The 85,109-nt window shown below is 58.1% G+C and carries 86 protein-coding genes and 1 pseudogene (1 of these 87 cut by a window edge); 47 read left to right on the forward strand and 40 right to left on the reverse strand.

Going from position 1 to position 85,109, the window contains the following annotated elements:
- Together AC5FXY_RS03415 and AC5FXY_RS03420 are read right to left on the reverse strand one after the other, a co-directional pair.
- Positions 1-727, reverse strand: partial view of a carboxypeptidase-like regulatory domain-containing protein gene (locus tag AC5FXY_RS03415; protein WP_493555225.1) — the 5' portion only. Its footprint begins 26 nt before the window's first position; the window shows 727 of its 753 coding nt (coding positions 1-727); its start codon is at positions 725-727; its stop codon lies beyond the left edge, outside the window.
- 164 nt (positions 728-891) lie between these two features.
- Entirely contained in the window at positions 892-2,862 is a 1,971-nt protein-coding gene (locus tag AC5FXY_RS03420; RefSeq protein WP_493555226.1) for a vWA domain-containing protein, read from the reverse strand.
- Positions 2,863-3,088: 226 nt separating this feature from the next.
- Here AC5FXY_RS03420 and AC5FXY_RS03425 point away from each other — a divergent pair, with 226 nt between their 5' ends.
- Both AC5FXY_RS03425 and AC5FXY_RS03430 read left to right on the forward strand, forming a co-directional pair.
- Positions 3,089-3,685, forward strand: coding sequence for an RNA polymerase sigma factor (locus AC5FXY_RS03425; RefSeq protein WP_493555227.1), 597 nt, complete (start codon positions 3,089-3,091; stop codon positions 3,683-3,685).
- Positions 3,672-4,814: an energy transducer TonB gene (locus AC5FXY_RS03430; protein ID WP_493555228.1), complete on the forward strand. Its 1,143-nt coding sequence runs from the start codon at positions 3,672-3,674 to the stop codon at positions 4,812-4,814. The genes AC5FXY_RS03425 and AC5FXY_RS03430 overlap by 14 nt, the downstream gene beginning before the upstream one ends.
- Positions 4,815-4,907: 93 nt before the next feature.
- On the opposite strand, the gene AC5FXY_RS03435 is transcribed toward AC5FXY_RS03430, so the two are convergent.
- The gene (locus AC5FXY_RS03435; protein WP_493555229.1) at positions 4,908-5,276 is read right to left on the reverse strand and encodes a dodecin family protein; all 369 of its coding nucleotides are present in this window, start codon (positions 5,274-5,276) and stop codon (positions 4,908-4,910) included.
- Between the two features lie 349 nt (positions 5,277-5,625).
- Here AC5FXY_RS03435 and fumC point away from each other — a divergent pair, with 349 nt between their 5' ends.
- The 5 genes from fumC (at position 5,626) to AC5FXY_RS03460 (ending at position 10,471) form a co-directional block, all read left to right on the forward strand.
- Positions 5,626-7,029, forward strand: a complete 1,404-nt coding sequence (gene fumC, locus AC5FXY_RS03440; RefSeq protein ID WP_493555230.1) for a class II fumarate hydratase — start codon at positions 5,626-5,628, stop codon at positions 7,027-7,029.
- Between the two features lie 136 nt (positions 7,030-7,165).
- Positions 7,166-7,606: a hypothetical protein gene (locus tag AC5FXY_RS03445; protein ID WP_493555231.1), complete on the forward strand. Its 441-nt coding sequence runs from the start codon at positions 7,166-7,168 to the stop codon at positions 7,604-7,606.
- Positions 7,607-7,774: 168 nt separating this feature from the next.
- Positions 7,775-9,295, forward strand: a complete 1,521-nt coding sequence (locus AC5FXY_RS03450; RefSeq protein WP_493555232.1) for a hypothetical protein — start codon at positions 7,775-7,777, stop codon at positions 9,293-9,295.
- Between the two features lie 134 nt (positions 9,296-9,429).
- Positions 9,430-9,861: a secondary thiamine-phosphate synthase enzyme YjbQ gene (locus tag AC5FXY_RS03455; protein WP_493555233.1), complete on the forward strand. Its 432-nt coding sequence runs from the start codon at positions 9,430-9,432 to the stop codon at positions 9,859-9,861.
- 49 nt (positions 9,862-9,910) lie between these two features.
- Positions 9,911-10,471 carry a hypothetical protein gene (locus AC5FXY_RS03460; protein WP_493555234.1) on the forward strand — a complete coding sequence of 187 codons (561 nt, stop codon included), beginning with the start codon at positions 9,911-9,913 and terminating at the stop codon, positions 10,469-10,471.
- Positions 10,472-11,037: 566 nt separating this feature from the next.
- Here AC5FXY_RS03460 and AC5FXY_RS03465 read toward each other — a convergent pair.
- On the reverse strand, positions 11,038-11,628 hold the full coding sequence (locus AC5FXY_RS03465) for a hypothetical protein (RefSeq protein ID WP_493555235.1): 591 nt from the start codon (positions 11,626-11,628) through the stop codon (positions 11,038-11,040).
- Entirely contained in the window at positions 11,621-13,162 is a 1,542-nt protein-coding gene (gpmI, locus tag AC5FXY_RS03470) for a 2,3-bisphosphoglycerate-independent phosphoglycerate mutase (RefSeq protein WP_493555236.1), read from the reverse strand. Before gpmI ends, AC5FXY_RS03465 begins: the two co-directional genes overlap by 8 nt.
- 143 nt (positions 13,163-13,305) lie before the next feature.
- On the opposite strand from gpmI, the gene AC5FXY_RS03475 reads away from it, so the two are divergent.
- The 6 genes from AC5FXY_RS03475 to AC5FXY_RS03500 all read left to right on the forward strand — a co-directional run bounded on the left by AC5FXY_RS03475 (position 13,306) and on the right by AC5FXY_RS03500 (position 17,525).
- The gene (locus AC5FXY_RS03475; RefSeq protein WP_493555237.1) at positions 13,306-13,704 is read left to right on the forward strand and encodes a DUF4783 domain-containing protein; all 399 of its coding nucleotides are present in this window, start codon (positions 13,306-13,308) and stop codon (positions 13,702-13,704) included.
- A gap of 93 nt (positions 13,705-13,797) precedes the next feature.
- The gene (gene nadC, locus AC5FXY_RS03480; protein WP_493555238.1) at positions 13,798-14,658 is read left to right on the forward strand and encodes a carboxylating nicotinate-nucleotide diphosphorylase; all 861 of its coding nucleotides are present in this window, start codon (positions 13,798-13,800) and stop codon (positions 14,656-14,658) included.
- Between the two features lie 115 nt (positions 14,659-14,773).
- Positions 14,774-15,418, forward strand: coding sequence for a hypothetical protein (locus AC5FXY_RS03485; RefSeq protein ID WP_493555239.1), 645 nt, complete (start codon positions 14,774-14,776; stop codon positions 15,416-15,418).
- Positions 15,419-15,468: 50 nt separating this feature from the next.
- Positions 15,469-15,864, forward strand: coding sequence for a hypothetical protein (locus tag AC5FXY_RS03490; protein ID WP_493555240.1), 396 nt, complete (start codon positions 15,469-15,471; stop codon positions 15,862-15,864).
- A gap of 142 nt (positions 15,865-16,006) precedes the next feature.
- Positions 16,007-16,756 (forward strand): SAM-dependent methyltransferase, encoded by a 750-nt coding sequence (locus tag AC5FXY_RS03495; protein WP_493555241.1) that lies wholly within the window; start codon positions 16,007-16,009, stop codon positions 16,754-16,756.
- A gap of 34 nt (positions 16,757-16,790) precedes the next feature.
- Complete coding sequence (locus tag AC5FXY_RS03500) at positions 16,791-17,525, forward strand: ZIP family metal transporter (RefSeq protein ID WP_493555242.1); 735 nt, start codon at positions 16,791-16,793, stop codon at positions 17,523-17,525.
- Positions 17,526-17,623: 98 nt separating this feature from the next.
- On the opposite strand, the gene AC5FXY_RS03505 is transcribed toward AC5FXY_RS03500, so the two are convergent.
- From AC5FXY_RS03505 to AC5FXY_RS03520, 4 genes and pseudogenes are all read right to left on the reverse strand, one after another.
- Positions 17,624-18,007, reverse strand: a complete 384-nt coding sequence (locus tag AC5FXY_RS03505) for a hypothetical protein (RefSeq protein ID WP_493555243.1) — start codon at positions 18,005-18,007, stop codon at positions 17,624-17,626.
- 78 nt (positions 18,008-18,085) lie between these two features.
- Positions 18,086-18,412 carry a chaperone modulator CbpM gene (locus tag AC5FXY_RS03510; protein ID WP_493555244.1) on the reverse strand — a complete coding sequence of 109 codons (327 nt, stop codon included), beginning with the start codon at positions 18,410-18,412 and terminating at the stop codon, positions 18,086-18,088.
- A 16-nt stretch (positions 18,413-18,428) separates the two neighbouring features.
- Positions 18,429-19,376, reverse strand: coding sequence for a DnaJ C-terminal domain-containing protein (locus AC5FXY_RS03515; protein WP_493555245.1), 948 nt, complete (start codon positions 19,374-19,376; stop codon positions 18,429-18,431).
- A gap of 208 nt (positions 19,377-19,584) precedes the next feature.
- Positions 19,585-19,743, reverse strand: a pseudogene (locus AC5FXY_RS03520) (DUF3140 domain-containing protein); the annotation flags it as partial.
- A 205-nt stretch (positions 19,744-19,948) separates the two neighbouring features.
- Between AC5FXY_RS03520 and AC5FXY_RS03525 the strand changes: the two are divergent.
- Complete coding sequence (locus tag AC5FXY_RS03525; protein ID WP_493555246.1) at positions 19,949-20,356, forward strand: DUF6799 domain-containing protein; 408 nt, start codon at positions 19,949-19,951, stop codon at positions 20,354-20,356.
- Positions 20,357-20,426: 70 nt separating this feature from the next.
- Here AC5FXY_RS03525 and AC5FXY_RS03530 read toward each other — a convergent pair whose 3' ends face one another.
- From AC5FXY_RS03530 to AC5FXY_RS03540, 3 genes are all read right to left on the reverse strand, one after another.
- Positions 20,427-20,624, reverse strand: a complete 198-nt coding sequence (locus AC5FXY_RS03530; protein ID WP_493555247.1) for a hypothetical protein — start codon at positions 20,622-20,624, stop codon at positions 20,427-20,429.
- An 18-nt stretch (positions 20,625-20,642) separates the two neighbouring features.
- Positions 20,643-21,053, reverse strand: coding sequence for a septal ring lytic transglycosylase RlpA family protein (locus tag AC5FXY_RS03535; protein ID WP_493555248.1), 411 nt, complete (start codon positions 21,051-21,053; stop codon positions 20,643-20,645).
- A 94-nt stretch (positions 21,054-21,147) separates the two neighbouring features.
- Positions 21,148-21,996 carry a glycoside hydrolase family 25 protein gene (locus AC5FXY_RS03540; RefSeq protein ID WP_493555249.1) on the reverse strand — a complete coding sequence of 283 codons (849 nt, stop codon included), beginning with the start codon at positions 21,994-21,996 and terminating at the stop codon, positions 21,148-21,150.
- A gap of 53 nt (positions 21,997-22,049) precedes the next feature.
- Between AC5FXY_RS03540 and AC5FXY_RS03545 the strand changes: the two genes are divergently transcribed.
- Positions 22,050-22,439 carry a hypothetical protein gene (locus AC5FXY_RS03545; RefSeq protein WP_493555250.1) on the forward strand — a complete coding sequence of 130 codons (390 nt, stop codon included), beginning with the start codon at positions 22,050-22,052 and terminating at the stop codon, positions 22,437-22,439.
- A 259-nt stretch (positions 22,440-22,698) separates the two neighbouring features.
- On the opposite strand, the gene AC5FXY_RS03550 is transcribed toward AC5FXY_RS03545, so the two are convergent.
- Positions 22,699-23,082, reverse strand: a complete 384-nt coding sequence (locus AC5FXY_RS03550; protein ID WP_493555251.1) for an Hsp20/alpha crystallin family protein — start codon at positions 23,080-23,082, stop codon at positions 22,699-22,701.
- 193 nt (positions 23,083-23,275) lie between these two features.
- On the opposite strand from AC5FXY_RS03550, the gene AC5FXY_RS03555 reads away from it, so the two are divergent.
- On the forward strand, positions 23,276-23,956 hold the full coding sequence (locus tag AC5FXY_RS03555; RefSeq protein WP_493555252.1) for an alpha/beta hydrolase: 681 nt from the start codon (positions 23,276-23,278) through the stop codon (positions 23,954-23,956).
- Between the two features lie 168 nt (positions 23,957-24,124).
- On the opposite strand, the gene AC5FXY_RS03560 is transcribed toward AC5FXY_RS03555, so the two are convergent.
- Positions 24,125-24,871, reverse strand: coding sequence for an Hsp20/alpha crystallin family protein (locus AC5FXY_RS03560; RefSeq protein ID WP_493555253.1), 747 nt, complete (start codon positions 24,869-24,871; stop codon positions 24,125-24,127).
- A 166-nt stretch (positions 24,872-25,037) separates the two neighbouring features.
- The gene (locus tag AC5FXY_RS03565; protein ID WP_493555254.1) at positions 25,038-25,400 is read right to left on the reverse strand and encodes a VOC family protein; all 363 of its coding nucleotides are present in this window, start codon (positions 25,398-25,400) and stop codon (positions 25,038-25,040) included.
- Between the two features lie 154 nt (positions 25,401-25,554).
- Between AC5FXY_RS03565 and AC5FXY_RS03570 the strand changes: the two genes are divergently transcribed.
- From AC5FXY_RS03570 to AC5FXY_RS03580, 3 genes are read left to right on the forward strand one after another with little or no spacing between them, the layout of a single operon-like run.
- Positions 25,555-25,989 (forward strand): hypothetical protein, encoded by a 435-nt coding sequence (locus AC5FXY_RS03570; protein ID WP_493555255.1) that lies wholly within the window; start codon positions 25,555-25,557, stop codon positions 25,987-25,989.
- Between the two features lie 49 nt (positions 25,990-26,038).
- Entirely contained in the window at positions 26,039-27,292 is a 1,254-nt protein-coding gene (locus AC5FXY_RS03575; RefSeq protein ID WP_493555256.1) for a TCR/Tet family MFS transporter, read from the forward strand.
- A gap of 23 nt (positions 27,293-27,315) precedes the next feature.
- Positions 27,316-27,840 (forward strand): GNAT family N-acetyltransferase, encoded by a 525-nt coding sequence (locus tag AC5FXY_RS03580; RefSeq protein ID WP_493555257.1) that lies wholly within the window; start codon positions 27,316-27,318, stop codon positions 27,838-27,840.
- On the opposite strand, the gene AC5FXY_RS03585 is transcribed toward AC5FXY_RS03580, so the two are convergent.
- Positions 27,837-28,286: an SUKH-3 domain-containing protein gene (locus tag AC5FXY_RS03585; RefSeq protein ID WP_493555258.1), complete on the reverse strand. Its 450-nt coding sequence runs from the start codon at positions 28,284-28,286 to the stop codon at positions 27,837-27,839. The two genes, AC5FXY_RS03580 and AC5FXY_RS03585, sit on opposite strands and share 4 nt — an antisense overlap.
- 110 nt (positions 28,287-28,396) lie before the next feature.
- Positions 28,397-30,235, reverse strand: a complete 1,839-nt coding sequence (locus AC5FXY_RS03590) for a serine hydrolase domain-containing protein (protein WP_493555259.1) — start codon at positions 30,233-30,235, stop codon at positions 28,397-28,399.
- Between the two features lie 323 nt (positions 30,236-30,558).
- On the opposite strand from AC5FXY_RS03590, the gene AC5FXY_RS03595 reads away from it, so the two are divergent.
- Positions 30,559-30,972, forward strand: coding sequence for an STAS/SEC14 domain-containing protein (locus tag AC5FXY_RS03595; protein WP_493555260.1), 414 nt, complete (start codon positions 30,559-30,561; stop codon positions 30,970-30,972).
- A gap of 69 nt (positions 30,973-31,041) precedes the next feature.
- Here AC5FXY_RS03595 and AC5FXY_RS03600 read toward each other — a convergent pair whose 3' ends face one another.
- On the reverse strand, positions 31,042-31,896 hold the full coding sequence (locus tag AC5FXY_RS03600) for a pirin family protein (RefSeq protein WP_493555261.1): 855 nt from the start codon (positions 31,894-31,896) through the stop codon (positions 31,042-31,044).
- 228 nt (positions 31,897-32,124) lie between these two features.
- Between AC5FXY_RS03600 and AC5FXY_RS03605 the strand changes: the two genes are divergently transcribed.
- Both AC5FXY_RS03605 and AC5FXY_RS03610 read left to right on the forward strand, forming a co-directional pair.
- A complete protein-coding gene (locus tag AC5FXY_RS03605; RefSeq protein ID WP_493555262.1) occupies positions 32,125-32,565 on the forward strand; it encodes a hypothetical protein in 441 nt (146 codons plus the stop codon).
- Between the two features lie 394 nt (positions 32,566-32,959).
- The gene (locus tag AC5FXY_RS03610; RefSeq protein ID WP_493555263.1) at positions 32,960-34,036 is read left to right on the forward strand and encodes an NADH:flavin oxidoreductase/NADH oxidase; all 1,077 of its coding nucleotides are present in this window, start codon (positions 32,960-32,962) and stop codon (positions 34,034-34,036) included.
- A gap of 261 nt (positions 34,037-34,297) precedes the next feature.
- Here the strand turns inward: AC5FXY_RS03610 and AC5FXY_RS03615 are convergent, their stop codons facing one another.
- A complete protein-coding gene (locus AC5FXY_RS03615) occupies positions 34,298-34,747 on the reverse strand; it encodes a hypothetical protein (RefSeq protein WP_493555264.1) in 450 nt (149 codons plus the stop codon).
- 220 nt (positions 34,748-34,967) lie between these two features.
- Here AC5FXY_RS03615 and AC5FXY_RS03620 point away from each other — a divergent pair, with 220 nt between their 5' ends.
- From AC5FXY_RS03620 to AC5FXY_RS03640, 5 genes are all read left to right on the forward strand, one after another.
- On the forward strand, positions 34,968-37,106 hold the full coding sequence (locus AC5FXY_RS03620) for a M13 family metallopeptidase (RefSeq protein ID WP_493555265.1): 2,139 nt from the start codon (positions 34,968-34,970) through the stop codon (positions 37,104-37,106).
- A 361-nt stretch (positions 37,107-37,467) separates the two neighbouring features.
- Positions 37,468-37,836, forward strand: coding sequence for a BlaI/MecI/CopY family transcriptional regulator (locus AC5FXY_RS03625; RefSeq protein WP_493555266.1), 369 nt, complete (start codon positions 37,468-37,470; stop codon positions 37,834-37,836).
- Positions 37,837-37,844: 8 nt separating this feature from the next.
- Entirely contained in the window at positions 37,845-39,011 is a 1,167-nt protein-coding gene (locus AC5FXY_RS03630) for a M56 family metallopeptidase (protein ID WP_493555267.1), read from the forward strand.
- Between the two features lie 299 nt (positions 39,012-39,310).
- Entirely contained in the window at positions 39,311-41,425 is a 2,115-nt protein-coding gene (locus tag AC5FXY_RS03635) for a M13 family metallopeptidase (RefSeq protein WP_493555268.1), read from the forward strand.
- Between the two features lie 157 nt (positions 41,426-41,582).
- Positions 41,583-42,353: a PPK2 family polyphosphate kinase gene (locus AC5FXY_RS03640; protein ID WP_493555269.1), complete on the forward strand. Its 771-nt coding sequence runs from the start codon at positions 41,583-41,585 to the stop codon at positions 42,351-42,353.
- An 11-nt stretch (positions 42,354-42,364) separates the two neighbouring features.
- Here AC5FXY_RS03640 and AC5FXY_RS03645 read toward each other — a convergent pair whose 3' ends face one another.
- Together AC5FXY_RS03645 and AC5FXY_RS03650 are read right to left on the reverse strand one after the other, a co-directional pair.
- Entirely contained in the window at positions 42,365-42,937 is a 573-nt protein-coding gene (locus AC5FXY_RS03645; RefSeq protein ID WP_493555270.1) for a hypothetical protein, read from the reverse strand.
- Positions 42,938-42,998: 61 nt separating this feature from the next.
- Positions 42,999-43,589, reverse strand: coding sequence for a hypothetical protein (locus tag AC5FXY_RS03650; RefSeq protein ID WP_493555271.1), 591 nt, complete (start codon positions 43,587-43,589; stop codon positions 42,999-43,001).
- A 177-nt stretch (positions 43,590-43,766) separates the two neighbouring features.
- Here AC5FXY_RS03650 and AC5FXY_RS03655 point away from each other — a divergent pair, with 177 nt between their 5' ends.
- Positions 43,767-44,027, forward strand: coding sequence for a hypothetical protein (locus AC5FXY_RS03655; RefSeq protein WP_493555272.1), 261 nt, complete (start codon positions 43,767-43,769; stop codon positions 44,025-44,027).
- A 7-nt stretch (positions 44,028-44,034) separates the two neighbouring features.
- Here AC5FXY_RS03655 and AC5FXY_RS03660 read toward each other — a convergent pair whose 3' ends face one another.
- Positions 44,035-44,439, reverse strand: coding sequence for an NUDIX hydrolase (locus tag AC5FXY_RS03660; RefSeq protein WP_493555273.1), 405 nt, complete (start codon positions 44,437-44,439; stop codon positions 44,035-44,037).
- Between the two features lie 214 nt (positions 44,440-44,653).
- Here AC5FXY_RS03660 and AC5FXY_RS03665 point away from each other — a divergent pair, with 214 nt between their 5' ends.
- Complete coding sequence (locus AC5FXY_RS03665) at positions 44,654-45,118, forward strand: hypothetical protein (RefSeq protein ID WP_493555274.1); 465 nt, start codon at positions 44,654-44,656, stop codon at positions 45,116-45,118.
- On the opposite strand, the gene AC5FXY_RS03670 is transcribed toward AC5FXY_RS03665, so the two are convergent.
- The gene (locus tag AC5FXY_RS03670; protein WP_493555275.1) at positions 45,093-45,686 is read right to left on the reverse strand and encodes a DUF4269 domain-containing protein; all 594 of its coding nucleotides are present in this window, start codon (positions 45,684-45,686) and stop codon (positions 45,093-45,095) included. The genes AC5FXY_RS03665 and AC5FXY_RS03670 overlap by 26 nt on opposite strands.
- A 277-nt stretch (positions 45,687-45,963) precedes the next feature.
- On the opposite strand from AC5FXY_RS03670, the gene AC5FXY_RS03675 reads away from it, so the two are divergent.
- The 3 genes from AC5FXY_RS03675 to aspA all read left to right on the forward strand — a co-directional run bounded on the left by AC5FXY_RS03675 (position 45,964) and on the right by aspA (position 48,444).
- Entirely contained in the window at positions 45,964-46,239 is a 276-nt protein-coding gene (locus tag AC5FXY_RS03675; RefSeq protein ID WP_493555276.1) for a hypothetical protein, read from the forward strand.
- A 338-nt stretch (positions 46,240-46,577) separates the two neighbouring features.
- Positions 46,578-46,877 (forward strand): hypothetical protein, encoded by a 300-nt coding sequence (locus tag AC5FXY_RS03680; protein WP_493555277.1) that lies wholly within the window; start codon positions 46,578-46,580, stop codon positions 46,875-46,877.
- 160 nt (positions 46,878-47,037) lie between these two features.
- Positions 47,038-48,444: an aspartate ammonia-lyase gene (aspA, locus tag AC5FXY_RS03685; RefSeq protein WP_493555278.1), complete on the forward strand. Its 1,407-nt coding sequence runs from the start codon at positions 47,038-47,040 to the stop codon at positions 48,442-48,444.
- A gap of 154 nt (positions 48,445-48,598) precedes the next feature.
- Here aspA and AC5FXY_RS03690 read toward each other — a convergent pair whose 3' ends face one another.
- The gene (locus tag AC5FXY_RS03690) at positions 48,599-48,781 is read right to left on the reverse strand and encodes a hypothetical protein (protein ID WP_493555279.1); all 183 of its coding nucleotides are present in this window, start codon (positions 48,779-48,781) and stop codon (positions 48,599-48,601) included.
- A gap of 295 nt (positions 48,782-49,076) precedes the next feature.
- Between AC5FXY_RS03690 and AC5FXY_RS03695 the strand changes: the two genes are divergently transcribed.
- On the forward strand, positions 49,077-49,535 hold the full coding sequence (locus AC5FXY_RS03695; RefSeq protein WP_493555280.1) for a hypothetical protein: 459 nt from the start codon (positions 49,077-49,079) through the stop codon (positions 49,533-49,535).
- 215 nt (positions 49,536-49,750) lie between these two features.
- Here the strand turns inward: AC5FXY_RS03695 and AC5FXY_RS03700 are convergent, their stop codons facing one another.
- The 3 genes from AC5FXY_RS03700 to AC5FXY_RS03710 all read right to left on the reverse strand — a co-directional run bounded on the left by AC5FXY_RS03700 (position 49,751) and on the right by AC5FXY_RS03710 (position 52,073).
- Positions 49,751-50,137, reverse strand: coding sequence for a hypothetical protein (locus tag AC5FXY_RS03700; protein ID WP_493555281.1), 387 nt, complete (start codon positions 50,135-50,137; stop codon positions 49,751-49,753).
- Positions 50,138-50,564: 427 nt separating this feature from the next.
- Positions 50,565-51,554 carry a lanthionine synthetase LanC family protein gene (locus AC5FXY_RS03705; RefSeq protein WP_493555282.1) on the reverse strand — a complete coding sequence of 330 codons (990 nt, stop codon included), beginning with the start codon at positions 51,552-51,554 and terminating at the stop codon, positions 50,565-50,567.
- Positions 51,555-51,920: 366 nt separating this feature from the next.
- Positions 51,921-52,073 (reverse strand): hypothetical protein, encoded by a 153-nt coding sequence (locus AC5FXY_RS03710; protein ID WP_493555283.1) that lies wholly within the window; start codon positions 52,071-52,073, stop codon positions 51,921-51,923.
- A gap of 198 nt (positions 52,074-52,271) precedes the next feature.
- Here AC5FXY_RS03710 and AC5FXY_RS03715 point away from each other — a divergent pair, with 198 nt between their 5' ends.
- A complete protein-coding gene (locus AC5FXY_RS03715) occupies positions 52,272-53,324 on the forward strand; it encodes a sensor histidine kinase (protein ID WP_493555284.1) in 1,053 nt (350 codons plus the stop codon).
- Between the two features lie 3 nt (positions 53,325-53,327).
- On the forward strand, positions 53,328-54,059 hold the full coding sequence (locus tag AC5FXY_RS03720) for a LytR/AlgR family response regulator transcription factor (RefSeq protein ID WP_493555285.1): 732 nt from the start codon (positions 53,328-53,330) through the stop codon (positions 54,057-54,059).
- Here AC5FXY_RS03720 and AC5FXY_RS03725 read toward each other — a convergent pair.
- On the reverse strand, positions 54,040-57,153 hold the full coding sequence (locus tag AC5FXY_RS03725; protein ID WP_493555286.1) for a lantibiotic dehydratase: 3,114 nt from the start codon (positions 57,151-57,153) through the stop codon (positions 54,040-54,042). The two genes, AC5FXY_RS03720 and AC5FXY_RS03725, sit on opposite strands and share 20 nt — an antisense overlap.
- 466 nt (positions 57,154-57,619) lie before the next feature.
- Here AC5FXY_RS03725 and AC5FXY_RS03730 point away from each other — a divergent pair, with 466 nt between their 5' ends.
- The 9 genes from AC5FXY_RS03730 (at position 57,620) to AC5FXY_RS03770 (ending at position 68,658) form a co-directional block, all read left to right on the forward strand.
- Positions 57,620-60,049 carry a TonB-dependent receptor gene (locus AC5FXY_RS03730; RefSeq protein WP_493555287.1) on the forward strand — a complete coding sequence of 810 codons (2,430 nt, stop codon included), beginning with the start codon at positions 57,620-57,622 and terminating at the stop codon, positions 60,047-60,049.
- A 24-nt stretch (positions 60,050-60,073) separates the two neighbouring features.
- Positions 60,074-60,268: a hypothetical protein gene (locus AC5FXY_RS03735; RefSeq protein WP_493555288.1), complete on the forward strand. Its 195-nt coding sequence runs from the start codon at positions 60,074-60,076 to the stop codon at positions 60,266-60,268.
- An 86-nt stretch (positions 60,269-60,354) separates the two neighbouring features.
- Positions 60,355-60,552 carry a class I lanthipeptide gene (locus AC5FXY_RS03740; RefSeq protein WP_493555289.1) on the forward strand — a complete coding sequence of 66 codons (198 nt, stop codon included), beginning with the start codon at positions 60,355-60,357 and terminating at the stop codon, positions 60,550-60,552.
- A 72-nt stretch (positions 60,553-60,624) separates the two neighbouring features.
- Complete coding sequence (locus tag AC5FXY_RS03745; protein WP_493555290.1) at positions 60,625-60,822, forward strand: class I lanthipeptide; 198 nt, start codon at positions 60,625-60,627, stop codon at positions 60,820-60,822.
- 58 nt (positions 60,823-60,880) lie between these two features.
- Positions 60,881-61,075, forward strand: coding sequence for a class I lanthipeptide (locus AC5FXY_RS03750; protein WP_493555291.1), 195 nt, complete (start codon positions 60,881-60,883; stop codon positions 61,073-61,075).
- Between the two features lie 270 nt (positions 61,076-61,345).
- Positions 61,346-62,464 (forward strand): lanthionine synthetase C family protein, encoded by a 1,119-nt coding sequence (locus tag AC5FXY_RS03755; RefSeq protein WP_493555292.1) that lies wholly within the window; start codon positions 61,346-61,348, stop codon positions 62,462-62,464.
- A gap of 45 nt (positions 62,465-62,509) precedes the next feature.
- Positions 62,510-65,671 (forward strand): lantibiotic dehydratase, encoded by a 3,162-nt coding sequence (locus tag AC5FXY_RS03760; protein WP_493555293.1) that lies wholly within the window; start codon positions 62,510-62,512, stop codon positions 65,669-65,671.
- Between the two features lie 81 nt (positions 65,672-65,752).
- The gene (locus AC5FXY_RS03765; RefSeq protein WP_493555294.1) at positions 65,753-67,927 is read left to right on the forward strand and encodes a peptidase domain-containing ABC transporter; all 2,175 of its coding nucleotides are present in this window, start codon (positions 65,753-65,755) and stop codon (positions 67,925-67,927) included.
- Between the two features lie 35 nt (positions 67,928-67,962).
- Positions 67,963-68,658, forward strand: coding sequence for a hypothetical protein (locus AC5FXY_RS03770; RefSeq protein ID WP_493555295.1), 696 nt, complete (start codon positions 67,963-67,965; stop codon positions 68,656-68,658).
- A 280-nt stretch (positions 68,659-68,938) separates the two neighbouring features.
- Here the strand turns inward: AC5FXY_RS03770 and AC5FXY_RS03775 are convergent, their stop codons facing one another.
- From AC5FXY_RS03775 to AC5FXY_RS03790, 4 genes are all read right to left on the reverse strand, one after another.
- Positions 68,939-69,346, reverse strand: a complete 408-nt coding sequence (locus AC5FXY_RS03775) for a hypothetical protein (protein ID WP_493555296.1) — start codon at positions 69,344-69,346, stop codon at positions 68,939-68,941.
- A 39-nt stretch (positions 69,347-69,385) separates the two neighbouring features.
- A complete protein-coding gene (locus AC5FXY_RS03780) occupies positions 69,386-69,562 on the reverse strand; it encodes a hypothetical protein (RefSeq protein WP_493555297.1) in 177 nt (58 codons plus the stop codon).
- Between the two features lie 116 nt (positions 69,563-69,678).
- A complete protein-coding gene (locus AC5FXY_RS03785) occupies positions 69,679-70,065 on the reverse strand; it encodes a hypothetical protein (protein WP_493555298.1) in 387 nt (128 codons plus the stop codon).
- Between the two features lie 1,061 nt (positions 70,066-71,126).
- Positions 71,127-71,717 carry a hypothetical protein gene (locus AC5FXY_RS03790; protein ID WP_493555299.1) on the reverse strand — a complete coding sequence of 197 codons (591 nt, stop codon included), beginning with the start codon at positions 71,715-71,717 and terminating at the stop codon, positions 71,127-71,129.
- 181 nt (positions 71,718-71,898) lie between these two features.
- On the opposite strand from AC5FXY_RS03790, the gene AC5FXY_RS03795 reads away from it, so the two are divergent.
- Complete coding sequence (locus AC5FXY_RS03795) at positions 71,899-72,354, forward strand: hypothetical protein (protein ID WP_493555300.1); 456 nt, start codon at positions 71,899-71,901, stop codon at positions 72,352-72,354.
- Positions 72,355-72,605: 251 nt separating this feature from the next.
- On the opposite strand, the gene AC5FXY_RS03800 is transcribed toward AC5FXY_RS03795, so the two are convergent.
- The 3 genes from AC5FXY_RS03800 to AC5FXY_RS03810 form a co-directional block, all read right to left on the reverse strand.
- On the reverse strand, positions 72,606-73,049 hold the full coding sequence (locus tag AC5FXY_RS03800) for a hypothetical protein (RefSeq protein WP_493555301.1): 444 nt from the start codon (positions 73,047-73,049) through the stop codon (positions 72,606-72,608).
- A 382-nt stretch (positions 73,050-73,431) separates the two neighbouring features.
- A complete protein-coding gene (locus tag AC5FXY_RS03805; protein WP_493555302.1) occupies positions 73,432-73,716 on the reverse strand; it encodes a hypothetical protein in 285 nt (94 codons plus the stop codon).
- Between the two features lie 153 nt (positions 73,717-73,869).
- Positions 73,870-74,211 carry a hypothetical protein gene (locus AC5FXY_RS03810; protein ID WP_493555303.1) on the reverse strand — a complete coding sequence of 114 codons (342 nt, stop codon included), beginning with the start codon at positions 74,209-74,211 and terminating at the stop codon, positions 73,870-73,872.
- 221 nt (positions 74,212-74,432) lie between these two features.
- On the opposite strand from AC5FXY_RS03810, the gene AC5FXY_RS03815 reads away from it, so the two are divergent.
- Positions 74,433-75,536 (forward strand): S41 family peptidase, encoded by a 1,104-nt coding sequence (locus AC5FXY_RS03815; protein ID WP_493555304.1) that lies wholly within the window; start codon positions 74,433-74,435, stop codon positions 75,534-75,536.
- 59 nt (positions 75,537-75,595) lie between these two features.
- Here the strand turns inward: AC5FXY_RS03815 and AC5FXY_RS03820 are convergent, their stop codons facing one another.
- The 5 genes from AC5FXY_RS03820 to AC5FXY_RS03840 form a co-directional block, all read right to left on the reverse strand.
- A complete protein-coding gene (locus AC5FXY_RS03820) occupies positions 75,596-76,216 on the reverse strand; it encodes a hypothetical protein (protein WP_493555305.1) in 621 nt (206 codons plus the stop codon).
- 64 nt (positions 76,217-76,280) lie between these two features.
- Positions 76,281-78,164, reverse strand: coding sequence for an RNA-directed DNA polymerase (locus tag AC5FXY_RS03825; protein WP_493555306.1), 1,884 nt, complete (start codon positions 78,162-78,164; stop codon positions 76,281-76,283).
- Between the two features lie 74 nt (positions 78,165-78,238).
- Complete coding sequence (locus AC5FXY_RS03830) at positions 78,239-80,617, reverse strand: ribonucleoside-diphosphate reductase subunit alpha (RefSeq protein WP_493555307.1); 2,379 nt, start codon at positions 80,615-80,617, stop codon at positions 78,239-78,241.
- A 396-nt stretch (positions 80,618-81,013) separates the two neighbouring features.
- A complete protein-coding gene (locus AC5FXY_RS03835; RefSeq protein ID WP_493555308.1) occupies positions 81,014-81,310 on the reverse strand; it encodes a GIY-YIG nuclease family protein in 297 nt (98 codons plus the stop codon).
- A 183-nt stretch (positions 81,311-81,493) separates the two neighbouring features.
- Positions 81,494-83,209 carry a CotH family protein gene (locus tag AC5FXY_RS03840; RefSeq protein ID WP_493555309.1) on the reverse strand — a complete coding sequence of 572 codons (1,716 nt, stop codon included), beginning with the start codon at positions 83,207-83,209 and terminating at the stop codon, positions 81,494-81,496.
- A 486-nt stretch (positions 83,210-83,695) separates the two neighbouring features.
- On the opposite strand from AC5FXY_RS03840, the gene AC5FXY_RS03845 reads away from it, so the two are divergent.
- A complete protein-coding gene (locus AC5FXY_RS03845; RefSeq protein ID WP_493555310.1) occupies positions 83,696-84,820 on the forward strand; it encodes a metallophosphoesterase in 1,125 nt (374 codons plus the stop codon).
- The last annotated feature ends 289 nt before the right edge of the window (positions 84,821-85,109 follow it).

Consider the following 85,109-nt stretch of genomic DNA (forward strand, 5'->3'; position numbering starts at 1 on the left):
GACTGCGCACGCGCCACCACAGGCCACGCGGCGAGTACCACGGCATACTCACTTCAAATCCGCCTAAAACGTAACCTTTCAACTCCACGCGCAAGGGCTGTCCGCTTTGCGGCAATGACACCTCACGACCTTCGTACCCCACTGTCGTTATCCATAGAAGGCAACTGTCATCTGGTACTTCTAGTTCAAAAGCACCATTGATGCCGGTGGCAACGCCCTTCTGCGTTCCATGAATTAAGACAGTTACACCCGGTAGCGGCTCTTGCGTAAGTGCATCCACTACCAAGCCCCGAAGCTTGCGGGGCTGTGTTGCGGTAGCTTTTTCGGGTACCGAAACCGGTGCTACCGAGAGACTATTGGGTGGCGCCGGCACCGGTGGGCCCGGGTGTTGCACCTGATATGCTTGCGCCTGCGCCGCTGTGGGCAAGGCGTTGCGTAAGCCCCACACGGCCGCCGCAGCCAGCAGCCAAGCCTGCCAGCGCGGAGCCGCCGGTACGGGTGCATGCACCAACGCCCGGGCCAGCTGCTCCGCCCGGAACCGACCGCACATCCGCCCGCCGGCAGCTTGGCGAAGCATAGCTAGCACCTCGGCATTAGAAAGGTGATGAAAGTCGGTTACGGTATGCTGGCAAGCCGCGCAATAGCGCCCCTGTGCCGAAGGCGTCATGGCCTCCCACGCCTCTGCGCAGGGACTGGGTATACTCACTTGAATAGGAGCACGAAACATAGGTTAGTTCAGGAATTTGAGGAGGTGATGGTGCAGGAGTGAGGTAAGGCCACTAAGCTTTTCCCGTCAGGCGAGCAGGAAGTGCTGCGCCGCAGGCGGGCGGGGGTAATTGAAAGGTGTCCGTGCCGGTAGAGTAGGCGCAGAGCTATGCTGTCGGCATCGACCTAGCGGCGGCCGTAGGCTTCGGCGCCGGGCGTGAGGCCGGCGGCGGCTTCCATCATCCGGATGCACTCGGCGCGGTAGCCATCGTCGTCGCGGCCGCGGGCGGCGCGGGCCAGCTGCAGGGTGTTGTTCCAGGTGGCGGCGCCCCGGCGCTCCGACTGACGGAGCAGCAGGCTCATCTGGACCACGGCAGCGGCCCAGCGCAGGTTGTCGGAGGCATCGGCCACTGACTTCACCGCTGCCGGAGCCGCGGGCAAGGCCTGACTGACGAGGCGGCTCTGCTGGCCTTGGGGCTCCTTATAGCGCATCTTCACCGTCAGCAACTCAGAGGCCGTGGCCGTGGTGGGTGCCTGCGCCACGGGTTGATATTTCAGGCCGTCGACCACGGGCGGAGCACCCACGGGCACCACTTCGTACAGAGCCGTCACCTGCTGACCGGCACCCAGCTCGCCGGCGTCTTTGCGGTCGTTGTTGAAGTCCTCATCGGCCAGCAGGCGGTTCTCGTAGCCGATGAGGCGGTAAGCCTGCACCTTGGCGGGGTTGAACTCCACCTGCAGCTTCACGTCTTTGGCCAGCGTAAACAAAGTGCCGCCAAACTGCTGCACCAGCACGCGCCGGCCTTCGGCCAGGTTGTCGATGTAGGCGTAGTTGCCGTTGCCTTTATCGGCGAGGCGCTCCATCTTGCTGTCCTGCAGGTTGCCCGTTCCGAAGCCCAATACCGAGAGAAATACGCCCGATTCGCGCTCCTGCGTGATGAGGTGCTCCATGGCATCGTCGGACGACTCGCCCACATTGAAGTCGCCGTCGGTGGCCAGAATCACGCGGTTGTTGCCCTCCTTCAGGAAGTGCTGCCGGGCCGTGGCATAAGCCAGCCGCAGGCCCGCGCCGCCCGCCGTGGAGCCGCCCGCCTCCAGCCGATCCAGCGCCGCCAGGATATCGGCCTGCTGTGTGCCCGGCGTGGGCGGCAGCACCAGCCCGGCCGCTCCGGCATACACCACTATCGAGACTTTATCCTGCGGCCGCAACTCGCGTACCAGCTGCTTCAGCGAAGCCTTTACCAGCGGCAGCCGTTCGGGCGAGTTCATCGAACCCGACACGTCGATTAGAAAGACCAGGTTGGCGGGCGGCAGCTTTTCGGTGGGCACGGTACGCGCCTGCATCCCAATGAGTACCAGTTGGTGCTCGGGCGCCCAGGGGCAACGGGCCTGCTCTAGGCTCAGAGCGCAGGGGGCGCTGGCGTCGGTAGGCTGCGGGTAGTTGTATTTGAAGTAATTAATTAGCTCCTCAGTGCGCACTGCATCTACTGGCGGCAGTTGGCCTTGTTGCAGCAGAAAGCGGCGTACGTTGCTGTAAGAAGCAGCGTCCACATCGATGCTAAAGGTGCTCAGCGGCGCTTTCTGCACCAGCTGAAAGCCGTTTTCAGCGACGTGAGCGTAGGATTCACGGTTTTCCTGGGGGCGTGGCGTCGGGTAATAAGGGTTGGTGCCCCAGTTGTCAGCATGGTGGGTGAGGCTCGGGGCGCCGCGCAGCTTGACTTTGGCCGCTCCGTCGCGCTGCACCGCCACCCCATTGATTTGTCCATGCAGAGCCGGCGCATCGTTCACCACCACTTCATTCAGCTGATGAACTTCGGAGCCCAGACCCACATTCAGTGTTTGGCCGGGCTTTACCGTCAGCTCTTGCCGCATGTAGCCTACGGCGCTGATGACTAGCACGTGTTTAGTGCGGCGTGGCGGCAGCGGGAGCCGAAACGAGCCGTCTTTACTGGTGCTTACCCCGATGGTAGTACCCTTCAGCACCACCATGGCGCCGGGCAGGGGCTGGCCATCGGCGCGGTCTGTCACGCGGCCGTGTACCACAAGTGAGTCGGCTGCGGCCTGGGGGCGAGTGGATTTGGCTTGTGCGGCAGTGGGGCAGGGCAGGGCCGACAGGGCCGCGGCGCCGAGCAGGCAGGTCAGTAAAACGGTGCGCATAAGAATAAGCCGTTTGCGGTGGTTGTGCTTATTCGATGAAGGCGCCGTTTGAATTCCACACGCGGCCCCGAAATATTTTTTCGGCGCGGCCCTGTACCTTTAAGAGGCTGCTTATAAGTGGACGAGAACCGAGGCTTGAGTAGGATAGCTTGCTATCAGCTACTGGTCTTACCTTTCAGGTCTCCGCATTCACCTCTGACTACTTAGCCGATACCTCCCGCCGCACATGTTCTCGTTGTTCCGCCGCAATAAGCCCGCCGCTGCGCCGCCCACCGAGGCGGAGTTGCTGGCGCGTTACCGGCAGCACGGCGATGTACAAGACCTCGGCCAGCTCTACGAGCCGTACTTCCACCTTGTGTATGGCGTGTGCCTGCGCTACTTGCGCGCCGAAGATGATGCCAAGGACGCCGTCATGCAGATCTTCGAGAAGCTGGTGGTGGACCTTCGCCGCCACGAGGTCCAGAACCTGAGCAGCTGGCTGCACACTACAGCCCGCAACCACTGCCTGATGGAGTTGCGCCGCCGTAAGGCCACGCCCGAGGCCGTAGAAATCACGCTGCCCGGTGTGGAATCCGACGGTGCCGCGCATCTGCTTGATGCCGATGATGATTTTCCCACCGAAGAGCACCTGCAGCAGCTCGAAGCTGCCTTGGCCCGGCTCCCGCCGGAGCAGCAGCGTTGCCTCGATTTGTTTTACCGCCAACAGCAGTCTTACCAGGAAATAACGGCCCTCACCGGCTACGACCTCAAGCAGGTGAAAAGCTACCTGCAGAACGGCAAACGCAACCTCAAACTCTACCTCGCCCATCATGTCGCCCGCTAACCGGCACTCATCGGCCCACTCCCCCGCCGCCGCGCACCTGCCCGCGGCGGTGCTGCGGCAGTACGCGGCGGGCACCCTCACGGCCACCGAGCGACGTCGCGTAGAGCGGCATACCCTGGACTGTGCCCTGTGCGCCGATGCCGTAGAGGGCTACCAATTGGCCGAGCCCGCCGCCGTGGCGCCGGCTACCCTGGCTGAGCTCCGGCAGCGCCTGCACGCCCGCGTGGCTAGTGAGCCGGCCCAGCCGCGCGCGGCTGGCTGGTGGATGGGCGTGGCGGCTGCCGTAGTATTGCTGCTGGCGGCGCTGGGCGTGTGGTGGCGCTCCACCGATAGCGCTACTGCTACCCGGCCTTTGGCTACGGCACCGGCGGCCAGCGCTCCTGCCGCGTCGGCTGAGGCCACCGGGGCAACTGCGTCGGAACCCACGGCGCCCGCACCGGTCGCGGCTGATTTGGCAGGTACTTCCTCAGAACCCAACACGGCCAATGCAGTTCGCCAAACGGCGGCCAACAAGCATCGGATTGCCTATAATGCCGCTCCCAGGCGCGCCCGGCGCGCAAAGCCTCAAGTCGCCGCTATTGCCGAAACACCCAGTGCTGACCTGGTTGCTGCCGCGCCGGCCAGCGCCAATGCGGATGCCCAGAGCGTCGCTAAAGCACACACCGACACTGCCCGGACGGCCTTCACCATAGCTACCACCGCTCCCTCACCGGCCGCGGCAGAGGACATAGCCGCCGGCCATGAGCTGGCAGAGTCGCTGCGTGTGGCCTCGGCGCCGCCAGTGGCCGCCCTACGCGAAACTGCTGCCAAGCGCAAGGCCGCGTTGCCGCCGCCTCCTGCCCTGGAGCCCATGCCGGTAGGTGGGCACGAAGCCTTTCAGCGGTACCTGCGGCAGGAGCGGGCGCTGCCCGGCGCGGTCAACGTTCCGTCGGTAACAGGCGTTGTCAAGCTGAAATTTACGGTGGAGGCCGATGGCTCCCTTCATAATATTCAAGTGGTGAAAGGCCTGCACCCCGACTACGACGAGGAAGCCATCCGCCTGATTTGCGAGGGGCCCACGTGGCGCCCTGGCATTGTAAAAGGGCGCCGGGCTAGCATGCCGGTACGGGTGGACGTGCCGTTTCGGTAAAAGAGTATCGGCAAAAAGCCCACAAACCCGCTTGCCCCGGCTGAAAGCGCTTCTGGCCGAGACAAACGGGTTTGTGGGCTTTATCGTCAGTAGTTAGTTGCTGTAGCCGCCGCCGCTTTCGGGAGCCGTGGCGCTGCCACCCGGGCCACTTGCCGGCGGTAGTTGTGGCTCGGTATTGATGGTGATGCCTGAGTAATCGGGCACGCCGCCGCCGTCTACTTCTTCAGTGGCCGCCTGGCCCAAGTTGGGCTGGTTGCGGTGCATCACTTCAAAAGTGATTTTAGCCGTGATGCGGTACTCCACAATCTTGTTGTCCTGCACCTTGCAGCTTTGATCCTTGATGTAGATGGACTTGATGCCTTTCACGGTGGTGCTAGCTTCCGTGAGGGCACTCTGCAGGGCGTCTTCAAAGCTTTTGTCTGACGAGGCCAGTACTTCAATAACTTTCTTGATGGTGCTCATAGCTGAGAAATGGAGTGTGGCAGTGCATTCAGAACAACGCCCTGGGAGAGGGCGGAGCTTGGATGTACGAAGCACATCGGAAAAGGCTGCTGAGTAAGCTGCCGCCTATGAAAGAAGAACCCATAAAGTTTGCTTGGTAAACATGTTTACAAGCAGGTGCTTTGGGTGATGGTTTGCGTTATGTAAACTTGTTTACTACTGAGTTGATAAAATAAAAATATCCCCAGAAGTGCCATTGCCGGCTTCTAAATGAGTTTCAAAGCTCCCGCTCCAACCTAGGCACCTTCCGCGGCCCGTGCTACCTTTGCCCGAGCCTAATTCCCATCGTTTCACCGAGTCTGTTCGCCTGATGCAATTCCGCACCGAAAAAGACACCATGGGCACCGTACAGGTCCCCGTCGACGCCTACTGGGGCGCCCAAACCCAACGTTCCATCGAGAACTTCCAGATAGCGCAGGACATCAACCGGATGCCCAAGGAAATCATCCGCGCTTTTGCTTACCTGAAGAAGGCCGCCGCCCTCACCAACCGCGACGCAGGCATTATGCCCGCCGAGAAAGCCGAGCTCATCGGCCGCGTGTGCGACGAAATCCTCAGCGGCCAGCTCGACGACCAGTTCCCGCTGGTGGTGTGGCAAACCGGTTCGGGCACGCAGTCGAACATGAACGTGAACGAGGTCATTGCTTATCGCGGACACGTGCTGCAGGGCGGCCAGCTCACCGACGAGAAGAAAGCCCTGGCCCCTAACGACGACGTGAATAAGTCGCAATCGTCGAACGACACCTTCCCGACGGCCATGCACATCGCGGCCTACAAGATTCTGGTGGAGGTGACCATTCCCGGCATCGAGAAGCTGCGTGACACGCTGGCGGCCAAGTCTAAGGAGTACATGCACATCGTCAAGATCGGCCGCACGCACCTCATGGATGCCACGCCGCTGACGGTAGGGCAGGAGTTCAGCGGTTACGCCTCGCAGCTCGACCACGGCCTGCGCGCTATCCGCAACACCTTGGCGCACCTCTCGGAGCTGGCTCTGGGTGGCACAGCCGTAGGCACGGGTATCAACACGCCCCCCGGCTACGCTGAAAATGTGGCCAAGCACATTGCCGACCTCACCGGCCTGCCCTTCATCACGGCCGAAAACAAGTTTGAGGCCCTGGCCGCCCACGACGCCATCGTGGAAGCCCACGGCGCCCTTAAGACGGTGGCGGCTTCGCTGATGAAGATTGCCAACGACATTCGCCTGCTCTCCTCGGGCCCGCGCGCCGGCATCGGCGAGCTGTTTATCCCCGACAACGAGCCCGGCTCCAGCATCATGCCCGGCAAGGTGAACCCCACGCAGTCGGAAGCCATGACCATGGTAGCGGCGCAGGTGATGGGCAACGACGTGGCCATCAACATCGGCGGCATGAACGGCCACTTCGAGCTGAACGTGTTCAAGCCAGTGATGATCTACAACTTCCTGCACTCGGCCCGCCTCATCGGCGACGTGTGCGTGTCGTTCAACGACAAGTGCGCCGTGGGCATCAAGCCCATCGAGGAAAACATCAAGAAGCACGTCGACTCGTCCTTGATGCTGGTAACGGCCCTGAACCCGCACATCGGCTACTACAAAGCCGCCGAAATTGCGCAGACCGCCCACCGCGAAGGCAGCACGCTGAAGGAAACCGCCCTGAAGCTGGGCTACCTCACCGAGGAGCAGTACAACGAGTGGCTCCGGCCCGAAGACATGGTGGGCGAACTGCCCCGCTAAATAATTTTCGCCTTTGTGCGTTAGAACGCCGCAGCCTTTACTGGTTGCGGCGTTTCTTTTAGTCGGTAGGCTAAGCCGTTGCTTTTCAGTACGGTTTGTGCGGCTGTTTACCGAGTGTGTTTACGAACTAACGTGTATGATCAAACTTTACGAGAAACCTTACCTGCGCATTCTGTACCACCCGCCGTTGCGGCTGCTGGAGGTTGTCTGGGAAAACCACAGCGCAGAAGCCCATGAAATACGGGACGGCTTTCAACAGGCGTTGCGACTGGCTGAACAATACCAGGTGCGGGCTTGGTTGGGCGATTTGAGGGGCCTGCCACCCGTGCCCGATTCGGAGCAGCGGTGGCTGCAGCAGCACTGGTTTCCGCGCTACCTGCAATTACCTCTTTATAAGGTGGCCGTCGTCAACGCCAGTAATCAGGAAAGCCGCAGCATAGTCACCAAAGTGTTAAAGCAAGCCCGGCTGAGCGAAGACAGCCGGCGGCCCGAAACGGCTTATTTTGACGACATCAACGCGGCCCGCAACTGGGTTAGTCTGCCTTTGGTGACGCCGCAGATGCCACGGCTCGGTTGAGACAGGCCGTGAGCGGGCACTTCCGGCAGTATATTCGTCGTTAAGCGGCTGACTCGTAGGTTTGTCTTTTAAAATTGTTGAATGGCGGAGTGGCTAAGCAGCCATTCGCGCGGGCAATGCGTGGGCCAGCAGTCATTTAACAATTGAACCATTCAGCCATTTTAGCCTGTGCGCTACTTTTTTCCCGTACTGCTCCTGCTCTGCCTGCTGGTCACCACGCTGTTGCCCGGCTGTGAACCCAAGGAGGAGTTGATTACCACCGACAGCAGCGCCCGGCTGGAATTCTCGGCCGATACGGTGAAGTTCGACACAGTATTCGTGCAGACGCGCACCGTCACCAAACGCCTGTGGGTGTACAACCGCAACCGGCGGGCCGTGCGGGTAGATGAAATCCGCCTAGCCGGGCCGTACGGGCAGCCTTACAAGCTCATCATCAGCGGCGACTCGGGCGCGGCCCGTCAGAACGTGACCATTCGCGGCCGCGACAGCCTGCTCATCTTGGTGCGGGCCACGCTGGGCGCCAACAACCAGCCCGAGAACCGGCCTTTCTTAGTAGAGGATCAGGTGCAGTTCAGCACCAACGGCAACGAGCAGGCCGTGCGCCTGATTTCCTACGGCCAGAATGCTTACTTCCACACCAACGAAATCCTGCCCTGTAACACGGTGTGGCGCGGCGACAAGCCGCACGTCATCTTCGGCGGCGTAGAGGTGCGGCCGGGTTGCACCCTAACCATGGAGGAGGGCACGCGCGTGTATTGCCACGCCGGCGCGGGTATTATCGTCAAAGGCCGCTTGCTGATCAACCCCACTTTGCAGCCCACCGGCGAGGTAATGCCCAACGACCGGCGCATTGTGCGCTTCCAGGGTACCCGGCTGGAGACGTTCTATAACGACGTGCCCGGCCAGTGGGCGGGTATTCAGTTTGATGCCGGCAGCAGCCGCGGCAACGTAATACGCTTCTGCGAAATCAAAAACGCCTCCTTCGGCCTGCTGGTGTACAATCCCGATGCCCAGCAGCCTTTCCCGAAAGTCACCGTCGAAAACAGCGTCATCCGCAACATCTCGGGGGCGGGCCTCACCTTCGCCAGCGGCGGTCAAAGCTTCGATGGTGGCGGCATTCTGAGCTTTTCCGGCGACTGGGACGTGCGTAATTCCTTGTTTACCAACTGCGGTGAGTACGCCGTAGCTGGCTTCCAGGGCGGCGCATTCAACTTGCAGTACTGCACCGTGGCCAACTACACGCCGCAGTTCCGCCGCGAAACCTCTTCCTTGACGTTTTCCGACGGCTTGCCCGTGCGCACGCCGCCGCGCCGCGTAGCGCCCAGCATCAGCATCGAAAACAGCATTGTGTGGGGAAGCACCAAGGACGAGCTGTTCTTCGACAACAGCGCCAACTACCTGGGCCAGATTACGGTGCGCAACAGCGTGCTGCGCACCGAAGAATACCAAGGCGCCGCCGATACCAACGGCAAGCCTGGCTTGGCCCGCAACGGCAACCTACTGAACACCAACCCCAAATTCCGGCGCAGCCCCGAAAACTTCGCCGACCGCTTCGATTACCGCCTCGATACCCTTTCGCCGGCCAGCAACCGCGCCGTACCGCTGCCGCTGCTCCCCCGCGACCTGCGCAGCATCAGCCGCAGCGCCTCCACGCCGGACCCCGGCGCCTACGAGCGGATAAACCCTTGATATAGCCCAACGTAGTGCGGACTCTGCCAGCCCGCGTCCCTGGCTAGTAATCTTCAGTCGTTGTTCACCGATTGACATTTCTATCCTGAGACGCGGGCTGGTAGAGTCCGCGCTACGGTTAATAATCTTCACCCATGATCTGCATCCAGAAACGACTGCGCCTGCCGGCCGTGCGACGCGGCTTCCACCTGATTACTGACCTCGTGACGGCGGAACTACCTGAATTGGAGCAGGTGCGGGTCGGTACGCTCCACGTGTTTATTCAGCATACTTCGGCCAGCCTCTCAATCAATGAAAATGCCGACCCTACGGTGCGGCACGATTTCGAACAGTTCTTCAACCGCGCCGTACCCGAAAACGCCCCTTATTTCCGCCACACGCTGGAAGGCCCCGACGACATGCCGGCCCACCTGAAAGCCGCCATGTTGGGTAGCAGCGTCACCATCCCCGTTACCAATGGCGAGCTGGCCCTGGGCACTTGGCAGGGCATCTACCTCGGCGAGCATCGCAACGACGGTGGCCGCCGCTGGATCATGCTGACCTTGCTGGGCGCACCGCTTACCTGACGGCGAAGGCTGGCATTTCCGTATACGATGCAAATCAGCCTTTGCCTGCATGAAAGTCCTTTCCCTACGTGTTCTGCCGTTTCTGCTGCTGCCGTTAGCCGCCTGCCGCGACCAACCCGGCCGCCTCGCCGTGGAGCGGCCCCGGCAAACCGATACCGTGGAAGCGCCTCCCGCAGCTATGGCCGCTGAGCCTGCCGCGCCCAAGCGCGTCTGCTTCGTCACCGACGACGAAGCCGCTAACGACCCTTTCGGCGCCGAACTCACCGTGGCTGATATAGTGCAGAGCGGCGGCCGCATCACGGCCCGCAAAGCCATCCGGAACGCCCACGTTCCGAAGCAAACCGACACCCTCATTACGGTGCAGCAGGCCGGCAACGAGTTTGTGTTCTACTGCACCCCCGACAAAGACCTGCTCAGCAGCGCCACTCTTGTGTCCTTCAACACGCCTCACTGCCAGACGCTGCGCAACCGCGTCAGCGCCGCTCACCGCCGGCAGGGCGCCAGCTGTGATAGTCTGCTAATCGCCGATGAAATGCAAATGAACCGCGTGCTGGCCTCCATCAGGGGCGGGCAGGTGCGGCAGGTGCGCGTGGAGCCGTATCTGGACTGAAGCTCAGCCCTAGTAAGGTTCGGGCTGACCTCCGCCTTTGGTTCTTCTGTTCAGCCAAACCAAGCACCCAACAGCCGCCACGCAAAGTGGTACGCGCACCAAGTCCCTTGGTGCAAACATGGCCCAGCTAGACGGTAGATAGTCGCGGTGCGAGCCAAGCACCAAAACCGCTGCGCGCACGAAAGCCGGCAGGAATAGCGGAACTGTAGCAAGCAGCAGGGAAAACGCCACGCTGCGGCGGGCGCGCGTCCACCACAAGGCTTGCGTCAACAACAAGGGCAGGAGGGAGGTCCAATAATCCCAGGCGTACGGCCCGAAAGCTCTATTGAATAGGGCGTATTTCTCCGCTTCCCAATCGGCTGATGCTTGAGGCACTGATAGGGCTTGATACCACACTTGCACCCAACTAAATAAAACCAGCATGCTGGCTGCTAGGAAAATACTGTTCAGCAGTGGCAATGCTTGACTCAGCCACCGACCATTCGCTAAGAGTACAGCCGCCAGGAGCAGCAGTGGGTACCACGCGAGTACTTCGGTTGCCAGAAAGCCTACCCAGCCCATCAGTATTACTGCAGCACCCGCGCACTGGCCCGGTAGCGCGTCGTATCAAACGCCACTAGCTTCTGCTGCCCCAGTACCTCGTAGTTGCTGAGCAGCCCATCGGCGCCGAAGCGCAGGCGGAACGTCTTACCCGAGAAGAACAATGGATTGTCTTGTTGCAGCGTGGCGCGCAGCTCCTGCACCACCGACCCAGCTTGCAGTACCGATAACTCTATTACCGGATGCTCCACCTCGGGGCCGCGGCGAAAGGTGCGGCGCGTGAAACCCGCCGAATCGGTGGTTTGCACCTGATAAGCGCCGCGCAGGGCCGGCTTGTTGATGTCGGCCTGATAAAACACTTGCAACTCGGTAGCCCAGTTAGGCTGCGCTAGGCGCTTGGTCTCTGGGGCATCGGAGCGAAGGGCCACGCGCTTTTCCAGCGCCGGCCGCTGCTGCTGCAGCTGCTTTACCTGCGCATCCATCAGCCCGACGACGTCAAAGTAGCCCGCCGGGCGCCGCGCCGGCCGCTCCGCCGGGTCGGACGAGCAGGCGGCGCCGAGCCCGCTGAGTAGCAAGACCAGCGTCGCCCGTGCGGCTAAAGAAGTAGAACTACGCATTGGCAGGGCGCAGCAGCGATTCGCCGGTCATCTCGGCGGGCTGCGGCAAACCCAGGATGCTCAGCACGGTGGGCGCAATGTCGCCCAACTTGCCATCGGCCAGAATGCCGTGGTAGTCCGGATCGGCCAAGATACAAGGCACCAGATTGGTGGTATGAGCCGTGTTGGGCGAGCCGTCCTCGTTGATCATCATGTCGGCGTTGCCGTGGTCGGCAATGATGATAGTGGAGTAGCCGCCTTGCATAGCGGCCGTAACCACATCGCGGGTGCACTCGTCCACGGTTTCGCAGGCCTTCACCGCGGCCTCAAACACGCCGGTGTGGCCCACCATGTCGGGGTTGGCAAAGTTCAGCACCACAAAATCGGCGGTGCGGTTTTGCAGCTCGGGCACCAGCGCGTCGCGCAGGTCGTAGGCGCTCATCTCGGGCTGTAGGTCGTAGGTGGCTACCTTGGGCGAGGCGCGCATCAGGCGTTTTTCTCCCTCGAACTCCACCTCGCGGCCGCCGGAGAAAAAGAACGTAACGTGTGGGTACTTCTCGGTTTCGGCAATGCGAATCTGGGTGCGGCCGTGGGCGGCCAGCACTTCCCCGAGGGTATTGTTGAGGTTGTCCTTCTCGAAAATTGGCTGCACACCTACAAACGTAGCGTCGTAGTTCGTCATCGTGAGGTAGTGCAGGTTCAGCCGGTGCATGTTGAAGGCGTGGAAATCCTGCTGCGTCAGCGCCTGCGTGATTTCCCGGCCGCGGTCGGTACGGAAGTTAAAGCAGATGACCACGTCGCCGTCCTTGATGGAAGCCAGCGGCTGATCGTCACTGCCAATTTTCACCAGCGGCTTCAGGAACTCATCGGTCACGCCGCTCTTATACGAGTCAAGCATGGCCCCGATGAGGTTGGTGCAGCGCTGACCTTTGCCGTTCACCAGCAGGTCGTAAGCCACCTGCACCCGTTCCCAGCGGTTGTCGCGGTCCATGGCGTAGTAACGGCCCACGATAGAAGCAATCTTGCCGCTGGCGCCGTGTTGGAGGTGCTCCTCCAGGTCATTAACGTAGCGCACACCGCTTTTGGGGTCCGTATCACGGCCGTCGGTGAAGGCGTGGATGAACACACGGTGCACGTCTTCGTCGTGAGCGAGGGTGCAAAGGGCTTTCAGGTGCTCGATGTGGGAGTGTACACCGCCATCCGACAAAAGCCCTATCAGGTGCAGGTTCTTGTCGGGGTGCGTGCGCAGGTACTCAAACGCCTGCTGCAGGGCTGGAATAGACCCTAGTTTCCGCTCCCGGATGGCCTTGTTGATGCGCACCAAATCCTGGTACACTACACGGCCTGCACCCAGGTTCATATGGCCGACTTCAGAATTACCCATCTGGCCCTCTGGTAAGCCCACGGCCTCGCCGGACGCTTGCAGACGGCTATGCGGAAAACGCTCAAACAGCGAATCCACGAAGGGGGTATTGGCAGCGGCAATAGCCGACACGGCCGGATTGGTGCCCAGACCCCACCCATCGAGGATTACCAACAGTACCGGTTTGTTCATGCGGGCAAAGATAACGGGTCCGAGGGTGGCAAGCGGCACCTATTCACTATTTTGGGCCAGCAGCAGCTCAACCGCAACCCCGGCTACCGCGTACCCGGTTGGCATAGTTTTGGTACATCCGCCGCTGCAACTCAGTTTACCTCATGAAACGATTGTTTTTCCGAGTACTGACCGTGCTGTGCCTGGCCCTGGCCACACCAGCGGTCCACGCCCAAACGGAGACGTTCGGGGCGGTGCGCTCGGCCATTCGCAACGGCTCGTCCCGCGCTGTATCCCAATACTTTGGGGGTACCGTGGAGCTAAGCTTTGATGGCGAAAAGAAAAGTTACAGCGCTACGCAAGCCGAGTTTGTGTTGAAGGATTTCTTTGCCAAAAACTCGCCGGCGACGTTTGAGCTGGTGCACCAAGGTTCCTCAAACGAGGGCATTCAGTATGCCATCGGCAAGTACGCGGGCAAAAGTGGCAGCTACCGCGTCTTCATAAAAATGAAGCCCGCCCAGGGCAACATGCAGATCGATACCATGGATTTCACTCACGAATAAATGGCTTAGACCGCTACTTTTTCCTTCCGATGCGGTCCTGCTTCCTGAGCAGGCCCCGACCTTAAGTCGGGGCCTTTTGCTATTTTTGTGTCTGTGCAGAACCCGCCCTACCTTACCCCCGAAGCGTTACGCTCGTTTATCCAAGCTGCCCTGACCGAAGACGTCGGCGACGGCGACCATTCTTCCCTGGCCGGTGTGCCCGAAGGGGCGCGCAAACAGGCCCGGCTGCTGGTGAAAGACGAAGGCGTACTGGCGGGCGTGGAGCTGGCCCAGATCATCTTCCAGCAGGTAGATCCGGCCCTCACCATGCAGGTGCAACTGCCCGACGGCAGCCGAGTGAAGCACGGCGACGTCGCCTTCACGGTGGAAGGACCGGCGCGCAGCATTCTCACGGCCGAGCGCCTTGTACTGAACTGCATGCAGCGCATGAGCGGCATTGCCACCCATACGGACCACATGACCAGCCTGCTGGCCGGCACCAAGACCCGCCTGCTCGACACGCGTAAAACCACGCCCAATTTTCGTATCTGCGAAAAATGGGCAGTGCTCATCGGTGGCGGTGTGAACCACCGCTACGGCCTCTTCGACATGATTATCCTCAAGGACAATCACGTGGACTACGCGGGCGGTATCCGGCAGGCCATTGAGGCCACTCATGCCTACTTAGAGAAGCTGGGTCGCAAGCTGCCTATCGTGGTAGAGACCCGCTCCTTGCAGGAAGTGCAGCAAGTATTGGGAGTAGGAGGCATCGACCGCATCATGCTCGACAACATGAAACCCGATACCCTGCGCGAAGCCGTGGCGCTTATCGGCGAACGTTTCCCCACCGAGGCCTCGGGCGGCATCACTAAGCACACCATCCGGGCTGTGGCCGAAACTGGAGTTGATTTTATTTCAGTCGGAGCCCTGACGCATTCCGTAAAAAGCCTGGATCTGAGCCTGAAAGCATTTTAACTGAATGTGCGAATGCGTTGGAATTTGCTGATGTGCTAACAGGAGGTTTCTCCAGTGGCTTCCAGTACGTTCACCAGCACCAAAGCACATTTCCACATTAGCACATTACCCCAACATGCAACCTCCCATGCCCCGTGGCGGTGGCCGGCAATTTGTTCAGCAACAGCAGCAATCGTCGCCGCTGGCCGTCCGCACCAAAAAGTACCAGCTTGACAAAGAAACTTACACCCGCATGGCCCTCACGCAGGTGTGGAAGCGCGACTGGTGGCAAGCCGTAATTCCGCTGGTGGTACTGATGCTGCCAGCCCTGATTAGCTTTTCGTGGTGGTGGGTAGCAGCGGCCGTGCTCGTAACGGTGCTCTACGTACTGCTGCGCTCAGCCCAGGTAACGGGCGTGACCCAGCTGGAACAAAGTAAATTTCTGTTTGAGCGGTTGAGCTACGAGTTTGAGCCGCGCTACATTGCCTTGCGCGCTAACGATAAAGACCAGCCACGCGGCATGAACTGGGATATGATCGAGCGTGTGGCCCGCCACAAGGAGGCTTACGTATTGTACCTGAAGCAGCCCGACGTGACGGATCAGGTAGCCGGCTGGCGTGCCTGGTTGGCCAAGCTGATGTGGGTGCCCGTATTTCTGTACGTACCGCAGCGCATTTTCAACTCGGGCAAGGATTTGCAGCTGTTTGAAAACCTGCTGCGCCGTAAAGGGCTTTCCGCTACTGAGCCCGCGACCAGCACCGACGCGCCCAAAGCTGCCTAACTTCGCGTTTTGTGCGTACTTCGTATTTGATTTCCTTCCGCATCAACTCTATGACCTCCAACAAACTCGTTTTGGGCCTGGCCGCCGTAGCTCTGCTGGGCCTGGCTTCGTGCAGCAGCGAACCGTCGGACTGGCGTGCTGATAAAAAAGTATCGGTAGACATGGTGCCTCCCGGCGCCCGCGAGTCGTACGACTTCGACATTGCCACCGATGCTCCCAGCCAACACAAAGGCGGCGCTATTGAGTCGCCCGTCAGCTCTCAGATGGAAGTGGAGCAGACGCTGGACCCTGCCAAAGGCATGCCCGACAAGCCTTCGGCTGATCAGGCCATGACGCCCGAAGCCACCAAGGTAGAAGGCAGCAAGTCGCTGAAAGACGCGAAGAAGATTCAGGCCCAGCCCCAGCAGCAGGTAGACAACAAAGAGGGCGTGCAAAAGAAGAACTAAGGTTCTGGCTCACCCTCAGTGTATTGATTGCTAGTGCGCCCCGGTGCGGCTTCAGGAATATTCAGCCTGTAGCAGCGCCGGGGCGTCCGCATCCGGGCTGGTCAACACCGATAGCCCAGCGTTCCGTCCCTATTGCCCGCCCATGCCGTACTCCTATGCCGAATCCGCGGAGTGGTTTAGTACCTGGTTTGATTCGCCGTACTACCATTTGCTTTACAGCCACCGCGACCAAGACGAGGCCCAACATTTTCTTGACAACCTGCTGCGGCACCTGCACCCCAAGCCCAAGGAACGGCTGCTGGACCTGGCTTGCGGCAAAGGCCGGCATGCCATTTATCTGAATCAGCAGGGCTACGACGTAACGGGCATCGACCTATCGGCGGAAAGCATCGATCATGCCCGGCAGTTCGAAAACGAGCAGCTACACTTCTTCGTGCACGATATGCGGGCGCCGCTGCCCAAGGGGCCGTTCGATTTCATCTTCAATCTGTTTACCAGCTTTGGCTACTTTGAGGAAGAGGCCGAAAACGTGGTAGCCCTGCGCAACGCCACCGATGTGCTGCAGGTGGGTGGCAAGCTCGTCATCGACTTTATGAACACCGAGCGCACCGTGCGCGAATTGGTGACGCATGAGGAAAAGGAAGTAGGCGGAATTAAATTTGATATTACCCGTCACCTCGACCGCGACTTCATTGTAAAGGAGATTCGCTTTAAAGATGCTGAGGGCCGCGACCAGCACTTTCAGGAGCGGGTACGGGCCCTGAGTTTGGAGCGCTTTCGCGAGTATTTCTACTTGGCGGGGCTGCGCCTAGGCGAAGTCTTAGGCGACTACGACCTGAGCCCGTACGTGGAGCAAACTAGTCCACGAATGATTTTCATTCTTAAAAAATAGCCGCGTACCTGCGCGGCGCTACAGCCTTTCCGCCATGCTTGTAGCCCTTCTGCTACTGTTTGGGTCGGTGCTTGGCGCCGGCTGGCTTACTCGCTTTGTGCCCACTGCCCACACCAAGTGGCTGCGGCCGCTGCTGGCGTTTTGCGGCGCTTACCTGGTCACGCTCACGCTCACGCACCTGTTGCCCGAGGCTATTGCTCTAGATGGCTCGGCGCACCGGGTGGGCTATTTCATCATGGCCGGCTTTTTTGGGCAGCTGGTGCTGGAGCTGTTCTCGGAAGGCGTGGAGCACGGGCACCAACACGTGCACGCCGAACACTCGCACGCGGGCGTGCCATGGCTGCTGCTGGGCTCCCTCACGGTGCACGCTTTTCTGGAAGGCAGTATCTTGGTGCAAAACCCAGCCGGCGAGGTGCCGGGCGGTTTTTATGCCGTGCTGGCCGGGGTTGCCCTACACCACATCCCGGCCGCCTTTGCCCTGATGGCCGTGCTTGTGACGCGGGTAGGCAGCTTCACGAAGGCGCTGCCGTGGCTGGTGCTGTTTGCCGCCGCTGCCCCGTTGGGCGTGCTGGCCAGCAATTACACCGGCCTGAACCCGATGGAGCGGGGCGGGTGGTATCCGTTGTTGCTCGGCTTGGTCAGCGGCAATTTCCTGCACGTCTCTACTACCATCCTGTTTGAGGTCAGTCCCGAGCACAGCGTCAACGTGCGCAAGCTGCTGGCTACGTTGCTGGGCGCAGTGCTGGCCTTGCTGGTGAACGGGCACTAAGGCAATCAAGCTAAAACCACGCGGCGCTATTGATTGCGTTGGTATTCGAGGTTCGCGTTGGGATATGCTTTCGCCACCGATTCCAATAAGAGAAACGCTTATCTTCTGGGGCTTTGGGCTTTTTTCTGAAGCCCAACCGCAAAGGTGCCGGTCCCGAACAAGATCAGCTTAGTGGTGTGGCCCGTAGTCATGGTAAAGTCAGGTAAGGCCGCACCTATCACGATAAAGGTTGCATCAGGCCGCTGCGGGGTTATGTTGCGTGGGTTTGTTACTATCTCCCCACTACTTGCTTCTTTTATGCTAAACCCGTTTTGGCGAAGTAGCTGACTCAGGGTATCTAAGGCCTTAGCCTGACTATCATCCGTGTGAATAATTAGTGTGTTGGCTCCTTCGAAAGGAATGTGACTTGTTTGTTGGGCAGTGGCTTTTCCCGACAGCAAAAGAAGCAGGATCAGCCATAACCTGGTGGAGTACTTGGCCAACGGCATGAATGCAGACGAATAGGTTAACCGTTTTACCGAATCAGCTTTTGGGCAGCTCAAATTAGCTGTCCGTACCACTCATTCTGCATCCGTAGCCGGGTACCGCCGCACCCAGGCTTCCAGCTGGGCCGCCCGGGCGCGTTGCCGCGTCAGCTCGTGCTGCAGCTGCTCCATGCGCTGGCGCATGATTAGAATCAGGTCGATGCCTTCGGGCGGCAGGTGCAGCTCGTGGTGCAGGCGGGCGAGGCGGGCCAGGTGGTCGGTCTCGTCTTCAATCAGCGACTCGGGTTCCGCTCGGGCGGCGAGGCGCAGCCAGCCCAAATCAGCCAGCTCGTGCAGGGCCGCTTCGGGCAGGCTGTAGGTGCTAGCGCAGTCCCGGAACGTGAGAGTGATGTAGTGCGTCATGACCGGAGAGGCTGAATTATGAAGGCTGGTCTACTGTTTCGCCGCGCAGCTGGGCCAGCTGCCGGATAAGCTCTTTCTCCTCAGCGCTGAGGTGTTGGGGAAGCTGCACTTGCAGGCGCAGGTACAAGTCGCCGTGCTGTCCGGCTTGCCCGTACACCGGAAAGCCCTTGCCGCGTAGTCGCAGACGTGCACCGTTTTGTGTTTCAGGCTTGATCTTCACTTTCACCGGACCGCCCAGCGTGTCCACTACTTGCTCGCCGCCTAGCAAGGCTTTGTAAAGCGGCACGGGCACATCCATGGTCAGGTCGGCGCCGGTGCGCACGTAGCGCGAATCAGGCTGGATGTGCAGGGTGATGAAAAGCGAGCCATTGGGCCCGCCGTTGCGGCTGGGGCCGCCCTGGTCGCGCAGCCGAATGGTTTGGCCGTCTTCCACGCCCGGCTTGATGTTGATACGCAGGCGTTTGTCGCCCACTACTACTGTGCGCGGGCCGCCATGGAAGGCTTCTTCCAAGGTAAGCTCCATATCGGCGCGCAAATCCTGGCCGGTCACGGGGCGAGTGCTGCGGGGGCCACTGCCACCCATGCCGCCAAAAAACGAGCTAAAGAAGTCGGAGAAGTCCTCGGCATCGCCGAAGCTTTCGGCGCCGCTGAAGCCCCGGAAGCCACCGCCCTGCGCGTACTTCGACCAATCGAACCCGCCGGGCCCATCAAATCCGCCGCGGCCGCCGGCCTGCTGGTAGCGCTGCCAGTCGGCGCCGAGCTGGTCATATTTGCGGCGCTTTTCCTCGTCGGAAAGCACTTCGTTGGCCTCATTTACTTCCTTGAATTTGCGTTCCGCTTCGGCGTCGTTGGGGTTAACGTCAGGGTGATACTGGCGAGCCAGCTTGCGGTACGCCTTCTTAATCTGGTCCGGCGTGGCGTTTTTTTCCACGCCCAGAACCTTGTAGTAGTCCTTGTAATCCATGATTTTGAATGGCTAAAAGGCCAAATAGGTCGCTGTTCTTTACCGGCGGATACCGCCAACGGTTTAGTCATTTGACCTTACCCTTATTTCATCAGCAGGCATGACCCCAATTCATCAGTGAGTAGCGTCACTGCGACGTCTCCACTGCTGGTGGCGGAGCATAGGCGGAATCGTGGCTGATGTAGCTGTGAGCCTTGTGCATGCGCTGCTAGTCGGCCTCGGTAAGAGCAATTTTTTTCTTGCCCAAAATTTCCACAATCCGCTTTCCTGAATAGTGCCCGATGCTGGTACCGTTGCCGCTGTCTTGGCCCACGGATTTGGATTCCTCCGTGGTAAGCCATTTTTTTGGCTCCGAGCCTGTCATGTTTACATATTGCTTGAGTTGCTAATAAAGGGCATTGTCAGCGTCAGCGGCCATGGCAGTTAACTGGTTAAGGATGAACAGCCGTCCGATTGGCCTATTTGTTGCCTGAACGCAGCAACGCCACCGCAAGTTATCGGCCAAAATCATTGGCAAGGTTCCGCGCGGAGTTGTAACTTTAGTGTTCTACTTTATTCTCACCCACACTCACATGAAATTTTTTGCGACTCTCCTCACGCTGGGTTTACTGACGGCAGGCTTGTCGGCTGAAGCCCAAACCCGTCCGGCTCCGCGTCGGGCCACTCCCCCGCCGCGTCCGGTGCTGAAAGACGCAGGCGTGAAGGATGGTGTAGCTATGAAAGAAGGCAAAGTGATGGTGACCCAAAACGGCCACACTTCGGCCCTTACGGCACCCAACTCCATGACTTTTCCCAACGGTACCAAAGTGCAGGCCGATGGCGTGGTGGTAAAGGCCGATGGCAACACGGCCCAGCTGCAGGAGGGCGACTACATGTCGCTGAGCGGCCGCTTGACTACCGCTCGCATGAAAGCTGAGCAGGATAGCCTGATGCAGGCTGCCAAAATGGACCCGAAAGGCAAGAAAAAAGGCAAAAAGTAGTCTGCCTATATTATGTTAGTAACGCAACAGCCCGTGGCTCCTGGCCGCGGGCTGTTGCTTTTACACCACACTATCTAAACGTGTAGTCGGCGAGAATGTCGCGGGCTTCTTGGTCGTCCTGAGCTTGCACCACTTCGTCGATGACGAACTGAACTTCCTGCTCGCTCCAGCTTTGCTGTTCGGCAGCCTTTACAAATTGGCCGAGGGTAGTAAACCGGTCCACCGTAGCGGGCGGCACGGCCCATTTAACTTTTTTGCGGATGCGCATGGTTGGGAAAGATGAGGGTTAACGGCCGCTGCCCTGGCGCACCACCCGCAGGTTGACGGGGGCTACCCCGGCCTTGTCGACGCCAATCTTGCGGGCCGCTTTTTTGGACAGGTCGATGACCCGGCCTTTTACGTGCGGGCCGCGGTCGTTGATGGTTACTTTTACCGAGCGGCCATTCTGCGGATTCGTCACGCGGACTACCGTGCCAAAGGGCAGCGTTTTGTGGGCGGCTGTGCGTTTGCCAGGTCGGTAGGGTACTCCGCTGGCTGTTTTGCGGCCGTTGAACTTATCGGCGTAGTAGGAGGCTTTGCCCGATTCGGTGAAGGCGCCGCTGCTGGCGCAGCCGGTGAGCAGCCACGCACCGCTGCCGATCAGCAGCGCCACATTCCAACCCAAACGAGCACTTAAAAATGAGGTAAAGCCAGCCATACTCAACGCACACGTAAACTCAACGGAAACCTAAAGTTGAAGGATTTGCGCTAATAATGGTCGTCGGCGGGTGCAAAGAGCTGGGCGTTGAGAGCTAAGGGGCCGTTGTCGACGCGCTGCTCTGCGGTTCTGGAATGCGCAGGGCCTGCAGGCTCTCCACGCTTCCTTGGTACACGTTGAAATCCACGGCGCCGCGAATACCCGGGATGTGCGCTTCGTCGGAGTGCTGCCAGATAATCCATTTATCGCGCGACAGGGTAGGGCGCTCTACCTCGTAGTGCGCCAGCCACAGCGGGTACTTATCAAAGTGGCCAGCGAGGTAGCGCCGGTAAAAGCTGTGATTGGAGTACAGGATGGGCCGCACGCCGTAATGCCGCTCCACCAGCCGCAGCCAAGTAGCAATGTTGCGGCGCATCACGGCCACGTCGTGAAACTCGGGATGCTCTACGTCCAGCACCGGGGGCAAGTCGCCGGGCTGCAAGGGCACTGTGCTCACAAACAGGTTGGCTTGCGCCGTGCCATCGTAGTTGGGCTGAAAATAATGATAAGCCCCACGCAGGATGCCGACTTTGCGGGCACCGCTCCAGTTGCGCTGAAAACGCCGGTCGCGCAGCGTCACGCCTTCCGTGGCCTTGATGAAAGCAAACTTTACCTCGTGCCGGCTTACTTCCGCCCAATCAATGCGCCCTTGGTACGACGAGACGTCGATACCGTGCACGGTATAGCCTTGCAGCAGCGGCGTTTTTTCGCGGCCCGTCAGGCTAGGGGCCACGTAAGTAGCCCAGGCCCGGCGTGCGTACCGGTGAATCTGGCGTCGGTACAAGTAGTACAGCGCCCCCGTGCCCAGCAGCATCATAACCAATGCCCACAAGGCCACGCGCATCAAGCGCCGCCGGCTGGGGCGGGGGGCAGGAATACGGTTAGCTCGGCGGGCACGGGGCATGAGAAAAGCAGCTGAAGAACGAAGATAACGCTGACAAAGCGCTAACTCGTGCCATGGTCGCGCCGGTGTTGCGCGACAAGCCGTACTTTGGCACCCTCAACTACCTCGCTGCTATGGCTGCCGATGTGCGTACCGAGCCCTCAGGCTCCCGGCTCTTTCTGATTGGCTTAGCGGGCTTTATCGTCTTCGAAACGCTAACGTACTTCCTGCTGAGTTGGGTGGTATCGGGCCTAGGCGAAAGCAACCAGTTTCAGCCCGAAAATACCATTGTGCGCAACTGGGTCAAGACGACCGCCTTCCTGCTGCTGCACTTGCTTTTGGTGGTGGTGGCCGTGCTGGTGCTCAGCAACATGCTACCGCGTCAGTACCGGGGCCAGATCATGCGCTGGTTTCTGCTGTCCTTGCTGCTAATGTTTGTGCTGCTCTGGCCGTTGTTCGGGTAGGTGGTGAAGTCGTGAATAAATGAAGCTGGCCAAAAAACCGTTTGGGATGCTTCAGCAAGCGGGGGATAGATCAAGCACGATGCGCAAGACTACTTAGACGCAACTACTTATACTGCTTTAATAGTGCGGTAAATAGACTGCTTCACTAGTAACAAAAAAGCCACTGCGGGCGAGGCAGTGGCGGTGAGACCATGGATGTCGGTCGGTCCCGACGTTATAGAAAGGAATGGAAAAGTCGAAGCAGGGCGGGCCGCCAGTCTTAGCGGTGCTTGATGTCGATTTCGCGCTGACGGCCCGTGGGGTCCTCGTACGGAATGCGCACGCGCAGCTCACCGTTCTCGTGTACCGCTTCGATGCGGGTCAGGTCCAGCAGTGGCGGCAAATCAAAGGTGTGCACGAACAGCGGCGCCACGAGGTTATCGTCGTCATTGTGGCGGTATTCGGCAAAAATGTTGAGCTGGTTGTTGTTCAGCACAACGTGGAAAGTCTCGGGGCGCACGCTCGGCGCTGATACCCGAATCACCACGCCCTGCTCACGCTTCCGCACACTTACCTGCGGCTGCGCTACCCCACCGCCCAGCGTATTCAGCAGGTCGATCTGAGGGGCGATGTTATGCAGGAATTCTTGGCTTATGAGCTTCATAGTCTGAGTCGTCGTTCTGTGAGTCAAAGGGTTATAGGCAAACGGTGTACCAACCTTGATCTAAATTTTCGCGAAGCAAAAGCTTGCCACATTGGCTGTGCATGGCAGTTTTTAAGGCAAATCAATGCGCCAGCTTGGCAGCTAAACCGCTCTTGTTGCGTATAGTACCCTGACCGCACCGCCTTCCGAATTTATGCTTCCACTCCACGACTTCACCACCCCCCGTACGGCTCGTTACGCGCTGCTCGGCAGCCTTGGACCAGAAATCCGTAGCGTCTGGTTTTGCTTGCACGATGCTGGGCAGTCAATAGCCGATCTGGCTGAGCAGCTGACTCCTTTGGATACTCCGGAGCGGTTGTTGGTGCTGCCGGAAGCTTTATCCCGCTACAATACGCCCAGCGCCGCGCCCGCCGACGCGCCCGAAATGGCGGCTGCGTGGCTGGCGCCCGGTACCGGAGATTTATTGCCCGATCTGGCCGACTTGACAACTTACCTCGATGCATTGGCCGAACACATTTTGTCGCAGTGTACTTCGGAAGTGAGCGTAACGGTGCTGGGCTTCGGCCAAGGGGCAGCGGCGGCCTGCCGCTGGCTGAGCGGTAACCGCATTGCCTACGAGCGGCTGATCCTGTACGCGGCCGTCTTTCCACCTGATTTTGACCGCCGCGCCACTCTGGTAGCACTGCCCGATCGGCCTATTACTGTGGTAGCCACCACCGTGGACACCCTCACGCCCGAAGCAGCGGGTGAAGGCCTGATGCAGGACCTGCAGGACGTAGGGCTCAAGGCTATCCTGCGCCACGTCTCTCCGGGAAGCCTAACCTTGGCTGCTCTCGGCCCCTCAGCCGACGGCCCCATGGCGCATCATCAGTAGTCGAGCACTACCCAATAAAATGCCCCGCCGGGAAGCCAGCAGGGCAAAGCAGTAATTGAACGTTAGCGGGCGAAGACTGCGGCTGTGCGCCGCGTCTTACTGCTGAGTTGCAGCACAGGCGCTAGAAGGCTGTTCTCACACAAGAATCCGCGTAGCGCACTGCACTGGTTACGAGCCCACGCCCGAGCCGCGCATTGAGCCGGCGCCGTCGTCGGGAAGGCCGTCGCCGTAGCTGTCAGCGGAGGGACTGGACTCAATCCAGGAATTGCTGCCGGTCTGCCCGCCCGGCCTTGGATTGGTCTGGGCGCTGACGGTGGGGCGGCGCCCATCGGTGGAAACGCGGCTGGCCTGGTAGATACCAGCGCCCTGGTCCGGCGCCTGGGCACGCTGACCGTTGTCCACTGCTACGTCGGTTGCCTGCTGGCCCATGTGCTCCGATACCTGCCCGTTGGTGCGGCCGCTTTGTTGCGGCTGCTGCCCGCGAATTTGAATCTGGTGCCGCATGGTCTTCTGCTCGTCTTTGGGCACGGTGATGCGCAGCACCCCATCCTCAAATGCAGCCTCAATGCCCTGCGCATTGACTACGCCAGGCAGCTGAAACGAGCGGTGAAAGGAGCCATACTGACTTTCCATCACGTGGTAGCGGCGGTCGTTGCGCTCGTTTTGCATGCGCCGTTCGCCGGAGATGGTTAGGCGTCCTTGCTGAAATTCCACCTTAATGTCTTCCCGTTTCATGCCCGGCAGCGCAGCTTCTATCTCGTAGCTACGCTCCGTCTCGTACGCATCGACGTGCGGCGAAAACGCACTCCCACGCCCCCGCGAGTTCAGCGAGTCGCTGAAGAACCGATCCAGCATCGAAGAGAAGCTCTGCGGCATCTGGTCGCCGAACGAGTCGGAATAACGTTGAATGGCCATAACAGTAGGGTTTGAAAATTTGGAAATAAGGGTCAGTCACGCATTTTACTGCTTGATTTACAGGCGGGTTGCGGTGCTGCTTCCATAAAAGCCATATCCAGGACTAGGTGTCAGGAACTGGTGGGCGAGCTTACTACCAGGTGCTGCAAACAAGCACTAAAACGGGCTATTGCGGCAGCTGAAAGTGCGGGTTCTGAATGATGCCAATCAGGTTGCCAAACGGGTCCTGTACTGTTCCGAGCAGAATACCGCCTCCCACATCGCGCACGGTTTCGTGTGGGTGGGCGCCCAATGCTAGCAGTTGGCTGTAGGCGGCATGAGCATCGGGTACGCCCCAATAAGTAACCGGACCGCACTGACCAGCCACCGGGCCGTCCGGATCGAGTCCGAGTTCATATCCGCCCACGTTGAAGCCTACATAAAACGGCTCGTCGAAATAAGGCTTTTGCCCTAGCAATTGGGCGTACCACTGCTTGGCGCGGGCCAAGTCGCCTACCGGGTACACGATCGTGCGCAATCCTTGAAACATAGGTAGATTAACACTAGGTTGAAACGCCGGCAAATAACACTTCCCCAGTAGCACTACCAATGGCACACCAGCAATACCAGCAAGCCGTGCAGCGACTCCAGCAGCGCAGTACCGCCGACGCGTGTATTTTTACGTGCCAACCCACCGTGTCTGCATGAGTCATTCCGAGTTTCTGCTGATCAACTTTCGCCCCGACCTGCAGCTATTGGTGGGACGGTGGCAGCGTGCCGTGACCGAAGGCGAGCTGTACGCGAGCTACCCGGCGCTACTGGAAACTGCCAAAGAGCACGGCTGCCGCTTCTGGCTGCTCGATGCCCGGCGGCGCCTGAATACCGGGGTGGCCATCACCAGCTGGCTGTTGCAGGACTTTGTGCCACGCCTCGGCCAGCACCTGGGCGGGCGCGTTTACATTGCATACCTGGTAGCACCAGTCCATATGACCGACGCGGTACCCGCCGATAAAGTCATTCCACCGCTTACTTACTTTGATGGGCAAGCCGGCCTGATGCAGCGCTTTACCGACGAAGCCCTGGCGCTTACGTGGCTACAGGAGTGCCGCCACCTCGAAGGCTGCCACGCGCAGCGGTAGGCGCGCCAGGGCTGCCGGTTTTTCAGTCCCACCAACGAGTGTCCATTCTATGATTGGTCAACGCCAAGCAGCCCTGGGGTTCATCTTCGTTACGCTGCTGATCGACGTCATCGGCTTCGGTATTATCATTCCCGTACTGCCCGATCTGATCCGCCAGCTCACCGGCGGCACCATCAGCGACGCGGCACGCTACGGCGGCTGGCTGCTATTTGCCTTCGCCGTGATGCAGTTTCTGTTTTCGCCGGTGCTCGGCAACCTCAGCGACCGGTACGGCCGCCGGCCGGTGCTGCTTTTCTCCCTGTTTGGCTTCGGGCTCGATTACCTGTTTCTGGCCTTTGCGCCCACGCTGGCCTGGCTGTTTGTGGGCCGACTGATAGCGGGCGTCACCGGTGCTAGTATGACCACCGCCACCGCCTACATTGCCGATGTAAGTCCACCCGAAAAACGGGCGCAAAACTTCGGTCTGGTAGGAGCCGCCTTCGGCATGGGGTTCGTGCTGGGACCGGCCATAGGGGGCGAGCTGGCGCAGTTTGGTACGCGGGCACCGTTTCTGGCGGCGGCGGGCCTCACTTTCATCAACTGGCTTTACGGCTACTTCGTGCTGCCCGAATCACTAACGGCGGACAATCGGCGCTCTTTTGAATGGAAGCGCGCCAATCCCATCGGGGCCTTGTTGCTGTTGAAGCGCTACGCGGTGATTTTTGGGCTGGTAGGCTCGCTGATTTGCATATACATAGCGGCCCACGCTACGCAAAGTACCTGGTCTTACTACACGATGGAGAAATTTCATTGGAACGAGCAGTGGGTAGGCCGTTCCTTGAGCTTCGTGGGGCTGCTGGTGGCCATCGTGCAGGGCGTACTCATTCGCTGGATCAACCCGCGGCTGGGGCCGGCGCGCAGCGTGTACGTAGGCATGGCGCTATATGCGTCCGGCTTTGCCTTGTTTGCCTTCGCTACGCAGGGCTGGATGATGTTTGCTTTCCTGGTGCCGTACTGTTTGGGTGGCATTGCCGGGCCTGCCATTCAGGGCATCATTTCCACGCAAGTACCAGCCAACGAGCAGGGTGAGCTGCAAGGTGGCCTGACCAGCCTTGTCAGCCTCACGTCCATTATCGGGCCGCTGCTGATGACCAACCTGTTTGCCTACTTCACCGGGCCCAGGGCGCCCGTCTATTTTCCAGGAGCTCCATTTCTCATGGGCGCCGTGCTCACCTTGGTAAGCTTATTATTGGCGCTGCGGTCCTTATCCAGCAACCTGCGGCAGGCCGAAGCCGCCGCGGCGGAACCCGTAATGAATCACTAGAACGAGATACTGCGGCGCCCATTATGACAAACTCCATGCACATCCGGCGGGCCCACGTAGCCGATCTGCCTGCTATCATGGATATCGTGCGCCGCGTGGTGCCGCTGATGCAGGCCGCCGGCAACTACCAGTGGGAAGCCGATTATCCGAACGAGGCGGTATTCGAGCGCGACATCGACCGGCAGCAGCTGTGGGTGGCCGAGCTGGCGGGGCAGGTAGCGGGCGTGGCGGCCCTCACCACCGACCAAGACCCCGAATACGCGCAAGCCGACTGGGACGTCACGGAAGCGGCAGTAGTGACGCACCGCTTAGCCGTAGATCCTGCTGCGCAAGGCCAGGGCGTGGCCGCCGCGCTGCTACAGCAAGCCGAAGTGCTGGCGGCTGAGTGGCAGCTGCAAGCCCTGCGCGTCGATACCAATTCAGAAAACCAGGCCACCCAGCGCTTGTTTCCGAAATTGGGCTATCGGTTTGCGGGCGAAATCACGCTGGCTTTTCGGCCGGGGTTGCGGTTCTTCTGCTACGAGAAGCGCCTCGGCGCAAATACCTAAATCACCTCGAAAGCCAGATCGAGGCAGATGGTATTGATGGCTTGCTCGCCGCTAGCGGCAATCAAATAAAGGCAGTCGTCGCAACCGCCGCCGTATACGCGGCCTTGGGCATCCATGAGCAGTACTAGGTCGTCGGCATAGGCCTGCCCGATGACGGTGAGCCCGTGCGCGCTCAAGCGCTGTTGGTAATCCGTCAGTACAGCATCGGCGGCGCCGGTAGCCAAGACCCGCGGCACATTAAAATGAGCGGTGGTGACGCTGCCGTCGCGGCGCAGAAAGCGCAGCATCAATCCACCGAATTCGCTCAGGAAGCGGTCGGTCGCCCGTAGCCATGGCAGCCGATGCGCGGCCAAAGCCTCTGCGTACTTACCGGTATCTACTGTTCTGCCCTGGTACCAGCCGGCTTCGGTTAGCAGCAACAGGACCTCATCCGAAAACACACTCATGGGTTATCTTATTGACGACCTGAAAGATAATTAAGAAAAATTATAAGGTCGAGGTTAAGTAATCAAGCAACAATGAAGGTTTGGTGAATATTCAAGCCGGGGAGCAGGCCTTACGCGCCAAACCACTTAAACAAGTCGCGGCTCATTTCGCGCAAGCGCAGCCAGTAGGAACTGCTCTGGGGCACTGTCGCCGGGGCATTGGGGTTTGAATGGCCGGCGTTGGTGTGACCTTCGCTGTCTAGGGGATTGGACTGTGGAAAGGCTACGCTCGGGACGGGGGCCGCTTGGGCAGGCCGTTTAGCGCGGGCTTTCGCCGTGCGGGCAGTAGCTGACTTAGCAGTTTTGGTGGCTTTGGGTACTTGCTTGGCCACGATTACCGGGGCCACCGGCATGGTGAATTCCATTACCGGGTTACCATCGAGGGCGTACACGGGGTGCTGACCAGTGGCGTCGCTTTGGTGATACTCTACCAAGCGGGCATAATAGGTTTTGCCCGGTTTAAGGTTGCGTACCGTCACGGTGCTATCGGAGCCGGCGGCTACCACGGCGCCGTGGCCGAGCGTGGCACCATGGCCGAAGAAAGCATCGGCTACGTAGTTGGTGCCGTCTTGGGGCAGCTCCGTAACAGCTGCCGCTTCTTGCAATACCAGCATGCGGGCGGTACCGTTGCCATTGCGCCAGGTGAGCTGGGCGGTGTTGGAGTTGACGGGGGCCGCACGCAGGCCGGCTGCGTTTTGCTCCGGCGGAAACAGATCGTAGCTGGGCCAGTTGTTTGAGCCGTTGATGCAGTTCCAGCCGAGTTCCTCCAGGTCGTTCCAGAAGCGGTTGGCCGTGGATCGGCTATTCAGCAGAATAGCCCAGGTGTAGCCCGAAGCGGTGCGCACCACGCAGCTGGCCGAGCCATCGAGCGAGCCGGTGTGCCACCACGTCGTGCGGTCTTTGTTTACCATCCAGCCCTTGGCGTAGCGGCGGTTGGATTCGTGCGGAGTAACCATCGTGTCGATGGTGCCCGGCAGCAGCAGATCGGGGCGGGTGGGCGAGCCATCCACGGCCAGCATTAGGCGCACCAGGTCGCGGGCCGAAAACAGCCACCCGCCGTGGGCGTTCATGGCTTCCAGGTTCCAGCCGCCGTAGGGGTAAGCCACGCGCTTGCCGGTGCCGTAGCACGACTCTTTGGTGTCCTTGCTAAAGTACTCCGCTTCGCGCTCCTGCTTGTTTTCGAGTAGGTTACGGCCGAGGTGGGCCTCCTGCACACCGGTGGGCTGCAGGATGTTGCGCTGCACCCAATTTTCGTAACGCTGACCGGTGACCTGCTCGATGATCTTGCCCAGCACGAGGTAGCCCACGTTGGAGTAAGCAAAGCGGCTGCCCGGGTTGAAGTTCAGCCCGCGGTCCAGCATGAAGCGCACCAGCGTCGAGTCGGCTACGGGGTTGGTGCTGTTCATGGCCTCAGCCACATGCAGCGGAAAGTCGATGGGGTCAGAGCTGTTGTAGCCATCCACCCCGGCGTTTCGGTTCCAGCCAGCCGTGTGCTCCAGCAGCTGTTGCACCGTAATATCGTAGATGCGCTTATCCTGAATGGCACTAGTATAGTAGGGCGCGTTCAGGTAGCCTTCGGGGCCGAAAGCACGACTGGAAAGCTGCACGCGGCCTTCCTCCACCAGCTTCATGATGGCCACGGCCGTCACGGGCTTCGATACGCTGGCCACGCGCAGCAAGTGCGAGGGCTGCATCGGCTGCGTTCGGTCGAGATTGGCGTGGCCGAAGCCGCGGGCGTATACCAACTTGCCGTGGCGGCTGATGGCTACGGAGGCCCCGGGCACTTTCCAGCGTTGCATGAATTGCTGAATGGCTGCATCGCAATGCGCAAGCTGCGGCTCCGAAACTCCCGTTTGTGCTAACGCTGGCAAGCTCCATAGCCCTACCAGCACCGTCAACCACTTCTTCACAAATCCAACCAAGCAATAAGTTGTACAAACCGGGCACCATGCTCATAAGCAGCACTTCGTCCGATTTTACAAGTTTATTAGATAATTCTCAGTTATCAGTGCTAATTTTGCCTTAACGAATTGTAATTTTTTCAGGTTGTATTCGGTCTTATATATGTTTAAAGATCAATTGATTGTGAGTGAATTTTTGTATTTATTAAACTGTTCGATAAAAACAGTGTTCTTTGCAATCTACTAATATAGTAGTTGTTTGCTAAGTAAAACAAGCTATTGAGTTGTTCTTAACTTGCAGCGGGGCGCTTTCTTTATTACCATTTCTTTGTATGGCATTGATTCCTACTACTTTGCTTTTCGAGAATAGCGCCGGGCGCTTGGTCGAAGACGCACGTGGGTTTTTGCGCCTGACTTGGCACCCGGGGCCCGCAGATAGCCAACAACGTTACCAGATACTCGACAGCATGCTCGAATGCTTGGCCCAGCACGCTTGCGGCAGGGTTTTGGTTGATCATCGGTACTTGGCGCCGTTCACGGCCGCTGAGCAGGCTTGGATTGCCGATGATTGGACGCCCCGCGCGGTACAAGCCGGCCATTATCGGCACCGGGCCATTCTGACTGCCCGTAACGCCGTTACCCGGCTGTCGATGGCGACGGTAGTTACGGCGGTGCGTAACCACATCAACTACTGCTACTTTGATAATGAGTCGGAAGCTATAGCTTGGCTGCTAGCCCAGCGCTAAGCCAAAGGCACAAAAAAAGCGCGACCCAGAGAAGGGTCGCGCTTTTTTTGTGCCTTTGGTCTATGAAGGCTAACCGCGCCATTCACCAAACTTGCCGCTTTGGTAGTCGTGGTAAGCCTGCTCGATTTCCTGAGCCGTGTTCATTACAAAGGGTCCGTAGGACACAATGGGCTCATTAAAAGGCTGGGCATGGCCGATCAGCAGCACGGCGTCGCTCAGGGCTTCGATGCGCAGCTCGTCGCCGTCGTGATTGAACTCGGCCAGACGCAGTGCCTCCGTTTCCTGGTCGTTGACGCGCAAGCGGCCGCGAATCGTATAAAAGAAAATAGTATGCTCGGCCGGGATGGGCAGCGTGAGCTGGCCGCCCGTCTGAAATGCTACCGTGGCCAGCTGAATATCGGCCAGCGGCTGCACCGCGCCGGCGGTACCGGCCCAGTTGCCCGACACGGCATGCAAGGTGACGCGGCCCTCATCGAGGGTAGCCGTGGGAATTTCGGGCGCCTGCAGGCCGATATAGCGCGGTGCCACCATCTTGTGCCGGGCCGGCAGGTTCACCCATAGCTGCAGAATTTCGAGCGGACCACCCGTGCGCTTAAACTCCGGAGAGGATATTTCGGCGTGAATCAGGCCCGAGCCGGCAGTCATCCACTGAATGCCACCCGCGTTGATGACGCTTTCGTGGCCGCCGGTATCCTTGTGCATAATGTCGCCTTCTAGAATGAAGGTAACCGTCTCGAAGCCGCGGTGCGGATGCGGGCCAAAAGGCAGGCCGCGGTTGTTGGGGCGGTAGGTTTGGGGGCCGTGATGATTCAGAAACAGAAATGGATCCAGGTGCTCTACCGATTGCGTGGGCAATGCTCGGTAGGTTATCAGATCGGCAATGGGCGCGCTGATGGCGCGGTGCTGGTGCTTGATGGAGCGCATGCGGGTCGGTAGCAAAAGCGGACGCTGAAACAAGAACAAGGTAGCGCCGCGCCGGATAGTACTACCGCGCCAGCGGCCATTAGGTTTTGGGCTGCGTAGGCAGCCGCCAAAACCCGTTACCTGGCGGCTTGCGTACCACGCCCAACCGGGCACACGCTCTTAAAGGCACAATAGTTACCATTAGCCAGCGTTGCCGCTTACCTTTGCGCCCCATTCTACTGAACCTTTATGGAAAGCTTGGCTTCCCGCAGCTTTTTGGAAATTGCGTATCGCTCCGATCTGCACATTTTGGTAGGTCGCTGGAAGCGGCAAATCAATCTGCAGGAGCTCAAGCAGGGTTACCTCGATATGCTGGAAACCGCCGCCGCGCATCAGTGTCCGTATTGGCTGCTGGATGCCCGCCGTCGTGTGGATACCGATAAGGAGGCTACCATCTGGATGCTGAATACTTTTGCGCCGCAGCTACCCATGCGCCTGCCCAGCCGCAGCCACTTGGCGTACTTAGTAGCGCCCTTGCACCTGCGCGACGTAGCATCCGACGAAAATTTTCCGCCCGTCAGCTATTTCGCCGACAAGCCCTATTTGGCTGCGCGCTTCACCGATGAAGCCAGCGCGGTGCAGTGGCTACAAGAGTGCCAGCCAACGGGGGCAGTCAACAGCATCGTATAACAGCGCGAAATCAGCCTCGCTACGAACCACAGGTAAGTGTAAGGTCCGGCGCAGCTCGTGCTAGTCGCGTAATGCTCGTCTCCAAACGAATTTCGCGTTTTTTATCAGCTATAGGCGTAGCAGAGGCTTTAACAGATTTTTTAGCACCTGCCCACTCCAGCTACATGGAGGGGCGGAAGGCTGCCACGGAGTGAGGTTTATTGATGGGTTTCGGTTTGCCGGAACCGATGAAGTGCGCCGACCAGATGTTTGCGTCTTAACCTTATATCAACAGCGCGGCTAGGATTGTAAGGCAATTGGGACTGGTTGAATCCGGCTCTTGAGTGAGGTGCGCGGCTTATTCGGCAACTCTTATCGGTTCCGCCGGTTTACTGCACTTCCACTCTTCCTTCGTATGTCCTCTACCTTGTTTTCGCCGCTGGTTCTGCGCGGCATTACCCTGAAGAATAGAATTGCCGTGTCGCCGATGTGCATGTACAGCAGCGTCGATGGCTTCAGCAACGATTGGCACCTGGTGCACCTCGGCAGCCGCGCCGTAGGCGGGGCCGGGCTCATCATCAGCGAGGCTACGGCCGTATCGCCCGAGGGCCGCATTACTCCCGATGACCTCGGCATCTGGCGGGATGAGCATGTGCCCGGCCTGCGCCGCATCACCGAGTTTTTGCGCGCCCATGGCGCCATAGCGGGTATTCAGCTTGCCCACGCCGGCCGCAAAGCCAGCCACAGCAGCCCTTGGAAGGGCGGCAGCGTGGTGGAGGAAGCTGCCGGCGGCTGGCCAACTGTAGCTCCCAGTGCCCTGCCTTTTACGGCCGACGAGCCTGCCCCGCAGGCGCTGGACCACGCTGGCATCGAGAAAGTAAAGGCTGATTTTCGGGCTGCCACGCAGCGTGCCCTGGACGCGGGCTTTCAGGTAATCGAACTGCACGCGGCTCATGGGTACCTGTTCCACGAGTTTCTGTCGCCGCTTAGTAACCAACGCACCGACGATTACGGCGGCTCGTTTGAAAACCGCATCCGCCTGCTGCTGGAAGTAACCGAGGCAACCCGGGCCCTGCTGCACGATGACTATCCGCTGCTGGTGCGCATCTCGGCTACCGACTGGACTGAGGGCGGCTGGACCGCCGACGATTCCGTATCCCTGGCCCGCGAGCTGAAGGCCCGCGGCGTGGATCTGATCGACTGCTCCACAGGCGGCAACGTGCCCACGGCGCCTATCCCCGTTGGGCCTGGCTACCAAGTACCCTTTGCGCAGCAAGTGCGGCGGGAAGCTGGTATTGCAACCGGCGCCGTCGGGCTCATCACCACGGCCGCCGAAGCCGAGGCAATCGTAGCTACAGGTCAGGCCGATCTGGTGCTGCTGGCCCGGGAGCTGCTCCGCGACCCACATTTTCCACTGCGGGCCGCCGAGGAGCTGGGGGCCGAGGTGGCGTGGCCTGATCAGTACGTGCGCGCCAAGCCGCGGCGCCGTTGAGGTGTGATATGTCTTGGCTGCGCCTTCCAGCGCTGTAGCTTGCGGCAGCCTGATGGTGAACGTTGTTCAAAGCCAGTAACCACTCATTTAGCTGCGCCAAGCATCACTGCATTATAAGCCGCGGGTCCTGTGGCATCATGGGGCGGCGCCACAGGACCCGCGGATTACGATGCTACGCCAAACGGCCAAATACAGTCGCTTCCGAAGTTGTCTGCTAAATACGAATTCAAGCCTGCGCTGTGGAACGTGAATCTGACGGGACTAATGCCGCTCGAAATCCAATGCATTGAGTAACTCCAGCATCATTTCGGCTGCCACCGGGCTTTGCTTATAGCGTGCTTCGAACTGTGGGTCATTTTGCAGTCGGCCCAGGTACTGCACGAAGGCACTGGCTTGTAAGTGCTGCACCGCAGTGCGCAACTCGCTTTTGGACTGGCGGCGCAGCCACTGAGCATATACAGGCGTTACTTGCCGCCCGCGTTGGCACAAGGCCACGCACTCACGTTGAAGTGGGGCCTCGGCGGCCGGAGTAGCCGGTTGGGCCATTAGCTGCTTCATTAACGCGGCGGCAGCATTGGCTACGTCCAAAAAACGGGTTTCGGGAGAGGAAGTAGCCGCTTGGGCTGGCACCGTGGAGTCTTGAGCCTCGGCGGCTGGGCCTACTGCCAGCAGCAAGCAAGAGGTCAGCAAAAACAAGTATAGCTTGGCCATGCAGGTAGGCGAGGCAGGGTATGATTTTGCCGACGAAGATACGGCTTGTGATGCGGCAGATTTGTGTTTGGTTGCCGAAACCATACGCTTTGCAAGGTTGCCGGCAGCGTGTGCTCCTGGCAATGCAAGTTGTTCGGTTCCATGCAGCCCAGCGGCTGGCTTCGCAGTCTTTGCCGAGCCGCTATGCTGCAGCTGCCTGTCCACCGTACTCCTGAATTGTATGAACCAAACTCCCATTTTGTCGCGTGCCTTGGCAGCGGCTTCGTTGCTGGCCTTGGCCGGCTGCGCGGCCAGCAGCCCCACGCAACCCGCAGCCACTACTACCACGGCAGCTGCCGCGCCCACATCCACTTCGCCCAACGATGCATTCTTGGCGGGCATCCCAGCCACCAGCCAAGGCCGCAGCATTAATGTGGCCGACATGGACCGCAGCGTAGCCCCCTGCGACGACTTCTTCCGCTTCTCGGGCGGCAATTGGCTCAAGAACAACCCCGTGCCGTCGTATGCCACGCGCTGGGGTCCGCGAAATCTGCTCGGCGACCGAACCCAGGCCATGCTGCGCCAAATCCTGGAAGAAGCTGCCAGCACCCAGGCCCCCAAAGGCTCCAACCTGCAGAAAGTAGGCGACTTCTACGCCTCGGGCATGGACTCCGTGGCCCTGGAGCAGGCCGGCCTGAAATACTTGAAGCCCGAGCTGGTACGCATTGCCGCCATCAAAGACCTGAAGGCTCTGCAAACGGAGCTGGCCCGGCAGCAAACGTTGGGTACCGGCGCCTTCTTTCGCGCTGGTGTAGGCCCCGACCGCAAGAAGAGCACGGAGTACGCCGTGAACCTGTCGCAGGGTGGCCTGAGCATGCCCGACCGTGACTATTACCTAAAAGACGACGCCCGCTCCAAGGCCGTGCGCACTGCGTACGTGACCTACCTTACCAATACCTTTAAGCTGCTCGGCGATTCTGAAACCACGGCGGCTAGCAAGGCCGCCGCCGTTCTGCGCGTGGAAACGCGCCTGGCGCAGGTAACCCGCGACCGGGTGGCCCTGCGCAACCCCAACGCCAACTACAACAAAATGACCCTGGCCGAGGCCAGCAAGCAGTTCCCCAACCTGGGCCTGCCCACGCTACTCGTCCAAAACGGCCTCGGCGCGGCCAAGGAAGTAATTGTAGGCCAGCCGGAGTTTTTCCAGGAGCTCAGCGCCGTGCTGAAAACCGAGCCGCTAGCCGACCTTAAGACCTATATGACGTGGCAGCTCGTCAGCTCCCTGCCATCGGCGCTGCCCAAAGCCTTCAGCGACGAAGCCTTCCGCTTCGCGCAGCTGACCAGCGGGGCCAAGCAGCAGCCGGTACGCTGGAAGCGCATGCTCGCCGCTACGGATGGGACGCTGGGCGAAGCTTTCGGCCAGCTGTACGTGGATAAGGCCTTTTCGCCCGAAGCCAAGCAGAAGGCGCTGACCATGGTCAACGACATCAAAGCTTCGATGGCCGAGCACATTCGGACGAACACTTGGATGAGCGACGCCACTAAGCAGGAGGCGCTCAAGAAGCTGAACGCCCTGCGCGTGAAAATCGGCTACCCGGATAAGTGGAAAGACTACTCGGCCCTGACCATCTCGCGCGAGTCGTTTCTGAAAAACGTACTCAATGCCCGTCAGTGGGCCTTTAAGCAGAACGTGAAGAAGTACGGCGGGCCTATCGACCGTAACGAATGGGGTATGACGCCGCCCACCATCAATGCCTACTACAACCCGCCGATGAACGAGATTGTGTTTCCGGCCGGGTACCTGCAGCCCCCGTTCTTCGACCCCGAAGCCGACGACGCGGTGAACTACGGCGCCATTGGTGGCGTGATTGGTCACGAAATTACCCACGGCTTCGATGACCAAGGCCGGCAGTACGACTCGGAGGGCAACCTGCGCGACTGGTGGACCAAGGAAGACGGCGAGGAGTTTACGCGCCGCGCCGCCATCGTGGGCCAGCAGTACTCCGCCTTCCAGCCGCTGGATTCGGTGTACGTGAATGGCAAGCTGACCATGGGCGAAAACCTGGCTGACTTTGCCGGTCTTACCGTGACGTATGGTGCCTTGCAGAAGCGCCTGCAGGAGAAATACGGCAACGGTCCGCGTCCCAAAATCGACGGCCTGACGCCCGAACAACGCTTCTTCCTCTCGTGGGCCCAGCTGCGCCGCTCCAACATCCGCCCCGAAGCCTTACGTCAGCAGATCCTCACCGACCCGCACTCGCCCGATCAGTACCGTACCATCGGGCCGCTGATGAACATGCCGCAGTTCTACGAGGCCTTCGGCTGCCAGGAAGGGCAGAAGATGGTTCGGGCCCAAGCTGAGCGGGCCAAGATTTGGTAGCGGTTCTCAAGAGTCATTGTTTACCTGAGACTATTTAGGAACTGTCATCCTGAGCTAGCGAAGGACCTCACCACGCTGGCACGGCACGCGAAGCAACGACTCGTGTTAGCATCAACGTGATAAGAGCCTTCCTGCGGAACGCCAAATAAAGGATGAAACGGCAAACAACGACTCGTGCCAGCGTCACAAGGTCCTTCGGCTAACGCCTCAGGATGACAGACGCCTTAACGACTTCAACGCTTGAAAAGCGGCTTGCAGGTTCTGCAAGCCGCTTTTTTATGTGGCGCAGAATAATTACCACGGAGCAATGTATTACATATTACGAAATGTTCGTATTATTACGAAAACATCGTAATAGGCAATGGAACGACTTACCCAACCCGAAGAAGAAGCCATGCAGGCCTTCTGGCAGCTCGGCGGCGGATTCATCAAGGATGCGTTGGAACTGCTGCCCGAACCGCGGCCGCCTTACACCACCCTGGCTTCCACGGTGCGAAACCTGGAGCGCAAGGGCTACCTCAGCAGCGAGAAGCTCGGCAACACCTACCGCTTCACGCCGCGCATTGCAGCCGAGGATTACCGCAAGCGGTTTATGAGCGCCTTTGTGGGCCATTACTTCCGCAACTCTTATAAGGAGCTGGTTTCCTTTTTCGCCAAGGAGCAACAGATCAGCGCCGATGAGCTAAAGGAGATTATCGACATGATCGAGAAGGGCAAAACCGAAAACTAGCGCGGGCTATGCTACCAGAATCATTGGTGTATGTGCTGAAGGCCAACGCAGCCTTGCTGCTTTTGGCGGGTGGGTATTGCGGCCTGCTGCGCCGGCTCACGTTTTATAAGCTGAACCGGGTTTACCTGCTGTTTGCGATGCTCTTTGCGGCTGCCTACCCAGCCGTGGACGTGGCAGCCTGGCTGCAGCCGGCGCAGCGGGTCGTGCTGGCGGTGCCCGTAAGCGTGACCTGGCTTAACCCGGCCTGGGCTCCCGGCCCCGCCGCGACGGGGCTTACCTTCTGGACGGGCGCGCTGCTGGTGTATTGGGGCGGAGTGGCCTTGCTAGGGTTGTGCATGCTGCTGCAGCTGGCTTCGCTGTACCGCATGCACTTAGCTTCTGAGCCTGATAAGTGGCAGGGGTACCCGTTTCGGCGGCTGGTCGCGCCGGTTAGTCCGTTTTCGTTTGGGCGGGGGGTGTACCTGAATCCGGCGCAGCACCAGCCCGCCGACTTACCGGCCATCTTGGTGCACGAGCAGGTGCACGTGCGCGGCTGGCATACCGTGGATGTGCTGTTGGCTCAGCTACTGACGGTGCTGTGTTGGCCCAACCCTGCCGCGTGGTGGCTGAAGCGCGCCGTGCAGCAAAACCTGGAATTTCTGACCGACCACGAAGTGCTTCACCGCGGCCTTGACCGCCGGGCTTATCAATACAGCCTCCTGCAGCTGCAGCCGCTGGCGGCGCCATCCTTAGCCAACCATTTCGCTTTTACCACACTCAAAACCCGTATTGCCATGATGAACAAACCCCACACCGCCCGTCACAAGGTGACGCACTACTTGTTGCTGCTGCCACTGACCGCGCTGCTTTGCCTAGTCGGCTGCGAAAAGAACGCCGAGGTGGATGAATCCGCCGTTGGGCAAAAGGCCTTGGTGCAGACCATGGACAATACGCTGGGCCAGCCCCAGTACTTCCTCGACGGCCAGCCTTCCAGCAAAGAAGCCGTTGAGCGGCTGAATCCCAACGACATCGAGAACATGATGGTGATGAAAGACGATAAGGCGCGGGAAAACTATGGGTTTGACGCTGCCGGAAAAGAAGGGGTTATCGTCATTACGACCAAGCAAAACAAAAACTCACCAGCAGTGCTTGCCTTCAACGAGCAGCACAATATCAGCTTCATTAAGCAGGAGTAAGCTCTGCTTCGTAACGCTCGATCCAAAACGCGGGGAATCGTATTTCTACGCTCTGCAGCCGGCCGCCCCAGCATAGCACCCCGATGCTACGCTGGGGCGGCTTAGTACTATAATCAGACAGTTTTGATCGGAAATCAATGATAAAAGTTGCCGATGCAGGGGCTTAGCTCTGCGCCGCCGGCTGGGGCATCACCGCCGGCATTGCTCGTCGGGAACCAAATTATCCTGACATTGGCGTTGTACCAGTGCCCCGGCATTGGGATAATTTTGTTAGTACGCTTTCTTTTTTCTAGTTGCTGATGACCAACAAACACCACTTGCTGCTGACCCTACGGACGGCAGCGACCTTGGCCCTGGCTGGCTGCGCCGCCAGCAACAAAACCGCCTCGACCACCGATACTCCCGCCTCCATGGCGGCCGCCGCGCCTACGGAAGAGCGCATCATCCCGGGCGTCGGCCTTGATCCGGCCAACATTGACCCCTCGGTGTCGCCCTGCGAGGACTTCTTCCGCTACGCTTCGGGTACCTGGCTCAAGAACAATCCCGTGCCGGCCTCGGAATCGCGCTGGAGCTCCTGGAACACGCTCATCAACCAGAACGAGACCGTGATGCGGCAGATTCTGGAAGAGTCGGCGGCCAATACCGGCGCGGCTAAGGGTTCAAACCTTCAAAAGGTCGGCGACTTTTACGCTTCGGCTATGGACTCGGCGGCCATCGAGGCGGCCGGCCTGAAGCCATTGCAGCCGGAGCTGGCGCGCATTGCGGCCGTGAAGGATCTGAAAGGCTTGCAAGCTCAGTTGGCTCGCCAGCAGATGCTGCAGACGCGCTCGGTGCTGGGCGTAGGTGTCAATCAGGACCGCAAAAACAGCACGCAGTACGCCGTGTACATGTCGCAGGGTGGCCTTTCGCTGCCCGACCGCGACTATTATCTGAAAGACGACGCCCGCTCCAAAACCATCCGGACGGCGTACATGACCTACCTGACCAACACCTTTAAGCTGCTCGGCGACGCCGAGGCCACGGCTCGGAAGAATGCCGAAACGGTGATGCGCCTGGAAACGCGCCTGGCCAAGGCCTCGCGCGACCGGGTAGCCCTGCGCGACCCGTACGCCAACTACAACAAAATGACGGTGGCCGAGGCCAGCAAGCAGTTTCCCAACCTGAACGTGCCCGGCCTGCTGCAGCAACTCAATCTGGGCGCGGCCAAAGAGGTGATAGTGGGCCAACCCGAATTCCTGAAAGAAGCCAGCGCGGCCCTGAAAGCCGAGCCGCTCAACGACTGGAAAACCTACCTGCGCTGGCACGTGGTAAACTCCGCGGCGCCGGCCCTGCCCAAGGCTTTTGTTGATGAATCGTTCCGCTTCTCGCAGGTGCTCACCGGCGCTAAGCAGCAGCAGCCGCGCTGGAAGCGCATGCTGCGTGCCACCGATGCTTCCTTGGGCGAAGCTTTCGGTCAGCTGTACGTGGACAAGGCCTTTACGCCCGAAACCAAGGTGAAAGCCCTGGAAATGGTCAGCAACATCCGCGAGGCCATGGGCGACCATATCAAGAACAGTGACTGGATGAGCCCGGCCACCAAAGAAGAAGCGCTGAAAAAGCTGAATTCTTTCGTGGTGAAAATCGGCTACCCGGATAAGTGGAAGGACTATTCGGCGCTGAACATCTCGCGCGAGTCGTTTCTGCAGAACGTGATGAACGCCCGCATGTGGGAGTACAAGGACAACGTGAGCCGCTTCGGCAAGCCCATCGACCGCGCCGTGTGGAGCATGACGCCGCCGACGGTGAATGCCTACTACAACTCCTCGCTCAACGAGATAGTGTTCCCGGCCGGCATCATGCAGCCGCCGTTCTTCGACCCCAAAGCCGACGACGCGGTGAACTACGGCGGCATGGGCGCCGTCATCGGCCACGAAATCACTCACGGCTTCGACGACCGCGGCCGGCAATCAGACGCCGAAGGCAACCTGCGCGACTGGTGGACCAAGGAAGACGCGGCCAAGTTTGAGGCCCGCGCCGCCATGGTGGGTCAGCAGTACTCGGCCTTCCAGCCGCTGGATTCGGTGTTTGTGAACGGCAAGCTGACCATGGGCGAAAACCTGGCCGACCTCGGCGGCCTGAACATCGCCTTCACAGCCCTGCAAAAGCAGTTGAAGCAAAAGTACCCCGATGGCAATGTGCCCAAGTACGACGGCCAGACGCCGGAGCAACGCTTCTTCCTCTCGTGGGCCCAAATCTGGCGCACCAACGCCCGCCCCGAGTACCTGCGCCAGCAAGTGCTGACGGACCCGCACTCGCCGGCCCAGTTCCGCACCAACGGCCCGTTGATGAACATGCCCCAGTTCTACGAGGCCTTCGGCTGCAAGGACAACGCCAAAATGGTGCGTGCCCAGCAGGAGCGCGCCAAGGTGTGGTAATTCCCGCCAAAGGCTCATTGACCAATACCAAAACGGCCCGCACTCAGTGCGGGCCGTTTTGCTGCGAGGCCGAGTAGAGCCTACTGTGGCCCGCCGGCCACCGCCGGCACGACTACGTAAGTAGGTAGCAGCGTGTCATGCTTTAAACGAAAGCCCTATGCCTGGAACTGTCCCTCCCGATTTTACTCAGCTGCCAACCCGGGCCCCGGACCACCTGCACAAAGCCCCGACGGTGCGGGAAATGAAGCGCATCCGCACGGAACTCGTGGAGCTGCAAGAGCGCCTCTACGCCGAAAACTGCCGCAGCGTGCTGGTCATATTGCAGGGTATGGATGCCAGCGGCAAAGACGGGCTGATCCGGCGCGTATTCAGCGGCCTCAACCCGCAGGGTGTGCGGGTGCATTCGTTTAAGGTGCCTTCCACCCTGGAGCGGGCCCACGATTTTTTGTGGCGGATACACGCCCAAACCCCGCCCAAGGGCATGATTCACGTCTTCAACCGCTCGCACTACGAAGACGTGCTCGTGACCCGGGTAAAGGGCCTCATCGATGACGAACAGGCGCACCAGCGCTTTGCCGCCATCAACGCTTTTGAGGAGCTGTTGCAGCAGGCCGGTACCACGGTGCTGAAGTTTTACCTGCACGTATCGGAAGAGGAGCAGCGCGCCCGGCTGCTGGAGCGTGTGCAGGACCCCGATAAGCATTGGAAGTACGAGCCCGGCGACGAGGAAAATGCCAGCAAATGGCCGCCATTCCGCGCTGCCTACGCCGATGTGTTCCAGCATTGCAGCCCGGCCAGCTGCCCGTGGCACATTGTGCCGTCGGATCAGAACTGGTACAAAGCTTACGTGGTGGCTTGCACCCTCCGCGACGCCCTTCGCCACCTCGACCCGCAATTTCCGGCCTCCAAGTATCTACGTCCGAAATAGCCGCTGCGGGCTTACGGCCGCTCCAGCTTCACATTGCGGAAGGAGCCCGAAAGCACCACGTCGCAGCGGCGCACTTGGCTGGGGCTCAGGGAGGCCTCGGCAGGATCGGTCACGGCCGCAAAACGCACTTCGTAGGTGCCCGTCAGCAAGTCGCGGTTGGGGTCGTAGCTGGTGATGGTGAGCGTGCCGCGCGTGGCTGCAGACTCATTGTCTACCACATTGCCCACGGCCCCCGTGCGGGTGTTCGGGAACCTGTAGAGGTAGCGGGTATCGACGATGCCCGTGTTGTCGAGCGAGTACGTGCCGACCAACGTGGTGGGCAATTGGTCGCGCTTGATGCGAAAATTTAGGTATTCCCGGCTGGAGGTTGGCTGGATGTCCAAGATGAACGCATGCGGATCGATGTGGGAATGACTCCGGAGGGCATCGGGGGCGTACGTGGTGTCGCGCTGGAGACCGGTGCCGAGGTAGTTGAACGTGCGGCTGAAGCCCAGTTCTGCGTTAGGGGCGGGTGCTACTGGTTCTTTGGAGCAGGAAGCGAGCAGGGCCGCAGCTGGTAGTAGGAGGAGGAAGGGTTTGTTCATAGCAGTAAGGAAAAAGTGGCTGACGCGTGTGCGTTAGTTGCTATTTGGGGGTAGATTGGACTTATTCGGCGCGCAAAACTTTTACGTTTTGGAAGGTGCCGGTAAGCGTCACGTTGCAGCGGCGTACCTGGCTGAGGTTAATGGAGCGTCGGGTCGGGTCGTAGGCGTTAGGAAATTCCGCCGTGTACGTGCCGCTGATCAGGTCGCGCTTGGCATCGTAGCCGGTAATGGTCAGCGTACCGCGAGTAGGAGTGCTATCGGTATCGAGTATCGCGTAGCTGCCGCCCGAATTGGTCGCTTGGTACTGATAGAGGTAGCGCGTGGAAGCCAGGCCGGTGTTGGTATCGAGCGGGTACGAGCTGACGAAGAAGGTAGCCAACTGCCCGCGGCGAATGCGGAAATTCAGGTACTCCTTGCCGGAAGCCGGCTGCAGGCTCAAAATGAACTCTTGGTTGTCGAGGTGCGCGTGGCTTTTGAGGGCGCTGGCTGCGTAGGCCGTGTCGAGCCGGGTGCTGTTGGCCGTGAAGTCAAACGAGCGGCTGTAGGCCAGTTCCGGCGCCGGGTCGGGCGCGGGCGTCGGCTTTACGTTTTCTTTGGAGCAGGAGGCCAGCAGGGCAATGGCCGGGAGCAGGAGGAGGAAGGGTTTGTTCATAGCTGCAGAAGTGCACGATGTGTGTGGCAACGCTCATTTCAGAAACGGTGCCAACTGCCGAGTTGCCGTCATCACATAATGATGTGAGTGGCCGCTCGCTCCAATGCACGTGCATCAATAAGTAAACCCTCGGTGCTGCGCCCGCCGTACAGCCACATAGCCAATTTCCTGCTTGCTATGCCCCTGCATTCCCAACTCGCCGAGAAGCTCAGCAAGATCTACGAGCCCTCCTCCACCCTCCACGACCGGTTCAAAGGTCTTGACATCACCTTCGTAACCAATGAGCACGGCGAGCCGGTCACGCTTTTCATCGGCCAGCGCCGGCCCGATGGGGCCATCAGCGGCGAGCGGTATGTGCGCACCATCAAGCGCCGGCCCGGCAGCCAGGAAGTGGCGGCCAGTCACTGGGACCTTAAAGGCAAAGTCACGCGGGCCTGAGCCACCTTTAATCGGCCAGCAAGCCGCGCTCCTTCAGCCAGTCAAAAATCAACTGATCGACGGGCGACACCTGCGCCCGGTGGCGGTAACGCAGCCAGGTTACTTCCTCGATTTCGGCCGCGGGCTGCAGCGTACCGCAGTACTCAGCTTGGTAGCAGGTCATGCGCACCAGTACCCCGGAGGCGTGGCCGTGGGCCTGCGCCTCAAATGTGCCCAAGTGCAGCAGGCTATCGGGTAGCAAGTCCACCGTCAGCTCTTCTTTTATCTCGCGCAGCAATGTTTGAGCGTCGGTTTCGCCGGTTTCGCGCTTGCCGCCCGGGAAGTAGTACCGGTCTTTGCCGCGGCTGCGTGTGCTGAGTACTTGGCCCTGGGCGTCGAGCAGCAGCCAGGCTATTTTATCGATGATGGCCATGAGATAGAGTAGTGAGGTTTGCCGTGGTAAAAGCTAGGCGACGAAGTCCGCCGTTAATTATTGGGCAATGCAAGATAAGCTCGGTTGTTATGCTCACTTTTGTAGCCATGCCCCAGTCTGCTGCACAAAGGCTTGGTGTCAGTTTCGGTGCGCTATGCACTGAGTTGACCGTATTGCAGCTGAGTGGCGCGGCTCCTCTGCCCTCTCCCCATTTATGTTTACCTCCTTGCCTGCTCCGCCATATTTGGAGCTCATGTACCGCCAAGACAAGCGCATCCTGGTAGGCCGCTGGCTGAATCCGATTTCGGAGGAAGCGTCCCGGCTTGGCTACCAAGCGTTTTTGAGTGCGGCCCGGCAGCTGGAGTGCCGGCATTGGCTGATGGATATTCGGCGGCGGCCGCGTGTAACCATGGATATGGTGCAGTGGCTAATGGATGACTTTTTTCCGCAGCTGCCCATGCAATTGGGAGGCAACGTATACCTGAGCTACCTGCTGGGGCCTGATCTGGAGCAGGAACTGGTTACCACTAGTCTGGTCCCGACGGCCGAGCAGTACGTGGGCCAGCCCTTCCAGATGGCCTATTTCACTACTGAACAAGCTGCGTGGGACTGGCTGTTGCTACAGCAGTTGACCGCAGCTGATGGGCGGACCATCAGCCCGAGCGGACCCACCCAGTAGCATGCCGGCTGATCAGCGCCTGTAGCTCCGCTAGGGGGTGTGTTTCCAACGTCAACAGGGCTTGGTACGCATTGCCGGGCAATTGCAGCAACTTGGCAAAGGCGGGTTCGGTTTTCACGCCTTGCTGTTTGAGGGCCAGCACGGCTGCTCGTAAGGGGGCGCCACCAGCCCGAAGCAACCGATGCTCTACCTCCATGTGTCGGTAAGCGGTCTGGGCTTCGACTGCTCGGGCCTGCCCAAAAATCTCCCAATCGAATCCGTGGCTGCTAAACCGGCACAACACCGTAGCTAACCCGTCGACGAATAGGTGCGACAAAGTGAAAGCCGGCAGTTGCTCGTAATGAATGCTCAGCAAGTTGGTGAAGGCTGCTTCCTGCCCGGGCGGCACTTCGCATAGTAAGTCCAGGTCGCTGGTTTCTATATCAATGGCCAGTGGAATGGTCCCGGCCAGTACGGGACGGTAGCGCCGGAGCGTGGCCAAGATGCCCAAGTCCTGCAAGGCCGAATATGCCGCTTGCTGCCGGGCGGTACCCCTTTGCAGGTAGGAGTGGTCTTGCCAATTGGACATGTCAGGTAAAAGTAAGATAGGAATCAGAAGGACAGTTTAAGGTCTGCCGATTCGATCGGCAACTGGCTCGTAGGTAATTGTAAACGCATTCTTCACGGGGTTTAGCGGTATTAATCAGTTGATTGACGTTGCCTAACGAGGCAGGGCTGGCTACCGATTGTCATCTTTCCTAGGTAATTACTCGTAACTTAGGTTCGCGAAGCATCTAAATAGGACAATATTGCCTTGTAGCTGTCTGCGCCTTTACCCGATACACCCGTTACTCCTCCTTCCCCCTATGAACAAACTACTGCTTCTGTTGTGCGGCAGCCTGCTTGCCCTGACCGTTTCAGAAACGGCCTTGGCAGACGCTGCGAGCAGCTCAGCTACCACTGCCGAGGCCGAGCTTGCCGTCGACGCGAACATCCCGCGGCCGCGCTACAAAAAGTACCGTGGCAACAGCCGCCGGAAATACCGCCGGAACATTTTCCGCCGGATGAAAGCCAAGAAAGCAAGCAAGAAGCCAGCCCCGCGTCGTGGTGTTATCACCGTCGAGCCGCCGGTGCGTAACTAAATCGATACCCCCAGCCGGCATTCTGTTAAGTACCAACGCCGGTTCTTCTGGCAGCCGCATCTTCTCTTTGAGAGGATGCGGCTGTTTTTATTCAGGGGAGGTTTGCTTAACGAAGCTAGGTGGATAGAAAACAGCAAAATTTGACTTATTGCTGGTTTTGAATAGCTGATGAGGTTGGCCGAAAAATTTAATTATGTTATATTTTGCAAAAATAAATATTTGATTACAATTTGAAGTCGTTACTCCCCAAAAAGCCTGTAAGGGTCTTCCTGCTTGGTATTTTATTGGGAATTAACATGCCTCACATCTTTTGAAAACAAGCTTTAATCTTATTGATCATGCGTAAACTTCTACTGCTTTTTTTCTGCGGATTATTTGCATTTATGGAGCCTGATGCGGTGGTTGCCGCTCCTGCTGCCAGTGAGGTGCTTTCTACTGCGGAGGCATTTTCCAAGCCGCGAGTGCCCGGGCCCAGTTATAAGCGTTATAAAGGCAACAGCCGTCGTAAGCGTGGCCCCTTTGCTCACATCAGCCGCTGGGGCGCCCGCCGGCGTACCAAGCGCAAGCTCAAAATGGCTTACAAAGCCAAGCCGCGCCAAGGCATCATCACCGTAGATAAGCCCACGCGCAACAAGTAGGGTTTAACCTAATTGGAAACACACAACCGCCGCACTTTCCCTGGGAAAGTGCGGCGGTTGTGTGTTTCGGGCCGGAATGGTCGGCTTGCGGGCCGACCTCAGCCTTTGCGCCCAGATTCCGACCTTTGCGTAGAAGTAGTCTCACACCGACCAGTTACCTATGCCCACTTCCCGGATTGAACACGATTTTCTTGGTGAACGCGCCATTCCCGCCGACGTCTATTATGGCATCCAAACCCTTCGGGCCCTCGAAAATTTCAACATCACCGGGATACCTCTGCATGCTGAGCCGCTGTTTGTACAGTCGTTGGCGTACGTGAAAAAAGCAGCTGCCCTGGCCAACCGAGACTTGGGCGTACTAGATCCATACATCGCCGACTGCATTGCGCAGGCCTGCGACCGGGTGGCTGCTGGTGAGCTAAACGACCAGTTTCTCACTGATATGATTCAGGGGGGCGCTGGCACATCGGTGAATATGAACGCCAACGAGGTTATTGCCAACGTGGCCTTGGAAATCATGGGCAAGCAGAAGGGTCAGTACGAGTTCTGCCACCCCAACAACCACGTCAACTGTTCGCAATCGACCAATGACGCATACCCCACGGCTTTTCGTATTGCGCTCAGCAACAAGCTAGTCGGCTACAGCCAAGCGCTGGGTGAGCTGGCCGATGCCTTTGCCGACAAAGGCCTGGAGTTTCGCAACGTGCTCAAGATGGGCCGCACCCAATTGCAAGACGCCGTACCCATGAGCATGGGCGACGAGTTTAAGGCCTTTGCCACCAACATCCGCGAGGAGCTGCTGCGCATCGAAGACAGCCGCAACCTCATCAGCGAAATCAACATGGGTGCCACCGCCATTGGGACGCGCGTAAATGCCCCTACGGGCTACGCTGAGTTGGTGACCGAGCACCTGCGCCACATTACGGGGCTGGAGCTGGTACTGGCCGGCGACCTGATCGAGGCCACGTACGACACCGGTGCCTACGTGCAGCTTTCCGGCGTGCTGAAGCGCACGGCCGTGAAGCTCTCCAAGATCTGCAACGACCTGCGCCTGCTTTCTTCTGGACCGCGCACCGGTATCAACGAAATCAACCTGCCGCCGCTGCAGCCCGGCTCCAGCATCATGCCCGGCAAGGTTAATCCCGTGGTGCCCGAAGTGGTAAACCAGACAGCGTTTTACGTTATCGGGGCCGACCTCACGGTGACCATGGCCGCCGAGGCCGGGCAGCTGCAGCTAAACGTGATGGAGCCGGTTATTTCCTTCGCGCTCTTCACCAGCATTTCCTACCTCACGCGTGCCTGCCATACCCTGCGCGAGAAGTGCGTGGTAGGCATCACGGCCAATGCCCATCACGCCGAGCAACTGGTGCGCAACAGCGTGGGCATCGTGACGCAGCTAAACCCCGTGGTGGGCTACGAAACCGCTGCCGAAGTAGCCAAAGAGGCCTTGCGCACTGGCAAATCGGTGTACCAGATAGCCGTGGCCGAGCGGAAGCTGCTTTCGCAGGCCAAATGGGATGAAATCTTCACGTTTGAAAACCTGATTCGGCCGCACTATATCCAGTAAAATGCTATCTGCTGATACTAAAACGGCGGCCCCGGTGCACTCTGCGCCGGGGCCGCTTTTGCAACGGAGTGCTCGGAGCTTCTACTCTTTTTGCAGCGTGGGCTCCCAGTCACATAGGGCGTAAGCGAGCATGTAAAGAGTAACTGGCTGGGAATTAAACTGCTTCGGCCATTAGGTGCACATTATCCTGCTTTTGAGTCAGGTTCAGCTTCTGTTTGTACACGCCCTTCCTAAGGAAAAACGTACTGAGCGTGGTGTCGTCTTTGCACACGGCACTGGGGGCAACCCGCACGTGCTTGATGAAATATCTATGCTGCTGGTTTTCGACGGTATTCATCGACTTTATTCGGACCTATGCTCGAAAATGGACAGATGTCCAAATTTGGACTGATTATGTTGGAAGGAAGTGAGGTGTTGTGGATGTAATATGCTGATATACAAGGAATTGCTTTAATGGCACGGGATTGGAAATAATGAGGCGGCTGTATTCCGGATTTGTTCAAAAGCGCACACCCAAGGCTTTTGATTCGGAAGTTGAATCGGCCCCGTAAGCTCAGTGACTGGCGTAAAGCCTGTGTGCAGTTGCAAGCGGCAGATACATGATACCTCAACCCCTTTTTCTCTTCTCAGTCATGAAAACTTACCCCGCTTTCCTCCACAGCACCTCCACATTTGTCTCCGCCACAGCTTCGCGCTTGGCTTCCCTGGCCTTGCTTGGACTACTCACTTTTAGCTCGGCGGCTGCAGTTGCTCGTCCCATGCCGGAGCAACCGCTGCCGCAAATAGAAAAAGCGGACGATTACAGCCTGCGGGTGCGCGTGCAGAACCCCATGCAGCAAGCGGCTCGGGTGCAAGTCATCAGCCTCGGGAGCGGGCAAACGCTGTTTGATCATTGCTACAACGACGCGCTCTACGGACACCGGTTCAACTTCCGCGACTTGCCGCAGGGGCGTTACGCATTGGTGATGAAAGTGGGAGCCGAGCAGTACCGCTACGTGGTACAAGTGCAAGATGGCCAGGAGCAGCCGGTGGCCGTACGGGCTGTAAAGATGCGTCTCGGCCGAACGGTTGCTACTACTGCAGCACTCTAACCAATAGGCTCGACGAGTATCAGTAGCTGAAAGGCCCGCGCATTTGCGCGGGCCTTTTGCTTGGGCGGGGCAGTAAGTGCCCGTACCGGCTGGCGCAGGTGAATAGAGCAATTTTTAGCGGGCTGCAGCTTATAGAGCACCGCCTTACTTAAGCCGAAAAAAACAGCGCCTTCGTCGGTCCGACGAAGGCGCTGCAAGCAGGGAATTAAGGATGCTTACTTCATGGCCATGGAGGCAGTGCTCAGCAGGGTGGTGCGGGTGGTTTGCAGGTCCAGGGCGTAGCGGTGCGTTTGGGAGCCCACTTTTACCACAAAAGCATACTGGCCGTCGGGGAGGTTTCGGACGTTGATCTTCTCTCCGTAAGAAGGCTGGGCGCTGTTGCCTTGAAACAGCACGTTGCCATCGCGCAGGCGCACCAGTTGCACGGTGCTTTGCTTGAGGGCCGGGTTGCTGACGCGCACCACGTAAGTGAAGTCGGCTACTTTATCGATGTACACGGGAGCGGCGGGTGTTGATTGAGCCAGGGCCGGGCGGGCAAAGCCAAGGCCAGCACAGGCGGTCAACAGCAGGAGGCGGGGGGTGTTTTGCAGGAGCGTTTTCATAGTGAGGTTGTATGGAGGGTTGTGGGTCGAAACTGCGCTTTGGGCACCTGCGTGGTGAGGAGCAGGCGTTTGGTTTAGTAGGCGCTAAATTACTACTGACCGTTGCCTGGGTGGTTTCACATGATAATGTGGCTGGCGCTGATAATCAGAAAGATAGACTGGTTTCGTGCAGGCTGAACAACCCCGGCACGTCACAAGTGGAATAAGTAGAATGTGCTCCTAAACGCTGGTTTGGCATTTAGCGAGGCATGGATGCTTCCAGCACAGGCTTGGGGTATGCTATTGTGATACACCCATTTATGTTATGGGTGAATTTCCTGGCGCAAGGCCTGGCGAATCAAACAATGCTTGCACACTATCGGCAGCGGGTAAATGACCTGACCCCATCACAGCGGCCTGAACTGCCCAAATAGGAAGGCACTAACTTTTACAGCACAACGGCATCCCAGTCTAATTCAGCCGGGCTTAACGCTTCCAAGAGCACCAGGGCCACGCCAGTTAATCCTTGCAGCAGCCCTCCATTCTGTAAGCGCACTACACTGGCTGGCTGCTCCAAACCCAGCCAGTGTTGGGTTTGGAGCAGCCAACGTTCGTAGCCTGAACAGTAAGCGTTATGGCCGCTAAGCAGGTGCAGCTTGCGGTACAAGTGCGCAACACCCGCCGTTCCATCGTAAAGCTGCGAACTGTTTAGCTCCGTCGCCGCAGTGCTGGTGCGTAACAACGTGTTTAGCCCTACCAACTCCGCTATTTTGGCTAGCTCTGCATCCTGTAGCAGTTCGTGGGCTTCGTACAGCAGCAAGGCATGGCCAAGATCCCCGTTGCGCCAGCTCAACGTGGCACTGAACGTTGCTTCGCGGGAGTGACCATGCGCTTGCACCGGAAATACGGAGTACTTCTGCTCCTGAAAATCTACTTCGCGCTTCACGCTTAACAGGTGCTGAATGCCGACGCGTATGCGCTGCCTGATGGTAGGTTCCTGCACACCCAGTTGCGCTAGCTTGATTAGCATCAGCAATTCAGCCGTTAGCCCATCCATTGCTCCTAAGGGGAGCGGTTGCGTCGTTTCGAAGTCCCGGCTGCCGAAAAAACGTAGGGAAAGGATATTGCCCGATGAGGACAAGATTTGCTGCAGGGCGTGCTCAGCCGACGGTTGGGGCAGGCGCAAGCGCAGGTAGCGCAGTACCCACAGTAATTGTTCCCGGGTTTGCTGGTCAGACGTGGAACCCAAGCGCAAACCTTCCTGCAGCATGGTGTGGTCTAGGGTCGCCAACACCGTAGCAGCGGGTGCTACCAGCAGGTCGGCGGCGGGTAATTGCGTGTTCAGCCACGCAGCCGTGCAGCTTTGTTGCAGCTGCAGGAGTTTCCACTGGTTGCGGCCTGTCAGCAGGCCACATTGCTCGATAAGCTGTTGAAACAAGCACTGGGCTAAAACAGCATCCTGCTCTTGCCCAAAAGCTTTATAAACGCAATAAGAATAGAGCGAGTAATCAGGAAGATCCTCTGGGGCCAATCCTGCGCGTAAGCCTAAAAGCAGTTGCTGATGCACCGCCTGCCAGCTCTCTGCCACGCTCTTGTAAGTACTGGATTCTAGCAAAGTTTCGGATAAGGGCCCGCCAGCCGGGAAGTGTAAAACAGTGTAATCGGTCCTTCTCATGACGGCATTTGCTGTTGACATGTGAATGAGAAATGACAAAAGCAGGCGGACTCGCACGTAAATGGCCACAACCGCTGCTACGCCCATGGCCCTACTAACCGGCCATGGGCGTAGCAGCGGTTGCGGTTGTTAAGCAGTAAGAACGGCGGCAATAATGCTGGTGCCCGTAGCTGTATCGAGGATGGAGCTGCTGCCCAAACGCTTGCTCGTATGCGGCTGTGAGAAGCGGGTAACAACAGTTTTGGTGAATTTGAATTTGGAGGAGGCGTTGAGGTTTTTCATAGGAGTAGGGAAGTTGAGGTGAGGCAGTCGCCGCTAACTCGCGCTGCTTGAAACAAACGTATCCCAAGGCAGTAGCACGTGGAAAAGTTTTACACCAACTCGCCGATCGTCGGGACCAACAGACCTTGTAGGGTCCTGGCCGGGAAGCTTGGGCAATAAATAGCAACTTGCGCGTAGCAACACCGCTATTTTCGCCTAATGCAAAGCGATAATCAACTCCGTAGACCTGTTGAGCCCAGATTCGCACTCAAGCACCTCTTAACCTGGGTTGGCTTTGCCATTTATGAGCAGTCGGTTATCCTGATTTCGGGCAGCACGAACTTCGAGCCGCTCTCGGTCTTTCTGAACTACCTGCTCAACGCAGCATTATTTTATACCAATAGTGAGGTGCTGCTGCCCAAGCTCACCTCCCGGCGCAGCTATTTGCTGTATGCTTTGCTGGCTTTGCTGCTGCTTTGTGGCTACGCGTTACTCCGGAGCGAGCTGTATCTTCACTTGGCTCCGGCGCTGGGCTGGGCTCCGCGCTCCGTTCTTTCTTATGAGCGGTTCTGGGTGCAATCCGTGTACCGGGGCACTTTTTTCCTGTTGGTCAGTGCCGGGTATTGGTTTGCCCGCAATGCAATCAGGCTGGAGAAGCAAAGGCGGGAGCAGGAAGAGCAGCTGCGGGCTGTGGAGAAAAGCCTGATGGAAGCCAATCTAGCCTTCTTGAAAAGCCAGATCAATCCCCACTTTCTGTTCAACTCGCTTAATTTTCTGTACGCGCAGGTATATCCTCACTCTGAAAACGCAGCCAAGGGCATTCTGCTACTGTCGGATACGATGCGCTATGCCCTGCACGAGGATAACAACGGCAAGGTGATGCTTGCGCAAGAAGTGCAGCACCTACAAAACTACATTGCCCTCAACCAGCTGCGTTTCAACAACCAGCTGCAGGTAGAGTTTCTGGTAACGGGCCATATCCAATACCTGATGATTATGCCATTGGTGCTAATCACCTTCGTCGAGAACTGCTTTAAGCACGGCGAGCTAGCCGATGCCGCTCACCCGTTGTCTATTCGTCTGCAGGTGCAGCAGAATCAGCTCACTTTTCAAACCAGCAACAAGAAACGAACAGGTCCTAAGGAGAAAAGCACCGGGATTGGCCTGGTAAACACCGAGCGTCGGTTAAAATTAATGTACCCCGACCGCTATAGCCTGCAGCTGATAGATGAACAAGACCAGTATACTTGTAACCTAACGCTAGAGCTCTGATCTATGATTTCTTGCCTGATAGTGGATGATGAACAAGGCGCAATTGACATCCTGCGCACGTTTGTTGGCAAAACGCCCTTCCTAACTTTGGCGGGCAGTACCACCAATCCACTGGAGGCATTAACAATTCTGCGAAATCAGCCCATTGATTTGCTGTTTCTGGATATTCACATGCCGCAGCTTTCCGGCATGGACCTTATGCGGTTGATTCAGGGCAAGACGAAGGTGGTTCTGACCACAGCATACAGCGAATTTGCCGTGGAGGGATTTGAGCTGGAGGCCATTGATTACTTACTTAAGCCGATTGCCTTCGAGCGGTTTTTAAAAGCCGCCCAAAAAGCGTTGAATGTCTCCATCGAACCTTCCCCGCGCTGGCAGCCGGTGGAAAAGCCGGACGACTACATCTTCGTCAAAACGGAGAGCAAGGGCAAGATGACCAAGGTCAACTTCGATGAGATTGTCTTCGTCGAGGGCATGAAAAATTATGTATCCATCAATACTATCGATGAGCGAATCGTTACCCTGCTCAACATCAAGGACCTAGAGGAACGGCTGCCGGGCAAAAACTTCATGCGCGTGCACAAATCCTACATCGTATCCTTGGATAAGATCCGGGCCTTGGACGGCAACCAGATCTTATTCAAGGATATGAAAGCGTACGTGCCACTGGGGGACACGTACCGCAGCGCGTTTTTCGATGCCCTGCAGGAGAAAGTTATGGGTGGCAAGAAGTAGCCGGAACCTTACGTCGGGCTAGGCAGGAATCGTAGTGCCGGAACAGAAAATCGTACAGCACCAGCTCGTGTAATCGTGCATCGGCGGGTATCAGCCGGTTCAGCAGCATATGGATATAGGAGGGGAGCAGTTGGCCCAGGCTTACTTCCCCGGGGTGGTCATTCAGCCGCTGCCGAATGGCGGCTGCCAGGCGACGTAATTCCTCGAGCGGCAATTGCGCGCCAGCTTCTTCCGCTACGCTATCCAATGCGTGCTGAATGTCGGCACGGTGGTCCCGGTACTTGGCGTTCAGCTGCTGCTTTAGGGCCTTATCCATACCGAATTCGGCGGCGAAGGAATCCTTGAGCCCGCGCAGCAGCTCCAACTTATGGCCCAGGTTCAGGTCAAAAGCATTGAGCAACTCGTCCACAGCCTGCAGGCCCGACAGCCAGGCCGGTAGGTGCTCTTCCTCTGCCGCTTGCGCCAATTGCTGCAGGCAGGCCGTGCTCTGGTAGAAAAATAAGCTTTCCGTTAGCTCTATGGTGCTCCGGCCGTAGCGCTCCAGTTCCCGGCGGTAGGTGTCGGTTTGGGCCTTCCAGACGTAGCCGCGCTCTAGGCAGGGTTCCAGATAATCCCGCATTAGTTGAACCACCTCTCCGATGCGCTGCACGTTGGGCAAGTGAAAGCGCAGCCGCAGGTGATAGGCCGGGTCGTTGTAGCGAACAAAAAACCATTTGTCGATCAGCCCGTCGCGCAGGAGCCGCTCCGTTAGGGGCTGGACGGATTCGCGCAAAATCCGATCTGCCATTTTGGGGCCGCAGTACAGCTTTTGATACACCCACTCTGAGCCAAGGGAGAAATTGCGTCGCACAGTGGGCACCGCGACACTTACCGGGCTGGAGTTGTGCTGTTCGGGGTAACAGGGCGTGTTGCGGATCAGCAGCGCAATTAACTGAGCGGGGTAAGGCTGCCCCGCCTCATCGCGCACGATACTCGCCGCCGGATCGAACAGAAACTCTTTCAACTTGATAGACGGGCGCCCACGAATGCTTTCCAGCCAGGTGCTTACCAGTAAGGGGTTTTCGGCGTCAACCAGTAACTCGTTGTCGCCGTCGGCCAAGGTGAAATACCGGGGCAGCTGCCAACGGGTGCGCAGCTGCTGGAAGCAGGACGGCAGCTGCGCCGGGCTACTGCTCAGGAGAGGCTGCAAGTCTGCTTGGGTTAAGTGCCAGCTGGCCGCTTCCAGCACTACCTGTTGGTATGTTAACCGGGGCAGGAAAGGCGCGGCCAGCGCCGCTGAGTCCCAGCCGAACTTCAGATGCGGCTGCAAGCCTTGGTGCTGCAGATCACACAGAAACTCATAGACCGGTAGGGCTTGGTTGGAGTAGTTGTGTGCCGTGCTCAGGCGGGGAATGATCCGCTGCCGCGTCAGCCGTGAGCGTAGCTCGAGCTGCCCGTCCCGGAGGCGAAGAGTTAAATCCTGCATCTTGATCTGCCCTTGAGCAGGCAAGCCCGACTGGGCGAGATAAGCAATTTCCAGCTCTCGTAGGCAAGGGCGTTGTAGAATATTACCCAGGCGGCTAGCCGGCAGGTGGCAGAGTTCCGCGAAAGCTATGCCTGGATTCGTCGCCTGTTCCTGAGCGCTGATATCGAGCACTATCTGCTCGATGCGGGGCTCGGCGTGGGCAAAGCGGGCCAATAGGTTTACGGCGCTGGAACCGCCTACGCTGTCGAGCAGCACCCATCCCTGGCTTAACGGCCGGAACATAATGCTAAGAGAAGCCGGTAGCGGTGCACTTACCGGTGCTAAGTCCCTCAAGTCCTCCGGTGTAATTTCAACCGTGTATTGCTGACTGCGCTCGGCAGTGCGCAGCTTATGCTCTAGTAGTTGTTGTACAGCATCCTGGCGAGTGGACCGCACGGGATGCCCCGCCCCACTTAGCTCCAAATCGTGCACCAAGGGCGAGTAGCTGCTTTTGCCAAAATCAGAGTAGGCAATGCCACTTTCCGTATCCAGCACCTCCAGCAAAGGTACTTCTTGCTCTTCGTAGCGGGCGTGAAATTGCTGCTTAAACTCTTCCAGGCGCGGGTTGCGGTAAGCCGGGGCAAGTCGAGTCAAAGCCTCTAGGACTTGTAGCAGAGTTGCTTGGGTGGATTGCCCAAAGCTAGCCTCCGGGCTCAGACCCGGCACGGCATCCGTCTGAAAAAGCTTATCGGCATCCAGCGCTACGCCCAGCGGGCGGAGCGTCTGCATGATGCGGTGGTAGTGCGTAGCCGGGTTTGCCGGCTGCCGGTCCAGCTCGGCAAGCTGTGACTGCGCCGTGGCCAACGCCTGCTCAATAGTCTCAAGGTCTGGATGCGGGCGCTCAGCCAGCAGACGGGCTACCACCCGCTGAATGTGCGTAAGGAACTCTGGTCCGGTTACCGTTGGTTCCAGTTCACTGACCAGCACCTGGGCTTCGATAAGCGCATCCACAAAAACCATGGCCTCCTCCCGCTCGGCTTCTGTCTCGGCCAGCAAGTCCAGCAATTCGGCGTAAGGGCGGCCATTGGCGCACGCCTCCAGCACCTGTTCTATATGATCAGAGGCATCGAGGGAGCTGATCTGGTGGATGCGTTTGCCTTGCTGGTAGTGGTATTCGATGTAGCGAATTTCATCCCCGAGCCGGTACCAGGTGCTGTTGGGCCAGTAGCGCAACCGCTGCCGAATGTATTCGTGCCCGGCCAGGTGCTGGGCCAAGCTGCAGAGGTAATGCATATCCAGCCGGGTGTGCCGGCGGCGGTGCTGCGGCAGTAGCGCACCGTGGTGCTCTGCCCCCCAACTCAAGACGCTGCAGCCAGCAAACAGCCCGAACGGCGTGCAGCGGCTGGACATGCGCGTGTAATAGCGGACAACGGCGCTACGCAGCCGGGCTATTCGCCGGGCATCGGTGACTTCGCCCTGCTGCCACCGCTGGCATTCCTCATGTAACGCGGGCGAAGCCAGATACAAGGCTTCCAAAAACGCTGCATCACCAAGGCTTCTATCGATTTCTTCCGCGGTGATGTGCTGATTAAAAGGGCGCAGCGGTGTGCGCAAAATCAAGTGAGGGTGAAAATGGTAGATGTGCTTCATGCAAAGAACGGGGGAAGGCCCGGACGAAAGCCGGAGTAAGAATCGAACGCATGGAGCAATAGGTATGAGGCGGGCAAGAGGCGGGTATACCTCCTGGTAATTACCGGTTAGCAACTACTAGGAGGGGGTAAGCTTGGCAACAAGTTGGACTAAATCTCCGGAACTCGCAATGATTGGCTTTCGGCTACCTATGCCCCCTCTTTTCCTGTGAGGATACAGCACGGTTGATACAGCGGTTTTGGCTTGTTGGTCCTTAGATAAGCGGGGTTAGTGTAATGATTTTGTGGTAGCTAAAAGGGCTTTATATGTTTGAATCATCAGCGCAGCAAAATCCAAATAATTACACCGACTAGCTGGTATAAATAGCATTTTTGGTTTCGTCCTTAGAAAATGCTGGTTGGTGTAAAAAAATAGGAGGCCGCGGCAGCAAAAAATAAGTTTGCATCATCCAATAAGCTCTGACGCCATGAAAGACCAACTAGCCAAAACATTGCTTGTGGCAGCTGCCTGTACCGGCGCCCACATTTCCAATGGCCAAGCTGTCACTGCTTTGGCTGGGACTGTGAGTGACAGCGTAACCCGTCAGCCCTTAGCTTTTGCCACCATCGTTGTAAAGAAATATTCCGATCCATCATTTGTGCTGAATACCATGACAAATGATAAAGGTGGATTTAATTTCACTGGATTAGCAGATGGTGATTATTACTTAATCGGAATGTACTTGGGATATAAAAATGTCCGAATAGATTCAGTTGCGGTAAATAATAATTCGGCTGCTAATAATAACCTCGCCATTATTCTGGTTCCAGACCAAAAGCTGCTCAAAGGAGTTACAGTGGTAGGCAACAAGCCGTTCATTGAGCAGCGGGCCGACAAGGTTATCCTCAACGTAGCCGAAAGTCCGATTGCCGCTGGCGGCACCGCCTCGGAGGTTTTGTCCCGGGCGCCGGGCGTGATAGACCAGAATGGCCGCTATGTGGTACGGGGCAAATCGGCACTGGTGCTGCTGGATGGCAAGCTGACCAACCTGGGTGGCTCGGACCTGGCCGATCTGCTCGCCGGCATGCCCGCCAATAGCCTGGACAAAGTGGAGATACTCCTCAATCCCTCCGCCAAATATGATGCGCAGGGTGGAGCCGTCATCAACATCGTCACGAAGAAAAGCACAGCATTCGGTACCAACGGCAGCGTGAATGCCGGCGCGGGAGTGGGACGGTATGCCCGCTACAACGGCGGCCTGAGCTTAAACCACCGCCGCGACAAGCTGAACGTGTACGGCGGCTACGACTACCTGCGCACCCGGCAATATACCCGCACCACCGCCGACCGCATCATCGGTCAGGAGACGCGCATTCAGGAAGAAAGCTACCAGGCGCTGGAGCGCAACAACAACAATGCTCGCCTGGGCCTCGATCTTGACCTGAACAAGCGCCATTCGGTAGGCGTGCTGGTGAGAGGCGCGCTCAACTACCGCGACCGGGAACGAGAAACAAACTCTGCCGCGGCCGTACTCACAGGCCCGCCCCTGGCCACCAACACGCTGCTTACCACCGGTGGCGCGCGTATCCTCAACCCCTCGGTGAACCTGTATTATCGGGCGGTGCTGGATTCGGCCGGGGCCGAGCTTAAGCTCAACGTCGACTACTTCTCCTTTGGGAAGCACTTTGCCGAGGACTACTTCAACCAGGGCTATGATTACCGGGCCGGAAGCGCCATCACGGAAGCGCTGCGTACCAACTCGCCGGCCCAGAACCAGGTGGTGTCGTTCACGGCCGACTATTCGCGGCCCTTCGGCAAAAAAGCGACTCTGGAGGCCGGGTTGAAATCTATCCGCACCACCACCGACAACGACATTCGCTGGGAGCTGTACGAAGGCTCCGCCGGTTGGCTAAACGACGCCCGCCGCACCAACCACTTCGTTTACCAAGAGCACATCAACGCGGCTTACGTCAACTTCAGCAAGTCGGTGAAAAAGGTGGACCTGCAGCTGGGCCTGCGGGCGGAGCACACCAACACCGAGGGCGAGTCGCTGACGCTCAACCAGGTCAACCGGCGCGACTACCTGAACCTGTTCCCCTCTCTTTCGCTGAACTACAACAAGTCGGACAAGCAGCAGTGGGGCATTGCCTACCGGCGCAAAATCGACCGGTTCCGGTTCGACATCGTCAATCCCTTTATTACCTACCTCAGTCCGTATTCCTTTTACCAGGGCAACCCCAACATCCGCCCCTCCTTATCCGACAATTTTACGCTGACCCACAGCTACAACAACGAGCTGTCCACGTCCTTGAGCTACGGCCGCCATACCAATGTGCTTGCCGAGGTGTACCGCCGCGACCCCGCCACAAACGCCATCATCGGCTCCGATGCCAACCTGCAGCGCGCCACCACGGCGGATGGCAGCATGAGCCTGGTAAAGCAGCTGATGACCAACAAGTGGACGACGGTAAATTCGGTTGGGGCCATGTACGTCCGCTACCACACCCCGACTGCGCCCTTGCTCAACCAAGCCCGCGTGGGCTGGTACCTCTCCAGCAACAATACGCTGCGCCTAGCCAAGGGCTACAAGGCTGAAATCTTTGCCTTCTACTACTCGCCCCTGGCCTTTGGCGTGTATTCCTTCCGCTCGCAGTACGGCGGCAGCATCGGGGTATCGAAGTCCATCCTCAAGGATGCCGGCACCCTTACGCTGAACGTGGCGGACCCGCTCAACCTGCAAAACCGGCGCTTTAATCTGCGCGCCGATGGGGTCAACGCCTACAACTACGAGAAACTGGAGAGCCGCTTCGTTCGCCTCAACTTCTCTTACAAGTTCGGCAACAAGAAAGTGAAGCCCAGCAAGAGCCGGCGGACCGGCATCGAAAGCGAAAAATCCCGCATGGACACCAATCAATAATAAATCAACCTTCTTTTCGCAGCCATGATTAGCCTGTTCAAGAAAACCAAATCCCCGGCCGCCAAAGCCCTGCTGGACGACACCCAAATCCTTCTGCTGTCGGATAACGATATGGACCAAATTCTGGGTGGATTTCAGGAACCAGACCACAATGTCATGCCCCGCAGCCCTTACCCCTGGGATACATCCGATGTCTGGAACGCAACGCTACGCGAATGATTATTTACAGGCTAATTAAATAGATAAATACTTATTCAATACAGTAATAGGCAGCAATTAGTCCAGGCAACATATAACAATTTGTGATGAATAAATACCAAAAAGAATTTAATCCCCGGCTATCCTTTTCCAAGGAATCAGTGGCCGACCTCGACGAGCAGGAACTCGAACAGCTCGTCGGTGGCCAGGAAGGATACGCTACCGTGACCAGCACCAATTCCAACATCACCTGCTGCTGGTGCAGCGGCGCCTGGTGCCCGGTTTCGGAACCTGACGAAGTCTGACTTACCCCACATCACGCGTACTGTTTCATCTTTTTTTCAACCCTTTTTCCAACCCTTTTTCCAAACAATTTTATGTCCAAGCACAACGAAGTACCCAACGCCAAGCTGTCGTTCAACAAGGAGTCGGTAGCCGACCTGACCGAGCAGGAACTCGAGCAACTCGCCGGCGGCGAAGCCGCCTACGAGACCGTGCACAGCACCGCTTCCAACGTGACCTGCTGCTGGTGCACCAGCACACGCCCCACGCCGTCTGAAGAAGAAATCCAATAGAGCAACTTCTACAACAGCACTCTTTCTCTCTTTCCAACCCCTTTTTCCAAACAATTTTATGTCCAAGCACAACGAAGTACCCAACGCCAAGCTGTCGTTCAACAAGGAGTCGGTAGCCGACCTGACCGAGCAGGAACTCGAGCAACTCGCCGGCGGCGAAGCCGCCTACGAGACCGTGCACAGCACCGCTTCCAACGTGACCTGCTGCTGGTGCACCAGCACACGCCCCACGCCGTCTGAAGAAATCCAGTAGAACATAGCTACCCAAGGGGTAGTCACTACCGCAGTGTAGTGCTGAAGTATACAGGTGCCGGCAGCGGCCCTGTATACTTCCCCCTGCCGGGGCTGTGCTGAATACTTCCAGCTGCCTGGCAGCCTAGAGCATTGTCTTATCCCTTTCCTGTACGTTATGATTTCGGCAAACTTAACAGACTCCGCCACCCACAAAATACAGCTGATAGAACAAGCTGTATTTGCCAATTATCAAGCCGAGCTGGCGGCAGGCAAGGCAAGAATATCCCTAATGAATGGCGCCTCCAGTTTGGCGCTGCTTTATTACGAACTGTATAGCTTTTCTAAAGACGATTCATATCAGCAAAAAGCACTTCAATTAGTCAATCAAATTGTACTCAAATTACAGGAGCGCGTTACTTCATTTACTTACTGCGACGGACTAGCCGGGGCAGCCTTTTTATTTAATTATCTGCGCGAAAAAGAATTTCTCGGCAGTTCTATCGACGAATTGCTCGTCGATGCTGACCACGCGCTGATTGCCATGATGCGCCATTTGCTGAAGCAGGCTAACCTGGACTTCCTGCACGGCGCCCTCGGCATGGGACATTACTTGTTGGCCCGCCTTGAGCGGTACCCGAACGAGGTTCACCTCATCGAGGCCTGCGAGGCCTTGCTGCAAGGCATAGAGCAGCAAGCGGTAGAAGGCCTGGCATTCAACGAATTTGTGCCGGGCTACACCGACGAAGATGCCCGCTACGTCAACTGCGGCATGGCACACGGCGTGGTGGCCAACTTGATGTTTCTGGTCAAATACCTGCCATTGGCGCCCAACCCAGCCCGGGTGCGCGCCGCTTTGCAGGCCAGCCAACAGCTGTTGCGCCGCTACCGATCCGCTGATGACACTTCGCTTTCCGCCTACCCCTCCATCGTCATGCTGAAGGGCGGCACCATAGAAACGTATTACGGCATTCCGCTGGGCTGGTGCTACGGCGACACGGTGGTGTCGATAGGCCTGTACCGTGCCGGCCGCGCCCTGGGAGATGATGCCCTGGTAGCCGAAGCGCAAGCCTTGGCCGAGCGGGCCACGCGGCGCAGCATCCCGGCTACGGCTCTGACCTACGATGCAGGCTTTTGCCACGGCAGCAGCAGCGTAGCCCACACGTACCGCAAGTGGCTGGCCTACAGCGGCGACGAGAGCTTCCGCCTGCATTACCAAGCCTGGATAGCCCAAACGCTGGACCTGGGGCACCATCCCGACGGACCCGGCGGCTACAAAAAATTTGCCGGTGAAACCTACGAGGCCAAGTTTGGCTTGCTCGACGGCGCCGTGGGCGTGGCCCTGGTGCTGCTGGATTACCTGCGGCCGCATGCCCCCAGCGACTGGGACCGGTTTTTCCTGCTGGCCTAGCCTCGGCTGGCTGAGTTCCTTTTCCTTGCTTATTCCGGAGCTTCCATGAAACACACATACTTCGACAAGGCCGTGGTGCGGGTGCCGCTTTACTCGCTCGACTATTACCAGCAATTCTTCGGGGACGACAAGGCGGCGCTGGCGGCCCTGGTGCGCGACGAGACGTTTCTGAGCGGTCTGTACCTGGCTTCGCCGCAGCTTTACTACGCCGTGCGCAGCCTGCAGCCTGAAGAGCTGTTCGAAGATCATAAGAAGGCCCGGAAGCTTCGCCTTACCCTGGCTAAGTACGTCAACCGGCTTTCCACGCGCTGCACGCCCTTTGGGTTGTTCGCGGGTTGTTCGGTGGTGGATGTACAGCCCGGCTCCACGGAGCTGCAGCTGGCTGAGCCCGCTCAATTTCAGCAGCATACCCGCCTCGACAGCCAGTACCTCTTCTCGTTGACCAGCAAGCTCAGCACGGAAGCCTGGGTGCGGCCTTACCTGAAGTACAGAATTAATACCTCGTTGTACCAGCTTGGCGATGCCTACCGCTACGTGGAATACAGCTACCGCGGCACCAAGCGCCGGTACCAGCTGGTATCCATTGGGCAGCACGAATACATCGACCGGCTGCTGACCTTGCTACGCGCCACGCCGCGGGGGCTGGGCATCAGCGACATCGCCGCCAGCCTGGCCGACGCGGACGTAACGGCTGCCGATGCCACGCATTTTGTGGAGCGTTTGATAGAGGTCCAGATCCTGGTGAGCAACCTGGAGCTTGGCACCACCGGCCCGGTACTGGAAGAGCAAGTGCTGACGGTGCTTACCGAACTGCAGCAGGCCGCTGCCGCCGAGCCCGAGCATTATGCCGCCCTTGGTAGCCTGCTGGACTACCTAGGTCAGCTTCGCCACGGCACCCGGGCAGTAGACGCGCAACCGATAGCCCATAAGATGACCGGTTACCAGCAACTGAAAGCACTGGCTACGGAGTTCAAGCACCCCTTTGAGGAAAATTCCCTTCTGCAAACCGATCTGACCACCACGTTTGCGCAGGGCCAAATTGACTCGCGCGTGGCGCAGGATGTACAAAAGGGCTTGGAAGTGCTGTCGCGCCTGGCCAGCATCCGCCCCAACGCCAAGCTGGACAAGTTTAAGAAAGCGTTTGAGGAGCGCTACGACGCCAGTGTAGTTCCGCTGGTGGAGGCCCTGGACATTGAATCCGGCATCGGCTACGGCAACTTCCTGGACGACACGCGTTCCGATATTTCGGAACTGATCGGCGGCCTGCGGTTTAGCCCCGCCAAGGCCGCTGCCGAGCAAACTACGCTCAGCAGCCAGCACACCGACTTCTGGCTGCCCAAGCTGATTGATGCCCAGCTCCGGCAGGCGCCCGTGGTAAACCTGACCGATGCTGACCTGGCCGCGTATCCGTTCACCGGCCAGCGCCTGACCACCACCTACTCGGTGATGACCTCGCTCTATCAGGATGCCTCCGGGCAGCCAGTAGTATTCCTGCACGGCGTGAGCGGCCCCACGGCCGCAACCTGGCTAGGGCGCTTTGGCAACCAGGATGCCGATATGTACAGCCTGCTGCAGGATGTAGTGGCGGCCGAAACGGCGGCTCACCCCGATAAACTGGTGGCTGAAATCACCCACCTGCCGCAGGCGCGGCTCGGCAACGTGCTGCAACGGCCGGCCCTGCGCCACTATGAAATTCCTTACCTGGCTGGCAGCACGCTGGCCCCTGAGCAGCAACTGCTCATCGAGGACCTGATGCTCTGCATTCGCGACAACCGCTTGGTGCTGTTTTCGCAGCGGCACCAGCGGGAGGTGCTGCCCTATCTTACCAACGCGCACTACTACGGCAATGGCAAGAGCCTGCCGCTCTATCACTTCCTCTGCGACATGCAGGAGCTGAACGGGCAAGCCGGCTGCATGCTGGAGCTGGAAGCACTGCGCAAGCTCTTCAAGCACCTGCCCCGTGTCACGTACGGCAACGTCATTCTGAAGCGGGCCTCCTGGCTGTTTACCCAGCAGGAGCTGGCGCCCGTGCTGCAGGCCTCCGACGCTAAGCTGCCAGCCGCCTTTGCCGCCTTCGCCCGCCAACACGGCCTGCCGGCGGTGTTCTCCATTGCCAAGGGCGACAACGAGCTCATCATCAAAGCCGACAGCCCCTTGCTGCTGCAGGCCTTTGTGGACGAGGTGAAGGACATGCCGCAGGTGATGATTACGGAGGTTCTCTTCGCAGAGCTACGTCCCCTGGTAACCAACGGCCAAGCCGCTGCCTTCAATAACGAAACGCTGTTTTTCTTCCGTCGCGAAGCCGCAGCCGTTACCCCGGCCTTCCGCCACCGGCCCGCCGCCTCGCCAGTGCAGCGCGAGTACCTGCCCGGCAGCGAATGGCTGTACTTCAACCTGTACACCGGCTTCAAGAATGCCGACCACTTGCTGCTGCGCCTGCGCGGTCTGCTTGACAAGCTACAGGCGGCCGGCACGATCGATAAGTGGTTCTTTATCCGCTACTCCGATCCGAAGTTCCACATACGTCTGCGGCTGCACCTGCTCGATGCCCACCGCTACGACGAAGTGTTTAATGAGCTGTACCCCGTGCTGGAGCAGCTGAAGGAGCAGAAGGTGGTTTGGAAGGTGGCCATGGACACCTATCAGCGCGAACTGGAGCGTTACGGGTTCGAGAAGATCGAGCCCATGGAAAATATCTTCTTCCAGGATAGCCGCCTGTGCGTACGCCTGCTGCAGCGCTTGACCCGGGAACCCAAGGAAGAAACCCGGTGGCTGGCCTGCTTGGCCTCCATCGATGGCTACTTCGACCTGTTCGGCTTGAACCTGGCAGAGCGCAAGGCCTTCGTGGAGAGGGTTCATGGTCACTTCACCCGCGAGTTCAATGCCACGGGCACGCCGGCGCGCATCCTGGACAAGAAATTCCGGGACCAACGAGCTGCCATCGTGGGCTTTCTGGCAGGGAGTCATCACCCGGCCCTGGCCGCGGATGTGGCCCGCCTCGTGCACGAGCGCAACGCGGCCCTGGCTGCCGACGTGGCGGAACTGCTCGCCGACGGAACTCCCCGCACCACCTTCCTCGACAGCCTAGTGCACATGCACGTCAACCGCTTTTTCCGCACCCGCCAGCGCGTCTATGAATTCGTGCTCTACGGCTTCCTGCGCAAGTACTACACCTCCTTACTAGCCCAGCAAGCTGTGTCAGCCTAAACCGGCCTGCCGGCACTCCTCAGCTGCCGGCCTAGCATCCGCTCCGCTTATTCGAGTCGTCGTTCGTCAATCCCTTGCCCTATGTTTAGCACCTTTCCGCACTACCCGCAATACGACGAAATGGACTGCGGCCCTACCTGCTTGCGCATCATCAGCAAGTACTACGGGAAGATGTTTTCGCTGGATTATTTCCGCAAGCTTTCCAACACCACCCGGGCCGGCTCCAGCCTGCGGGGCCTCAGCGAGGCAGCCAAGCAGGTAGGCTTCCAAACCCAAGGCATCAAGATCAACTTTGACGCGCTAAAGCAGCGGGCCCCGTTTCCCTGCATTGCGTACTGGCGCCAGCGACACTTTGTAATTGTTTACAAAGTCAAGAAAGACAAAGTCTATGTGTCGGACCCGGCACACGGGCTTATTACCTACAGCCGGGAGGAGTTCCTGAAGAACTGGGCCGTAGCCGACGAAGAAGGCGTAGTGCTGACACTGGATAAGACGCCAACCTTCGAGCAAGCGCAGTCCGACGTAGACGAGCACGCCGAGAGCGTACGTTTCATCTCCAAGTACCTGCTTAAGTACAAGCAACTCCTGCTGCAGCTCTTCGTTGGGCTGGTGGTAGGCAGCCTGCTGCAGCTGCTGTTCCCCTTCCTTACCCAGAGCCTGGTCGATATCGGCATTCAGCAGCATAATCTGAACTTCGTTCACCTGATTCTGCTGGCCCAGCTGCTGCTCTTTCTGGGCAAGACCCTGACGGAGCTATTACGCAGCCACATCCTGATTCACCTCAGTAGTCGGATCAACATCAACCTGCTTTCCGACTTCTTCATCAAGCTCATGAAGCTGCCGCTGGGTTACTTCGACGTGAAGATGACCGGGGACATCCTGCAGCGCATCGGCGACCACCAGCGCGTGGAGCTGTTTCTGACGTCGGGCACCCTTAACGTGGTCTTCTCCTTTATCAGTCTGCTAGTCTTCGGAGTAGTGCTGCTGCTCTATAACCCGCTGATCTTCCTCATATTCCTGGTGTTCAGCGTCATGTACCTCGGCTGGGTGCTGTTCTTTATGAGCCACCGGGCCAAGCTGGACTTCAAGCGCTTCAGCCAACTCTCGCAGCAGCACGAGAAAAACCTGGAGATGATTCATGGCATGCAGGAAATCAAGCTCCACAACGCTGAACAGCGCAAGCGTTGGCAATGGGAAATGCTGCAGGTGAAGCTGTTCCAAACCAGCCAGGAAAGCCTGAAGCTGAGCCAGCTGCAGTCAAGCGGTGCCTCGCTCATCAACGAGCTCAAGAACATCCTGATAACCTTCCTGGCTGCCCGGCTCGTGCTTACCGGCCAGCTTACGCTCGGGGTGATGCTTTCCATTTCCTACATCGTGGGTCAGCTGAACGGCCCCATCCTGCAGATCGTGGAATTCATCAAATCTTGGCAGGACGCGCGGCTCAGCATTGGGCGCATCAACGAGATACACCGCAAAGACGACGAAGAAGCTTTGGTGGGCGAGGGGCTTCCCGTGCCGGCCGGCGACATACGCCTGCAAAACCTGACTTTCAAGTACGACAGCGGCTCCAATCCGGCGCTGCAAAACATCAGCCTGACTATTCCTCACCAGAAGGTCACGGCCATCGTGGGCGCCAGTGGCAGCGGCAAAACCACTCTGCTGAAGTTGCTGCTCAGGTTTTACGAACCCGTGGAAGGCGCTATTACGGTCGGAAACCAGTCGCTTGCTTCCTTTGGCCACAGCAGCTGGCGTGACAAGTGCGGAGCTGTGATGCAGGAAGGCTACATCTTCAACGATACCATCATCAACAACATCGCCGTCAGGGAAGAGGAAGTCGACCTGGATCGGGTGCTGCACGCGGTGGAAATAGCCAATATCCGCGAGTACATCGAGAACCTTCCGCTCCGCTACAACACCCGCATCGGGCAAAACGGGTTGGGGCTGAGCACTGGGCAAAAACAGCGCATTCTGATTGCCCGCGCCGTGTACAAGGACCCAATGTTCTTGTTTTTCGACGAGGCTACCAGTGCTCTGGATGCCAAAAATGAGCGCATCATCAGCGAAAACCTGGACCGCTTCTTTCAGGAGAAGACCGTGGTGGTCATTGCGCACCGCCTCAGCACGGTAAAGAACGCCGACCAGATTATCGTGCTGGAAAACGGCCGGATTGTGGAAGTAGGCGACCACACCGAGCTGATTCAGCGCCGTGGCTTTTACTTCAACTTGGTCAAGAACCAGCTTGAGTTGGGGGCCTAACTACCGGTTTTAGCTTGCTTTTTCTACCCACGAATATGAGTACTGCCATTGCTTCTCCCAAGACAACGGGATTGAGTCAAGAGGTCAAACTGATCTTAGATACACCGCCGAGCTGGGTAATTCGTCGGGGCAACCTGCTGTTGCTGGGCTGTACCTTGTTACTGCTGGTGGTGGCAGGTCTGCAGCCTTATCCGAGCACCGTTAATGGCACTGCCGTACTGACGCTTGGTATTCATCAAGTGGCTGTTCCGTTGCCGGGGCCGTCAAGCGCGGTGCTGCTACGCGTGCAGCACGGCGAGATGGTGCAGCAAAACGAGCTGCTGGCCATCGTGCGGCAGGGCTCGGCCGAACTGGCCGTTACCGCGCCTATCGCGGGCCGGGTTAATCTGGCTGGTCAGACAAACAACCAGCAGCTTACTATTCAGCCCCACTCAACCGAAAATTGTACGCGTATTCGCTTTACCCCAAGCCTGGCCTCGCAGGTGCGGGTTGGCCAGCAAGTGCGCATCAGCCTCACCGATGACAAGCTGCAACAAACACAGACGCTAACCGGCACAATAGCCACGGCCAGTATAATGGAAGAAAATGGCCAACTGTCCGCTGAGGTCAAGCTGGATGAGCCGCCGCAAAACGTCTGGGAAAGCTACTCCCAAGGCAAAACCCAACACCTGGCCTCAGCACAGGTTATTATCCAACAGAAATATCTATACGAGCGTTTTTTACATCTATAAAACAGCTTGTCAGCAGAGTGAACAGGAATTTGTAGTAAGCCAAGCGCCACCTGCTAGCAGGCGGCGCTTGGCTTTTCTCATGTCTTGCACCTTAAGTTGAGTTTTCAGCTTTCGATAGCCGTGGGCGGTCATGGTGTTCTGACCTGAAGGTGAGTAGGTGTGCCGCGCTAAGCCCACGCCAGTTAGGGGCTGATAAGCTATAAACTACGGCATCAAAAAGCGCCACCGCTGTGGGCGGTGGCGCTAAGAAATTCGCATCCAAATCAAGACCCCAGCGGACCTAATCGGTTGGGTTGGCCATGGCTGTAACCGTCACGGTGCCCATACGAGCCGAGCGCTGCACGGTGGTGTGCATATCCAGCATATAGCGATACACCTCCTTGCCTACTTTCACCACGAGGGCGTACTGACCATCGGGTAGGTCACGCATGTTGAGCTTCTGCCCAAACGACGGCTGGTAACTGCCGCTCCAGTGCAGGGTAGCGCCGTCGCGCACGCGCATTAGCTTGACTATGCCCCACTGCAGCTTGGGGTTGCTCACCCGCACCACGTAGGTAAAGTCGGCAACCTGATCCACGTAGACGGGTTGGGGAATGCCTGTTGCGGCCTGCGCGGCTGGGCTGAAGCCAAGGCCGGCGCAGGCAGCCAAAAGGAAGAGCCCAGGGGCTGATTTTGGTAGTGTTTTCATGGCGTTGAGAGGAAGTGGTAAGGGTTAAGTATTCCTGTCTTACTGCTTATAAGACAGGGCGTTGATGTAACCCAATGGGCGCGCTTTTCGCGTCGGCGATGCCTCCCAGCCATTGCATATTTTGGCGAAAATGGTGTTCTGCAGAAAATAGATTTTGGATGACTTCGCGACGCCTTTCAGGTAGTGCTGGCGCTGCTCCTCGGCTAGTGCTTGCAAGGTCGAATCTAGGATAGGCAGATGCTGTTGTTGCACCATGCCCGGCACTCCGTCGAACTCGTCCGGGGCGGTGTGATTGGCTTCGGCTCATTACCCGCCTGTTGCCGGCTCGTAAGCTAGCGGCCAGGCGTGGCCAGGCTGATGAGGCTGGCGCGGCGTAGCTGCGTCGTGCGCAGGTCCAGGGCGAAGCGGTGCGTTTCCCGGCCCAGCTTCACCACCACGGTGTACTGGCCGTCGTTCAATTGGCTGACGTTCAGCTTTTCACCAAAGGCGGCCGCGGTGCTGGCTTTGTGGTGTAGCACAGTCCCGTCGGCGGTGCGTACTAGCTGCAGCTGACCCGGCAGTTGGGCTGGGTTGCTCACCCGGACCACGTACACGCACTCGCCCACCTGCTCCACCGATACGGGCTGGCTAGTGGGGGCTGGACCTTGGGCAGTGACGGTGCGGCTTGCACCCATCAGGAGCAGGCCAAATAAAGCGGCAGTTTGCAGGAGCGTTTTCATAGTTTCAGAAGGGTTGGGTTGACGATGGAAAGCCAGCCGCAGCGCCTTGCGCCCCGACCGCCACAAAGGTCCGGCGTCAGTGTTGCGCCTGTGGTAACCCTTCGTTATGCTTCTATCAAGTCTAGCTCCACGCAACCAAGCGCCGTCTTACACTCACCGATTCGGGCTGCTGACGGTTGCTATTTCCGCTTATGCAGCCCGTACCACTTGGCCGTCGGAAGTGACGTACACCAAGCTATCTGCCGTCAGTTTCAGCAGGCGCCTTTTGTCGGGCACGCCGTCCCTGTCAATGGTGAGCGTTTTCATATTGATGCTGTACCCAAAGGGCTTTTTTTCTCTCGGCATCAAAGAATAGGTGATGCCCAATTACCCAAATTTTACCGGCTTCCGAGTTGTATATCCAAACACCTTGGAATAGCTCATAAGGCGTCGGCGGAGTTGGGTTGGTAGGAGTAGTTTGTGCCCACGAGTTGCAGGGCATACCCAACGGGGACAGCAGCATCAAAAGGCGCAGCAGCTTCATGGGACCAAGAAGCAAAAAGCCACCGCAGTAGCTGCAGTGGCTTCAGGAAGCTTAGCTCTTTATCACACGACTAGCGCGGGTCGACAACTCGTGCCTGTTTGTTAAGCAAACATTGAATTTAGAGCAGCGGGGCAGTGCCGGCCTGCCGCTGGGGCGGGGCCACGGCTGTTACCAATCGGTAGTCTTTGAAAGGCACAGCGGGCTTCAGCGCGAAGCAGAAGCCGGCCGTGTTGTATCTGCCGCTGCCAGCACGAGGGGAAAGGCTGCTGGCTGCCGCTCGCCCTATTCTAGCCGTAGCTGCTCATCGGCGCGTTGCAAAGCCAACAAGAAAGCGGAAAAGGGTAGCGATAAGACGTCAGTTTCCAGGTGAAATATGTCGATGTGCTTCTGGTGATTCGCATCTAGGTAGACCTCTGCCACGTGGAGGTTGCTCAACCAAATTTCAGCGACGAACCCTTGGCGGTAGTCTGCATAGGTGACCAGCACCTCAAATTCATTTGCCATCGAACATAAATCGGCAGACCCTCGGCTGAGCTTGTTACGGCAATAATTTTACGTTCTCAAATTGGCCGGTAAGGAGAATCTGCCGGTCGGTTGGGCCGTTGGCGGTTGGTGCCTTCGGATTGGGCACAAACGAGAAGCTAACGTGGTAGTTTCCGCTGATGCGGCGGGTCTTTTCGTTGTACTGAGTGATTTGTATCGAGCCACTGGTAGGGAAGGTAGCTCCCGGCTGATTGCTGTACACACGCGCCTGCGGAGCACTGCCCGCCGTATTCTGATACGTGTAGGTAACGGCAGCTCCAGCTTTATTGAACTCGGGTTCGGCCAGGTCGTACTGTCCCGTCAGGCTGCCCGAAAGCTGCATGCGGGCAATGCTGAACTTCAGGTCTTCTTCGCCGGAAGTAGCCACGGTCAGTTCCAAATCCGTGCTGTTCAACAGTGCCGAGCCGCTGAGCCGGTTGGCCGGCTGCTCTTGCCGTACTACCTCGGGCGGATTGATGCCCTGAACGGTCTGGAAAACGTAGGTGTGGGCGAAGCTGGCAGTGGGCTCCGGGGCCGTCTTCCGGCAGCTGGTAAACGACAGGGCCGCCACGGCCGAAAAGAGAAGTACGCGGGAGGAGTGGTTCATGGAAATTTGAGAGAAGGTTGTCCGATTCTTTGCAAGAAGAATGCCTGAACCGGGCTGCCCGACCCGCATAATCATGTGATAAGTAGCCGGTCCCTGGCTGGCGCCAGCAAGGCCGGCGCAGGTCGCCTTTGACAATTCAAGAGCCAATGAGTAGCTTCCGTTGCTCTTAAATCTTGGGTTTATGCGCTACCTCCAATTGCTTTCTAGCTTTAAAGCAACTTGTATTTTCGTCGGCACGCTGAACATACTCATGGCCGGCAGCATGCTTGCAAAGGGCGTGAGGCAGGGAATGGCGGAGTTTAAGGTGCCAGCCGCCTTGCTGGCTTCTCCCCATTATGATGACGCCATGTCCTGGGTGTTCCTGCACATGTGCACGATCGGCGCGCTGATCATCATCATTGGTCTGCTGGCGGAAGACGAGGATAAAAAAGTATGGGTAGCCAGGACTCTGGTGCTCATGCATGGCATGTACGCCTTTCTGGACATTCGAACGTCGGATAACTATTTCGGCAATGCCTTGTACCAAGGTCCTGGCTCCGTCTTTCCAGTATTCATCGACGTGTTGTACATCCTGCTGTTTCTACGACTGAGCTTCCCAAGTCGAGTTCAGAAGCCGGTTCAACAGGTCACCGCGTGACGGGAGAAGTAACAGTGTGAGCCAACCAGCAAAAAAGCCGCCGCAGAGGCTGCGGCAGCTTGGGGAAGCGCAGGTATTGTCTGCGTCAGCAATCTTCAAACTGGCCTAAACAGGCCCTAATCTGGCGCGAGTTTGTAACTCGTGCCTGCCATGCCGGGAGGCTGCGCCTCGCTCATTAGAAGGGCGAACGTCGCTTGATAGGCTGTATTATCCAAGCAGCGCAGTGCCAGCTTGCCGATCCGTGCCAGGCGTTATTGCGGCCGCAGCACTTGCTGCTGAAGTTGGCGCTTGGTCCACCCAGGCAAACGATGCTTACGCTCGTACTTGCTTATTACCTCCCGCTCACTGCCTCGGGTGTAGCGGGTGTAGCGGTTGAGTAGCATGACGGTGCCAGTAATTCCGCTCCCAAGGATTATCAAAGGCGGAGCCATATTGGGCGTGCTGCCATCCAGCGCGGCCACGGCCCCCACGCCCATGCCCACCACGCTCACCCCAAACATGACCGGCGTAGCTGCCAGAAAATAACCGCTGTTCTTGCGCTTCCGCGCAAACAGCTCTTGCAGCGCCGCCACGGTATCGACTTGGGTGAGCAGGGTGCGGGCTGGCAGGGTAGGGGGCGCCACCTGCGCGGCGGCCTGCCAACTCAGGCCGAGCAGTGTTGCCAACCCGGATATAGTCTTGAAGAAAGGCATCATAGCGCTGAGAGTAGCCCCTCAATATAGCAGTGTGCCAGGCACGAAGCTGAAGCTGAGAGCGGATTTTTGGCTATTGTACCAATGCCATATAGTCTGTCCTGCTTCATCTGGATCGGCAGCAAAAGTTCATAGTTCTTCGGCTGGTATGTGTCCTTGCTGGTAAAGCAGCACCGCTACGGCAATTAGATTGACTACTGTAACCCAGACAAACAAGACGAACCAGTTGAGTCACCAGGTAATCCATGCTTCTCCTGCGGGGCGAGTCGGAGCTTCATAGGTCACTTCAGATTACTTCTGCCCGAATGTGCTCCGTAGCTGTGCGACTGGCCAGGCATAGGCTGATAACCCGTACTGGCTGAGGGAGCAGGATAGCTGCCTTCGATTAGGCCCCGGTCTGCTCTGCCGGCGGCCCAGGCAACAGGGTCTCGGCCATGGCTTTTAGGTCGAGTTCATCGACGAAACCATCGGCCAGGGTGAGGATGGAGAACAGGTAGCGGCGCAGCTCGGCTGGCTCGGGGCGGGGCTGGCGCAGGGCAGCTTGTACCAGGTGCAGCGACAGATCGGCTAGGATGAGCTGCTTGCGCTGCGTGGCCTCCGTTTCGGTAGCGGCCGCTGCCTCGGTCAGCGCGTGCGCCTGCCCCACGAGGTGAAGAATAGAGTCTGACATAGCAAACGCAAAGTGGTGATTCCTGAGCAGAATCTGCGGCGCGACATCGAGGTTATTGCCCGCCCGCCGACTGCTCAGTTAATTACCTGAATTTGCAGCTGACCACGCATTACGCTACATCAAAGCCGCGCCAGTTGGGAAGTCAGATCAGAACTACCTGCTCCGGTAATACCGGCGCACGGTGCCGTCGGTGTAGCGGATGACCAAGCTGTCCCGGTCCAGCTTCAGTACCCGGTTTCTGGTCACGGATTGTTTGCCGTAGTCCAGAAACAGAGAGTCGCCCACGAGTCGTAAAGGTACTCGCGGGGTAGGATGCAGGAAGCTATTCAGCTGGCTGCCTTTTACCTCAAACCCTTCCTCCTCGCCCGCAATCCAAGTGCCTTGCAGCAACTGCAACGGCGTAGGCGACGCCTTCGGGACAGTCTTCTTAGCCTGACCGAAGACATTGACGCTGCTGAGCAGCAACAAAAGCGAACCTAGGCGTAGCAGTTTCATTAGGCCAAGAAGCAGAAAAGCCGCGGCAGGAGCTGCCGCGGCTTTCGTTACAACCGCAACTGCCGAACGGCGCGGTTTCGGCTGCCGCTAGGGCGGCAGTGCAGCCACAAGTTCTACTTCATAGCAGGCCCCAAGTTATGCGGCGCTAAAAGCGCACCTATGCCGGCGCGCCCAACTCGGGTTGCCAGCCCGATTATGCCTCAGTCGGCTACTTTTACCAGATGAAGAAAGCCTGTATCCTGGCCCTATTATTCGGCGGGGCTCACGTAGCCAACAGCCAGAACAATCCTTACCAGATAGCCGATTCCGTTAAGCAGTACCTTGATCAAAGCCTGACGCTGCTGCGCCAGCACGCCCTGCAGCGCGACAAAGTGGACTGGAACCAGCTCCAAAGCGCCGTGTACGAAAAGGCCCGCGGCGCCCAATCCATCCGCGAAGTGCTGCCCGTGTACCCTTACCTCTTTGAGCAGCTGAACGATACCCACGGCTGGCTTAGCTACCGGGGCGGCACCTATGCTTGGAAAAAGCCGCGCCCAGCTTACACCAACGAAGCCGTCAAGGCCGAGCTGAAAAAGAAGCCCGGGGTGCGGGTGCGCCTCCTCCCCCAGCAGGTGGGCTACGTGCTCGTGCCGGGCATGCAGGTGCGCAGCCTGGCCGACGTACAGGCGCTGGCCCAGGCCCTGCGCGACTCGCTCTGCCGCATCGAGCCCGCCCGCCTTCGCGGCTGGATTATCGATCTACGCCTGAATCCCGGCGGGGCCATGCATCCCATGCTCGCCGGCCTAGCCCCCATCATCGGCGATGGGCCCCTCGGCGGCTACGTCGACAAGGACGGGCGGCCGCAGGAGCAATGGCAGCTGCGCGGCGGCAACCTGTACGTAGACACCACGGCCTTCAGCAAACTGCCAGCCCGCTGCCCCGGGCCCCGGCGCCCGCTACCGGTAGCGGTGCTGCTCAGCGGCCGCACGGCCAGCGCGGGCGAGATTGTGGCCATTAGCCTCAAAGGCCGGCCCGGTACCCGGTTTTTCGGCGAGTCCACCTACGGCGCCACCACCGCCAACGAAGGCTTTCCGCTGCCCGGCAACTCGGGCCTGACCATCGCCACCCAACAGGAAGCCGACCGCAACGGCCAAGTCTACCCCGACCAGGTAACGCCCGACGTGCCCATCAACGGCGGCGATGATTTTGCCAACCTAACCCAAGACGCTAAAGTGCGGGCCGCTACGCAGTGGCTGCGGAAAGCTAAAGTGCCCAAAATCCATTCCGCCGCCAAGCCTAGCTGGGCAAGCAGAACCTCGCAACCTTCTAAACAGACAAAGCGGTAGCCGTTGCATCAAGGATGGAAGCAAAAAAGCCGCGGCAGGAGCTGCGGCGGCTGCGATACTCAATTGCTTCTGCGGTTGTGCACTATTTGCCGGGCGCTGTCCACACGGGTCAGCACGAGCTGCCCAGCTGGGCCAAGGTGGTAGTCTGCCACCAGCGAATCCTTTGTATGGGTGTAGAACAAGTCGTTACTGGTTTCGTCTTCCATTTTGTCTACAGACGTTACCCGCAGGCGCCGGCCGCGACGCTGCATCGTGGTTTTGCCTGACCAGCCGCCGTCGCTGCCCCACGCGGCCACCAGCTCCACCTGCTGCACTCGCTGCCCGGCCGAGTCTAAGGTGATGTAGTACAAGTCATGATGACCGGATTCGTCTACGTGGTACACCGTGAGCAGCACCAAGCCGGCGCAGCGTACCGTATCGAGCGCGTAGACGTGCTCCTCGCTGTAATAGGATTCCAGAACGCGGCGCAAGCCCACGTCTTGCTGGCACAAACGCGCCACCTGCACCGAGTCGAGACGCTGGTTCTCTTGCGGCCGAAGCTGCGCCAAGTCGTACACTGGCAGCGCGCAAGCGGCTACCTCCGGCTCGATGATGGGGGTGGTAGCAATGGTTTCCGTCGTAGTTGATTTATCGCAGCCTGTCAGTAAGCCCAGCAGCAACCCAAGGCGCAGCAATTTCATAGTGCTAAAGAAGCAAAAAGCCGCCGCAGGAGCTGCGGCGGCTTTCTGCTTCTGGGTCAAGCGGTTAAGATGTTTTTAGAGTGGCATCTAATGATTTTACATAAATAATAGCAGACTTATTAAGTATGCTCTTCCTCTCTATTCTTGAATATGTTGAGTTACGTCTGTTTTTCTCCATTTTTTGCAGGAAACATATCATTTCAGATTGCTCAATTTTGTCAGTTGTTTCTTTGCAGATTTTTTCAAATACTTCTAAGTCGCCAACAGAAGCAAATCTGCAAAAGTATTTTCTGCATATTGCTTTTAAATAGTATGGTTTGGTGTTGTCAAGTGCCCACTTCCGGATTAGTGTAATTACTGTTTCATTGGGGGATGATTCCTCAATCCCATCTAACCACTCTACTATCTGGTAGTTTTGATAATGGTATATGGCTTCGCTTGAAAGTAAAAAGCTTTCTATTGAGGTAAACGCATCTTCAAGAGCGTCTACGTCTTTAAAGTACTTGAGTATAGTAGATGTTTCTTCGGGATGTGCCTCAAATAAGGCTTTGCAGTAATCAACCGCAAATGCATCTATTGCATTTGCAAGTCGCTTTAGTAAGAACCTAAAAAGCGTTTTGTCGAAATAAGAAGGTTCTATGTTGATGAAAAAAGCTTGGAAAGTTCGTTTTATGATAGATATATCTACTGTCTCCGGGTCAGAGTTGTAGCCAGTGCCCGAAGATTCTGCCTGCTTTGTCTCTACACCAGAACTTTCTTCATTATTGGCCTTGGCCGCCTTTACTTCGGAGGATACTAACTCGAATTCAGCAGCAATAGTATTATCCGCAACTGCTTCGAAGTTACAATAAGAACCGACTTCTAATATTTCTAGCTCTGGTTCTTGTAAGCCCGCCGGCAGTTCATCTTCATATGAATTGCTGGCAGCCTGCATTGACCCGATGAAAATAGGCACCAAGTGCTCAAAGCTCGTACCAGATGAAGAGTTCTGAACTATCTCGGTCTTCTCCACTGGTTTCGTCTCTGATACCTTCCGCTCCTGCTCTATCTTAAGTTTTTCTTCGGAATCGAGTTTGCTTATCTCTGCAAGAATCTCTTCTATAATAGGCTGGACACCGTCAATGTGTTTTATGGCGGCTTCTCCAAATAGAATTTTGGTTTTGCTTGTTTGTAGATTAAGTCCTCTATCCCGCAACAAAGCAGTAAGCATAATCAAAGCCTGTTTAGCCTCTGTCTTGCTCTTGCAAAAGATACGGATATCGTCAACATATCTAAAATGAATATACCCGTCATCTTTCAAGCGAATGTCAGTTGAATTTAGATACAGCTTCGCTAGTATGTGGGAAGCATTGTAGCCTTGGGGAAGACCTTTGCCGTGGTTTTGAGCCCAATGATTTAGACAAGAAGATATCTTATTGGCTACAGCATCAGGAACACCGCACTGTTTCAAATCGTAAGTAAGAGTCTGTATATTGATGTTTTCATAAAAACCTGATATATCTGCGATAACAACATAGTTATATCCTTGACTTATTTTTTCAAGAGATTTGCGTCTAAAGTTTTTCCATTCAACGAAATTATCTCTAATCCATTTTACTGACTCTTTGTTGCCTGAAAGGTTGTGTGAATAATCGTATCTGTCTCTTGCCCATACGGTGGCATTGTGTATGTGTTCATAAGCCTCACCTACCAATGCTGTATAATAAACAGCGTCTTCGATTGACAGATGCGCGCCTGGACGTATATGGTGATTTGTTTTAGGAATCTCACAAATTTGGATAGGGCCTTGGTTGTACCTATCATTTGTTATGTCCTCCTCCAGTGACTTCACCCACTCTCCATTGTTATTTTTGATAAAGGCTAATTCGTAAGGCAATTTTACGAATGTCTTATCATCGTTGTACTCTTTAGAGACCCTGTCAAGAGCCAGTTTGATATTCAAATTCATGACGAAATTTCATAAAAAGGGGGCAGCCTTTTTAGAAAGACGCCCCCTCATTTCGTGGATATAATGCTAAGCTTTTAAGACCCGCAAGCCTCGCAAGCGTCCGGGTTATCCAGTGAGCAGGCCATGTCGCTGCGGTTCTGGTCCTCGGCGTACACCGGCTCCAGCGTTTCAGCGGCTTGCTTCTGCACCGTGAACTTGATAGCGTCGGCGGCGGCTTTGGTGCGCAGGTAGTACATGCCGGTCTTCAGGCCGCGCTTCCAGCTGTGGAAGTGCATGGAAGTCAGCTTGCCGAAGTTGGGGTTCTGCACGTGCAAGTTCAGGCTCTGGCTCTGGCAGATGTAAGCCCCGCGGTCAGCGGCCATGTCGATGATGGTGCGCTGCGAGATTTCCCACACCGTCTTGTACAGGTCCTTGATGTGCTGCGGAATGCTCGGAATGTTTTGCACCGAGCCGTTGGCGGCAATGATTTCCTGCTTCATCTGGTCGTTCCACAGGCCCAGCTTCACCAGGTCCTTGAGCAGGTGCTTGTTCACCACCATAAACTCCCCGCTGAGCACGCGGCGCACGTAGATGTTGGAGGTGTAAGGCTCAAACGACTCGTTGTTGCCGAGTATCTGGGCCGTGGAAGCCGTGGGCATGGGTGCCACCAGCAGCGAGTTGCGCACACCGTGCTCCATCACCTCCTTGCGTAGGCTTTCCCAGTCCCAGCGGCCCGATTCCGGGGTCACGCCCCACATATCGAATTGGAACTGGCCCTTGCTGATGGGCGAGCCAGGGAAGGTCTCGTAGTACCCGTCGCGCTTAGCGAGGTCCTTGGAGGCCGTCACGGCCGCGAAGTAGATGGTCTCGAAGATGTCCTTGTTCAGGCCCGCCGCCTCTTCGCTTTCGAAAGGCATGCGTAGCGCGATAAAGGTATCGGCCAGGCCCTGCACCCCGAGGCCGATGGGACGGTGGCGGCGGTTGGAGCGCTCCGCTTCCGGCACGGGGTAGTAGTTGATGTCGATAACCTTGTTCAGGTTCTTGGTGGCGTGGTACGTCACCTCGTACAGGCGCTGGTGGTCGAAGAAGGCCTTACCGTCTTTCTCCGATACGTAGCGCGGCAGCGCCAGCGAGGCAAGGTTGCACACCGCAATTTCATCGGCGTCGGTGTACTCGATAATCTCGGTGCACAGGTTCGACGACTTGATGGTGCCCAGGTTCTGCTGATTGGACTTGCGGTTGGCCGCGTCCTTAAACAGCATGTAAGGCGTGCCCGTCTCCGTTTGGCTTTCCAGGATGGCAAACCATAGGTCCTGCGCCTTGATGGTCTTGCGGCCGCGGCCTTCACGCTCGTATTTCTGGTACAGGCGCTCGAAGTCCTCGCCCCAGGTAGTATCCAGTCCGGGGCACTCGTGGGGGCACATCAGCGTCCACACATCGTTGGCCTCCACGCGCTTCATGAACAAGTCGTTCACCCACAGGGCGTAGAACAGGTCGCGGGCGCGGTTTTCCTCCTTGCCGTGGTTTTTCTTCAGGTCCAGGAAGTCGAAGATATCCGAGTGCCAGGGCTCAATGTAGATGGCGAAAGCGCCCTTGCGCTTGCCGCCGCCCTGATCCACGTAGCGGGCTGTGTCGTTGAACACCTTCAGCATGGGCACAAGGCCGTTAGAGGTGCCGTTGGTGCCCTTGATGTACGAGCCGGTGGCGCGCACATTGTGCACGGCCAGCCCGATGCCGCCCGCGCTCTGCGAGATCAGCGCGCAGTTCTTGAGCGTGTCGTAAATGCCCTCGATGGAGTCGTCCTTCATCGTGAGCAGGAAGCAGGAGCTCAGCTGCGGCTTGGGCGTGCCCGCGTTGAAGAGGGTAGGCGTAGCGTGCGTAAACCACCGCTCCGACATCAGGTTGTAGGTCTCGATGGCCTGCTCGATGTCGTGCTTGTGAATGCCCACGGCCACGCGCATCAGCATGTGCTGGGGGCGTTCCACCACCTTGCCGTCGAGGCGCAGCAGGTAGGAGCGCTCCAGCGTCTTGAAGCCGAAGTAGTCGTAGTTGTAGTCGCGGTCGTAGATGATGGCCGAGTCGAGCTGCGCGGCGTGCTTGTGCACCACCTCCCACACGTCGCGGGCAATGAGCGAAGCGTTGTCGCCGTTCTTGGGGTCCTCGTAGGTGTACAGCCGCTTCATGGTGCTGCTGAACGACTTCGAAGTCACCTTGTGTAAGTTGCTCACCGCAATGCGCGCCGCCAGGATGGCGTAGTCGGGGTGCTTGGTGGTGAGCGAAGCGGCGGTTTCGGCCGCCAGGTTATCCAGTTCTACGGTGGTTACGCCGTCGTAAATCCCGTCGATGACCTTCTTGGCCACCTCGATGGGCGAGACGTAAATCATGTTCAGCCCGTAACAGAGCTTCTCGATGCGAGCCGTAACCTTATCGAACTTGACGGACTCGCGCCGGCCGTCGCGTTTAATTACCAACATAGGCGGTGCGAACTTGTAGCGGTGTGGAAATGAAGAATATACAGGGGCGCGGGCTCAGGAGGTCAGGAATCAGTCGATTAACTCACAAGAACTCCCGGGCCCGCGCCGATGATGAGCGGAATATAGCCGGCTGCTGTGCTCACCTCAAGTCTTAACTCAGCAGAAAGTTTTCCACAATGCGCTGATGCCCCCGCACGGGCGGTTTTTTAGAAGTTATCCACATAGCTAAACCCAGTGGTAAAGCCTCCGAAATCGGGTTGCTGATTTGAGCCATTTTCGGTAAGCTCCGTGGTACCAGAAACGCGGTTTTTTGGGGTTGAACGGCATGCCCTTAATCAGCCCGTCATGTCGAGCTTGTCGAGACATCTCGCGTGCTGACGCCGGATAGTAACCCCATCAGCCATTCCACGTCCGTGGATCAATCGATTCCCACTTAGGATTGAGCGTGTTGATCAACCATTCCTTCTTAGCGCGGCTCCACGTTTTTAGCTGCTTCTCCCTGGTAATAGCCTGCGGCGCATTAGGGACGATTTCGAAGTATACCAATAAGTTGCACTGATAACGACCCGTGAAATTACCAGCATCGCCTAAGCCCTGACCATGTTCATACAAGCGTCGCTCCAAGTCATTTGTCACGCCGATGTAGAGCACGGTGCGGGCAGGGTTTGACAAAATATAGACGAAAAAGCTCATGCGGTGAAGATACTCTCAGACATCAGCACGCGAGATGTCTCGACAAGCTCGACATGACGGGCTGATAACGTAGAGAACCGAATGTGTACCGAACTGCTCGAGTTTACCAGCATAAGTCCAAAACCAAACAGGGCCGACTGCCCCTCGGCAATCGGCCCTGCTTCAGTTAGCAAGCGTAGCAACTTAGTTTACCATCAGCTTCTCGGTGCGTACCAGCGAGGCGCTTTGCACCGTCACCACGTACACGCCCTTGCGCAAGGTGCCGATGTCGAGGCGGTTCGGGCCAGACTTGAGCTTGGACTGCAGTACCACGCGGCCGCTCAGGTCGCGGATGCTAAGGTCGGCGGAAGCCGAGGTGCTAAATTCCACCATCAGGTAGCCATTGGCGGGGTTCGGGTACAGCTGAAGCTGGCTGGTGCTGGCTTGCTGGTTGGCAGCAGTCAGCGGTGCGCACTGCTGGCCAAACACGCCATCGAGGTAGCTAAGGCGGTTGCGCAGCCAGCCGGCAATGTAGGGCAGCTGCATCGGGGCGTGCTGGTAGGCGCTCCAGGCCAGCTGCTCGCGGGCATAGGCATTGTTGGCTTCCAGGTAGTTGTAGTTCGCCTGGAACTTCGCCATGATGTGGTCTTCCGTCAGCACGGTGGCGCGCAGAGCCAGCCAGCGGGCGCGCAGCGCCGCGCGGAAGCCTGTGGGCGAGCAGTCCTGGTTGAGGCGGTCGTAGAAGCCGTTGCTGAGCACGTCGTTGACGTTGCCCGTGTTCAGGCCCTCCCAATCGGTGCCAAACACGCCGTCCAGGTCCCACGGCACGTAGAAGTACGGCTCGTTCTTCTTGTACTTGGCGATGTAGAGGTTTTTGCCGGTGTTGTCGGTAGCCCGGGCCAGGTTCAGCAGGATGTAATAATCTACGGCGCTGCTCAGCTTAAACTTCTGCTGGTACGTGCTGTAGAACGTCGCATCAGAGCTGTGCATCACGAAGTCCACGAAGTTGTAGAGGTTGTTCCAGTCGATTTGCTCATCCGGGTGCTTGTACTCGAAGCCGCCCCACGTGTCGCTGGTGTTGTCGAAGGGGGGTAGGCCGGTAAAGGTTACGGCGCCGCCCCAGTCGCTGCCTTTGTACAGCTCGCCCAGGATTTCGTTGTTATACTTCTTCAGCTTCAGTTGCTTACGGTCCACCCGTTCGCTCAGCGCGTATATGCCCTTGTACTGCTCGTTTACAAACACCTCCACGTACTGCATCGAAATGCCGGCTTTAGCATCCGACTCCTGAGCCTGGTAGTAGAGCTGGTGCATCTCCAACCACAGCTCGTTGGTCACTTTGCTGCGGAAGCGTAGCGGCTCGTTGTACAAAGCCTGCAGGTTGTACTTGTTGTCGTTGCGCATGTTCAGCAGCCGCACATCGCGCGAGGTAGCCCCCACCGTATCGGCCCAGAAGCTCAACTCGTACGACTTCTTCGGGTAGGTCTGCGAGTAACCACCGCGGATTTCAATACCTAAGTTGGATTGCGTAACCGTGCCGTTGGGCTCCGTCAGCGTAAGCTGCGCCAGCACGCTGGGGCTGTCCACTATCTCATAACGCGTATCGATGCGCACGATGGGCAGTTGCGTGAAGTACAGCTTGTAGGTGGTGCCGGCGTTCTGAACTTCGTAAAAAGTGTTGGTTTCTACCTGCTGCACCGGCTGCGTAAAGGTGTACGCCTCGCCCAAATCCAGGGTAGACGTGAAGGCCTGCAGGCTGGTGTTGATGTCAGCGGTTCTTTGATTGATCAGAATCAAGCGGTTTACCCGGTCGATGTGGTAATAGCGCGGGGCAATAGCCAAGGTGTCGCCGGCCGTGGCGCGCCCCGTTAGTAGCACGAAACAGGCAAGGAAGAGTAATTGACGCGTAATGTTTTTGGGCATGATGTGGTAAGAAGTGTTGTCTAGAAAGCAGGGAATCAGTTGCCCGCTTGGGCCGAGGCGCAGCGAAAGGCTATGCCCATGCTGGCGGCACAAAACGGGAATGAGGTCAGCTAGGCGCTTAAGGACCTGACAAGCACCTAGATTACATCGACCGGCGTGGTCGGGGGCCTGCGTCGTCAGATTCGGCTACCAATCCTGGACGGCTAGCGCAGGCGCTGAAAAGTCACTAGCAGCTGGGCAGTAGAATAGCTTGCCTGGAAAGGTACAGGGGCTGGGAATGCGGGCATAATGCCGTTAATTGGAAGGTCGGTAACTGATAAGAGCGGATGCAATGGCTGCGTAGGTAGCAATCGGGTCGTGATAGGTAGCCGGCCGAAACAGGCCCCGATTCCGTAAAAGGGGCGCGAATCTCGTACTAAAAGTCTACCGATGATGCGCGAAGGATAAAATCCCTCAAGCGTTTCTATTTATCATAACTCAAGTACAATGTTTGGCGCTGGCTCCCTCTGGCAACGGTTGTTTTTGCTTTCAGTGCTGTGGGTGCTGGCCTTTACTGGTCACGCGCAGCGCTTCGCCGTCATCGGTGACTACGGCTACGCTGGGCCCGCCGAGCGTGACGTGGCCAACCTGGTGAAAAGCTGGGATCCAGAATTCATCCTGACGCTGGGCGACAACAACTACGACCTGGGCGACTCCACCACCATCGACCAGAACATCGGCCAGTATTACCACGAATACATCGGCAACTATAAGGGCCGCTACGGCCCCCGGGCCTCTACCAACCGCTTCTTTCCTTCGCTCGGCAACCACGACTATTACACCCGCAACGGCGAGGCCTACCGTCATTATTTTACCCTGCCCGGCAACGGCCGCTATTACGACTTCGTGCGCGGCAACGTGCACTTCTTCGCCCTCGACAGCGACCCGGCCGAGCCCGATGGCATAAGTGCTACTTCGGCGCAGGCCCAATGGCTCCGCAGCAAGCTGGCCAGCTCGCGGGAACGGTGGAGGGTGGTGTATTTCCACCACGCACCGCACTCATCGGGCTGGCACGGCAACACCCCCGTGATGCAGTGGCCCTTCAAAGAATGGGGCGCTTCCATGGTGCTGACTGGGCACGACCACATCTACGAGCGCCTCAACGTAGGCGGGCTGCCCTATTTCGTCAACGGCCTCGGCGGCCGCAGCATCTACGGCATCCGCCCGACTCGTTCTCCGCATAGCCAAGTAACTTTTGCCGGGGACTACGGCGCCATGCTGCTCAATGCCACCGCTGATAGCCTGACGCTGCAGTTCTACACGCGCCGCCGCGTGCTGATCGATACTTATGTGCTGCACCGCACCTCCAGTCCTGAGCCCAGGCTGTACCCTGTCACGCCTAATCCCATCCAGGAATCCGCCACGGTGGAGTTCTTTCTGCCCGCTGCAGCAGCCGTGCATCTGCGCGTGCTAAACGGACTGGGGCAGCAGGTAGCTACCCTGCATCAAGGCCCAACCCTGGTCGGTTGGCACCGCGTCGATTGGGCGCGCAATGCCCTGCCTGCGGGTGTGTACTTCGTGCAGCTCAGCGGCAGCGGCTTTTCGCTGGTAACGCGGGCCGAGATACTGTGAGCCTGCTCAGGATAACTGCTTTTACTTCCACGCGGAGGCAAAGCAGTTGCCCAATTGCCACGTATTTTGGGTCGTAAGCCAGGGGAAAGCCAAACGGACTCGCTCTTGCGCCCACGCCGTCCCCAGCTCCACCGCTCGGTCGATCAGTCCACCGAACTGCTGACAGCCAACTCATAGGCTTGCGTAGCGAACTGATACACCGCAAAGCCAAACTCAGCTTGGTGAGTAACCGCCTTGGTGCCGTTCTAAGCCTGGGTGGCGAGCTAAAGCGGTGTTGGTCTGAGCCAAG

Source organism: Hymenobacter sp. FMD4, from assembly GCF_058932745.1.

Excerpts from the sequence above, each read along its gene's own strand:
- AC5FXY_RS03420 (WP_493555226.1), bottom strand. The coding sequence starts at position 2,862 with ATGCGCACCGTTTTACTGACCTGCCTGCTCGGCGCCGCGGCCCTGTCG.
- AC5FXY_RS03425 (WP_493555227.1), top strand. The coding sequence starts at position 3,089 with ATGTTCTCGTTGTTCCGCCGCAATAAGCCCGCCGCTGCGCCGCCCACC.
- AC5FXY_RS03430 (WP_493555228.1), top strand. The coding sequence starts at position 3,672 with ATGTCGCCCGCTAACCGGCACTCATCGGCCCACTCCCCCGCCGCCGCG.
- AC5FXY_RS03435 (WP_493555229.1), bottom strand. The coding sequence starts at position 5,276 with ATGAGCACCATCAAGAAAGTTATTGAAGTACTGGCCTCGTCAGACAAA.
- fumC (WP_493555230.1), top strand. The coding sequence starts at position 5,626 with ATGCAATTCCGCACCGAAAAAGACACCATGGGCACCGTACAGGTCCCC.
- AC5FXY_RS03445 (WP_493555231.1), top strand. The coding sequence starts at position 7,166 with ATGATCAAACTTTACGAGAAACCTTACCTGCGCATTCTGTACCACCCG.
- AC5FXY_RS03455 (WP_493555233.1), top strand. The coding sequence starts at position 9,430 with ATGATCTGCATCCAGAAACGACTGCGCCTGCCGGCCGTGCGACGCGGC.
- AC5FXY_RS03460 (WP_493555234.1), top strand. The coding sequence starts at position 9,911 with ATGAAAGTCCTTTCCCTACGTGTTCTGCCGTTTCTGCTGCTGCCGTTA.
- AC5FXY_RS03465 (WP_493555235.1), bottom strand. The coding sequence starts at position 11,628 with ATGCGTAGTTCTACTTCTTTAGCCGCACGGGCGACGCTGGTCTTGCTA.
- gpmI (WP_493555236.1), bottom strand. The coding sequence starts at position 13,162 with ATGAACAAACCGGTACTGTTGGTAATCCTCGATGGGTGGGGTCTGGGC.
- AC5FXY_RS03475 (WP_493555237.1), top strand. The coding sequence starts at position 13,306 with ATGAAACGATTGTTTTTCCGAGTACTGACCGTGCTGTGCCTGGCCCTG.
- AC5FXY_RS03485 (WP_493555239.1), top strand. The coding sequence starts at position 14,774 with ATGCAACCTCCCATGCCCCGTGGCGGTGGCCGGCAATTTGTTCAGCAA.
- AC5FXY_RS03490 (WP_493555240.1), top strand. The coding sequence starts at position 15,469 with ATGACCTCCAACAAACTCGTTTTGGGCCTGGCCGCCGTAGCTCTGCTG.
- AC5FXY_RS03495 (WP_493555241.1), top strand. The coding sequence starts at position 16,007 with ATGCCGTACTCCTATGCCGAATCCGCGGAGTGGTTTAGTACCTGGTTT.
- AC5FXY_RS03500 (WP_493555242.1), top strand. The coding sequence starts at position 16,791 with ATGCTTGTAGCCCTTCTGCTACTGTTTGGGTCGGTGCTTGGCGCCGGC.
- AC5FXY_RS03510 (WP_493555244.1), bottom strand. The coding sequence starts at position 18,412 with ATGACGCACTACATCACTCTCACGTTCCGGGACTGCGCTAGCACCTAC.
- AC5FXY_RS03515 (WP_493555245.1), bottom strand. The coding sequence starts at position 19,376 with ATGGATTACAAGGACTACTACAAGGTTCTGGGCGTGGAAAAAAACGCC.
- AC5FXY_RS03525 (WP_493555246.1), top strand. The coding sequence starts at position 19,949 with ATGAAATTTTTTGCGACTCTCCTCACGCTGGGTTTACTGACGGCAGGC.
- AC5FXY_RS03530 (WP_493555247.1), bottom strand. The coding sequence starts at position 20,624 with ATGCGCATCCGCAAAAAAGTTAAATGGGCCGTGCCGCCCGCTACGGTG.
- AC5FXY_RS03535 (WP_493555248.1), bottom strand. The coding sequence starts at position 21,053 with ATGGCTGGCTTTACCTCATTTTTAAGTGCTCGTTTGGGTTGGAATGTG.
- AC5FXY_RS03540 (WP_493555249.1), bottom strand. The coding sequence starts at position 21,996 with ATGCCCCGTGCCCGCCGAGCTAACCGTATTCCTGCCCCCCGCCCCAGC.
- AC5FXY_RS03545 (WP_493555250.1), top strand. The coding sequence starts at position 22,050 with ATGGTCGCGCCGGTGTTGCGCGACAAGCCGTACTTTGGCACCCTCAAC.
- AC5FXY_RS03550 (WP_493555251.1), bottom strand. The coding sequence starts at position 23,082 with ATGAAGCTCATAAGCCAAGAATTCCTGCATAACATCGCCCCTCAGATC.
- AC5FXY_RS03555 (WP_493555252.1), top strand. The coding sequence starts at position 23,276 with ATGCTTCCACTCCACGACTTCACCACCCCCCGTACGGCTCGTTACGCG.
- AC5FXY_RS03560 (WP_493555253.1), bottom strand. The coding sequence starts at position 24,871 with ATGGCCATTCAACGTTATTCCGACTCGTTCGGCGACCAGATGCCGCAG.
- AC5FXY_RS03565 (WP_493555254.1), bottom strand. The coding sequence starts at position 25,400 with ATGTTTCAAGGATTGCGCACGATCGTGTACCCGGTAGGCGACTTGGCC.
- AC5FXY_RS03570 (WP_493555255.1), top strand. The coding sequence starts at position 25,555 with ATGAGTCATTCCGAGTTTCTGCTGATCAACTTTCGCCCCGACCTGCAG.
- AC5FXY_RS03575 (WP_493555256.1), top strand. The coding sequence starts at position 26,039 with ATGATTGGTCAACGCCAAGCAGCCCTGGGGTTCATCTTCGTTACGCTG.
- AC5FXY_RS03580 (WP_493555257.1), top strand. The coding sequence starts at position 27,316 with ATGACAAACTCCATGCACATCCGGCGGGCCCACGTAGCCGATCTGCCT.
- AC5FXY_RS03585 (WP_493555258.1), bottom strand. The coding sequence starts at position 28,286 with ATGAGTGTGTTTTCGGATGAGGTCCTGTTGCTGCTAACCGAAGCCGGC.
- AC5FXY_RS03595 (WP_493555260.1), top strand. The coding sequence starts at position 30,559 with ATGGCATTGATTCCTACTACTTTGCTTTTCGAGAATAGCGCCGGGCGC.
- AC5FXY_RS03600 (WP_493555261.1), bottom strand. The coding sequence starts at position 31,896 with ATGCGCTCCATCAAGCACCAGCACCGCGCCATCAGCGCGCCCATTGCC.
- AC5FXY_RS03605 (WP_493555262.1), top strand. The coding sequence starts at position 32,125 with ATGGAAAGCTTGGCTTCCCGCAGCTTTTTGGAAATTGCGTATCGCTCC.
- AC5FXY_RS03610 (WP_493555263.1), top strand. The coding sequence starts at position 32,960 with ATGTCCTCTACCTTGTTTTCGCCGCTGGTTCTGCGCGGCATTACCCTG.
- AC5FXY_RS03615 (WP_493555264.1), bottom strand. The coding sequence starts at position 34,747 with ATGGCCAAGCTATACTTGTTTTTGCTGACCTCTTGCTTGCTGCTGGCA.
- AC5FXY_RS03620 (WP_493555265.1), top strand. The coding sequence starts at position 34,968 with ATGAACCAAACTCCCATTTTGTCGCGTGCCTTGGCAGCGGCTTCGTTG.
- AC5FXY_RS03625 (WP_493555266.1), top strand. The coding sequence starts at position 37,468 with ATGGAACGACTTACCCAACCCGAAGAAGAAGCCATGCAGGCCTTCTGG.
- AC5FXY_RS03630 (WP_493555267.1), top strand. The coding sequence starts at position 37,845 with ATGCTACCAGAATCATTGGTGTATGTGCTGAAGGCCAACGCAGCCTTG.
- AC5FXY_RS03635 (WP_493555268.1), top strand. The coding sequence starts at position 39,311 with ATGACCAACAAACACCACTTGCTGCTGACCCTACGGACGGCAGCGACC.
- AC5FXY_RS03640 (WP_493555269.1), top strand. The coding sequence starts at position 41,583 with ATGCCTGGAACTGTCCCTCCCGATTTTACTCAGCTGCCAACCCGGGCC.
- AC5FXY_RS03645 (WP_493555270.1), bottom strand. The coding sequence starts at position 42,937 with ATGAACAAACCCTTCCTCCTCCTACTACCAGCTGCGGCCCTGCTCGCT.
- AC5FXY_RS03650 (WP_493555271.1), bottom strand. The coding sequence starts at position 43,589 with ATGAACAAACCCTTCCTCCTCCTGCTCCCGGCCATTGCCCTGCTGGCC.
- AC5FXY_RS03655 (WP_493555272.1), top strand. The coding sequence starts at position 43,767 with ATGCCCCTGCATTCCCAACTCGCCGAGAAGCTCAGCAAGATCTACGAG.
- AC5FXY_RS03660 (WP_493555273.1), bottom strand. The coding sequence starts at position 44,439 with ATGGCCATCATCGATAAAATAGCCTGGCTGCTGCTCGACGCCCAGGGC.
- AC5FXY_RS03665 (WP_493555274.1), top strand. The coding sequence starts at position 44,654 with ATGTTTACCTCCTTGCCTGCTCCGCCATATTTGGAGCTCATGTACCGC.
- AC5FXY_RS03670 (WP_493555275.1), bottom strand. The coding sequence starts at position 45,686 with ATGTCCAATTGGCAAGACCACTCCTACCTGCAAAGGGGTACCGCCCGG.
- AC5FXY_RS03675 (WP_493555276.1), top strand. The coding sequence starts at position 45,964 with ATGAACAAACTACTGCTTCTGTTGTGCGGCAGCCTGCTTGCCCTGACC.
- AC5FXY_RS03680 (WP_493555277.1), top strand. The coding sequence starts at position 46,578 with ATGCGTAAACTTCTACTGCTTTTTTTCTGCGGATTATTTGCATTTATG.
- aspA (WP_493555278.1), top strand. The coding sequence starts at position 47,038 with ATGCCCACTTCCCGGATTGAACACGATTTTCTTGGTGAACGCGCCATT.
- AC5FXY_RS03690 (WP_493555279.1), bottom strand. The coding sequence starts at position 48,781 with ATGAATACCGTCGAAAACCAGCAGCATAGATATTTCATCAAGCACGTG.
- AC5FXY_RS03695 (WP_493555280.1), top strand. The coding sequence starts at position 49,077 with ATGAAAACTTACCCCGCTTTCCTCCACAGCACCTCCACATTTGTCTCC.
- AC5FXY_RS03700 (WP_493555281.1), bottom strand. The coding sequence starts at position 50,137 with ATGAAAACGCTCCTGCAAAACACCCCCCGCCTCCTGCTGTTGACCGCC.
- AC5FXY_RS03710 (WP_493555283.1), bottom strand. The coding sequence starts at position 52,073 with ATGAAAAACCTCAACGCCTCCTCCAAATTCAAATTCACCAAAACTGTT.
- AC5FXY_RS03715 (WP_493555284.1), top strand. The coding sequence starts at position 52,272 with ATGCAAAGCGATAATCAACTCCGTAGACCTGTTGAGCCCAGATTCGCA.
- AC5FXY_RS03720 (WP_493555285.1), top strand. The coding sequence starts at position 53,328 with ATGATTTCTTGCCTGATAGTGGATGATGAACAAGGCGCAATTGACATC.
- AC5FXY_RS03725 (WP_493555286.1), bottom strand. The coding sequence starts at position 57,153 with ATGAAGCACATCTACCATTTTCACCCTCACTTGATTTTGCGCACACCG.
- AC5FXY_RS03730 (WP_493555287.1), top strand. The coding sequence starts at position 57,620 with ATGAAAGACCAACTAGCCAAAACATTGCTTGTGGCAGCTGCCTGTACC.
- AC5FXY_RS03735 (WP_493555288.1), top strand. The coding sequence starts at position 60,074 with ATGATTAGCCTGTTCAAGAAAACCAAATCCCCGGCCGCCAAAGCCCTG.
- AC5FXY_RS03740 (WP_493555289.1), top strand. The coding sequence starts at position 60,355 with ATGAATAAATACCAAAAAGAATTTAATCCCCGGCTATCCTTTTCCAAG.
- AC5FXY_RS03745 (WP_493555290.1), top strand. The coding sequence starts at position 60,625 with ATGTCCAAGCACAACGAAGTACCCAACGCCAAGCTGTCGTTCAACAAG.
- AC5FXY_RS03750 (WP_493555291.1), top strand. The coding sequence starts at position 60,881 with ATGTCCAAGCACAACGAAGTACCCAACGCCAAGCTGTCGTTCAACAAG.
- AC5FXY_RS03755 (WP_493555292.1), top strand. The coding sequence starts at position 61,346 with ATGAATGGCGCCTCCAGTTTGGCGCTGCTTTATTACGAACTGTATAGC.
- AC5FXY_RS03760 (WP_493555293.1), top strand. The coding sequence starts at position 62,510 with ATGAAACACACATACTTCGACAAGGCCGTGGTGCGGGTGCCGCTTTAC.
- AC5FXY_RS03765 (WP_493555294.1), top strand. The coding sequence starts at position 65,753 with ATGTTTAGCACCTTTCCGCACTACCCGCAATACGACGAAATGGACTGC.
- AC5FXY_RS03770 (WP_493555295.1), top strand. The coding sequence starts at position 67,963 with ATGAGTACTGCCATTGCTTCTCCCAAGACAACGGGATTGAGTCAAGAG.
- AC5FXY_RS03775 (WP_493555296.1), bottom strand. The coding sequence starts at position 69,346 with ATGAAAACACTACCAAAATCAGCCCCTGGGCTCTTCCTTTTGGCTGCC.
- AC5FXY_RS03785 (WP_493555298.1), bottom strand. The coding sequence starts at position 70,065 with ATGAAAACGCTCCTGCAAACTGCCGCTTTATTTGGCCTGCTCCTGATG.
- AC5FXY_RS03790 (WP_493555299.1), bottom strand. The coding sequence starts at position 71,717 with ATGAACCACTCCTCCCGCGTACTTCTCTTTTCGGCCGTGGCGGCCCTG.
- AC5FXY_RS03795 (WP_493555300.1), top strand. The coding sequence starts at position 71,899 with ATGCGCTACCTCCAATTGCTTTCTAGCTTTAAAGCAACTTGTATTTTC.
- AC5FXY_RS03800 (WP_493555301.1), bottom strand. The coding sequence starts at position 73,049 with ATGATGCCTTTCTTCAAGACTATATCCGGGTTGGCAACACTGCTCGGC.
- AC5FXY_RS03805 (WP_493555302.1), bottom strand. The coding sequence starts at position 73,716 with ATGTCAGACTCTATTCTTCACCTCGTGGGGCAGGCGCACGCGCTGACC.
- AC5FXY_RS03810 (WP_493555303.1), bottom strand. The coding sequence starts at position 74,211 with ATGAAACTGCTACGCCTAGGTTCGCTTTTGTTGCTGCTCAGCAGCGTC.
- AC5FXY_RS03815 (WP_493555304.1), top strand. The coding sequence starts at position 74,433 with ATGAAGAAAGCCTGTATCCTGGCCCTATTATTCGGCGGGGCTCACGTA.
- AC5FXY_RS03820 (WP_493555305.1), bottom strand. The coding sequence starts at position 76,216 with ATGAAATTGCTGCGCCTTGGGTTGCTGCTGGGCTTACTGACAGGCTGC.
- AC5FXY_RS03825 (WP_493555306.1), bottom strand. The coding sequence starts at position 78,164 with ATGAATTTGAATATCAAACTGGCTCTTGACAGGGTCTCTAAAGAGTAC.
- AC5FXY_RS03830 (WP_493555307.1), bottom strand. The coding sequence starts at position 80,617 with ATGTTGGTAATTAAACGCGACGGCCGGCGCGAGTCCGTCAAGTTCGAT.
- AC5FXY_RS03835 (WP_493555308.1), bottom strand. The coding sequence starts at position 81,310 with ATGAGCTTTTTCGTCTATATTTTGTCAAACCCTGCCCGCACCGTGCTC.
- AC5FXY_RS03840 (WP_493555309.1), bottom strand. The coding sequence starts at position 83,209 with ATGCCCAAAAACATTACGCGTCAATTACTCTTCCTTGCCTGTTTCGTG.
- AC5FXY_RS03845 (WP_493555310.1), top strand. The coding sequence starts at position 83,696 with ATGTTTGGCGCTGGCTCCCTCTGGCAACGGTTGTTTTTGCTTTCAGTG.